The following is a 111,132-nucleotide window of genomic DNA, read 5'->3' as shown; positions in this document are numbered from 1 at the left end:
AGCCCGGCGCCGGTTCCGACGCGGGCGGCACCCGCACCACCGCCGTCCGCGAGGGCGACGAGTGGGTCATCAACGGCTCGAAGTGCTTCATCACCAACTCCGGTACGGACATCACCGGTCTGGTCACCGTCACCGCCGTGACGGGCCGCAAGGCGGACGGCCGTCCGGAGATCTCCTCGATCATCGTCCCGTCCGGCACCCCCGGCTTCACGGTGGCCGCCCCCTACTCCAAGGTGGGCTGGAACTCCTCGGACACCCGGGAGCTCTCCTTCGACGGCGTACGGGTCCCGCTGGCCAACCTGGTCGGCCAGGAGGGCCGCGGCTACGCCCAGTTCCTGCGCATCCTGGACGAGGGCCGGATCGCCATCTCGGCGCTGGCCACCGGTCTCGCGCAGGGCTGCGTGGACGAGTCGGTGAAGTACGCCAAGGAGCGGCACGCCTTCGGCCGGGCGATCGGCGACAACCAGGCCATCCAGTTCAAGCTCGCGGACATGGAGATGCGCGCCCACATGGCCCGGATCGGCTGGCGCGACGCGGCCTCGCGGCTCGTGGCCGGGGAGCCGTTCAAGAAGGAGGCGGCCATCGCGAAGCTGTACTCCTCGACGGTGGCCGTCGACAACGCGCGGGACGCCACCCAGATCCACGGCGGCTACGGGTTCATGAACGAGTACCCGGTGGCCAGGATGTGGCGGGACTCGAAGATCCTGGAAATCGGCGAGGGCACCAGCGAGGTCCAGCGCATGCTCATCGCCCGTGAGCTGGGGCTTTCCTCCTAGCGGTACCGACGGTTCAAAAAATGGGGGGTCCTTTACTTAGGGCCCCCTTACCGCTTTCAGCCAAGGTTAGGCTAACCTTCCCCTCGAACGGCTCGACGGCCGCCCGGCACGCATGAAAGCGACATCGACATGCCCAAGTCCCGCTCCTCCCTCCTCACCCGCCGCGGTCTCATCGCGGCAGGCGGCGCCCTTGGTCTCGTGGCCGCGCTCACCGCCTGCGGCGGCAACGACTCCGCGAAGGGCGGATCGGGCGACAAGGCCTCGGGCGCCGCCTCCGGTACCTGGACCTTCCAGGACGACCTCGCCAAGCAGCCGCTGACCGCGAAGTCGACGCCGAAGAACATCGTCGCCTTCACCGGCACCGCCGCCGCGCTGTACGACTACGGCGTCAACGTCAAGGGCGTGTTCGGCCCGACGAAGACCGCCGACGGCAAGGCCGACGTCCAGGCCGGCTCGATGGACATCTCCAAGGTCGAGATCCTCGGCAACGTCTACGACGAGTTCAACGTCGAGAAGTACGCGACCCTCAAGCCCGACCTCCTGGTCACCAACACCTGGGACGGCACGTACTGGTACGTGCCGGAGGCCTCCAAGGACAAGATCCTGAAGCTGGCGCCGGCCGCCGCGATCGGCGTGGGCGGCGACGTCACCATGGACAAGGCGCTCTCGCGCACCGCCGACCTCGCCAAGTCCCTGGGCGCCGACCTGAACGCCAAGAAGGCCGTCGACGCCAAGGCCCGCTTCGAGGCCGCTTCCGCGAAGCTGCGCGAGGCCACCAAGGCGAACCCGGGCATCAAGGTGCTCGTCGGCTCCGGCTCCGCCGACCTGTTCTACGTCTCCACCGCGGCCACCTCCGCCGACCTGAAGTACTTCCAGTCGCTCGGCGTCGAGTTCGTCACCCCGGAGAAGACGGACGAGGGCGGCTTCTTCGAGAGCCTCAGCTGGGAGAACGCCGGCAAGTACAAGGCCGACGTCGTCCTCCTCGACAACCGCACCGGCACCCTGCAGCCGCAGGAGCTGAAGGCCAAGCCGACCTGGGCCGAGATGCCCGCCGTCAAGGCCGGTCAGATCACCCCCCGCGTGACCGAGCCGATCTACTCGTACGAGAAGTGCGCGCAGATCATCGAGGACCTCACCAAGTCCATCCAGAGCGCCAAGAAGGTCAGCTGACCTCAGGCAGCACGGCCCCGGCGCCTCACCCAGGCGCCGGGGCCGCCTGTCGTCACGCGCCACCCGCCGCCCGCCACCCGGCGCCGAACCGATCCCAGGGGGGACCCTCCGCATGACCGCCACCGCATCCGACGCCGCCCCGGCCGTCGCACACTTCCGGTTCTTCGAGCTCGAAGTGGTCCGCACGCGCCGTCTCGGAAAATCGTTCCTGCGGATCACCTTCGGCGGTGAGTCCCTCAGGGAGTTCCGCTCGGGCGGCTACGACCAGAGCCTCTCGCTCTTCCTGCCGCCGGCCGGCCGGGAGCACACGGTTCTGCCGTCCACGGGCGAGGACACCTGGTTCGCGGACTGGCGCGCGATGCCCGACGGGGAACGCCCGGTGATGCGCTCCTACACCGTCCGCGAACAGCGCCGGACCCCCGAGGGGGTGGACGAGATCGACATCGACTTCGTCCTGCACGGGGACTCCTCGCCCGCCTCCTTCTGGGCGGGCCGCGCGGTCACCGGCCGCCGGATCATGGTCATCGGCCCGGCCGTCGCGGAGAACAAGTCCGTGCGTTTCCAGCCGCCGGCCGCCACCGACGCCGTCCTGATGTACGCGGACGAGACGGCCCTGCCCGCGGCCGCCGCGATCCTGGACCGGCTCCCGGCCGGGACCAGGGTCAGGGCCTGGTTCGAGGTCCCGCACGAGGACGACCGGCTGGTCCCCGCGACGCTCGCGGACGCCGACATCACCTGGGTCGTCCGGGAGCCGGCCTCCGGCCGGGAGCGCACCGAGCAGCTGCTGGAGGCGCTCCGGGCGGCCGAACTGCCCGCCGCCCAAGCCCCGTACGCCTGGATCGCGGGCGAGTCCTCGACGATCCGGGCGGTGCGCAGGCACTTCGTGCAGGAGCGGGGCGTCGACCGGCGCGCGGTGCGCTTCACCGGCTACTGGCGGCTCGGCGCGAGCGAGGAGGAGCTCCTCGCGGAGGCCTACTCGGGCAACGCGCCCAGTGAGGACCCGGCGGCGGAGCTCTAGCTCCAACTTCCCCCTGGCTGAAAACACTTGAGATGGGCCCCGGCTTTCCCGCCGGGGCCCATCCGTATTTGGCATGGAAGTAAGGTTAGGCTAACCTAAGCCCCGCACCCCACGCCCCCCGCTCCCCCCTGCCCGGAGGAAAGTTGATGCGTCAGCATCTGCTCAACGAGACGACTGCGGACCTCTACCGGCGTTCCGTCACCGAGGGAGTCGCACGCGTCGCGGCCAAACTCGCGACCACCGAACGGCCCCACACCGGCATATCCGTCGACGAACTCGCCCCGGTCATCGCCGGCATCGACCTGGACGCCCCGCTCGAGGACGCGGCCGCAGCCCTGGACGAGCTGGAGGAGGTCTACCTCCGCGACGCCGTGTACTTCCACCACCCGCGCTACCTGGGCCACCTCAACTGCCCGGTGGTCATCCCGGCCGTACTCGGCGAGGCGGTCCTCTCGGCCGTCAACTCCTCCCTCGACACCTGGGACCAGTCGATCGGCGGCACGCTCATCGAGCGCCGGCTCATCGACTGGACCGCACAGCGCATCGGCCTCGGCCCCGCCGCGGACGGCATCTTCACCTCCGGCGGCAGCCAGTCGAACTTCCACGCGCTGCTCCTGGCCCGCGACGAGGCCTGCCGCATCGTGATGAAGAACAGCTCCCGCGAGCTGCCGAAGTCCGAAGTCCTGCCGAAACTGCGCATCTTCACCTCCGAGGCCAGCCACTTCAGCGTGAAGAAGTCGGCCGCCATGCTCGGACTGGGCTACGAGGCCGTCATCGCCGTCCCCGTGGACCGCAACCGCCGCATGGACACCTCGGTCCTCGCCCTGGAACTGGAGAACTGCGCCCGTGAGGGCCTCTTCCCCATGGCCGTCGTCGCCACCGCCGGCACCACCGACTTCGGGTCCATCGACCCGCTCCCCGAGATCGCCCGCCTGACCGCCGAGCACTCCGCCTGGATGCACGTGGACGCCGCGTACGGCTGCGGACTGCTGGTCTCCCCCACCCGCCGGCACCTGCTCGACGGGATCGAGTTCGCCGACTCGGTCACGGTCGACTACCACAAGTCGTTCTTCCAGCCGGTCAGTTCCAGCGCCCTGCTGGTCCGCGACCGCGACACCATGAAGCACGCCACGTACCACGCGGACTACCTCAACCCCCGCCGGATGGCGGAGGAGCGCATCCCCAACCAGGTCGACAAGTCCATCCAGACCACCCGCCGCTTCGACGCGCTCAAGCTCTGGATGACCCTGCGCGTGATGGGCGCCGACGGCATCGGCTCGCTCTTCGACGAGGTCATCGACCTGGCCGCGGCCGGCTGGGACGTCATCGACGCCGACCCGCGCTACGAGGTCGTCGTCAGGCCGCAGATCTCCACCCTGGTCTTCCGCTTCGTCCCCGGGAACGCCTCCGACGTGCCCGCCGAGCTCGTGGACGAAGCCAACCTGCACGCCCGCAAGGCCCTGTTCGCCTCCGGTGAGGCCGTCGTGGCCGGCACCAAGGTGGACGGCCGCCAGTACCTGAAGTTCACCCTCCTCAACCCGCAGACGACGACGGCCGACATCGCGGCCGTCCTCGACCTCCTCGCCGCACACGCCGAGCAGTTCCTTGGAGAATCCCTTGTCCACGCCTCGTGACTTCATCGGAATCGGCCTCGGTCCCTTCAACCTGGGACTCGCCTGCCTGACCGCCCCGATCGACGAGCTCGACGGGCTCTTCATCGAGTCGAAGCCGCACTTCGAGTGGCACGCCGGAATGTTCCTGGACGGCGCACACCTGCAGACGCCGTTCATGTCGGACCTCGTGACCCTCGCCGACCCGACCTCGCCCTTCTCCTTCCTGAACTACCTGAAGGACAAGGACCGGCTGTACTCGTTCTACATCCGGGAGAACTTCTACCCGCTGCGCGCCGAGTACAACGAGTACTGCCGCTGGGCCGCCGACCGCCTCGACAACGTCCGGTACTCCACCTCCGTCACCGAGGTGACCTACGACGAGAAGGCGGGCCTCTACGAGGTCCACACCGACCGCGGCGAGACCCACCTGGCCCGCCGCCTGGTCCTGGGCACCGGCACCCCGCCCTTCGTCCCGCAGGCCTGCGAGCGGCTCGGCGGCGACTTCACCCACAACTCCGCCTACATGCAGAACCGGGCGGAACTGCAGAAGAAGAAGTCGATCACCCTGGTCGGCTCGGGCCAGAGCGCGGCCGAGATCTACTACGACCTCCTGTCGGAGATCGACGTCCACGGCTACCAGCTCAACTGGGTCACCCGCTCCCCGCGGTTCTTCCCGCTGGAGTACACCAAGCTGACGCTGGAGATGACCTCCCCCGAGTACGTGGACTACTTCCACGCGCTCCCCGAGGACACCCGCTACCGGCTGGAGACCCAGCAGAAGAACCTGTTCAAGGGCATCGACGGCGAGCTCGTCAACGCCATCTTCGACATGCTGTACCAGAAGAAGGTCACCTCGCCGGGCCCGGTCACCACCACCCTGCTGACCAACACCTCGCTGAACACCGCCGCGTACGACACCACCACGGGCGCGTACACGCTGGGCCTTCGCCAGGAGGAGCAGGAGCGCGACTTCTCCCTCGCCACCGAGGGTCTGGTGCTCGCCACCGGTTACAAGTACGTGCTCCCGGAGTTCCTGAACCCGGTCCGCGACCGCCTGAACTTCGACGGCCACGGCCGCCCCGACGCGGCGCGCAACTACAGCATCGACACCACCGGCCGCGGCGTGTTCCTCCAGAACGGCACGGTCCACAACCACTCGATCACCTCGCCCGACCTGGGCATGGCCGCGTACCGGAACGCGTACATCATCGGAGAGCTGCTCGGCCGCGAGTACTACAAGGTCGAGAAGTCCATCGCGTTCCAGCAGTTCGCAGCCCCGGAAGGCACCCTCGCATGAGCACCACCACCGATTCCCCCTTCACCCGCACCGACGCGGAGCTCGGCACCTTCGCCGTCCGCCCGCTGGACCCCTTCGCCGACGCGGAGCTGCTGCACGGCTGGGTCACGCACCCCAAGGCCTCGTTCTGGATGATGCAGGAGGCCTCGCTGCCGGACGTGGAGCGCGAGTACATGCGCATCGCCGCGCACGAGCACCACGACGCCTTCATCGGCCTCCACGAGGGCCGCCCCGCCTTCCTGATGGAGAGCTACGACCCGGCCGAGCTGGAGCTGGTCGGCCTGTACGAGGCCCAGCCCGGGGACGTCGGCATGCACTTCCTCGTCGCCCCCAGCGACACCCCTCTGCACGGGTTCACCCGCGCCGTCATCACCACCGTCATGGCGGCCCTCTTCGCCGACCCGGCCACCCGCCGCGTCGTGGTGGAGCCCGACGTGCGCAACACCGCCGTCCACGCCCTGAACGAGGCGGTCGGCTTCGTGCCCGACGGCCCGGTCACCAAGCCGGAGAAGGAAGCCCTGCTGAGCTTCTGCACCCGCGAGCAGTTCGAGGCCGCCACCGGCCTCACCACGGGAGAGTCGATATGAGCCTCACCGACGCCGTGTCCCACCTCTCCCCCGAGCTGTGGGCCCGCGCCAACCGAGCCCTGGTCAGGAAGGCCCTGGCGGAGTTCTCCCACGAGCGCCTGCTGACCCCGGTGCCACTGGGCGAGGACGCGTACGCCGTCCTCAGCGACGACCGGACCGTCGAGTACCGCTTCACCGCGGTCCTGCACGCCCTGGACCACTGGGCGGTGGACGAGGTCTCCATCACCCGCCACCGGGACGGGGCCGAGCTGGCGCTGGACGCCATCGACTTCCACATCGAGCTGAAGGACTCCCTCGGGCTCAGCGCGGAGGTCCTGCCGGTCTACCTGGAGGAGATCTCCTCCACCCTGGCCGGCTCGGGCTTCAAGTACACCAAGCCCCAGGTCTCCTCCGCCGTCCTCGCCAAGTCCTCCTTCCAGGACATCGAGACCGGCATGACCGAGGGCCACCCCTGCTTCGTCGCCAACAACGGCCGGCTCGGCTTCGGCGTCCACGAGTACCTCTCGTACGCCCCGGAGACCGCCAGCCCGGTCCACCTGGTGTGGGTGGCGGCCCGCAAGGACGTCTCCACCTTCACGGCGGGCGCCGGCCTGGACCACGACTCCTTCATGCGCGCCGAGCTCGGCGAGGCCGCGATCGAGCGGTTCGAGGCCTCCCTGCGGGCCCTGGACCTGGACCCGGCGGACTACCACTACTTCCCGGTGCACCCCTGGCAGTGGTGGAACAAGACCACGGTCACCTTCGCCGCCGAGATCGCCAACCGGCGCCTGGTGCTGCTGGCCGAGGGCGAGGACGCGTACCTCGCGCAGCAGTCGATCCGCACCTTCTTCAACACCAGCGCCCCTGAGAAGCACTACGTCAAAACGGCGATCTCGGTGCTCAACATGGGCTTCATGCGCGGGCTGTCCGCCGCCTACATGGAGGCCACCCCGGCCATCAACGACTGGCTGCACCAGCTGATCCAGTCGGACTCGGTCCTCCAGGCGGTCAACTTCTCGATCATCCGCGAGCGCGCGGCGATCGGCTACCACCACCGCCAGTACGAGCGCGCGACCGACCGGTACTCCCCGTACCGCAAGATGCTGGCCGCGCTGTGGCGCGAGTCCCCGGTGGGCTCGCTCCGGGACGGGGAGCGCCTGGCGACGATGGCCTCGCTCCTGCACGTGGACTCCGAGGGCAAATCCTTCGTCGGCGCCCTCATCGCGGAGTCGGGCCTCACCCCGGCCGAGTGGCTGCGCCCGTACCTGCGCGCCTACCTGGTACCGCTGCTGCACTGCTTCTACCAGTACGACCTGGCGTACATGCCGCACGGCGAGAACACGATCCTCGTCATCGAGAACGGCGTGGTGAAGCGGGCGATCTTCAAGGACATCGCCGAAGAGATCGTCATCATGGACGCGGACGCGGTGCTGCCGCCGGCCGTGGAGCGGGTCCGGGCCGACGTCCCCGAGGACATGAGGCTGCTGTCGATCTTCACGGACGTCTTCGACTGCTTCTTCCGCTTCCTGGGCTCGATCCTGGTCGCGGAGGGCATCTGCGAGGAGGACACCTTCTGGCGGGCGGTCGCCGACTGCGGCCACGAGTACCAGGAGTCGATGCCGCAGCTCGCCGAGCGCTTCGAGCGGTACGACCTGTTCGCCGAGGAGTTCCAGCTTTCCTGCCTCAACCGCCTGCAGCTGCGCAACAACAAGCAGATGGTCGACCTCGCCGACCCGTCCGCCGCACTCCAGCTGATCGGCACCCTCAAGAACCCCGTCGCGCCCTTCGCGCGACGGTGACAGCGGGCGGGGCGGCGGCGATACGGTCCCTCGGCGGCGCCCCGCCCCCTCGCTGGACGGCGGGACCGCGAAGCCCTGACTGGCCCTCTTCGCGGTCCGGCCGTCCGCCGTCCGCCCGCTACGACCAGGGGACGTCCGGAGCCCGGTAGTAGGCGATGTCCTGGGCGTCCAGCCGCGGCCCCTGGGCCGCCAGGCGCCTGCGGTACCCGTCCCAGCCCAGCGCCCCGGCCGGCGACCAGCCCAGCTCCGCCAGGCCCAGCACCCGCGGGTACGCCATCAGCTCCCAGTCCCCGCGCGCCGCGATCGTCTCCGTCCACAGCGGGGCCTCCACCCCGAGGACGGCGGACTCCGGGACACCGTTCAGGTAACTCCCCGGGTCCCAGGAGTAGGCCCGCTTCACCGGCACGTACCCGGTCCAGGCCAAACCGGGCTTCGTCGCCTTCTCGTACTTCATGTCCAGGTACAGCCGGTCCGCCGGGGACAGGATCACCGGGTTACCCGCCTTCGCCGCCGCGGCCACCGCCGCCTTCTCCGCCGCCGGGGTGCGGTCGTGACCCCAGTACTGGAGCACCGCGCCCTTGGCCGGACGGGCCGTCGCGAGCTGGTGCCAGGCCACCACGGTCTTGCCGTGCTTCGCCACCACCGCCTGCGCCCGGTCCATGAAGGCCGCGTAGTCCGCCGCCGGCGTGGAGTTCGCCTCGTCGCCGCCGATGTGCAGGTACTTGCCCGGGGTCAGTTCCGCGAGCTCCCCCAGCACCTGGTCGATGAACTCGTACGTCCGCTCCTCGCCGACGCACAGCGAGCTGAAGCCGACCTTGATCCCGGTGTACGGCTCGCGGGCCTTGCCGTCGCAGTTCAGCTCCGCGTAGGCGGACTGGGCCGCGTTCACGTGCCCCGGCATGTCGATCTCCGGGACCACGTCGACGTACCGCTCGCCCGCGTAGGCCACCAGCTCCCGGTACTGCTCCTTCGTCCAGTACCCGCCGGGCCCGCCGCCGACCTGGCCGGCGCCGCCGGTCCGCGCCAGCTTCGGCCAGGAGTCGATCGCGATGCGCCATCCCTGGTCGTCGGTCAGGTGCAGGTGCAGGGTGTTGACCTTGTACTGCGCGAGCTGGTCGACGTACCGCTTGACCTGCTCCACCGTGAAGAAGTGCCGGGCCACGTCCACCATCGCCCCCCGGTACGCGAAGCGCGGCGCGTCGGTGACCGTGCCGCCCGGCACCGTCCCCGGTCCGGACACGGGCAGCAGCTGGCGCAGGGTCTGCCCGGCGTGGAAGAGGCCGGCGGGCGTGCGGGCGGTCAGGGTGACCCCGCCGGGCCCGGACTCCAGCCGGTACCCCTCCTCCCCCGCCCCTTCGGCCCCCTCGTCGAGCCGGAGCCGGATGCCGTCGCCGTCCGCCCCGCCGACCACCGGCAGCGGCAGCCCGCTGGGGCCGCGCAGCTGCTCCGCGAGGAGTTCGCCGACCCTGCGGACCTCCTCGTCCTGCGTCAGGCCGGTGCGGATGACCGTGCCCGGGCCGAAGGCGTACCCCGGGCCCTGGGCGCGCGCGGAGACGGGCGCCGGCAGGAGCCGCTCGTAGGGGGCGAGCGCGGCGGGGGGTTCGTCGCCGGGCCGGGCGTCGTCCCCGTGGGCGGCAGTGCAGGAGACGGCCGCGGGGGCGGCGGCGAGGACGAGGAGGGCGGCGAGCGTGCGTCGCGGGACTCTCATGCGCACAGGTATAGGCCAACCGGACCCGGAAGGGGGCCGTACGGGCGGTGCGAGAATCCCAGGATGGCGGAAATCATCCAGAAGGACGGCACATGGACCTTCGACGGGGACGCGGTGCGCATCGTGCCGGGCCGCGACAAGGGGGTGGCCCTGCTGCGCCAGACGCTGGGCGAGGTGGTCGTGCCGCTGCGCGCGCTGGCCGGGATCTCCTACGAACCGGGGCGCAAGGCGGGCCGGCTGCGCCTGCGGCTGCGTGACGGCGCCGACCCGCTGCTGCAGGTGACGGGCGGGCGGCTGCCGGAGGCCTCCGATCCCTACCGGCTGACCGTGGAGCCGGACCGCGGCGGGGTCGCGGAGTACTTCGTGGACGAGGTGCGCAATGCCCTGCTGCTGGACCAGGTGGATCCCGGGCCCGCCGGCTCCTACCTCCTGCCGGGTCCCGCCGTGCCGATCACGGTCGGCGCGGGCGACGGGACGGTGGCCTTCGACGGGGACCGGGTGACCCTGGAGTGGAGCTGGACGACCGAGGAGGCGAAGCGGTCCGGCGGGGCCAGGGAGTTCAGGGTCGCGGACGTGCGGTCGGTGGAGTGGGCCCCCTCGCGGGGGCTGGAGAACGGGTGGATCCGCTTCTCCCTGGCCGGCACCTCGGCGCAGCCCGCCGCGCCGAAGTACGACCCGCACACGGTGGAACTGTTCGGATTCAAGAAGGACCCGCTGATGGCGCTGGTCGCGGCGGCCGTCGCGGTACGCATGCCCCACCCGGCGGCGCCCGGGGCCGGGGCCGGGGCCGTCCCCGGTCCCGCGGTGAAGCCCGCTCTGGCCTCCGCCCCGGCGGCGGCACCCGCCCCCGCCCCGGCGGAGGACCACGACGCCCTGCTGCGGCGGCTGCGCGAGCTGGGAGAGCTGCATCAGGCGGGGATCCTCACGGCCGAGGAGTTCACGACGGCGAAAGCGGCGATTTTGGGTCGATTCTGAGCGCGAAAGACCGGAATAGACCTGCCTTATGGTCCAGACCAGCGAGATCCTGCCCGATATCGGGCAGGATTTTTGCGTTCTTGGGCCCGTACCGCCAATATCGACGAATGCCCGACCGCCGCCCGTCGCACGAGGACCTCGTCGACCACTTGGTGCGCAGCACCTCGCTCCAGCGGGGCGAAGCCGCCCGAGTGGTGCTCGACGTACTCGCGTACTTCGACGAGAGCACCGAAGAGTTCGTCCGCCGCCGCCACCGTGAGCTCCAGTCCGGCGGCGCGGTCAACGCGGACATCTTCGAGCGGATCGCGGCCGAGCTGCCGCACCGCGCCGTGGCGCCACCGGAGCTGTCGCTCCGGCAGCTGCGCCGCATCGTCTACGGCTGACACGGCTGAGCACCGCCCCGGACAGGGGGGCGGGCAGCGGCAAGAGAGCGTTCGAACTTCAGGAGGGGAAAGACCTTTATGTGCGGAATCGTGGGTTACATCGGCAGGCGTGACGTGGCACCGCTGCTGCTGGAGGGGCTGCAGCGACTGGAATACCGCGGTTACGACTCCGCCGGCATCGTCGTCAACACCCCGAAGGCCGCGACCCTGAAGGTCGTCAAGGCCAAGGGCCGCGTCCGCGAGCTGGAGTCCCGGGTACCCAAGCGCTTCGCCGGCACCACCGGCATCGCCCACACCCGCTGGGCCACCCACGGCGCCCCGAGCGACATCAACTCCCACCCGCACCTGGACGCCGACAACAAGGTCGCGGTCGTCCACAACGGCATCGTCGACAACGCCTCCGAGCTGCGCGCCAAGCTGGAGGCCGACGGAGTCGTCTTCCTCTCGGAGACCGACACCGAGGTGATCGTCCACCTCATCGCCCGCGCCCAGGCCGACACCCTGGAGGAGAAGGTCCGCGAGGCGCTCAAGGTCATCGAGGGCACCTACGGCATCGCCGTCATGCACGCCGACTTCGCCGACCGCATCGTCGTGGCCCGCAACGGCTCGCCGGTCGTCCTCGGCATCGGCGAGAAGGAGATGTTCGTCGCCTCCGACGTCGCCGCGCTCGTGGCCCACACCCGCCAGATCGTCACCCTGGACGACGGCGAGATGGCTACCCTGAAGGCCGACGACTTCCGGACGTACACCACCTCCGGCACGACGACCACCGCCACGCCCGAGACCGTGGAGTGGGAGGCCGCCTCGTACGACATGGGCGGTCACGACACGTACATGCACAAGGAGATCTCCGAGCAGGCCGACGCGGTGGACCGCGTCCTGCGCGGCCGGATCGACGACCGCTTCAACACCGTGCACCTGGGCGGCCTGAACCTGGACCCGCGCGAGGCGCGCGGCATCCGCCGGGTCAAGATCCTGGGCTGCGGCACCTCGTACCACGCCGGCATGATCGGTGCGGGCCTCATCGAGAGCCTGGCCCGGATCCCCGCCGACGCCGAGCCGGCCTCGGAGTTCCGCTACCGCAACCCGGTCGTGGACCCCGACACCCTCTACATCGCGGTCTCCCAGTCCGGTGAGACCTACGACGTGCTGGCGGCCGTGCAGGAGCTCAAGCGCAAGGGCGCCCGCGTCCTCGGCGTGGTCAACGTGGTGGGCTCCGCGATCGCCCGTGCGGCCGACGGCGGCGTGTACGTGCACGCCGGCCCCGAGGTCTGCGTCGTCTCCACCAAGTGCTTCACCAACACGGTCGTGGCCTTCGCGCTGCTCGCCGTGCACCTGGGCCGCATCCGCGACCTGTCCGTCACCGACGGCAAGCGGATCATCGACGGCCTGCGCAAGCTGCCCGCGCAGATCCAGGAGATCCTCGACGGCGAAGAGGACATCAAGAAGCTGGCCGCCGAGTACGCCGAGGCCAAGTCGATGATGTTCATCGGCCGCGTCCGGGGCTACCCGGTGGCCCTGGAGGCCTCCCTGAAGCTCAAGGAGATCTCCTACATCCACGCCGAGGCCTACCCGGCCTCCGAGCTCAAGCACGGTCCGCTCGCCCTGATCGAGCCGTCGCTGCCGACGGTCGCGATCGTCCCGGACGACGACCTGCTGGAGAAGAACCGCGCGGCGCTCGAGGAGATCAAGGCCCGCAGCGGCCGGATCCTGGCGGTCGCCCACCGCGAGCAGGAGAAGGCCGACCACACCATCCTCGTGCCCAAGAACGAGGATGAGCTGGACCCGATCCTGATGGGCATCCCGCTCCAGCTGCTGGCGTACCACACGGCCCTTGCCCTGGGCCGGGACATCGACAAGCCGCGCAACCTGGCGAAGTCCGTGACCGTCGAGTAGCCGGACCGCACACGAAGAAGGCCCCCGGGGATCCCCCGGGGGCCTTTTCGTACGTGCGGGCCGTGCACGCCGTGCGGGTCGTGCGGGCCCGTGCCCTCAGCTCGCGGCGACCGCGCCGCGCGAACCCTTGCCGAACGCCACCGGCCAGCTCGCCAGCGCCGCGGTGGCCCCGTACCAGGCCAGCAGTCCGGCGAGCGCCGCCACCCAGCCGGCCGCCTTGGCCAGCCCGCCGCTGTCGGCGAAGGTGCCTATCGCCAGGAGCAGGAGGGAGAGGGTGAACAGGCCGTACACGCCCTGGCCGAACAGCCCGCCCGAGGCCCCGGCGGTCAGGGTCAGCGCCAGCATGGCGAACAGGACGAGGAACAGTCCGGCCGCGTGTGCCGAAACCTTTCCGTCAGCGCCGTTGGCCCAGGTGAACCAGAAGGCGCCGATACCGGCGAACGCCGTCCCGTTGAAGCCGTTGCCGCCACGGAACTCCATGACTCCGAGGACGAACAGGGCGAGACCGCCGAGGAAAGTCGCGAGCGACACGGAGTTGGCCACGGTGACACCGTCGATGATGCCGGTGTGGCCGATACCGAACGCGAGAAGGGTGAGACCCAGGGCGATGTGCCCGAGGGTCGAAGTCGAGGCCGTGCTTCCCGCAGAGACACCATTGTCCACGGCGGGCTCCCTTCGATCTGCAGTTGTTTGCTGCGTCCCAGCAGCATTTATCTACCCCTTACATGGGGGTGCACAACCGCACAATCGACATACAGTCGGTTACGGGATGACAACAACCGGTCGCTGCGCCCGCTTCGCCAGCCGGCCCGCCACCGATCCGAAGATCCGGCCGACGATGCCGTGCGTGGAGCCGACGACGATGGCGTCCGCCGAATACTCCCGGCCGACCTCCTCCAGCTCGTGGCAGATGTCCCCGCCGCGCTCCACGAGGATCCACGGGACCTCGGCCAGGTAGTCCGCACAGGCCAGCTCCAGGCCCAGCACCTCGGTCCGGTGGTCCGGCACGTCGACGAAGACCGGCGGCTCGCAGCCGGCCCACACGGTGGTGGGCAGCCGGTTGGCCACGTGGACGATGATCAGCCCGGATCCCGAGCGACGGGCCATCCCGATCGCGTACGCGAGGGCGCGCTCACTGGACGTGGATCCGTCGAAGCCCACCACGACCCCGTGCCGGAAGGCCGGGTCGCAGGGATGACGTGGTTGTTCCACCGCGCGCAGGTCGGCCGATTCTGGGTCGGCGAGGCGTTTGCGCTTGCGGTCCGCGGGTTCGGAGAATTCGTGACCGGCCATGGGTGTCTCGGCGAAGAGGTCCTCGGGGGAAGGGACAAGCGGGCGGGGCGCCAGTAGGCGGAAGCGACTATTCGAACGGGACGATTCCAGAAAACGACAACTCAGTGTGACCGAGCTCTGTCCGGGAAGCATCTTCCCAAGCCCATACCCACCAGGGTACGGCGACACTCCTGCACTGCACAGGGCTTGCCGCCCCTGGAGAGCGTCCAAGGGAGCATGCCGCAGCGACGCCGCCTTGGCAATGTCCGCTGCCCCCTACAGCCAGTGACGAGAGGCGCCCCAGCGGGTACGCGCCACCCGTGCGCGCAGTGACCGAGCCGCGCCGCCCGCCGTTGGACACGAGTCCGACCGTCCAGGAAGAGCCCGCAGGGAGCACGCCGTGCCCGGTCATCCGGTTCACCCCGTCCAGCCCGCTCAGTCGCCCGCTCAGCCGACGCAGTCCGTCCACATGCCACCCCCTCCTCTTCACCCGTCCGTGCAGCCCGCGAGGCGGACCCAGGACGACCCCGCGGGTGACGTGGTGCGCTGGGCGGCCTTCAGCTGCCTGCTCGTCCCCGTCGTCCTCGTCGTCTACGGGACCTCCTTCGGCGGGGCCGCGGTGGCCACGCTCGGCCTGGCCGCCGTCACGGCCGCCTGCCGGGTGCTGCTGCGCCACTCGGAGAAGGAGGAGCGGAAGGCTGCCCGGGTCCTCGCGCGGGACCGATTGACGCCCGCCCATCGGGGCCGGCATTCGCGTGCCGGGGGCGGAACACAGCGTGGATGTCAGGTTTCCGGTGGGATGTCCCCTCACGACTGACCGATTCGCACATCCACACCCGCACGTTTTCAGCCAACTTCCCGGCAGGTCACCCCCCTTGCCGGAATGTCCCCCCACCCCCCTCACCATCAGCGACTACGGCGCCGGAGGGGGACTTTGACCCTACGAGTACTGGCCATGGCCGGACAGTGCGCTTTCCACCCGGGTAGCGGAGTGGAACGCTTCCTGATCGAATGCTTTTCGCCAAGTTGCCAAGTCGACATAGCGCTGCGTGCTGAACTTGTCACGCCGACACCACGGGACGCAGTAGATTCGATCATGTATTTACGGCGGGGGAGCCACGTGCAAGGCCGAGGGGATACGTGCAGGTGCGACCAGACCAAGGAGTCGCGACACCCAAGGGGGGCTTAGCGCCATGAGCCAGGATTCCACCGCCGTCGTCGTTGACGGCAGGAAGCTCGCGGGGCGTCGCCGCAGGGAGATCGTCGCGGTGCTGCTGTTCAGCGGCGGGCCGATCTTCGAGAGCTCCATTCCACTTTCCGTGTTCGGCATTGACCGGCAGGACGCGGGAGTTCCACGCTACCGACTGCTCGTGTGCGCCGGTGAGGACGGTCCGCTGAGGACCACCGGCGGACTCGAGCTGACCGCGCCATACGGGTTGGAGGCGATCGCCCGGGCAGGCACGGTCGTCGTTCCCGCGTGGCGTTCCATCACCTCACCGCCGCCGCCGGAGGCGCTCGACGCGCTGCGTCTGGCGCACGAGGAGGGGGCCCGGATCGTCGGACTGTGCACGGGGGCATTCGTGCTCGCCGCCGCCGGTCTGCTGGACGGGAGGCCCGCGACGACGCACTGGATGTACGCGCCGACGCTGGCCAAGCGGTACCCGTCCGTCCACGTCGATCCGCGCGAGCTGTTCGTCGACGACGGCGACGTGCTGACGTCCGCGGGCACCGCGGCCGGAATCGACCTGTGCCTGCACATCGTCCGCACGGACCACGGCAGCGAGGCGGCCGGGGCCCTGGCCCGACGGCTCGTCGTCCCGCCGCGCCGCACGGGTGGCCAGGAGCGCTACCTCGACCGGTCGCTGCCGGAGGAGATCGGCGCCGACCCGCTGGCCGAGGTCGTCGCCTGGGCACTGGAACACCTCCACGAGCAGTTCGACGTGGAGACGCTGGCGGCGCGCGCCTACATGAGCAGGCGCACCTTCGACCGGCGGTTCCGCTCGCTCACCGGCAGTGCGCCGCTGCAGTGGCTGATCACCCAGCGGGTGCTCCAGGCACAGCGGCTGCTGGAGACCTCCGACTACTCGGTCGACGAGGTCGCCGGACGCTGCGGGTTCCGTTCGCCGGTCGCGCTGCGCGGGCACTTCCGCCGCCAGCTGGGGTCCTCCCCGGCCGCCTACCGCTCCGCCTACCGGGCCCGTCGCCCGCAGACGGACGTGGCCCAGGTGGCGCAGCTGTCGGAGTCGCCGGTACCGCACCAGCGCACTCCGCAGCCGCAGCGGACCGCCGCGGCGCTGGCCGCGGCCGGTTCCACGGTGACGGAGCTGTACGCCCCGGGCCGGGTGCTGCGCGAGCACGCGTAGCCCGTGCCGGGCCCTGCCCGGCGAAGGTCCTGAGAAGGTCCCCCGTATCGGTGGTCACCGATACGGGGGACCTTCCGCATAAGGTGGGGCACATGAACGATCGCATGGTGTGGATCGACTGCGAGATGACCGGGCTCTCGTTGACGGACGACGCACTTATCGAGGTGGCCGCACTGGTCACCGACTCGGAGCTCAACGTGCTCGGCGAAGGCGTGGACATCGTGATCCGCCCGCCGGACGCTGCCCTGGAGACCATGCCCGACGTGGTGCGCGAGATGCACACCTCGTCCGGCCTGCTCGACGAGCTGGCCGGCGGGACCACCCTCGCGGACGCGGAGGCACAGGTCCTGGCCTACGTACGGGAACACGTCAAGGAACCCCGCAAGGCCCCGCTCTGCGGAAACACGGTCGGCACCGACCGCGGCTTCCTGCTGCGCGACATGGCCGCGCTGGAGGGGTACCTGCACTACCGGATCGTGGACGTGTCCTCGATCAAGGAGCTGGCGCGCCGCTGGTACCCGCGCGCGTACTTCAACAGCCCCCCGAAGAACGGCAACCACCGGGCGCTCGCGGACATCAAGGAGTCCATCGCCGAGCTGCGCTATTACCGGGAGGCGGTCTTCGTGCCGCAGCCCGGCCCGGACTCGGACACGGCGCGGACCATCGCCGCCAAGCACGTGGTCCCCGGCGCCTAGGCCGTCTCTTTCGGATCTTGCCGGGCCCCCGGAGGCGGGCGCGGGAAAAGGGGGGAGCGAGCACCCTCCCGGACCCTGTACGCTTTTCTTCGGCCGGTCGGTTTTCCGACCGGACATGGTGGGTGTAGCTCAGTTGGTAGAGCACCTGGTTGTGGTCCAGGTGGCCGCGGGTTCAAGTCCCGTCACTCACCCTGCGAGAGGGCCCCGTTCCGCGAAAGCGGAGCGGGGCCTTTCGCGTTTGCTAGAACAGCAGGTTGTACTTCTCGAAGCCGGTGGCGACCTTCACGCGGGCCGCGAACGGCTTGGCGGCCACTCCCGTGCCCCGGTAGTACCAGAGCGCGCCCGCGGCGTCCCGGCCCACCAGATCGGCCTTGCCGTCCGAGTTCAGGTCACCCGGGGACACCAGGGAGTTGTAGATCTGCCAGCCGGTACCGATCTGCACCCGGCTCGCCAGCGGCCTCGCCGCCGTGCCCGTCCCCTGGTAGAGCCACAGCTTGCCCGCGGGGTCCCGGCCCACCAGATCGGCCTTGCCGTCACCCGTCACATCCATGCCGCCCACGAACGTGTCGAAGATGTTCCAGCCCCCACCGACCTTCACCCGCCCGGCGAACGGCTTCGAATCCACCCCCGTGCCCGGGTACAGCCACAGCACGCCCGCGGTGTCCCGCGCGAGCAGATCCGCCTTCTTGTCGCCGTTCAGATCCGAGGCACCGACCAGCCGGTCGTAGATGTTCCAGCCGCCACCGACCCGCAGCCGGTCCTTGTAGACGGCGCCGTCACCGGACGTCGGGTAGAACCACAGCACCCCGCCCTTGTCGCGCGCCACCGCACCCGGACCGGTGCTCTGCACGGTCACCGGACCCAGCCGGGTCAGTGCCGAGTACTGGTTCCAGTCCGGGCTGCCGCCGACCGGATCCACCGGAACGAACGCCTCCGGGATCTTGCCGGTGCTCCGGTAGTCCCACAGCTCGCCGTCCGCGCTGCGGCCCATGATCCGGAACCGCTCGGTGACCGGGGTGGAACTGGCGACGGCGAAGTCCGCCGACTTCTCCGGGTTGCCGGTGCCGAAGTTGTACACCTCGTAGACGGTGCCGACGGTCAGCCGCCAGGCCGCGGCCGTGGCCTCCGCCTTCAGCTTGTAGGTGACCGTGTAGTCCCCGGGCTTCTTGATGTCGCACCAGACACCGCCGCCGTCGCCGGTGGAGTGGCTGCACTCGGCGCCGTCGGCGCCGGCCGCGTCGGCGCTCTCGACGCCGACCTTCAGCTCGCCGTCGTCCCAGCGCCGGAAGCCCGGCGCGGGGGACATGACCACGGCCAGCCGGCCCTTGTCGACCGCGTGCAGCTTGACCGTGTGCTGCACCGTGCCGCCGGCCGGCAGCGCCGGAGTCGACAGCACCACCGTGTTCTGCGCGACGTGCGCAGCGGTCTTCGCCGTGATCGTCGCGTGGGCCCGGCGCGGACCGATGGCCTTGGAGCCCGCGGTCTGCGCCTCCTTGATGCCCGCGTCGACGCTCTCCCCGCGCGGTACGTAGACGAGACCGTAGTAGGCCGTCAGACCGTCCGCCGCCGCGCTCGCGGCCGATATCTCGGGCGCCGGGTTGTTCCACCCCTTGAGGTTGAGGTCGCACAGGTACACGCCGGCGAGCCCCGCCTTGGGCGCGCAGCCGTCCGTCGGGTCCACGATCAGCCCGGCCGGCGCCCCGCCGCCGGACCAGCCGGCGTCCGTGAGCGGCTTCTTGCTCAGCACGTAGACGTACGTGCCGTCCGGCTGCCCGTCGTTCTGCCCGCCCCCGCCCGACGGCGACAGCCAGACCCGTCCCTCGCCCGGCATCAGGACCTTGTCCGTGACCGGGTCGAAGTAGAAGGTCGGATCCCCGGCCGCCATGGCCGTCCCCGCACCCGCGACACCGCCGGTGACGAGCAGCGCCACCGCGGCGCCGATGCTCAAGATTCTTCGCACAATCCCCCCATGCAATTGATCAACCGGCGGACGCTAGCACGCACTGCCATCGGCGGCCTCGACCGGGGGCGGTGCCGCGATCCGGCACCGCACCGGATGCGGACACTGCCGACAGCCGACGGTCCCTTCCTCCCGGGCGCTCCGTAACGTGTCCGTCGGCACGCCGCGAGCCCGGCCGCCGTCCGGGGGGGGCCCATGCGCTTCACGTACGTCACTCCGCGCCGCCGACAGCGCCGGAGGCCGCGGCCTCGTCTCCTGGCCGCCGCGTTCCTGCCCGGCGGGCTGGCCTGCCTCGCCCTGGCCGCCCTCGTGGGCAGCGCGATCCCCGAAACCCTGGCGAAGGAGCACGGCTACTCCTCGGCCCGCCCCTGTGCGGCCGCCGCCCCTGCCGGGGACACGGACTGCCTCCGGCTCGTCCCGTACCGCGTGACCGGCACGGTGATCTTCCACGGCCGCGGCTCCCGCTACGAGGCCCGTCTCTCCGACGGAGCCCACTCCCCCGCGTCCGTCCGCTTCCGCACCGACTCCCCGCTGCTCGCCCGCTTGGCCAAGGGCGATCCCGTCCTGGCAACCGTCTGGCGGGGACAGATCACCGAGGTCTCCGGGAGGGGCACCAGCCAGGCGACCTTGAAAGACCCCACGGGTGACCACTGGTTCTCCCTGGTCCTGGCCCTGCTTCTCGCGACGGTCGGCGCCTTCGGCGTGTGGTTCGCCCAGTGGCTGCTGCGCCACCCCGAGGACTACGCGGCCGGCCGCACCCGCCCGGTGACGGTTGCCGGGTGGGTCGTGATGGGTGTCCTCGCACTCGTGCCACTGGCTCTGGGGGCCCTGGTGATCGCCGGCTCCCCGGTCTGGTTCCAGGTCGGCCTCTCGGCGGGCTTCCTCGCCCTGGCCTGGAAGTGGGGGCGTCCTTCCCTCGCCGCCGCATCCCGCAAGGCCCGGGGCGGTCCCCGCACCGGGCAACGGCGGAGCGGGCCCGGTGACCCCACGCGGGATCGCTAGTTCTGCGACCGGAAGGCTTCGGCGTGGTCCGCCGACCAGGTGGCGAAGGTGCGCGGCGCATGGCCGGTGAGCTGCTCGACCGCGTCGGTGAGGTCGACCGGGAGGCCGTCGGTCGCGGCCCAGTAGTCCAGCAGGGCCTCGGCGTACGGACCCGGTATGTATCCGTCGACCTCGGACTTCCACTGCTCGCGGGAGACGGGCTCGAAGGGTATGGGGCGGCCGATCGCCTCGCCCAGTATCGCCAGCTGCGCGGCGAAGGTCAGGGTCTGCGGCCCGGTCAGGGTGTACGCCCGACCTCCGAGGGACGGGTCGGTGAGGACCGCGAAGGCGGCCTCGGCGAGGTCGGTCTCGTGGACCGGGTCGCAGTAGGAGCCCGGGTAGGGCAGGTGGACCGGGCGGCCCGATTTCAGCGACCAGGCCCAGCTGAGGGCATTGCTCGCGAAGGATCCGGGGCGCAGCAGGGTCGTGCGCAGCGGGGAGGCGAGCAGGGCCCGCTCCACCGTGAGGTGGGACGCGGCAAGGGGGCTGTCGGAGGCGTCGGGTGCGAGCACCGAGGAGGAGGACAGCAGTACGACGTGCTCGACGCCGGCGCTGACGGCCTCCTTCACGAACGCGTCGATGGCGGAGGCCTCGGCGTAGAGGAAGACGGAGCGGACTCCGCCGAGGGCTCCGGGGAAGGTGGCGGGATCGGAGAGGTCGCAGTGGACGGTCCCGGGTTTGTCCGGCTCGCGGGATGCGAGCCGGTGCGGGACGCCGTGGGCGGCGAGGAGGGAGGAGAGACCGCGGGCGACGGCCCCGCGGCCACCGGTGACGAGGATCTTCGACATGGCATCTTCCTGTTCTGGCTGTTCCGGCTGCTCTAGACTGAACATGTGACGCAGATTCTGCGTGGCGCAATCTCTGCGCCACACAGACAAATTTGGAGCACGGAGAAGCCGATGTCAACCGATTACGCTCGTTCGAGTGATGAGTGGACCCGCGCCGAGCTGCTCGCGCGCATCGTCACCGAGAGCCAGCGGCACTACGCCGACTACTCGCTCTTCAGCCAGGCCATGGCCGACCACGTCGGCCTGCACCCCACCGACATGCAGTGCGTCGCGCTCCTCGACATGGAGCCCGGCCCGGTCAGCACCGGTGACATCGCCCGCCTCACCGGCCTGACCTCCGGCTCCGCCACCCGCCTCGTCGACCGCATGGTCAAGGCCGGCATCGTCGAACGCCATGCCGACCCGAACGACCGCCGCCGCTCCCTCGTCGCCCTCGCTCCCGCCGCCCGCGACCGGATCGGCGCCGCCTGGGAGACCCCCGGCCGCGCCTTCGGCGCCGTCCTGCAGAGCTACTCCGACACCGAACTCGCCGTCATCGCCGACTACCTCCACCGCGCCGCCGAGGTCGGCCGCGCCCAGGCCAAGCGGCTGACCTCGGGCGACACCGAATAGACGCCCCCACAGCCCCCGGGCCGGCGAAGAGCCGCCCCCGGCCGCCCCCGGCCGGCCCCCGGCGCGCCCCGCCGCGCCCCGCCGCGCTAGGACTGCAGGGCCGCCAGGCCCTTCGTCAGGTCCTCGGCGTTCATCACCGGAGAGACCTCCACCTCGGCGTTGAACTGCATGAACAGGTCCTCGAACAGCGGCGGCAGCTGCGAACTGTCCTGGAGGTCGAAAACCATCCAGCAGGACCGGACGCCCTCACTGAGGCCGAAGTAGGCGGACTCCGGCTTGATCGCTTTCATGAGCTTTTGGACCGCCTCGGGAAGGGCGCCGCTCTTGATGCCCTCGTTCGTCGCCGCCGTGTCCAGATGGGCCCTGAGCATGACTCTCATGCGCGGCTCCTTTCGTCACGGCCACCCTCGGCGGGGGTGCGGGGGGCGGCAACATCTCCGCCTCCATCCGGGCGTGCGGCTACCGCCCCCGGTTCGCGCCCTGGATGTGGAAGTTGAAGTCCGTGTGCCCGAGGGCCCCCATCAGCCGGAGCCAGACCGGCAGCAGCATCTCCGTACCGCGCGCCGTCTCGATCCCGCCCAGGTCGATGACGCTGTCCTCGCGCCAGTCGAAGGAGTACAGGAGTTCCCGTACGGCCTTCTTGGCCTCGGCGTCCTCGCCCGACAGGAAGACGGTGTGGTCGCCGGGGACCCGGGCGGGGTCGACCATGACCTGGCAGTTCATCGTGTTCAGCGTCTTGACCACGCGCAGCCCGGGGAAGGTCCGCTGGATCAGCTCGCCCAGGCTGTCGCTGTCCACCGGGTCGAGCCCGGGCGGGAACCCGTGGGAGAAGTCCAGCGGGTTCGCGATGTCGATCAGGATCTTGCCGTCCAGGTGCGCGGCGTCCGCCTCCGTCAGGGCGGCCACGCTGACCCGCCCGCCCGTGGCGTTGACGAGCGTCTCGCCCTGCCGCGCTGCCGCCGCGAAGCCGGCCAGCCCCGCTTCCGGGTGGGCCGCCTGCCACTCGGCGTACTCACTGCGGGCGAGGGTGGCCCCGGGGTCCCGGGTGCCGACGACGACCTCGTGGCCGAGGGAGAGCAGCCGGGTGGCCACCGTGCGGCCGACGATCCCGGTGCCGAGGACTGCGTAGCGCATGGTGGCTTCCCATCGAGTGCGGGCGGATGAGCGGGCGAAGGAGCAGCGGAACGGAGGAACGGCGAAACGGAGGAGCAGCGGACGGGCGCACCCACTCAAGCAGTTCGTACGGATTCCCGCGCGGCCGGCGTCAACTCCGCGCCAACCTCAGCTAGTCCAGGATGCCGACGTCGTAGAAGAACCGGTAGCGCACCGGGTCGTCCGGCAGGAACCAGTGGAGGCCCGCCTCCAGGAAGACGGCCACCAGGTTCACGGCGATCACCAGCCCCAGGAACCACAGCGCGGCCATCCCCACCGTGCGGTACGGACCCGGGCCCTCCGCCGGGACCACCCGGTCCGCGGTGGCGTGCGCGAAGGCCAGGACGATGCCCACCGCGACCACCGAGGCCTGGAAGAGGATCCACGCCCATACGTACAGGTGCAGGCCGAACACCTCGCTGCCGTAGCCCTTGTCGCCCGGCAGGACGTGCAGCATCGTCTGCCGCCACGAGGCGAAGGAGCCCGCGATCGCGGCGACGAGCGCCAGCCCCCAGCCCATCATGTAGTCGCGGCCCGTCACCGCCCCGTTGGTCAGGGCCGTGCGGACGATGTGGGCCGCCCCCATCGCCGCCAGCAGCATGAACATCCGCTGCACGATGCAGAGCGGGCAGGGGTACTCCCACATCCCGAACTGGTAGAAGAGCCCGCCGCAGACCACCCCGGTCCAGCCGATGGCGAAGGCGCACGCGAACCAGAACTGCACCCGGCCCAGCAGGCCGCCCTCCAGCGGGGCCTCCGGAAGGAGGCTGGACATCGCGGCCACGGTCAGTAGCTCAGGGTGAGCGCGAGGCTGCTGGTGATGTGGTGCGCCATCAGCAGGATCACCGCGAGGAGCATGACCCACCAGGCACCGAGCACGACGAACCGCGATGCGTCCCGGTACATCGCGATCATGGTGGCGAGAAGACCGCCGAAGATGAGGGTGTCCATGGCGCGGACCGTATCCACACCGGGACATACCGGTCGCGCGGCGCGCCCCCGCCGACCACAGGGTTACGTCAGTTGCCCCGCCGCTTGCGCCGGCCGCGCCCGGCGCGGGCCGACTCGCCCCGCGACCGCCCGTCCAGCGAGATCCACACCCGCACTTCGGTGCCGCCGAGCACCGAACGCCCCAGCCGCACGTCGCCGCCCGTCGACTCCGCGACCCGGCGCACGATGTCCAGGCCGAGGCCCGTGGAACCGTCGCGGCCGCCGTCGTTGCCGCGCCGCAGGGCCGCGTCCGGATCGGCGATGCCGCCCCCCGCATCGGAGACGAGCACGATGACCGCGTCCCCGGCGTCGTGGACGTCCACCGCGAAGGGAGTCCCCTCCGGGGTGTGCCGGAAGACGTTGCCCAGCATCGCGTCCAGCGCGGCCGCCAGCTCCGGCCGGGCCACCGGGATCCGTACCGTACGGTCGACCCCCGCGAGCCGCACCTCACGGCCCTCGTCCTCCGCCAGCGCCGACCAGAAGCCCATCCGGTCGCGGATCACCTCGGAGGCGTCGCAGCCCGCGCCCGCCGAACCCGGCCCGGCCCCCGGTCCCTGCGCGGCGGCGGGCCGCTGCTCACGGGCGGTCCGGATGATCGTGTCGACCTCGCGCTCCAGCTGCTCCACGGCCGCCCGGGTCTGCTCGGCCGCCGGTCCCTCGCCGAGCGAGGCGGCGTTGAGCCGCAGCACCGTCAGCGGGGTCCGCAGCCGGTGCGAGAGGTCGGCGGCCAGCTCCCGCTCGTTGGCCAGGAGTTCCACCACCTGGTCGGCCATCGAGTTGAACGCGACGGCGGCCTGGCGCAGTTCCTTGGGCCCCTCCTCCGGGACCCGCGCCCCCAGCCGCCCCTCGCCCAGCCGGTGGGCGGCGTCCGCCAGCCGCTCGGCCGGCCGCACCAGACGGGCGCCGAGCCGGTCCGCGACCGCCACCGAGCCCACGATCAGGGCGAGTCCGACGCCCGCGAGGACCACCCAGGCGGTGGTGACCCCGTTGCTGACCTCGCTCTCCGGCACGAGGATCTCCACCACCGCGATGTCGCCGGAGCCCAGCGCGACCGGCTGGAGCAGCGCGGAGCCCCCGCCCGCCACCCGGGCCGTCGCGGCCCGCCCGATCCGCCGGGTGTCAAGGACGGCGCGCTCGCCGGCCCAGCCCGTGCCGACCTCCACGCGCGGGCTGCCGCCGACGGCCGGTACGTGCACGGCCATCCGCCGGGCGGCGCCCATCTGCGTGGACTCCACGGCCTTGCGCAGCTGCACCGGGTCGGTGGTGATCGACAGCGTCGGCCCGATGGTGGCGGCCTGCCGCTCGGCGTTGGAGAACGCCCGGTCGCTGGCCATCTCCTGGACGACCATCCCGAGCGGCACCGCGAAGGCCACGACCACCATGACGGTGACCGCGAGGCACACCTTGACCAGCGCCCACCTCACAGCGGCGGCTCCAGCTTGACCCCGACACCCCGCAGCGTGTGCAGGTAGCGCGGGCTGGCGGCGGTCTCGCCGAGCTTGCGGCGCAGCCACGACAGGTGGACGTCGATGGTCTGGTCGTCGCCGTACGACTGCTGCCAGACCTCGGCGAGCAGCTCCCGGCGGGCCACCACCACACCGGGCCGCCCGGCGAGGAAGGCGAGCAGGTCGAACTCCCGCCGCGTGAGGTCCAGTACGGCCCCGTCCAGCTCGGCCTGGCGGCGCAGCGGATCGATGGCGAGGCCGCCGACGCGCAGGACCCGGGAGGGCGGTTCGGAGCCGGCGGCGGAGCGGGCGCGGCGCAGGACGGCGGCCATCCGGGCGGAGAGGTGCTCCACGGAGAAGGGTTTGGTGAGGTAGTCGTCGGCGCCGTCGTTGAGCAGCCGGACGATCTCCGCCTCGTCGTCTCGGGCGGTCGCGATGATGACGGGAACGTCGGTGATCCCGCGCAGCATCTTGAGCGCCTCGGCCCCGTCCAGGTCCGGCAGCCCGAGGTCCAGGATGACCAGGTCGAACCGGTTGTGGGCGACCTCGCGCAGGGCCTCCAGGGCGGTACCGACGCTGCGCACGGTGTGCGAGGCCTCGGTCAAGTGCCGGATGAGGGCGGAACGTACGAACTGGTCGTCCTCGACCACGAGCACACTAGCCATGGCCCGCACCGTAGCCCATTCGGGGGATGCCGCGGGGTGGCGGTCCAGGTCTGGGACGGGTGGGGCAGTATGTCCCCCGATGCGACGAGGACTTGTACATGCGGGTGCGTGGACGCTGGCCACCGGGGCGGCGGTCACGCTGTCGTGGTGGGGCGTGCACACCGTCATGTCCGGCACGGCCTACGATCCGCCGCTCGCGGTGCCGTTGACCACGCAGCCCCTCTCCTCCTCCACGCACCGGGCCCTGCCGCCTGCTCCCTCGCCGGACCCGTCCCCCTCGCCGACGCCCTCCCCGTCCGCTCCGTCCTCTTCCCCCGCCCCGCCTTCGGCGGCGAAGCCCTCGCCGCCGCCCACCCCGCCCCAGCCCAGGCAGGGGACCGCGAACGAGGACGTGAAGGCGTACAGCGTCTCGGGCGGCCGGGTCGTCCTCGGTCTCGGCGCCACCTCCGCCGAGCTGGTCTCGGCGACCCCGTCGGCGGGCTGGCGGATGCAGGTGTGGAAGCAGCCGTACTGGATCCGCGTCACCTTCACCCGCGCCGGTCGCGAGGTGTCGGTGTTCTGCACCTGGCACGACCACCCGCCGCTGGTGGAGATCGTCGACCCGTAGGCCGTCTCTTTCGGATCTTGCCGGGACCGCGACGTCCGATGCCGCGCGCCGCCCCGTACCGTGGCGCCATGAACGGCGCCGCGCGGTACGTCACCGACCTGGTCGAAGCGTGCGAACGGTACGCGGAGCGGCCCGCCCTCTCGTCCGGGCCGTGGGTGCTGACCCACTCCGAGGTGCTGTCCTGGACCTACCGGCTGGCGGGCGCCCTGGCCGGGCTCGGCATCGGGCGCGGCTCCGGGCTGGCCTGCGTGTCGGCCGGCAACTCGCCGCGGACGCTGCTGGTACGACTGGCCGCGCACATCCTGGGGGCCCGGCTGACCCAGGTGTGCGTCGGCCCGACCACCCACGCGCTCGACCACCTGCTACGGGACTGCGCGCCCTCCCTGGTGGTCCACGACACCCCCGTGCCGCCGGGCCCCGGGGCCCGCATCGGCCTGGCCGCACTCCTGGAGCTGGCTGCCGCCCGGGAGGCCCTGCCCGTCCCGGTGGCGGCCCGCGACGGGGACGTGGCGCGGGTGACCTACACGGGCGGTACGACGGGCCTGCCGAAGGGGGTGGTCTCGACGTTTGCCGCGATGGCGGCCCGGACGGCCACCCGCACCGACTCCCCCGGCGCCGACGGCCCCGGGCCGCTGGTGTTCGTGTCGGTGGACGCGCTCTCCCAGCGCTCCGGCGGCCGCTGCCTGGAGCAGCTGCGGATCGGTGGCCGCTCCGAGATCCTGCACCCCTTCGACACCCGGGCGTTCGCCGAGGCGTGCCGGCGGCTCGGGCCCGCGTCCACGTACCTGACGCCTTCGATGCTGTACCGGCTGCTGGACGACCCGGAGACCGCCGACGGCGTGCCCGGCCTGGTCCGCGTCTCCTACGGCGACTCCCCCGTCCACCCGGAGCGGCTGCGGCGGGCGGTGACCCGCTGGGGTCCGGGGGTGCGCTGGACGCAGGGCTACGGGATGAACGAGGCCGGGGTGCTGAGCCGTCTCTCCCCGGCCGACCACGACGCGGCCGTCACCGACCGCCCCCATCTGCTCGGCTCGGTGGGCCGGCCGGTGGCGGGGGTGGAGGTCGAGGTGCGGGGCGCCGCGCCGGGCGCCCCCGGCGAGGTGTGGGTGCGGTCCCCGATGGTGATGGCCGGCTACCGCGACCGGCCCGCGCTGACGGCCGAGGCACTGCGCGAAGGCTGGCTGCGCACGGGGGACGTCGGTCACTTCGACGGGGAGGGGTACCTGTACCTCGACGACCGGGTCAAGGACGTGGTCATGGTGCACGGGGCGAACGTCTATTGCGGCCCGATCGAGACGGAGCTGACCCGGCACCCCGCCGTGGCCCGGGCGGCCGTGGTGGGCCGGACCGACGCCGTCACCGGGGAGGCGGTGTGCGCCTTCCTCGTCGCGGCCCCCGGCCGCGCCCCGACGGACGAGGTGGCCGCCGAGGCCTGCGACCTGGTCGGGGCGGCGCTGGCACCAGGCCATCGACCGACCGCGGTGTTCTGGCTGGCGGCCCTCCCGCTGACGGAGGGCGGCAAGCCGGACAAGCGCCGCCTGCGGGAGCTGGCGGCCACCGCCGGGGCTCGTGGGCCGGCCGGGGCGCCCGGGTCAGCGGAAGACGGAGGGCGGGGGCTCGGGTGAGGCCACCGCCGAGGCGTCCGCGACCGGCGCCGCGCCGCCCGCGAAGTCCGCCAGGGCCCGGCCGTGCTCGACCCGGCCCGGGTGCGGGTCGCTCGCGACCCGGCGGGTGAACTCCGCCACGGGCAGCTCCCGGTCCGCGGCCACCAGGACGGCGTTGCCGAAGCGCTTGCCCCGCCACACCACGGGATCGGCGGCCAGCGCGAGCTCCGCGAACCGGGACGCGGCCGTCGCGATCTGGCCCCGCAGGTGGGCGAGCGGCGGACCGTCCGCGAGGTTCGCCACGTACCAGCCGCCCGGCGCCAGGGCCCGGCGTACGTCGTCCAGGAACTCGGCGCTCGTCAGGTGCGCGGGGGTGCGGGCGCCGCTGAACACGTCCGCGATCACCAGGTCGGCCCAGCCGTCCGGGACCTTGGCCAGCCCCGCCCGGGCGTCGACCGCCCGGACCCGGACCCGCGCCTGGGGGTCCAGCGGCAGGTGTTCGCGTACGAAGGCCACCAGCCCGGCGTCGATCTCGACGATCTGCTGCGTCGAGCGGGGGCGGGAGGCGGCCGTGTAGCGCGCCAGGGTGAAGGCGCCGCCGCCGAGGTGGAGCACGTTCAGGGGCTGGCGGGCCGGGGCGACGAGATCGATCAGGTGGCCGATCCGGCGCTGGTAGGAGAAGTCCAGGTACCCGGGGTCGTCCAGGTCCACGTGCGACTGCGGGGCACCGTCGATCAGCAGGGTCCAGGCACGCGACCGCTCCCGGTCCGGCTCCAGCTCCGCCGTACCGCCGTCCACCTGCCCGACGACCGCCCCGGAACCGCCCTGCCCGCGCCGCTTGTCCTTGTCCTTGCCTTTTGCTGCCACGCCCTCATTATCGCTGGTCAGGGCCTGGCGGGCGTCAGCGGCAGTTGTCCGCCGCCTCGATCAGCCGGGCCGCCTCGCCCAGCGCCGCGCGCAGCACCTCCGGGTCGGTGACCGGCCCTACCGCGTCCGGCGGCAGCAGCCAGCCGGTGCCGCCCGCGGTGGGCGAGGCGTCGCCGAAGCGCATGCCGCGCCCGTTGGTCTGCGTACAGGCGCTGCCCGGGAGGTCCCAGGCGTCGGCGGTACCGGGCGGGACGAGGAAGCCGAGCGTGCTGCCGGAGCCGTCGTGCAGGACCGGGCCGACTCCGCCCGCCCGGCTGGCCTGCCCGGCGGCCCGGCGGATGATGTCCACGGCCTCCAGGCCCTGCCTGGTGGGGACCGTCACCAGATCCGGGGCGTCGGCGCCCAGCGGCTGTCCGGTCATGAGGGGCGCTCCGGTCAGCACGGGCGCTCCCGGCTCGGGCACGGTGTTCGTATCAGTGCTCTCCATGCCGGCCTCCACCAAGGGAACCCCTCCTCGATCCGCGTACGAGCCTCGCGAGAGCGGTCCTGAAAGCCGGCGGGCTTCCTCCCACTCCGCATGGGTTCAACGCACGGAAGCGTCAACAGGTGCGGTGGCAAGACGCTGCAAAGGATGGCAGTTCATGGCGGATCGCGGGTGAGATATCCGTTTTGTAGCCAAACACCGGGTCAACCCACCGCCGCTGGCGGTACGTTCGTGCCCGCCGGGCACCCCCGTTCAGTCACCACCCTCAGCACAGTCACCGGCAGCGCGTCCCTTGCCCCAGAGAGGCCACGTCCATGGCGGCGTCCCCCCACTCACCCAATTCCTCCTTCCGGCGGCTGCGCGGTCAGCACTCCCCGGCCGAGTTCGCCGCGATGGTGCGCAGGGCGGCGAAGGAAATCGGAGAAACGGTTTCCTGCGACGCCCGTTACATCGGCCGGGTCGAGTCCGGCGAGATCCGCTGCCCCAACTACGCCTACGAGCGGGTCTTCCGCCACATGTTCCCCGGCCACAACCTGGCCGACCTGGGGTTCTCCCCGCGCGAGACGGTCCGCGGCAGGCTGGCCCAGCGCGAACAGGTCGCGTCCTTCTCGCCCTTCACCAGGCGCACCGCCCCCGGTTCCGCCTCCTGCGGATCTTCCGCTTCTTCCGCTTCCTCCTTCTCGTCCGTTCCTCGTTCCAAGGAGAGCGACGTGCTGCGTCGCGCGTTCATGGCGGGCGGCTCCGCGACCGTGGCGGCCGCGACCCTCAGCCTCACCCTGCTCGGCGACACCCGCCGCCTCCCCCACCGCGCCGGCGAGTCCGAGGCGGCCGCGGTCGAGGACGCCGTACGCCAGATCCGGCTGCTCGACGACCGGCACGGGGCGGACTCGCTGTACCGGCGGGCCGCGGAACCGCTGCGCACCGCCTACGCGCTGCTCGACGCGGGGGCGACCCGGCAGTCGACCGAGGACCGGCTGCACGCGGGCGCGGGAGAGCTGGCCATCTCGGTGGGCTGGCTCGCGCACGACTCGGGCCGCTTCGACGACGCCCGCTCGCACTACGCGGAGGCGCTCGCCACCGCCCGGGTCTCCGGGGACGCCGGCCTGGAGGCGCACGCCTTCAGCAACATGGCGTTCCTCGCCCGGGACTGCGGGCGTCCCCGCGAATCCGTACGGGCGGCCCAGGCGGGCCGCCGGGCCGCCCGCTCGCTCGGTTCCCCGCGGCTGCTGTCCCTGCTCGCCCTGCGGGAGGCCGGCGGCTGGGCGGGGCTGGCCGACCGCAAGGCGTGCGAGGAGGCGCTGACCCGGGCGCACACGGAGTTCTCGCGCGGTGAGGCGGGGGCGGACCCCGAGTGGATGTCCTTCTTCGGCGAGGCCGAGCTGGAGTCCCTGGAGTCCCGCTGCTGGGCCGCGCTCGGCGAGCACGCCCGCGCCGCCCGGCACGCCCGCCGGGCGGCGGACCTCCAGGATCCGCACTTCGCCCGCAACGTCGCCCTCTACACCGCCGAGCTGGCCGACAACCTGGCCCACGCGGGCGCCCCGGACGAGGCGGCCTGGGCGGGCGGCCGGGTGCTGGAGCTGCTGGACGAGGTCCAGTCGACCCGGATCCAGTCCATGGTGGCGGCCACGGCCCGCACGCTGATCCCGCACCAGCGCTCGCCGCGGGTGGGGGCGTTCCTCGCGCGGCACGCGGCGGTCTGAGCGGGCGGGGCCAGGCCGTTGGGGGGGGCCGCGCCCCGGAGGGGCGGATCCGGCCGGCGTCAGGCCGTTCGTGCGCCCGGCCGCTACGTGTCCAGGTGCCCCGTGTCGTTCCAGCGTTCCAGCGCCGGGGCCCCGTACGCCCAGCCCAGGACCGACAGGGAGGTCGGCTCCAGGCGGATGCGGGCACCGAAGGAGGCGTCGAAGCCGAGCCAGCGCGCGGCCAGGGTGCGCAGGATGTGGCCGTGCGCGAAGACGAGGACGTCGCGCTCGGCCGAACGGGCCCAGGTGACGATCTCGTCCGCGCGGGCCGAGACGTCCGCGACGGACTCGCCGCCCGGGACCCCGTCGCGCCAGATCAGCCAGCCGGGCCGGACCGCCTGGATCTCGGCCGGGGTCATGCCCTCGTAGTCGCCGTAGTCCCACTCCATCAGCGCGTCCCACGGCTCCGCCTGGATGCCGAAGCCGGCCAGGTCGCAGCTCTCGCTCGCCCGGACCAGCGGACTGGTGCGCACCTCCAGGCCGCGCAGGCTCGCCCACGGATCGCGGGCGAGGCGCTCGCCGAGCAGCTTCGCGCCGCGCCTGCCCTCCTCCAGCAGGGGCACGTCCGTGCGTCCGGTGTGCTTGCCGAGCTGGGACCACGCCGTCTGGCCGTGACGGGCCAGGAGGATGCGGGGGGCCATGTGAGTTCTCCCGGTCGAGGGGGCGAAAAGGGGCGCAACACGACGGAACCATTCGCACTGCTTTGCGGGGATTGCGTCGCCGCTCCATCATCCATCAGATGAACGGCGCGCAACCTCTGCCTGTTCACGCACGTCCTACGCCGTATGACTAATCGGCGGCAGCCCCCGAGATGGTGGGCCGAACTGCTGGTCCTGGGACTCCTCTACGGGGCGTACTCGGGCGGCAGACTCCTCGCCCGGGGCGACGTACGGCTGGCCGTCGACCACGGGCTCGCGATCCTGCGCGTGGAGGAACTCCTGGCCATCGACCTGGAGCGGCCGCTCAACCGGCTCTTCACCCACCACGCGGCGCTCGGCATACCCGCCGACTTCGTCTACGCCTCACTGCACTACCTGGTCACCCCGGCGGTGCTGGTCTGGCTCTACCGGCGGCGCCCCCAGCAGTATCGATTCGCCCGCACCTGGCTGGCGATCTCCACCGTCCTCGGACTCATCGGCTTCGCCCTGGTCCCCACCTGCCCGCCCCGGCTGCTCGACGCCTCGTACGGGTTCACCGACACCATGGCCCGGTACAGCGCGTACGGCTGGTGGGGCGGGGAGGCCAGTGCCCCGCGCGGGCTCGGGGGCCTGACCAACCAGTTCGCGGCCATGCCCAGCCTGCACGTGGGCTGGGCCCTGTGGTGCGGGATCGCGCTGTGGCGCCACGGGCGCCGGCCGCTGGTGCGGGCGCTCGGCGCCGCGTACCCCGCCGTCACCACCCTCGTGGTCATGGGCACCGCCAACCACTACTTCCTCGACGCCGTCGCCGGGGCCGCCGTGATGGGCGCCGGATGGCTCGCGGCCCGCGCCCTGCCCGGATCCCGCGCACCGCACACCGTCCGAACAGCCGGTTTCCGCGGTAAGTCCACGATTGTCAGTGGCGGATGGGACACTTCCGCGGGTGAGCTCCTACCCGTCCAGCGCCGTGCCGCCGCAGACGCCGCAGCTGCCGCAGACGCCACGGCCACTGCGGCCGACGACTCCGCCCCCGAGGACTCTGCGGCAGCGGCTCGCTGACCTGCGCGGCCCCGCCGTGGCGCCCCGCCCGCTCGACGCCCGCGCGCTGGCCGCGCTCGCCGCCAACCCCGGCTGCGGCAGACGCGCCCTGCTCGACGGCGCCGGCGTGGACAAGACGGCCCTCGCCGCGGCCCTCGGCTCGCCGGCCGCCTTCGGACAGTCGCAGTTCGCCATCGTGCGCGGGAACTCCTTCGAGGCCAAGGTCAAGGCCGACGGCGGAGCCGAGCTCCTGCGACTGGTGTACGAACACCTCGGCGCGGGGTCCGGTGGCGATGCCGGGCCGCCGCCCGGGCCGGACGCCCTCGTGCCCGATCTCACCGCCGCCGGGCCGCAGGGCCGCGGCGCCCGCACCGCGCTCGCGCTGCGGGACGCCACCGCCGCCGGCGCCTGGACCCTGCTGGACCACCCCATGCTCGCGCTGGAGGTGGCCGGCTCCCCCGCCTACCTGGAGCCGGACGCCGTCGTCGTGCACCCCGACGGCCGCTGGTCCGTCGTGGAGATCAAGTCGTTCCCGATGATCGACGGGGCCGCCGACGCCGCGAAGGTGGGCGCCGCCGCCCGCCAGGCCGCCGTCTACGTACTGGCCCTGGAGACCACCGCCGCGAAGCTGACCGGCGCCGAGGTCGGGCACAGCGTGCTGCTGGTCTGCCCCCGGGACTTCTCGAACCTGCCCACCGCCGCCGCCGTCGACATCCGCCGCGAGCGTTCCGTGACCCGGCGTCAGCTGGAGCGCCTCACCCGGGTCGAGGAACTGGCCGGGGCCCTGCCCGAGGGGCTCAGCTTCGACCCGGCGCGCTCCCCCGAGGAGCTGACCGAGGCCGTCTCCGCGGTCTCCGCCGCCTACGCCCCCGAGTGCCTGGCCGCCTGCGAGCTGGCCTTCCACTGCCGGGACCGGGCCCGCGGGGCCGGCGAGGTGACCGCGCTGGGCCGCTCGGTACGGGGCGAGCTGGGCGCGCTGACCACGGTCGAAGCCGCCCTCGCGGCGGCCGCGGCCGGTGGCTCCGCCGCCGCAGCCGACGACCCGACGGCGGCCGCCCTGCGGTACGCCGCCCGGCTGCGCGCCGAAGCGCTGGAGCAGGCACCCGACCGCGTCCGCCCGGAGGCCGCCGCATGTCCCTCATGAACACCCTGGCCCGGCTGGAGGCCGTCCGGGCGGGGCGGGCCCAGGCGCTGGCGACCGTACGGCACCGGCATCTGAGCGGGCGCCCGCTGGTCTTCGTACCGCTGACGACCGCGGGCGAGGCCGGGGCTCCGCTCGGCGCGATGGTCGGCACCGATCCCGATGCGCCGCACGTCCTGGTCATACCGCAGCCGCGCGACCGGGACCTGCGGTGGGAGTTCCTGGCGGAGCTGGCCGGGCAGGTGGTCCCGTACCTCGAGTCGTACGCGGACGCCGTCGAGCCCGTGGAGCGCACCGAGACCGATCCGGAGACGGGCAAGCGGGTCAAGGTGGAGGCCGAGCTGTGCCTGGACGCGCCGCAGCTGATCGTGCCGAGCCGCACGGGCATCGAGTACGTACGGCTGCTGGGCCGGTCCATGCGGTTCCGGCGGACCGCCGAGGAGGACCCCGAGAACCCGTATCCGGCGCCCGCACGGGTACCGCTGCTGGGGCGCTGGTTCACGCACCTCGCCGAGCGCTCCCGGGTACCGGGCTCCTCGATGCTGCTGTCGGCGACGGACCTGCTGTCCCGGCACTGGGCGACCGGGCAGAGCAATCTGGAGGACCAGCACCTGGGGGCCCTGCTGGCGTGGATCGACCCGCCGCCGGGGACCACCGGCGCCGAGCGGGCACTGCGCGCGGAGCTCGGCCGGGGCGCGGACGGGCAGTTGCTGGTCCCGCCGGCCGGTCCGGCCACCGATCCGGCGTTCGACAACAAGCTGCTGGCTCCGGCGATCGCGAGGTTCGACGCGGCGCGGGCGGCCGCGGCCGCGGCCCCGAACGGAAACGGGAGCGGGAACGGGAACGGCGACGGGGCCCGGGACCGGGCCCGGGCCGCCGCCGAGCGGGCCGTCCGGCAACTGGTCGTGTCGCAGATGCAGAGCACCTGGAACGCCGTGTGGCAGGCCGTCGGCCTGCTGCGCGAACTGCCCGCCGGGGAGCGGGCCGAGGACCGCTGGACCGGTGACCGCTGGTCCTACACCGGCCACCGGGACCGGGTCCGGGCGGGCGAGGCCCCGCAGCCGCGCCGCGACGACGCGGTGACGGCGGCCCGCAAGCTCGCGACGCGGGAGACCGAGCAGGTCAGGCTCGAGGCCCAGGAGGCGCTGGACGACCTCCTGGTGATGGCGGGGCGGCGGCTCGCGGGCGAGGCCTTCGCCGGCGAGGTCACCGAAGTGGTCATGGAGTGGACGGAGTCGAAGCGGCCGAGCCCGCGCCCGCTGGTGACGGTGGCCACCGAGGACCGGCCGCAGCTCGCTGACGGCGCCGAGGACGGCAGCGGTGGCGGCAGCGGTGGCGCGAAGGTGTACCGCTCCCTGGACGGGCGCCCGCAGAGCGCGCAGTTCGTGCGCCGGGAGGTGGACGGCCGCCTCGTGCTGCGCCTGCTCGACAAGATGGGCCGCGGCAAGGACCCGGAGCCGGGTTCCGTGCCGGAGAAGGGCGACCGGGTGTGCTGGACGCTGTTCGAGCACGATGCGCGCGGCGGCCCGAAGCTGCCGGACGCCGAACAGACCCCGTGGACCCACGGCGGCCCGCCCGCCCACCTGACCGGCTCCACCCCGGCGTACCTGACCGGCTCCGCCCCGGCCCACCCGGCCGGTTCCGCTCCGGCCCACTCGGCCGGTTCCGCCCCCGCGCTCCCGATGCCCGACTCCGCGCCCGATCCAGTGACCGCCGAGGACCTGCTGTGAGTTTCGATCCCGGTGCGGAGGCCGACCGGGCCACCGCGGCCATCCTGCGCGACACCCTGCACGGACCGGCCCGGGGCGTGGTCGTCGACTCCCCTCCCGGGGCCGGCAAGTCCACGCTCGTGGTGCGGGCGGCGCGCGATCTGGCGGCCGCCGGGCGCCGGCTGATGGTGGTCGCGCAGACCAACGCCCAGGTCGACGACCTGGTGTTGCGGCTGCACGGGAAGGACCCGGAGCTGAAGGTCGGCCGGCTGCACAGCAGCGAGGGCGACAGCTTCGATCCGGCCCTGCGCGAACTGCCCTCGGTGGTCCTCTCGGCGAAGCCGGCGGAGCTCGCCGGGCTGCCGGTGACCATCTCCACGGCGGCCAAGTGGGCGTGGGTCAAGGACGTGGAGCCCTGGGAGCACGCCATCGTGGACGAGGCGTACCAGATGCGTTCGGACGCGCTGCTGGCCGTGGCCGGGCTGTTCGACCGGGCGCTGTTCGTCGGCGACCCGGGGCAGCTGGACCCCTTCAGCGTGGTCGGCGCCGAGCAGTGGGCGGGCCTGTCCTACGATCCCTCCGCCTCGGCGGTGTCCACCCTCCTCGCCCACAACCCGGACCTGCCGCAGCACCGGCTGCCGGTGTCGTGGCGGCTGCCGGCTTCGGCCGCCCCGCTGGTCTCCCGCGCGTTCTACCCGTACACGCAGTTCCGCAGCGGTACGGGCCCGGGCGAGCGGCGGCTGTCCTACGGGGTCGCGGGCGACGGCTCGGGCCCCGACCGGGTGCTGGACGAGGCCGCCGCGTCGGGGTGGGGGCTGCTGGAGCTGCCGGCCCGGCACACCCCGCGGACCGACCCGGAGGCGGTGCGGGCGGTGGCCCTGGTGGTCCGCCGGGCGCTGGACCGGGGTGCGGTGACGATGGACGAACAGCCCGGCGGCCCGTCCCCGCTGACGGCCGACCGGATCGCGGTGGGCACGGCCCACCGGGACCAGGCGGCGGCGGTCCGGGCGGCGCTGGCCTCCCTCGGGGTCACCGGGGTCACGGTGGACACCGCGAACCGGCTCCAGGGCCGCGAGTACGACCTCACGGTGGTCCTGCACCCCCTGTCGGGCCGCCCGGACGCGACCGCCTTCCACCTGGAGACGGGCCGGCTGTGCGTACTGGCGTCACGGCACCGGCACGCCTGCGTGGTGGTGGCCCGGGCGGGGATAGCGGAGCTGCTGGACGAGCACCCGTCGACGGAACCGGTCCAGCTGGGCGTGACGGTGAAGTTCCCCGACGGCTGGGAGGCCAACCACTCGGTCCTGGCGCACCTGGCGGAACACCGGGTGAGCTGGCGCCCCTGACCGGGACACGGCCCGCCCCGCCCCGCAGCGTCGCTTGCTCAGCGGGACTTGCGCTCGACGCCGAGGCGGGTCCGGAGCACCTCGCCCACCTCGGCGAAGGTGCGCAGCTGTTCCGGGGTCAGGATGTCGATCAGGTGGCGGCGCACGGACTCCACGTGGAGCGGGGCCGCCGTCATGATCGCGTCACCCCCGTCGACCTCGGCGAGATCGCCCTGCCCTTCCTGGACGAGCCCGAGTACGCCTCCACCGGCAGCTACGCCCACCCCCACACCCGCGCGTGGAGCGCCCTGATCGACTCCGCGGACGCCTTCCTCTTCGTCCTGCCGATGTACAACGGCGGCTTCACGGCCCCGTTCAAGAACGCCATCGACTTCCTCTACCGCGAATGGCAGGGCAAGCCGGCCGGTCTCGTCTCCTACAGCGCGGGCGGCACCGGCGGTGCGCCGGCCGCGGCGATGCTGCGGCCGGTGCTGGAGGCCGTGGGCATGGTGACCACCGCGTCCTCGGTGGCCGTCCCGGGCATCACCGGGCTGGTCCCGGCAGACGGGTTCCGCGCCCCGCAGGGCCTCGCCTGCGAGCTGGCGACCGTACTGGACGAAGTGGCGGCCCTGGCGAAGGCGCCGGTCACCGCGTGACGAGCCGCGCGATGGCGGCTTCCCGGTTCGACGGCTCCGGATGGCGGTGCGGATGACGGCGCCGACCGATCACCTGCTCGACGCCCTCGTCGCAGAGCCGGTCCGGTTCCCCGTGCACACCACCGACCGTACGGGTGTTCCAGCCCGCGCACGGGCACCCTCGGGCCGTCTTGCGCGACGCTGGACAATGGACGGTGGCCCGGCACCTTTCCGGCCCACCGTTTTCCCACGCGCAGCAGGAGGACACGCATGGCAGAGCCCGAGCGGACCGAGCGGAGGCTACGGCCCGCACACCTGCTCTTCGAGCCGTCGGAGACCGTCACCGACCCGGAGCACTTCTTCGACCTGGAGTCGATCGAGGACCCGCGGGAGCTGCTGGTCCGGGCGACGGAGCTGACCCTGGCCTTCCGGGCGGCGCAGGAGCGGGCGGTGGAGTTCCAGGCGGTGGCCGCCGCGCAGCTGGCGGATCCGCGGCGGTTCGACCGGATGCCCGTGGCCGCGATCGCGGAGCAGGCGGAGTGGACCGAGGACTACGCCCGCAAGATGATCGAGTTCGGCGAGTCGCTGCTGCGCGGCACCACCCCCGAGGGTGCCTGACCCGACGGGCGGGCGGGCTCCGCGGTGCGACCTCTGGCATATGCGGGGCGCAACATACCCCAGAGCCACCCGCCCTGTCCCGGATTCCCGTAACTCCCGGAGATCGCTCCACTACGCCGGGTAGACCTGGACGCATGACGACCCTCACCGGCTGTCCCGCGCTCGACATGCGGACGACGACCGCCTCCGCGACCCATGTCACCCCGGCCGGCGCCGCCTGGCTGGCCTCCGCGTCCGCCCGGCCGGGCGGCACGCTGGCCGCCTGGCAGGCCCGGCCCACGGTGCCCGCCGTGCTGCCCTGCGGGACCGCGTTCGACGTCGTCAGCGTCCCGCTCGTCCTGGGGCGCCGCATGCTCGACCTGCTCTGGGCCGAAGGCCCCGGCTCCGGGCCCGCCGCCGTGCACCGCGGGCGGACGCTGCTCTTCGCCGCCCCCGGCACCGCGCACCGCCTCCCGGCCCTCCTCGCCTGGGAGGAGTGGAGCACGCCCGTCCCCGCCCCGCTCTGCCACGGCCCCGGCGACGCGGTCACCGTGCCCCCGCTGGCCACCACCGCGGGACCGTCCCGCTGGCTGGTGGCGCCCGACACGCGGCTGCCGTGGCTGCCCGGACCCGAGGCGCTGCTGTGGGCGTTCCTCCGTGCCACCCGAGCTGCGGATATCGATTTTTCCGATCGCCGGTCGGGGTGCTAATGTCTTCCTCGTCACCAAGCGCCGCTAGCTCAGTTGGTTAGAGCAGCTGACTCTTAATCAGCGGGTCCGGGGTTCGAGTCCCTGGCGGCGCACAGACGGAGAAGGACCCCCACGCGAGTGGGGGTCCTTCTCGTTTCCCCGCCCTACCGCGTGATCTTCACCGTGTACGCGCCCGACTGCGTGCGGTCGGCCACCTCGATCGTGATCCGCTCGCCCGGCACCGTGAACGTCTCGCCCACCTCCAGCGGCGCGTCCGCGAGCGGCGGGTACACCGACCGGTCCCAGCACGCCTCGGTGTCGGGGTGCGCGTCCATGACCTCGATCGGCCCGCCGCCCGAGGCCGCCTCGGTGCGGATCCGGTAGACGAGGACGCCCTCGGTGCACGTCTCCCCGTCGTTGCCCGCGGAACCCCGGGCCTCGACGGCGATCGCGCTCCCGGTCCCCGTACGGATCACCGCCAGCCGGGTGCCGCCCGTGCCACCGAGGGGCGGGGTCTGGGACAGCGGCTGGATGGTGTGCAGGGAGGAGCCGGCCGGTACGCAGTCCACCTGGGAGGCGTCCAGCCAGCCGAGCTTCCACTTCTGCCAGGCGAAGAGGTCCGGGGACATGCCGAACTGGCTGCCCATGACGTCCCAGTCCCCCACGTACGTGTCCCAGTCGCCCTTGCCGTCCGAAGGCCGGTGGTAGAGGTCGGGCAGGTCGAAGACGTGCCCGGTCTCGTGGGCCAGCACGTTGCGGTCCGGCGGGTGCTTCTCGAAGACCGTGACGATGCGGCGCAGGTCGGTGCCGTCCGCCCTGATGGGCTGGTCGAAGTTGACGACCTTGGTGGCGTCCGAGTCGACTCCCGGCGCGTCCGGGTCGGCGATGAAGTAGACGACGTCGTACTGGCTGAAGTCCACCGTCGGGTCGGCTCCGGCGACGGCGTCGCGCAGGTAGGCGGCCCGGTCCGCGGGGGCCCAGTCACGCTGTATCCCGTACGCGGTGGACGGCTTCGGCATCCTGATCCACTGCTTCTGCGGGTGCGGGACCAGCCGGAAGCGGCCGTAGGAGGCCCTCTCGAAGAAGTCGCTGGTCGCCGGGAAGTAGTCGCCGGTGAGCTGCTCGGTCGTCAGGGCGGGGCGGTGGTCGGGGAAGGAGAGGAAGACCATGACCGCGTTGAGGGTCCGCTCGGGCTTGGGGTAGGCGCCGTTCCAGCTGTCCAGGCCCAGGGAGTGGTGGGCCGCGGTACGGGTGAGCGCGCAGGGTCCGGCTCCGGGCACGGCGACCGCGGGTCCCGCGACGAGCGACATGGCGGCGAGCGCCGTCAGGGAAGTGAGCGCCGCCGCCGTGGTTCGCATGCGGGAGCGGTCCACTCCCCCGGGTGTCTGCTGTCGCGGCACATCGACCTCCGGTGGTGGATTGGTACCTCTTCATCCACCTTGGGGCGATTGTCTTACTAATGCCCTGTTCCGCTGCCCCACACGAGTGAGCACTGGGGCAAGACGGTGACGCGGGGTTTCGCACACCCGCCTACGGAAAGTCACGACCGGTCAGGTGAGGACAGCAGAGGTCGCCGCATGCTCACAGCCGTGCGGAAACGATCACGCTCCATCGCGCCGACGATCCGTCATCACACCGAACTCCCGCGTCCCACACGGCGACGCCGCTGGATAGGGCCGTCCGGCAGCCTCTATGATCGGCACACTTTCCTGCACGGACACTCACACGCACTGCGGGAGCCAACGGTGAGCGGAACCTCAGACGGAACCGGTTCGGCGGCCGACAGCATTCGATCGGCCATGACGCAGCGTCACTCCGAGCCGTCGACGACGGCAACCCCGGACCACACCGGATCCGCGCCGCACGACCACGCGGCCGGTCACCAAGCCGACTTCCGGGCCGCTTTCAACGCGGCCCACCTCCCCATGGCCCTCATCGACCGCGGCGGCCACGTCGCCTGCGCCAACGAGGCCCTCGCCGGGCTGCTCGGCGCCGAGCCGGACGCCCTCACCGGGCAGTCCGCCGCCGATCTGGTGGACCTGGCCTCCGAGGCCCGCACCTGGCAGGCCTACCAGGAGGTGCTGCGCGGCCGGCAGGCCCGGCTGCGCTGCACCCGGCGGCTCAAGCACCCCGACGGGCACTCGCTGTGGACCGAGATCACCCTCGGCCCCGTCCCCGCGACCGGCGACGTACTGCTGTCCGTAGCCGACATCAGCGACCGGCGCGACCTCCAGGCCCGCCTGCGCCACCTCCAGATGCACGACCCGGTGACCCGGCTGCCCAACCGGGCGCTGTTCTTCGAGCGGCTCTCCGCCGCCCTGGAGGCGTCCTCGTACGAGCAGGGCGGCACCGGCCGGATCGGGCTGTGCTACCTGGACCTCGACGGCTTCAAGGCCGTCAACGACACCCTGGGCCACCGGGTCGGCGACCGGCTGCTGGCCGCCGTCGCCAAGCGGCTGACCCGGTGCGCCGACCAGTCCGGCTACGGACGCAACGGCGGACACCTCGTGGCACGGCTCGGCGGAGACGAGTTCGCCCTGCTGGTCGAGGAGTCCACCGGCACCGAACAGCTCGCGGACCTCGCGCGGAGCGTACTGGCCGCCGTACAGGAGCCGTTCGACCTCGCCGGGCAGCGGCTGTCGGTCTCGGCCTCGATCGGGGTGGTGGAGCGGGCGGCCGCCGGGACCTCGGCGACCGCCCTCATGCAGGCCGCGGACACCACGCTGTACTGGGCCAAGGCCGACGGCAAGGCCCGCTGGACGCTCTTCGACCCGGAGCGCAACGCACACCGCATGACCCGTCAGGCCCTGTCCTCGACGCTGCGGCCGGCCGTGGAGCGCGGCGAGTTCACGCTGGAGTACCAGCCGCTGGTGGACCTGGAGAGCGGGGTGGTGCGCGGGGTGGAGGCCCTGGTGCGCTGGAACCACCCGCAGTTCGGCTTGCTGACGCCGAATCGGTTCATCGGAATTGCCGAAGAGGACGGCTCCATCGTCCAGTTGGGGCGCTGGGTGCTGCGCACGGCCTGCCGCCAGGCGCGGCGCTGGCAGATCGAGCAGCCCAGCGACTCGCCCGTCTTCGTGTCCGTCAACGTCGCGGTGCGCCAGGTCTGGGATTCCGACCTGGTCGGCGACGTCGCCGAGATCCTGGCGGAGACGGGTCTGGCGCCGCAGCTGCTCCAGCTCGAGCTGACGGAGTCGGCGGTGATGGGCTCCGCCGGACGGCCGCTCCAGGCACTGCAGGCGCTGAGCGACATGGGGGTGCGGATCGCCATCGACGATTTCGGCACCGGATACTCCAACCTCGCCTACCTGAGCCGGCTGCCGGTCTCGGTGCTGAAACTGGACGGCTCCTTCGTCCGCGGCTTCCGCTACGAGGAGGGAGCGCACCCGAACCCGGCCGACGAGACCATCGTCGAGGCCCTGGTGCAGCTCGCGCACCGGCTGGGCCTGACGGTGACCGCGGAGTGCGTGGAGACGGCCGGCCAGGCGGCCCGGCTGCGCCGCGTCGGCTGCGACACCGGCCAGGGCTGGCTGTACTCCCGGGCGGTGGCCCCGGAACTGATCGCCGAGATGATCGCGGCCCGGCCCCGGACCGGCGAAACCCCCTAGTCCCCCTAGTACGGCAACCACGGAAGGAAGCCGTGGCCGGACACTGCCGGTTCCCGGCATTACGCCGCCGCGCCCACCTTTGGAACGATCTTCGCGCCGGCCACCGCCGGCAGCTTTCGTCCCAGGGGGGAACCACGATGAAGACGACCCGAGCCGCACTCGTCCTGACCGCCGCCGCACTCGCTCCGGCCCTGCTCCTGTCCACCCCGGCCCTCGCCGCCGGCCCGGCGGCCGCGCCCGCCGCCGCCGTATCGGCGGCGACGCCGACGGACGCCGACAACGCCGCCGCCATCGTCAGGCTCCTGGCCGATCCGGCCTCCGGCAGGGCCGTCATCCGCGAGGCCAACAAGGCCCTGAACGGGTCCCCGGCCGACCGCGTCGCCTTCCTCAGCACCGGCCTCCCGATCGCCCGGGACGAGGACAACCGGGTGGCCATCGTCAGGCTCCTCGCCGACCCGGCCTCCGGCAGGGCCGTCATCCGCGAGGCGAACAAGGCCCTGGACGGCACCGCCGCCGCCCGGACCGCCTTCCTCGCCACCGGCCTCCGGCTCGCCCGGGCCGAGGACGACCGGTTCGCCGTCGCCCGGATCCTGGCCCGCCCCGGCATCAGCCCGGCCCTGCGCGCGGCGGCCAACAAGGCCCTGGACGGCACCCCCGAGGAGCTGCGCTACTTCGTGACGACCGGCCAGTACGAGGTGGACGGCCGCACCGCGCGCTGATCGCGAACACGGCCGCCCCCGCCCCCGGTGAGGGGGCGGGGGCGGTCGGCGCTCGGCGCGGGGTGGGGGGAGATCAGCAGGCGCCGAGGTCCTTCCAGACACCCCATTCACCGGTGGTGCCGGGCACCTCGTTCTGCGTCCACCACTGGGCCTTGTACTTGCGGCCGTTGTACGAGACCTCGTTGCCGCCGGTGTAGACGGTGCCCGCGACGTAGGCCGGAGCGGTGCAGCCCGCAGGCGGCGTCGTCGGAGGCGTGGTCGGCGGGGTGGTCGGAGGCGTCGTGGGCGGGGTGGTGGGAGGCGTGGTCGGCGGGGTGGTCGGCGGCTGCGTGGTGCCGCCGAGGGAGTCCGAGATCTGGTTCAGCAGCGTGGCGTTGGCGTCCAGGCCGAGCAGGGAGTACATCATCGCGCCGGCCAGGCCGCGCTGCTTGCCGTAGTCGACCCGGGCCTGGATGGACTTCTGGTTGAGGCCGGTGAAGAACTCGCCGTCCTTGAAGAAGTACGAGGCCTTGGCCTGGTCGTCCCAGAAGGTGGTCGCCGGGTTGTCGACGATCCCGCCGAGCTCCTTGTAGAGCGCTATGCCGGCCTGCTGGCTGGTCGGACGGGCGGCCGAGGCCTGCGAGGCGGGCTGGGCGAGACCGTTGGTGGTGCCGGCCTGCACGCCCTTCCAGCCGCGGTAGTAGAACTCGTAGCCCAGGGTCAGCTTGTTGGCGGGGAAGCCGCCGGTGATCCCGTAGGCCGCGTTGCCGTCGATCCAGGAGTCGATGGCGTTCTTGATGCTGTACTTCTCGGTGCCCGGGGCGATCGCGTCGGTCGGGTCGGACGAGGAGGGCAGCAGCGGGGACTGGTGGTACGTCGGACCGTCCGCGTCCCAGGCTCCGTGCATGTCGTACGTCATGATGTTCGCGTAGTCGAGGTACGCGCCGATCTTGTCCGTCTCGATGTACTTGATCTTGTCCTGGCCGGCCGGGAGGGCCGAGGTCAGCAGGTACTTCTTGCCGCCGTTGGCCGCGCCGTACGCGTCGAGCTGGGTGCGGAACTCCTTGAGCAGGAGCGTGAAGTTCTGCTTGTCCTCGGCGGCGTAGTGGTTGCCGAGGTGACCGCCCGACGAGCCCGGGTACTCCCAGTCGATGTCGATGCCGTCGAAGATGCCGGCCGCGCTGCCCGCGCCGCCGTAGCCGCCCTCGACCGGCAGGTTGCCCTTGATGTACTGGTCGATGCAGGAGGAGACGAGCTTCTTGCGGGAAGCGTCGGTCTTGGCCGCGTCGCTGAAGTACTTCGAGTAGCTCCAGCCGCCGATCGAAATGTTGATCTTCAGGTTCGGGTACTTGGCCTTGAGCTGCTTGAACTGGTTGAAGACACCGACGATGGGCTGGTCCCACTTGTCGGCGACGCCGCTGACGCTGTCGGCCGCGCTGAAGGACTTCTGGTAGTCGGCGTACGAGTCGCCCGCCCCGTCACCGGCGTTGGGGTTGTTGTCATCGCCCGCCGCCTTGTTCGCCTCGAAACAGGTGAGGTCGGTGGGGTGGATGTTGCCGAACGAGTAATTGATGACGTCCAGCTTGCTCGCCATGCCGCGGGTGTCGAGGTGCTTGGGATAGAAGGCGTTCCCGTACACGCTCCACTGGTCGTAGTAAGCGATCTTGACATTGCCGGCCGTGGCAGTGGAAGAGGCCTCGGCGGCCGAGGCGGTACCGAGCCCCGCGAAGGTCGCCAGCGCACCGGCTGCAAGCGCGGCGGTGGCGGCAGCCGCGATGAGGGGTTTACGGATGTGCATGAACTGCCTCCGGGGGGTGGGAGGGGAGAGCGAGAACATCAGGTGGGAGAAGTGATAGCGATCACTCCTGGCCCGAGTCAATGGTTTGGACCAAAGAAGGACTAGACCACTGCTGGGACAAATCCCTTGGTCAGAGGCGTGACTGCATACCAATAACTGCCCGCCACCCCAGGTGACGAGCAGTTTTTGGGAACCTCCGGCCATCCCCGCGCAAGGTTTCGGCAACAAACCAGCCAAACCCCGTTCGTCTTCGATCAGAGCGCCTCCGGGTCCTCCCCCGGCATCCCGTACGCATCTGCGACGAGCCCGTACGAGCGCAACCGGGTCTCGCCGTCATGGGCGTTGGCGGTCAGCATCAGCTCGTCGGCGCCCGTCAGCTTCGCCAGGGCGTCGAGCCCGCTGCGCACCTCGTCCGCGGTGCCGTGGATCACGCTCGCGAGCCGTTCGTCCACGAACTCCCGCTCCAGCGGCGTGTACGGGTACGCCGCCGCCTCCTCGGGCGTCGGCACCAGGCCGGGGCGCCCGCTGCGCAGCCGGAGCATCGACAGGGCGCCGGTCAGGACCTGTGCGCGGGCCTCGGCGTCCGTGCCGGCGGCGAGGGCCGCGACCCCGATGACGGCGTACGGGGCGTCCAGGACGGCCGAGGGCCGGAAGGACTGCCGGTAGAGGTCGAGGGCGGGCAGGGTCCCGGCCGGGGAGAAGTGGTGCGCGTAGGCGAAGGGCAGTCCGAGACCGCCGGCCAGCCGGGCGCTGAAGCCGGAGGAGCCGAGCAGCCACACGGGCGGGCGGGCGGCGGGCCCCTGGACCGGGCCCGGCACCGCGTGGACGCGGGCGTACGGGTGCCCGTCGGGGAAGTCGTCGTCGAGGAAGCGGATCAGCTCCGCGAGCTGCCGGGGGAACTCGTCCACGGCCTCGTCGCGCCGCCCGGGCCCGCGCAGCGCCGCGGCCGTGTGCCCGTCGGTGCCGGGGGCCCGGCCGAGGCCGAGGTCGATCCGGCCCGGGGCGAGGGCCTCCAGGGTGCCGAACTGCTCGGCGACGGCGAGCGGGGCGTGGTTGGGCAGCATGACCCCGCCCGAGCCGAGCCGGATCCGGGAGGTGTGGGCCGCGAGGTGGGCCAGGATCACGGCCGGGGAGGAGCTGGCGACCCCGGGCATCGAATGGTGCTCGGCGACCCAGTGCCGGTGGTAGCCGCGGGCCTCGGCGAGCCGGGCGATGCCGACGCTGGTGCGCAGGGAGGCGTGGGCGGTGCTGCCGGCTCCGACGGTGACGAGGTCGAGCACCGAGAGCGGGACCGGGGCCCGGCCGACGGCCGTCCCGCGGATCCCGCCGCGGTCCCCGGACGGGCCGGTCCCGGCCCGGTCCGGTGTGCGGCTCCCCTGCCGACCCTGCCGACCCGCGTCTCCGGTGTCACTCATCGTCGCTCCCGCTCCGCTCGCCCGTCCGTACGAAGAACTCGAACCGCACGGCCGGGCCGGGCATTCCCGGTGCTCTCGGACATAGCCCATGACCTTGGCATATGCCAGGGGAGTAGATCCAGGCAGAGCGATGTGATTGAGCCATCAATCTCATCAACAGGCGCTCCACATGGGCCTCTTGGTGGCTATCGTGTGAGAGCAAGCGGTAACAACCTGCTAGGGGGAAACCGTGGCGCTGAAGCCCGAGCCGACCGCGCCGTTCCACTCGGTGCAGTACGCCCTGCGCGTACTCGAAACGGTCGCCCGCCATACCGGCGGCGTGACCGACGTACAGATCGCGCGTGAGACCGGCCTGCCCGCGGTCCATCTCGCCCCCATGCTCCTCATGCTGCGCCGAGAGGGGTACGTGCTGCAGGTGTCCGACGGCGCCTACGCCATAGGCGACTCCCTCGTCCTGCTCGGCTCCGGCATCGACCGCCAGCAGGCCCTCCAGGACAAGCTCCAGGACACCCTGGACCGGCTGCGCGACTCGGTGGGCGCGGCGGTCTACATCAGCCGGTACGTCGACGGCGAGGTACGGATCACGCAGTTCGCGGACAGCCCCCGCACGCCCAAGGTGCACGAGTGGGTCGACTTCCGCTCGGCGGCGCACGCCAGCGCGGTGGGCAAGTGCCTGCTGACCCAGCTCGACCTGAACGGACGGCGCGACCACCTGTCCCGGCACAAGATCGCCCGGCTGACGTCGAAGACCATCGTGAACGAGCGGATCCTGTTCTCGAAGCTGGACAGCCAGCCGGCCACGGTTCCCATGCTCGACCTGCAGGAGTACGCGGTGGGCACGGTCTGCGCGGCCGTCCCGATCACCGCCGGAGCCTCGGTGGGCTGCCTGGCCCTGTCCCTGCCCGTGGAGCACGCCCACCGGCTGCGGGCGGCGGCCGACGCCCTGAACCGCAAGGCCGCGCCGCTGCTGCTGTCGCTCACCCTCTGACGGCGGGGCGGCCGGTCGGCCGGGCCTCGCGCCCGGTGGGCCCCGGAACCGTCCCGGAAAACACTTCGGGCGGTTCCCGGTGAACCGGAAACCGCCCGAAGGACAGGTGCGCCGCCAGGGACTCGAACCCCGGACCCGCTGATTAAGAGTCAGCTGCTCTAACCAACTGAGCTAGCGGCGCCTGCTGATAGAGAAAATACTACCTGCTCCTCAGGGGTGCTCAAAACCGTATTCAGCGCCCCAGCAGATCGGCCCGCCCCTGCGCCTCGTAGGAGGCCAGGAGGGTCGCCCGGTCCGCCGGTTCCATGATCCGGTACGCGCTCTCGCCCGGCGGCCGCCACCAGACCGGGTCCGTGGTGCTGAAGGCCTCGCCGCGCAAGGAGACCCGGTGGACCTTGTTCGTCGCCGTGACCGGCATGGTGGCGACGATCCGCACGTAGCGCGGGGCCATCTTCGTGCCGAGGTCCGGCTGGGCGTCGAGGAAGGCCGCGAAGCCCTGCGGGGAGAAGGCGGCCCCCTCGCGCAGGGCCACGGCCGCCATCACCTGGTCTCCCGCCACCTCGTCCGGTACGGCGTACACGGCCACGGCGGCCGCCCGGGCCCAGCGGGCCAGGATGCTCTCGATGACCGCGGCGGCCAGGTTCTCGCTGTCGACGCGCAGCCGGTCGTCGGTGCGGCCGGCGAAGTAGAGGAAGCCGTCGGAGTCGCGGAAGAAGAGGTCGCCGGTCCAGTACCAGCCGTCGCGGGTGCGGGCCGCCTCCGCGTCGGGGTTGCGCCAGTAGCCTTCGAAGAGGCTGCGGCCCTTGTTGACCAGCTCGCCTATGGCCTCGGAGCCGTTCAGGAGCCGGCCGCGCGCGTCGAGCACGGCCGGCGGGCACTCGCGCCCGGTCTCCGGGTCGATGACGGCCAGGTCGTCGCCCGCGCCCGCGCGCCCCAGTGCGCCCGGCGGGGTGTCGGGGGTGCGCTGGACCGAGGCGCCGCCCTCGGTGGCCCCGTAGCCCTCGACGAGACGGACCCCGAAGCGTTCGGCGAAGCGCGCCGCGTCGACCGCGCCCGCCTCGGTGCCGAAGCCGAGGCGCAGGGCGTGCTCGCGGTCGTCGGGGCGGGGCGGGGTGGCGAGGACGTACTGGACGGCCCGGCCGACGTAGGTGAAGTACGTCGCTCCGTAGGCCCGTACGTCGTCCAGGAACGCGGAGGCCGAAAACCGCCGTCGCAGCGCCACCGCGGCGCCGCCCGCGAGGGCCGGGAGCCAGTCGGCGATGACCGCGTTGCCGTGGAAGAGGGGCATGCAGATGTAGTGGACGTCGTCCGGGGTGACCGAGAAGTGCCGGGCGAGCGAGGCGCCCGCGCCCGCGAGGCGGCCCTGGGTGCAGATGGCCGCCTTCGGGGCGCCGGTGGAGCCCGAGGTGAAGTAGAGGAGCAGCCGGGAGGCCGGGCCCGGACCGGCGCCCAGGGTCGCGTCACCGGGTTTCGCTCCGGCGTACGGCGCGAGCAGCGCCGCGTACTCCCCGCCGTCCTCACCGTCCGTGACCAGGATCCGTACGCCGGGCAGGTCGAGGCCGCGCAGGAGCGGCAGGTGGGCGCGCTCGGTCACCAGGATCCGGCAGTCGGTGTGCAGGATGTCACGGGCCAGCTCGGGACCGCGCCGGGTGGGGTTGATCCCGGCGACGGCGGCCCCGGCGAGGGCCGCCGCGCCGAGCCAGAACGGGAACTCGGGAGTGTTGTCGAGCAGCACCCCGACGTGCGGCTGCGCCCCCGGCGGCAGCAGGTCGACGAGGAGCGCGGCGCGCGCCGCGGCCTCCCGGGCGGTCCGGTGGTGGCTGAGCACGCCGTCGGCGTGCTTCAGGCCGGGCCGGTGGTCGCCCCATTGGCTCGCGATGAGCTCCGCGACGGTTTCGGGTGTCGTCGTCCGCATGCCGCCGGAGGGTAGCTGACGTTCCGTCAGAATTGAACGTCGGAGCAGGAGTAGAAGGCGTTCGCGGTGTCGTTCACGGTCCAGACGGCGAGGATCAGGTGCCGGCCGCTCTTGCCGCTCGGCATGGTGCCCTGGTGGACGGTGGTCATGGCGGGGCGGGCGCCGTTGTAGGCGACCGTGAGGAAGGGCTGCGGGTCGAGGTCGGCGCGGGTGAGGGGCTTGGTGGGGTTCCAGCCGTTCTTCGTGACGTAGTACCGGAAGTCGGTGGTGGAGTGGTTCGCGGTGAACTGCCAGCGGAAGCTGTAGCTCTGCCCGCCGGTCACCGGAGTGGCGGGCCAGGCGCCGCCGCGCGGGTCGTCGAGCTGGGCGAACTCGCTGTGGTTCGCCGAACATATGTGACCGTCTGCGGGACCGGCCGCGGGGAAGCCCTTGAGGCCCTCGACGCTCTGGGGCTCCCACTGGATGGGGCCGCAGTCGGCGACGGTCTTGTTGGCGCAGAGCTTCTGGCGGCTGATGGGGGTGTCGGTGTAGCCGTGGCCGGTCGCGGTGGGGGCCGTGACCAGCGCGAGGGTGGTGACGGCTCCGAGGCCGGCGGCGGCGACGGCGGCGGCCCGCGGGGTTCTGGGCATGCGGAAGGAACGCATGATGCTCCTTGAACGTGGGGGGGGTGTCCGGCGAGAGCGTGCGCGCACGTGGGGATGGACCGTACCGGTGTCGGCGGCACGGCCCGCTCACGACTCTTTAGGTCTAGACCAAGTCCCACAGTATTGACGGGAGTTGGCCATGTCCAGACCAATGGAAGAACGGGTGGTCCGGTCCACCCGTATCCACCCGCTCTTCCACTGCCCCTCTTGCGCTGCCCCTCTTGCGCCGCCCAGCTTGCGCCGCCCAGCTTGCGCTGCCCCTTCTTGCGCTCCGCGTGGGTGCTACTCCGCGCGGCCCGTGTAGAAGGCCACGGTGAGGTCCTTCACCAGTGCCTTGCGCTCGTAGTCGTCGAGCTCTACGAGCCCGCGCGAGGTGAGCCGGTGGACGGTGTCGTCGACCGCGTCGACCACCGAGGTCAGGACGGTGTCCCGGTGCTTGGCGTCGATCGCCGCGACCCGGCGCCGGCGCATGGCGTCCGCGACCTCGGGGGCGTACTCGATCCGGGTCGGCTGCGCCGAGAACACCTCCACTCCGACCGCCTCGGTCTCGGCCGCCAGCATCCGGGTCAGCGCGTCACCGACCGCCTCGGCGTCGCGCAAGGTCGGGGCGTCCTCGTGGAAGGCGTCGGCGGGCAGCTGGGACAGCACGCGGGCCATGGCCGATTCGACCTGCTCGGCGAGGTAGTCCACGTGGTCGGCCACGGCGAGGGTCGCGCGGGCCGTGTCCTTGACCTGCCAGACGACCTGGACGACGACCTGGAGGGCGAGGCCGCCGGAGTCGACGGCCGGCATCGGGTCGCTGCGCCAGTGCCGGAGCCTGACGTCGACACGGCGGCGCAGGAGGAGCGGGCTGATCCAGGTCAGGCCGGAGCGGCGGACGGTGCCCCGGTAGCGGCCGAAGAGGGTGAGCACCCAGGCGTGCCCGGCGCGGCCCCGGCCCAGTCCGCCGAGGGCGAGGAGCACGATGATCCCGAGGAAGGCGAGCGGGGGCCAGAACCGCGCCTGCAGTCCCCGGTAGGGGCGGGGTTCCACGCCGAACGCCACGGCGAGGGGGTCGGGGACGGCCCCGGCCCGCCAGAGCACGACCGCGCAGCCGGCGAGCGCGATCCCGCCGACGGCCACGCCGATCCAGCCGGGAAGCACCGGGCCGTGGTGCTCGCGGAGCCGGTCGTCGCCACGGGGGACGCGGCGGCCGGGGGCGGACCGGGCGGGGGCAGCCGGAGCCTTGGCCTTTGCCTGGGGCTGCTGCTTCGCGGGCGGCTGGGCAGTGCGCTGGACCGCGCCCCGGAACGGCAGGTGGACCGGTACCTCGGTCACCCCGGGCCCGCGTACGGGCGTGACCCGGGGCAGGTCCTGCGTATCGTCCTCCGCCATCCGCGCCACGGCCCGCGCGACGACCTCGACGACCCCGGGCCCGGGCACGAACGGGGCGTGCGGCTCGGGGGCGTCCTCGACGTCGGCGTCGGCATAGGCGGCGGGCTCGCCGGACGCAGCACCCGCCCATCCGACCCCACCTTCGGAGGCGGGCACGGCACCGCCGGGTGTGGGTGTGGCACCGCCGGGCGCGGGCACGGCGGCACCCGACGCGGGCACAGCGCCGCCCGGCGCGGGCACGGCACCGCCCGGCGCGAGCACGGCGCCACCCGACGCGGGCACGGCGCCGCCCGACGCGGGCACGGCGCCGCCCGACGCGGGCACGGCGCCGCCCGGTGTGGGTACGGACCACGTCAGCTCGCGCCCGCCGGCCGGGGCGTGCGGAGCTACGTCGGCTCCCGCCTGCCGTGCGGCCGCGCCGCTGAAAGCGTGCTCGGCGTCAGGGGACGGACCGGGGACACCGCGTTCGGACACGAACCCGGCGACGCCGTGCGCGGGCTCGGCATCGGCCGGTCCGGGCAGGCCCCGTACGGCCGCGGGCACCGTGTACCCGGCCTCCTGGGCCGGGCCCGGGACACCGTACGGCGGCGCGCTGCCCGCCTCGGCCTCGGCCGGTTCGGCGGCTCGGCCGGTCGACCCCGGCAGGTCCGCCGTGCTCGGCGGAGCGTAGGTCCCGTCGCTGAACAGCCCGCTCCGGCGGCCGGTTTCGGCGTCGGCGACGAGACCCGCGGCGGCGAGGGACGCTCCCCGGGCGGCCAGGGGGGTGGCGGGCCAGAGGTCGTCCTGCGGATGCGGGCGGGCGGCTTCGCCGTCGAGCCCCCGCAGGCGCGGGGTGGCGGCCCCGGCGTGGGCCTGCTCGTCCTGGGGGTGCGGAATGTCCAGCGCCTGGGCCCGCGCCGCGGGTACGTCGCCGCGCGCGGCCTCCGCCGCCCGGGCGGCGGGCCCGTGCGGGGCACCGGCCGGACCCCGGCCCGCCGCTCCCGCGACGACCGGCCAGTCCATGCCCGGGCCGTCGATGTCCCGGTCCTCCGTGCCCCCCGGTGGCGTCTCGGCGACGGCAACGGGAGCCGGCTCCGGCCGCGCCTGGTCCTGAGCCACCACCCAACCGGTCGGCTCCGCCCACCCGGTCGCGGTCGGCGCGGCCGCGGTCCGCGCGGTCACCGCCCACTCGTCCCGTGCCCGCTCGGCAGCGGACTGCCCGGTCGCCGCCAGCTCGGCCTGAGACGGCGCGCACGCGGACTGCCCGGTCGCCGCCCACTCGGCCAGACCCGCCGCGGACTCGGACTGCGCCGCCGCCACCCACTCACCCGGCGGCGGCGCGGACGCGGACGACCCGGTCACCGCCCACTCGCCCTGAGCGGATGCGGCCACGGGCTCCCCCGTCACCACACCCTCAGCCCGAGCCCGCTCGGACACGGACTGCCCGGTCGTGGCCCACTCGCCCTGAGCAGACGCGGACGCGAACTGCCCGGTCGCCACCGACTCACCCTGAGCGGACGCGGCCACAGACTCCCCCGCCACCGCCCATCCGGCCCGAGCCCGCTCCGACGCGGACTGCCCGGTCGCCGCCGACTCGGCACCGCCCGGCTCGGTCGCCGGCCGCTCCGCCGCGTGCGGCCCGGCCAGGGGCGGCGCGCCCTCGGCCGGGCCCGTCGCCGCCCACTCCGTGGCACGCGGCCCCGGCGCAGACGGCGCGGCCTCCGCCCGCTCGGGCATGGCATCCGCCCACTCGGAGGTGGCCTCCGCCCGCTCCGGCGTGGCCGCCGTGGACGGTGCGGCCGTCGGCTGCAGTGCTTCGGTCCGGTTCGGCGCGGCCGCGGATGTCGGGGTGGCCGTCCGGTCCGGTGGGGTCGGGCGGAGGTGGAAGGTGCCTGTGGTCGAGGTGGTGCGCGTGGGGTACATCGTTGCCTCCGTCATGCGAACAGCCGGCGCCAGGTTTCCGGGCCCGGGTAGCCGTCGGCCTCGGCGCCGCGCCAGCCCTGGGCTCGCTGGAACGCCTCGACGCTGCGGCGGTCGGCCTCGGCCCAGCGGGAGCCCGGACCGGTTGGGTAGTACTTGCCGAAGCCCTTCTTCACCAGCTGGCGGCCAAGGGCGGTGATGGACGGGTGGGACACCCCAGGGCGGAAGGTCGCCAGACCCGGGTAGGCGGGCTTGCCCGCCGGGCCCGGGGCGACGCCCCGTGCCGGGGTACCGCCGCGGGCCGGGGTGCCGGCCGGTGCCGGGGCGGTGCCCGGTGCCGGCGGAATGTCCTTGCCCTGGTGCTGGGCGAGCAGCCGCCAGGTGTGCGCGCCCGGAAGGCCGTCCGCGTCCGCGCCCGTCCAGCCCTGGGCCCGCTGGAAGGCCTCGGTCGCCTGCCGGACGGCGTCGGTCCACTGCGTGCCGACGCCCTTGGGGTAGAAGCGGGAGCCGCCGCGGTCGACGAGCATCCGGCCCAGCTGGGCGATGTGGACGTTGTCCGCGCCCGGCCCGAACTTCGACGCCCCGGGGAAGGCGGTCGGGACGGCCGGCGGGCCGCCCGGCTTCGGCGGTTCGCCGACCACCGGGGTCCCGGGAACGACGCCGCCCGCCACCCCGTTGAACCGGTACGGGACGTAATTCGCGGCGTTGTTCCAGTAGCCGTAGGGCGTGGGCAGGCGCCGCGTGGTCGGCCGCGTCTGCTCGTAGGCGACGTAGTGCGTGCGGGTCTCGTCCACCCACCCGCCGAAGATCACGACGTGCGAGCCCTTGTTGGGGTCGGCCGGGTTGTGGAAGAGCAGCATGTCCCCGGGCAGCAGCTCCTCCTTCGTGATCCGGGTCGCGAATTTGTCGAGGCTGCCGGTCCATTCGTTCGTGCCGAGGTTCCAGGCCATCGAGACGAAGCCGGAGCAGTCCTGCCGGTACCCGTCGGACCAGTACTCGGACATGCTGTACGGGACCTGCGCGTCGAGCCACAGCTTCGCCCGGTTGATGATCGCCGCCCGGTCGGTCCGCTTCACCGCCGAGGGCGCTCCCGGCAGTCCGGCCGGTTTCGCGGGCGCGCCCTTCTTCCCGCCGTGCAGCGGTGCCCGGCCGCCCTGCGGCTGCCCCGGGTCGTCCTGCGACACCGTGCCGCCGGGGCCCGGAGCGGTCACCGCGACCGCCGCTCCCGCGCCGCCGCCCAGGACCACCCCCGCGGCAGTGACCAGGACCAGTGCCCGGCGCGCCCCGCGCGCGGCGGGGTGTCCGCCGTCGCGCAGCGGTATGGCCCGGGCCCGGGCGAGTGCGCGGCGGCGCTGGGCGCAGCCCTGGCACGGGCAGTCGCCGGCGGGCTCGTACTCCTCGAAGGCGGGCATCGGCATCGGGGTCCCGGCAGACGCCGCGGCCGGTGCCGGGGCCGGGGCCGGTGCGGGCATCGGCGTCACTTCGTACACATCCGTCGGAGGCTGCATCGTCATGCGGTTCCGTCCACTCCCCTGCTCGTCCGCTGGTCGGCCGGGACCGCATCTGTCGGGGCATCAGATTCGGCCTGGCCCAGACATATCGTGCACGATAAACCCCCCAAACATGGGTTAATCGGACAACGCGGGCGCGGCCTGTCACGAGCACCGGTACGGGTGGGGTAGAGTTTTCCCTGTCACCAAGCGCCGCTAGCTCAGTTGGTTAGAGCAGCTGACTCTTAATCAGCGGGTCCGGGGTTCGAGTCCCTGGCGGCGCACAGACGGAAGAAGCCCCTCGCAGTGAAAACTGCGAGGGGCTTCTTCGTTTGCCCGGACCGCTTACGCCGCTTACGCCGCCGTTCCCGGGCGGACCCCGACGCCCGTCAGGTACGCCGACACCACCACGTTCGCCGTGTACTCCTTGGCCGCCTTGTCGTACGCGCCGCCACAGGTCACCAGCCTCAGCTCCGCCCGGCCCCTGACCCTCGGGCCGTACGCCTTGGCCGGGTCGAAGCCCGCACGCTCGTGGACCCGTACGTCCTCGACCGTGAACTCCGCGACCGATCCGTCCGCCCGCACCACGCGCACCTTGTCGCCCGGCTTCGCCGAGCTCAGGCCGTAGAACACCGCCGGCTTCGACTGCGTGTCCACGTGCCCGACCAGCAGCGCGGTCCCGGCCGTGCCGGGCTGGGCACCGCCGCGCCACCAGCCCACCGTGCCCGGGTTCTCGTACGGGGGCGGTTCGATCGCACCCTTCGCGTCCAGATCCCGGACGATCACCGGGGCCTGGACGCCCAGGGACGGTACGTCGACCCGCGCGGGCGCGGCCGGCCCCAGCGGGGTGTGCGCCGCGGGCATGCCCGCGGCCGCCGGTCCGCCGGCCTGGCCGGGGACGGGTATCTGCACCCCGGTGATCTCGCGGCCCCACAGCCACAGCCCGAGGACCAGCACCGACCAGGCGGCGAAGGTCAGCAGCCGGGAGCCGGGCACCTTCGCCTCCCCGCTCACCCGATCACCCGCTCACTCGCCGCTGCGGCGACGGCGCAGGGTCATCGCCCGGCCGGCGACCGCCAGGGTGGCGGCGGCGGCGAGCACGGCGCCGATCACCGTGTGCGGCAGACCGGGGCCGTCGCCCCCGTGGCTCTTCTTCGCCGTCGCGGCCAGCTGCGCGGAGCCGGCGGCGGTTCCGGCGGCGGCCTGCTCCGCCTTGACCTGCTCGGCCTTGACCTGCTCGGCCTTGGCCTTCGTGGCGAGCTCCGCGGACATGCCGCCGCCGCCCGCGTGGACCGGCCAGACGGGCGTGTGGTGGGGGTCGGGGTGATGCTCGCGGCGGCGCTCGATCTCGATCGTGCCCCACTCGCGCTCGCCGCCCCGGCCGCCGCACTTGATCTTGATGTCGTGGCGGCCGGGCTCGGCCCACGAACGGATCATCGCGTCGCCCCACAGGGTGCGGCCGTCGTCGCGGCCGGCGGAAAGCCGGACCTCGGAGACGAACACGGCGGACTGCGCGACGGCCCAGTCCTCGTCACAGCCGCGGACGCGCAGTTTGACCTGCGCCCCCGGCTCGGCCGGATGGGGGTCTGCGGACACGCTGCCGCGGTTCCACTCCTCCGCGAAGGCGATGGGCGCGGTCACGGCGGACAGGGCCGTCAGGGCGACGGCCACCCCGGCGGCACGGAGAGCGATCAAATCACTGCGCATGGTGAACCTCCTCAACAAGGAGATTCACGCGCGCCGCGCCGCTCCGCATCCGGAGCGGCGCTCTCTTGGCCCGTACGTGTCAGCCGTACGCCCTAAACCAGATCGACCAGATCAGCGATGGACTTGACCGTCTTGGTCGGCCGGTACGGGAACTTCTCGGTGTCCTCGATCGACGTCAGACCGGTCAGCACGAGGAAGGTCTGCATGCCCGCCTCCAGCCCCGCGAGGATGTCGGTGTCCATCCGGTCGCCGATCATCGCGCTGCTGTGGGAGTGCGCGCCGATGGCGTTCAGACCGGTCCGCATCATCAGCGGGTTGGGCTTGCCGGCGAAGTACGGCTTCTTGCCGGTCGCCTTGGTGATCAGCGCGGCGACCGCGCCCGTGGCCGGCAGCGGGCCCTCGGTGGAGGGGCCGGTCTCGTCCGGGTTGGTGCAGATGAAGCGGGCGCCCGCGTTGATGAGGCGGACCGCCTTGGTCATGGCCTCGAAGCTGTAGGTCCGGGTCTCGCCCAGGACCACGTAGTCCGGCTCGTGGTCGGTCAGGACGTAGCCGATGTCGTGCAGGGCGGTGGTCAGGCCGGCCTCGCCGATGACGTACGCGGTGCCGCCCGGGCGCTGGTCGTCGAGGAACTTCGCGGTGGCCAGCGCCGAGGTCCAGATGTTCTCGACCGGGACTTCCAGGCCCATCCGGCTGAGCCGGGCCTGGAGGTCGCGCGGGGTGTAGATGGAGTTGTTGGTCAGCACCAGGAAGGGCTTGCCGGACTCGCGCAGCCGGTTGATGAAGGCGTCGGCGCCGGGGATCGGGGTGCCCTCGTGGATGAGGACCCCGTCCATGTCGGTGAGCCAGGATTCGATCGGCTTGCGCTCTGCCACTGGACTGTTCTCCGCTCTCGGTGGCGTCTGACCTCTGTGACCTCTGGTCTCTACCACCCTATCCGGGCCGGACCGGGAACGCGTTCGGCGTCCACGGCCCGGACCGGAGGGCGGACGCCGTCAGCCCAGGTGGACGTTGTCGACGGTCCAGTACCAGTTGTTGCTGCCGCTGTAGCGGAAGCGGACCTGGACGTCGGTGGCACCGGCCGGGACCTGGAGCGCGATCGACTCGGACCTGGCGACCGCGTCGGCGGTGTAGCTCTTGACGACCGACGGGGCGGCGCCGTTGTAGGAGACCAGGACCTGGGCGGTCTGGCCGGCCTCGTGGTGGTAGTGGGTCTGGAAGGTCAGGGCCTTCGTGGAGCCGCCGGTGACCGGCCACTTGGGGGTGATGAGGGTGGAGTCGTAGGAGCCGGTGTGGCTCTTGTCGTCCCACTCGTCGGAGTCGGCCACGGCGAAGACGTCACGCGAGCGGACGTTGAGCTCGCGCCACTGGTCGCGCTGCGACTGGCTCCAGAACTCGTCGGTCGCGAAGGCCCATCCGGCCCACTCGGTGACACCGCCCGTGCCCATCTTGGAGTTGTCGATCGACCAGCCGGCCGGCGGGGTGTGCGTGAAGCCCTTGGTGGCGGCCGGGATGCCCGTCTCGTCCACGCGTGCCTGGAGGTTCGGGCGCAGGGTGTCGAAGGCGTCGTTGTCGTCCGGGGCGTCCAGCGGGATGCCGTCGATGGCGGAGCCCGCCGCGACCCCGACCTGTGCGAGCGCGGTCGCCGCGACGTCGACGAGCTTCACGTCGGTCCGTACCGAACCGGCGGTGATGCCCGCGCCCTTGGCGATGACGAAGGTGCCGCGCTCCTGGATGGTGGATCCGCCGTGGCCGCCCGCGTCGGTGTGGCCGTGGTCGGTGGTGACCAGGATCTTCCAGTTCTCCTGGCCGTAGGTGGGGCGGGCCTGGACCGCGGTGAGGAGCTGGCCGACCAGCTTGTCGACGCGGGCGATGGTGTTCAGGTACTCCTGGCTCGCGGCGCCGGAGGAGTGGCCCGCGTGGTCGATCTCGCCGAAGTAGACGAAGGCGGCGTCGGGGTTCTGGTCGCGCAGCTCCGTGGCGGCCGCCGCGGCGATCTTCGGGTCCTCGCTGCCGTAACCGTCGCGGTCGCCCTTGAGGCTGAGCCTCTTGTCGACCTTGGCGGAGAAGATCGGGCCGTTCTGGTCGGTGGAGGTGATGGGCTCCCAGTCGGCGGCCGCGTAGGTGTTGAGCGCGGGCTTGGCGTTCTCGATGCGGGTCAGGAAGTCCGGGTAGGCCGCGTAGTTCTTGCCGGTGAAGGAGTTGTCCTTCACCCCGTGCTTGTCGGGCCAGACGCCGGTGGCGATGGTGGACCAGCCGGGACCCGAGGAGGTGGCGGCCATCGGGTTCGCGTACAGGGTGCTGCGGGCGGTCAGGCCCTGGGCCATCAGGCCGTTCAGGTTGGGTGCGTCGGCGACCTTGACCCGGTCCAGGACCGTGCCGTCGATGCCGATGACGAGGACCTTGTTGACGGGTGCGACGGCCTCGTCGGTGGTGGCGGCGTGAGCGGCGTGGGCGGCGAGCGAGCCGGCGAGCAGGGCCGTGGCGGTGGCGGCCACGGCGAGGGCGCGTCCGGGCAGGGCAGTGGGCACGAACTCCTCCGGGAGTGATCGTGGTGAATGCGCGGGTGGACGTACGGCGGTGCGTGGAGCGGTGCGTGTTGCGTTACGTGCGTCGGTGCGTGGAGCGTTGCCTGCGCCGGTGCGTGGGTCGGTGCGGGCGTCGGTGCGTGCGTGGGGTCCGGACCGAAGGTGCGGTCTTCGGTCCAGACCCGTTATCCATGCGTCACTGTCCCGGTCGTGGGTGACCGGGAGGCGACCGGTCAGCTTCCGGTTGCCGACTTCCACGCGTCCACGTACCCCGTGAGGTTCTTGTCGATGTCGGCCCAGTCCGGCTCGAAGACCTCGACGCCGGTCATGAGCTTGGTGAGCTCGACGGCGTTGGCGTCGGTGGGCTTGACGTCGGTGCGCGCCGGGAAGCCGCCGCCGACCCCGCTGACCAGCTTCTGGGCTTCCTCGCTGAGCAGGTAGTCGAGGAGCTTCTTGCCGTTCTCGGTGTGCGGGGCCTTGTCGAGGAGGCCGGCCGCGTAGGGGAGGGAGAAGGTGGTGGGCTTGCCGCCGTCCTTGGCGGGGAACCAGATGCCCAGGTTCGGCATGGACTTGGACTGCGCGAAGTTCATCTGGACGTCGCCGTTGGCGACGAGCAGCTCGCCCTTGTCGGTCTTCGGCGCGAGCTTGCTGGTGGAGGAGGACGGGCCGACGTTGTTGGCCTGGAGCTTCTTCAGGTACTCCATCGCCGGCTCCTTGCCGCCGAAGTCGTGCATCGACTTGATGAGCACGGCGGTGCCGTCGCCCGCGACGCCGGGGGTGGAGTACTGGAGCTTGCCCTTGTACTTGGCGTCCAGCAGCTCCTCCCAGGTCTTGGGGGGCGACGCCAGCTCCTTCTTGTTGTAGACGAAGCCGAAGTAGTTGTTGACGACCGAGGTCCACTTGCCGGCGGAGGACTTGTTCGCGCCGTTGACCTTCTCGGAGCCCTGCGGCTCGTACGACTGGAGGAGGCCCTTTCCGTCGGCCTGCTGGATGAAGGGGGGCAGCGTGATCAGTACGTCGGCCTGCGTGTTGGTCTTCTCGCGGACGGCGCGCTGCACCATCTCGCCCGAGCCGCCCTCCACGTACTTGACCTCGATGCCGGTCTTCTTCGTGAAGTCGGCGAAGACCTTGTCGTACCAGCCGTCGCCCTTGTCGCTCTTGAGGCCGTCGGCGCTGTACACGGTGACGACCTTCTCGCCGCCGCCCTTGTCCGCGGAGGAACCGGCCGCGGATCCCGAGCAGCCGGTGAGGCCGGCGGCCAGGGCGAGGCTGCCGGTGACGGCGGCGGTGAGGCGCAGGTACGTGTTGCTGGGCATGGAGCTTCCTTACGGGGAAAGGGAGTCTGCAGGGAATCAGCGGGGTTGAGCGGGGCGGGAGCGTTCAGCGGTACGCGGCCCTGGTGCGGACGCGCGAGACGGCCAGCAGGACCAGCAGGGTGGTGGCCATCAGGACCACGGCGACGGCGGAGCCGCTGAAGAGCGAACCGCGGTCGGTGGCGGTGAAGATGCGGACCGGGAGGGGCATCCAGTCCGGCGGGTAGAGCATCATCGTGGCGCTCAGCTCGCCCATGGAGAGGGCGAAGCAGAGCCCGGCGGCCGCGGTGAGCGACGGCAGCAGGAGGGGGAGCTTGACCCGCCACAGCACGTACGCGGGGCGGGCGCCCAGGGAGGCCGCCGCCTGCTCGTACGCGGGGTCGAGACGCAGGATGGCAGCCGAAACCGACTGGTGGGCGAACGCCGTGACAAGAATGGTGTGCGCGAGGATCACGATCGAGCTGGTGCCGTTGAGCAGCAGCGGCGGCTTGCTGAAGGCGACGAGCACGGCGAGGCCGACGACCACGGACGGCACGGCGACCGGCAGCATGAACAGCGCGTCCATGGACCGCTTGGCCCGCTCCCGCATCCCGGCGGCGGCGAGTGCCGCCCAGCTGCCGACGGTGAGTGCGAGCAGGCTGGCGGCCAGGGCGGTGACCAGTGAGGTGGTCAGGGCCTGGAGGGATTCGCCGCGGACGGCCGCCGCGTAGTTCCCGGTGGTCGGTCCGGAGGGGAAGGCGCCGGACCAGTGGGTGGAGAAGGAGGCGGCCACCACCACGAGGAGGGGCAGCGCGAAGAGGGGCAGGAAGAGGAGGCCGAAGAGGCTCCAGGCGGCCCAGCGGCCGCTCTTGCTATGCACCAGCACGCTTGCTCACCACCCGGTAGAGGCCGAACAGGCCGACGGAGATCGCGATGTTGACGACGGCGACCACGCAGGCGGCCGAGTAGTCGGATTCGAGGATCGCCTTGCCGTAGATGAGCATCGGGAGCGTGGTGACGTCCTTGGCTCCGGTGAACAGGACGATCCCGAACTCGTTGAGGCACATGACCAGGACGAGGCTGCCACCGGCGGCGAGGGCCGGGAGCGCCTCGGGGAGGATCACCCGCCGGATGATGCGGCCGGGCTTCGCGCCGAGCGAGGAGGCCACCTCCAGCTGGGCGGTGTCCAGCTGGGAGAAGGCGGCGAGCAGCGGGCGCATGACGAAGGGCGTGAAGTAGGTGACCTCCGCGAGGAGGACTCCCCACGGGGTGGTCAGGAAGTGGAAGGGCCCCTCCGTGACGCCGAAGGCGTCGGTCCACAGGCCGTTGGCCATGCCGACCGTGCCGTAGACGAAGAGGAGGGCGAGGGTGATGAGGAAGGAGGGGAAGGAGAGGAAGACATCGATGAACTTGGCGACGGCGCGCGCCCCGGGGAAGGGGACGAAGGCGACGACCAGGGCGAGCGCGAAGCCGAGGAGCAGGCAGCCGATGGTGGCGCCGACGGCCAGCCAGACCGTGGTGCCGAGGGCCTCGCGGAAGGAGTGCGAGGCGAAGACGGAGGCGTAGGCGTCGAAGGCTCCGCCGCCGTTCTCGGGGGTCAGGGACTGCTGGACGACCAGCGCGAGCGGGTAGAGGAACACCGCCGCGAGCACGGCGACGGGAGGAACCGCCCACAGCCAGCCGGGCACGGTACGGGGCCCGCGTGCGGCCTTCGCCGCGAAGCCGCCAGGGGCTTCGGCCGGGCCTTGCGGTCCGCCCGGGGCAGGGCATCGTACGGGCTGGTGGGGAACGGCCGGAGCCCGGTGCCCGGCGGGCGCGGCCGGGGTGGGGGTGGTCTGCGGGGTGGTGGCCGGGGTGGGGGTGCGCCGGTCCGTGGCCTCAGTCATCGGAGACCCCCGCGGACAGCAGCACGGCGTCCTCCGGCTCGAAGTGCAGGGTGACCCGGTCGCCCAGCGCCGGGGTCTCGCGCAGTTCGGGCAGGTCCGCCTTGACCCGGTGGCCCTCGATGTCCACGTAGAGCCGGTGGGTCGAACCGCGCCACTGCACCTCTGTGATCGTCCCGCTGAGCGCGTTGGGGCCGGCGCCCAGGCCGAGCAGGTGCGGCCGTACGCACAGGGTCGCGCTCGCACCGACCGCCGCGCGGCCGTTGTCGAGCGCGAGGGGGTGCCCGGCGAAGAGGGCGCCCCCGTCGGCCACGGTGACGGGCAGCAGGTTGGCGTTGCCGACGAAGGAGGCGGTGAACTCGGTGCGCGGGGCGCGGTACAGCTCCTGCGGGGTGCCGCAGTCCTGCAGCCGGGCCTGGTCCATGACGGCGATCCGGTCGGCCAGGGTCAGCGCTTCGACCTGGTCGTGGGTGACGTAGAGGATGGAGACTTCCGGCAACTCGCGGTGCAGGCGGGCCAGTTCCGCCAGCATCCCGGAGCGCAGCTGGGCGTCGAGCGCGGACAGCGGTTCGTCGAGCAGCAGTACCCCGGGGCGGATGGCGAGCGCGCGGGCGATGGCCACGCGCTGCTGCTGCCCGCCGGAGAGCTCCCGGGGGTAGCGCTTGGCGTAGGCCGCCATCCCGGTCATCTCCAGGGCCTCGGCGACGCGGCCGGGGATCTCGGTCCTGGGCGCCTTCTGTGCCCTGAGGCCGAAGGCGACGTTGTCCTCGACCCGCATGTGCGGGAAGAGCGCGTACTGCTGGACGACCATGCCGATGCCGCGCTTGTGCGGCGGGAGGGCGGTGACGTCCCGGTCGCCGATCAGCACCCGGCCCGAGACGGGCCGTACGAACCCGGCCACCGCCCGCAGCGCCGTGGTCTTGCCGGAGCCGGAGGGTCCGAGCAGCGCCATGACCTCGCCGGGCTCGACGGTCAGGTCGAGCCGGTCGAGCACGGTGGTGCCGTGGTAGGCGACCGAGACGGAGTCGAAGCGGATGCCGCTCACGCGCCGGACTCCCGGTCCTGGGCTGCCCGGTCCTGCGCCGCTTGCTCCTGCGCCGCCCGGCCGTGCGCCGCCCGGCCGTGCGCCGCCCGCTCCAGGACGGCCGGGAGTTCGGCGACGGAGGCCAGGACGTGGGTGGCGCCGTTCTCCTGGAGCGCCGTGCGGTCGTGGGCGCCGGTGAGGACGCCCGCCACGATCCCGGCGCCCGCGCGCACGCCGCTGAGCATGTCGTACGCCGTGTCGCCGGCCACCACGGTGTCGCGTACGTCGGCCACGGCGCCGGTGCGCAGGAAGGCGGTCAGCACCATGTCCGGGTAGGGGCGGCCGCGGCCGCCCGCGTCGGCGGGGCACAGGGTGAGGTCGGCCAGGTCCTGCCAGCCCAGGGCGTCGAGGATGGCGTCCTGGGTGACGCGGGCGAAACCGGTGGTCAGGACGACGGTGCGGCCGTCGGCGCGGAGCTTTTCGACGGCCTCGCGGGCGCCGGGGAGCGGGGCGATGAGGCCGCCGTCCACGAGCTCCCCGTAGGCCTCCTCGAAGGCGGAGTTGGCGCGCCGGGCCAGGTCCTCGGTGCCGAAGAGGTGGCGGAAGACGGAGATCTTCGACTTGCCCATGGTGTCGCGGACGTACTGGAGCTTGGCGGCGTGGTCGGCGCTGCCGGGCTCGACGCCCAGGCGCTCGGCGGCCCGCTCGAAGGCGCGCTCGACGAGGCCGCCGTCGGCGACGGTGGTACCGGCCATGTCGAGGACGACCAGGCCGTGCTCGCGGGTCCCGTGAGGGGTGTTGTCAGTCATATCGCTTACCAGCCCAGTTCGTTGGCGGTGGTCTCGGCTATGGCGGGCGAGCAGGTCATGCCCCGGCCGCCGGGTCCGGTCACCAGCCAGACGCCGTCGGCCACCTGCTGGCGGTGGACGACGCGGGTGGTGTCGGTGCACTGCGCGTACACGCCGGCCCAGCGGTGCCTGATCTTCGGCAGCGGGCGGCCCAGGAAGGACTCGACGACCCCGGTGAGGTGTTCGTAGGGGTCTTCGAGGGTGTCGAACGCGAAGGGGTGTTCGTACTCGTGGGTGTCGCCGATGGTCAGTCCGCCGTCCTGCCGCTGCACCATCAGGAGCTGCATCTTGTGCGCGGCCGCGATCGGGGCCTGGGCCTGTTCGGCGTTGAGCTCGTCGAGGGCTCCGCTCCGGTACGCGGGGTAGTAGCGGAAGCTGTCGGCGTCGGCGACCGAGGTCGTCAGGGGCTCGCCGAGCGGGGCGGTCTGCATCATCTGCAGCCGGACGCGGCGCACGGGCAGGTCGGGCACCAGCTCGCGGACCAGGCCGGAGAGCCAGGCGCCGGTGGCCAGGACGACGGCGTCGCCCCGGTGGACGTCGCCGTGGTCGTCGCGGACGGCGCCGGGCCCGGTGACCTCGCGGACCTCGCGGCCGGCGAGGAAGGTGTAGCGGCCGGAGGCGCGCAGGGCCTCGCGCAGGTGCAGTTGGGCGGTGCGCGGTTCCACGGCCGCGTCCCGCTCGCACCACAGGGCGGCCTCGAACGCGCCGCGCAGGGCCGGGTTGATCGCCCGGGCCGCTTCGGCGGTGACCAGTTCGTAGCCGCGGGCGGCCGCGTCGGGACGGGCGACGGCCGCCTCGGCGACGGCGTACTCGCGGGCGTTGCGGACGGGGGTCAGGGAGCCGATGGCGCGGAAGCCCAGGCCGGGGACCCGCTCGCCGATCCGCTCCCAGAGCTCACGGGCCCGCAGGGCGGTGTCGAGCTCCTCGCCCCCGGCTCTGCCGCTGACCCAGATCTGGCCGAAATTGCGCAATGACGCGCCGCGGGCCTCCGCCTCTCGCTCGATCTGGACGACCTCGTGGCCGCGTTCCACTGCTTGCCAGGCGTGCATGGTGCCTACCACGCCGCCTCCGACGACTATGACTCTCACGTGGTCCACGGTGGCGGCGGCCCGTGACCCGGGAGGATCCCCCGGACGACGTCCCGGTGAACAGCCTCCAACGCTTGGACTAGACCCGTTACCATTCCGTGACCAACATGCGTCCCTTTTCTCACCTTCCGGGGGGATCGGGCGGGACTATTCGGGCCGCAGGTGGGTCGTGAAGCTGAACCGGTCGCCACGGTAGAGCGAACGCACCCGCTCCAGCGGCCGGCCGTCCCGGTCGCGGGAGAAACGGTGGATGAGCAGCATCGGAAGTGCGGGCGGGGTGCCGATCAGCAGGGCCTCGCGGGGGGTCGCCAGCACCGTTTCCAGCTTCTCGTCGGCGTCGCCGAAGGAGATGCCGAGGCTGTCGTGAAGGTATCCGTAGAAGGAGGAGTCCGGCTGGAAATCGACGTCGAGGCGGGGTGCGCGGGCGACCGGGACGTAGGTGCTCTCCAGTCCGACCCGCTCCTCGTCGGCGAGCAGCACCCGCTCCAGGTGCCAGACCGGTTCCCCGGGCTCGGCGCCGATGTCCGGGGCTACGCCGGCCGGGCAGGGGAAGCGCTCCAGGCCGATGAGGTGCCGGCCGGGCGTGCGCCCCTGGCGGCGTACGCCCTCGGTGTAGCTCGCCAGCGACAGGGGCTGTTCGAGCTTCGGCCCGGCGGCGACCGTGCCGCGCCCCGAGCGGCGCAGCCGGCCCTCGAGCAGCAGCTCCCGCAGGGCCTGGCGGACGGTCTCGCGCGAGACCTCGTACTGCTCGGCGAGATCCCGCTCGGTGGGCAGCGCCCCACCCTCGCCGAGCTCGTCGAGCAGCCCGGCGATGCGGGCCTTGACGGCGTAGTACTTGGGGATGCGGCCGTGCTCGGGAATCCCGGAGCGAACGGGCAGGCCGGGCTGGTGGTGGTGCGCGTGCACGGTCGGTTCTTCCACCCCCGGACTCTACGTGGAGGGGGCGGGGGCGTAGCGGGTGGTTCGGGCGGAGGCGGCCGCGGGCGGTTCGGGCGGGGGTGGCCGGCGGGCGGGGTGGTTCAGGCGGGGGTGGATCCGCGGCGGAGGCGGCGGGCGCCGAGGAGGAGGGCGATGCCGCCGGCCAGGGTGGTCGCGGCGCCGGCCCCGTACATCCAGGACGCCCGGCCCCGGCCGGTGTGCGCCAGGGCTCCGGCCTCGCCGGTCTCCGCGTCCGGGCCCTGGATGTCGAACCGGTAGCCGCCGGCTTCGCCGACCCAGTCCCCGTCGTCGCCCTTGCGCTGGACGAGCGCGGCGTCGGCGACGGCTTCGCCGTGCGGGGCGTCGGCGGTGAAGGCGAGCCGGACGGTGACGGTCAGGGCGCCGCCGGGGCCGACGGCGAAGCCGGGGAAGGCGTCGCCGCCGTCGAAGACGGCGACGATCTCGTCCCGGTCGGTGCGCTCCAGGCTGACGGGGAAGCTGCCGGTGGGGGTGCCGGGGGCCGCGAACTCCATCCGGAAGTGGGCGGGTCGCAGGGTGCGGGCCTTGTCGGTGAAGACGACGACGGGGTGGATGGCGGTGCACTGCGTGGCGGTGGTGTTCGTGAGGTCGAGGTACCAGGTCTGCGCGTCCCCGCCGGTCCGGTACACGGCCGGGCCGCCCCGGATGCGGGCGCCGATGGGGAACTGCGTGCTCTTGCCGTCCCCGCAGGTGGCCTCCACGCGCGAGGGCAGCGCGGGGGCGGGGCGGGCTCCGCCGCCGGTGCCGATGTCCGCGGCCGCGGTGGGAGCGGTGACGGCGACGAGAACGGCGGTGAGGGCAAGGGCTTTGCGTGCTGTGCGCAGTCGCAGCATGGAAGACCTTCGCTACTCGCCGACGATGGAACGAACGGTGGGACCGATTGTCGGACGAGGTGACAATCACCCCGGCCCTGCCCGCACCTTCCCACGCCCCCACAACGCCCTGTCCAGCACCACGCCCAAGTCCTCCCGGTTTCCCCCCATTCAGCGGACAGCTGCCACTGGGCTCCGCGGGGCCGGGACGAAGTCGGGCCGCGCCCGAGCCTCCTGGGGCTCCGCCCCAGGCCCCGCGCCTCAAACGCCGGCGGGGCTGGATCTTCCAGCCCGCGCAGCGCAAACCCAGCCCGTCCGGCGTTTGAGGACCGGGACCGGGCGGAGCCCAACCCAGCCCGTCCGGCGCTTGAGGACCGGGACCGGGCGGAGCCCGGGGAACGGGGGAAGGGCGGGTAGGGGACAGCATCCGCAGGGCGGGCCCGCCTCAGGCGCGGCCGGCCGTCAGTCGCCCCGGCCGAACACCCCCGCGAGCACCAGCTCCGCCGCCCCCTGCGCCACACCGGCCCCCGCGAGGTCGACCGCCACCCCGCCCGGCACGAGGCACCGTACGGCCACCACCGCCCGCACCCCCTCCAGGAACACCCCCGGCGCGGCCTCCACCAGCCGTCCCCCGAGCAGCACCCGGTCGACGTCGAGCAGCGCGACCAGGTTCGCCGCCGCCTCCCCCACGATCCGGGCCGCCTCCCCCGGCCGGCCTTCCGCCACCGCGTCCAGGCACAGCACCTCCGCGCACCCGCGCCCCCCGCACCGGCAGGGCGGCCCGTCCAGGCGCAGCACCTGGTGTCCGAACTCCCCCGCCGCCGAGCGCCGCCCCCGGTACACCTCGCCGCCCGCAAGCCGGAGGCCCGCGCCCAGTCCGGTGCCGACGTGTACGTACGCCACGGCCTCCTCGCCGGAGGCGGCCACGCCCGCCACCCCCGCGTTGGTGTCCTTGTCCACCCGCACCGGGACCCCGAGCCGTCCCTCCAGCACCTCCCGCAATGGGTATCCCTCCCACTCCGGGTGTCCCGTCACCCTCCCCAGTACCCCGGTCCGCCAGTCCAGCGGCCCCGGCGCGGCCACGCCGACGCCGAGGAGGCCCGGGACCGGCCCGTCAGCGCACACCCGCGCGACCGCCCGTACCGTCTCCTCGACCACCGTGTCCGGACCGGCCCCGAAGTCCAGCGGACTCCGCCGCTCGGCGACGACGTGGCCGGTCAGGTCCACGCGTACCGCCGTGAGCTCGTCGCGGTCCAGATGCACCCCGACCGCGTACCGCGCCTGCGGCACCAGCCTCAGCAGCGTGCGCGGCTTGCCGCCCGTGGACGCCTCGCGCCCGGCGTCGGCCACCAGGCCCTCGTCCCGGAGCCGTGCCGTGATCTTGCTGACGGCCTGCGGGGTGAGCCCCGTACGGGCGGCGAGGTCCCCGCGGCCGAGTCCGGCGGGGCCGGCGCCGCGCAGGAGGTCCAGTACCAGGGCGTCGTTGTGCCCGCGCAGCACCGGCAGGTTCACTCCGCTCGCGCCGCCGCCACCGCCGTTACGCATTGCCCCCGCCGCCCCCGCTGCGCCCACCACGCCCGCACCCGCTACCGCTGTTCACCTGCTCATTGTCCACCCTCCTTGCACTTAGGCAACACTGTTGCCAAAGTGGTTACCATGAACGCCACCGCCCCCGTCACCCCCACCGCTCCCCTCCGCGTCGGACTCGTCGGCTACGGACTGGCCGGTTCCGTCTTCCACGCCCCGCTCGTGTCCGCGACCGACGGGCTCGTCCTCGACACCGTCGTCACCTCCGACCCCGGCCGCGCCGCCCGGGCCCGCGAGGCCTACCCGGACGTCCGGATCGCCGCCACCGCCGCCGAGCTGCTCGAACAGCGCCCCGCACCCGATCTCGTCGTCATCGCCTCCCCCAACAAGACGCACGTCCCGCTCGCCACCGCCGCCCTCACCGCGGGCATCCCGGTGGTCGTGGACAAGCCGCTCGCCGCCACCGCCGCCGAGGCGCGCGAACTGGCCGCGCTCGCCGAGCGGACCGGCACGTTCCTGTCGGTCTTCCAGAACCGCCGCTGGGACAACGACTTCCTCACCCTGCGCCGCCTCCTCGCCGACGGCGAGCTGGGCGGGGTCCAGCGCTTCGAGTCCCGCTTCGAGCGCTGGCGTCCGCAGCTCAAGGGCGGCTGGCGGGAGTCCGGCGCCCCGGAGGAGATCGGCGGGCTGCTGTACGACCTCGGCAGCCATGTCGTGGACCAGGCACTGGTGCTGTTCGGTCCGGCCGTACGGGTCTACGCGGAGACCGATGTGCGCCGCCCGGGCGCCGAGGCGGACGACGACACCTTCATCGCCCTCACCCACGCCGGCGGGGTCCGCTCCCACCTCTACGTCAGCGCCACCACGGCCCAGCTGGGTCCGCGTTTTCGCGTACTCGGCTCCCGCGCGGGCTACGTCAAGTACGGCCTCGACCCGCAGGAGGGGGCGCTGCGCGAAGGCCTGCGCCCCGGCGACCCCGCGCACGCCTGGGGCGAGGAGCCCGAGCACCTGTGGGGCCGGCTGGGCTCCGGGGAATCACCGCTGACCGGCGCGGGCACACCGGTGCGGACCGCGCCGGGCGACTACCCGGCGTACTACGCGGCCGTCGCGGCGGCGCTGCGCGACGGCGGACCGGCGCCCGTCACGGCACTGGAGGCGGCGCACTGCCTGGACGTGCTGGAGGCGGCCCGCGTCTCCTCGAGGGACGGGCGGACCGTGGAACTCTGACGTGGCAGGGGCCGGTGGGGGCTGGTGGAGGCAGTCGAGACCGGCCAGCGCCCCGGTCGGCACGGAACGGGCGGCGCCGTCGACGCGGAAGGGGCGGCGCCGTCGTCGACGGCACCGCCCCTTGCGCTTCAGCCCCACGGGCCACGCGAACCCCACAGGCCGCGCGGCCCGCACCGGCTAGGCGTTCTTGAACTCCTGGCGCTGGCGGCCCAGGCCGTCGATCTCCAGCTCCACCACGTCCCCGGCCCGCAGGAACGGCTTCGGCTCCGGCTGACCCGCGGCCACACCGGCCGGGGTGCCGGTGACGATGACGTCTCCCGGGTACAGGGTCATGAACTGGCTCACGTACCGGACGACCTCGCCTACCGGGAAGATCTGGTCCGAGGTGTGGCCGTCCTGCTTGAGCTCACCGTTGACCCACAGCTTCACGTCCAGCGCCTGCGGGTCCGGGATCTCGTCCGCGGTCACCAGCCAGGGGCCGAGCGGCGTGAAGGTCTCGCAGTTCTTGCCCTTGTCCCAGGTGCCGCCGCGCTCGGTCTGGAACGCGCGCTCCGTCACGTCGTTGACCAGCACGTACCCGCCGACGTGGGCGAGGCCCTCCTCGGGGGAGGCCAGGTAGCGGGCGGTGGCGCCGATGACGACGCCGAGCTCCGCCTCCCAGTCGGTCTTGACGCTCTCGCGCGGGATCAGCACGGTGTCGTCGGGACCGGCCACGGTGTCGGAGGCCTTGAGGAACAGGATCGGCTCGGCCGGCGCCTCCGCGCCGACCTCCGCCGCGTGCCCGTGGTAGTTGAGGCCGATGCCCACGACCTTGCCTATGCGGCCGACCGCGGACCCGATCCGCAGACCCTCGGCGTCCAGCACCGGGAGCTCTCCGGATCCGGCCGCGTCCCGTACCCGGGACAGCACGGAGTCGTCGGCGAGCAGCGCACCGTCCACGTCCGTGATCAGGCCGGACAGGTCCCGCAGGGTCCCGTCCTGGTCGAGCAGCGCGGGGCGCTCCGACCCGACGGGTCCTACACGCAGCAGCTTCATGGGCATTCTCCCGTGGTCGAGGGTGGTCGGCCCAAGGGCATGCCCCGGGCCGGACGATGGGTTGCGGCCATCGGAGGATTGGTCGATCCTCCAAGATGACGGCCTCATCCGCAAGACCCTGTTCACATGGCGGAACGCTCAGCTCCGGCTGCCGTCAGCCCGGCCTGCTCCTTGCGGTGCTGGAGCCAGGCCCGCTCAGCCACCGACCAGGCGGTGGTGGTGACCAGGTACAGCCCTGCGGCCAGCGGCACCAGGGCCGCCGTGACCAGCGTCCCGAACGACAGCAGGGGCAGTACGCCGCCCAGCCTCCGCATGACCTGCTGCTGCTCGGCACTCACGACGCCGCCGACCCCGGCCACAGCGGCCCCGGCCCCGGCCCCGGCCCCGGCCCCGGCAGGCTTGACCCCGCCGGCCTTGGCCCCACCGCCCTTGGCCCCACCGCCCTTGCGCCCACCGGCCTTGGCCTCGGCCGCAGCCGCCTCGGCCGCGGTAGCCGTCAGCGCCGCGGCCCTGCGCCCGCGGACCGCGCTCCACGCAGCCACCGCCGCGATGGCCGCGAACAGTCCGAGGAAGACCAGCCCACGCGCCCCGAACGGGCCGCCGTCCCCGAGGGCGTCGCCCCACCGGTCCCCCAGCGGTGCGGCGAACAGCCGGTGGCCGAGCAGCTCGTTGGCGGTCCCGCCGATCTCCGCCGAGGAGAACGCCCGGTACATCACGAAGAACACCGGCAGCTGGAGCAGCACGGGCAGGCAGCCCGCCACCGGGGTCGCCCCGCGGAAGGCGGCCCGGCTGAGCGGGTGCAGCGCGAGCCGTACGAGCACGGTGAACAGCACGATCGCGGCAGCGGTCGCGGACTCGGCCAGCACCGGCTCCAGGAGCCGGCCCAGCAGAGCAACAAGATGAGTGAAAGCGGACACGTGGGCCCTCCGAGGGGTCTCGTCGAACGTCGAAAGAGATGCGTTTTCGGCGTGACGACCCGCGAGGGGCGACAACAGTGATCAACAGCGATCAGTGGAACTGAGTGATCAGAAGGAGCTGCGCGCCCCTACGCGGCCGTCGGGACGAGACGGCCGGGAGCCCTGGGCCGCGACCGGCCCGAAGCGTCGGGATCGCGCTGCGGCAGGAACGCCGTGCGCTGCTCTCGATCACGGATCGCGGTGCGTATTCGGTGCGGCGGGACGGGCCGGACCAGCCGGGCGGCCAGCACGGAGGCGCCCACGGCGAGGGTCGCCGCGAGGACGACCACGACCGCTCCGAGCCCGCCCTCCCCGGCGAACAGCCCGAGGAACCCGCCGAGCAGTACGAGCGAGGTCAGCAGGGACAGCAGCCGGGCGGGCGGTGCGGAAGGCAGCGTGAACCGCGCCAGGCGAAGACCGCCGTGCTCTGCCATGCGAACCACTCCTCCCCCACTCCCGCGCACGAACTCTCGTACGAGATCGGCCACTCGGGTTCGATACTAACCAGGCCCACTGACAACGGGCGAGGACGGGGGCAGCGGATCCCACGCGAGCACCTCCTCGTCAGGCCGGCCGTCCCCCGCCGCCGCCCGCGGGCCCCGCCGGGGCACCGCCAGTGCGACCGTCAGCGCGACCGCCAGGTTCACGGCGAGCGCGACCGTCCCCGCGTTCACGCCCCACACCGGCACCGGGTCGTTCCCCGTGAAGACCAGCCCGCAGACGACCGCGACCCCCGCGGCCAGCCCGCTCACCGCGGCCACCACCGTAAGCCTGCGCCACACCAGACCCAGCAGCAGCATCGGCACCAGCTGCGCCATGCCCTCGTAGGAGATGAGCGAGAGCCTCACCAGCGTGTTCGGCGCGGTGTACGTCATGACCAGCGCGATCGTCCCGGCCGCGACCACCACCAGTTGCGAGGCGAGCTTCTGCCGCTCGCCCGAGCTCCAGCGCGGCACCAGCGAGAGCACGCTGCGCCCCCACATCGTGCCGATCACCAGCATGAACACCGCCATCGGCACGATCGACGACAGTGCCGCCGCCACCCCGATCACCCCCACGGCCCACGCCGGCAGGGAGTCCACGACCAGTTTGAACAGGGCCAGGTTGGAGTCGGCGCCCGCCAGCCCCCGTACGACGAACAGCGCGGCCATGCCCAGCAGCATCGGCACGAAGAGCAGCACGTTGTAGGCGGGCAGCAGGATGGCGTTGCGGCGCAGCGCGTCGGCATTGCGCGCGCCCAGGTACCCCGCCACGGTGGTCGGGAAGATGACGACGGTCAGCGCGTTGAGCACGGTGGTGGACGCGAACCACGCCACCCCGAGCTTCCCGCGCCCGTCGTCCCCGCTCCCCGCACCGGGCAGCGTCAGCCACTGCGGGCGCTCGGCCGCGAGCCGGTCGAAGAGCTCTCCGTAGCCGCCGAAGTGGTGGAGGGGCACGTACACGGCGAGGAACCCGAGCGTGCCGATGACCAGCACGTCCTTGAGCACCGACACCCACGCGCTGCCGCGCAGTCCGCTGACGACGACGAAGCCGGTGGTGACGGCGAAGGCGATGAAGTACGCCCACTCCAGGGACACCGCCCCGTAGGTCACCGTCGAGACCACCACTCCCATTCCGGTGATCTGGAGCTGGATGTAGGGGAGCAGGAAGACGGTCGCGAGGACCGCGACGAGCGCGCCGAGCCAGGGACGCCCGTAGCGGTGGGCCACCATGTCGGTGATGCCGACGAGGCCGTGGCGGCGCGCGTAGTCCCACAGCGTCGGCCCGACGACGTAACCGACCGCGTAGCCGCAGGACATGTACGCGACCACGTACATCACGGGAGCGCCGTAGTCGTACCCCCAGCCGGCCGCGCCGAGGTAGCTGAAGCTCGTGTACCCCTCGCCCGCCATCAGCACCCAGATGAACACGGTGCCCAGCGAGCGCCCGCCCACCGACCACTCGGCGAGCCCGCCGCCGCCCCCGCCGCGCCCGCGCACCGCGAGCAGTCCGAGCGCGACGGTCGCCACCATGGACACGGCGAAGACGGTGGTCGCGACGGCCGCCGCGCTCACCGGTGGTCACCCCGCCAGGTCAGCCAGACGGCGAGCGGGGTCAGGAGGGTCGCCCCGATGAACCAGAGGAACAGGAACGGCACACCTCCCAGCGCCGGATCCACCCGGTTCACGAGCGGCAGCGCCGCGACGAACAGCACGAACGGCACGGCGAGCCACAACAACTGCGGACGTTTCACCCATTTCTGACGCACCGCCCCACATTACGGTGCACGCGCCCGTCCGCACGTCAGCGCTTGAGGGTTCCCCACACCACGAGCCGGTACTTGGACGTGTACTCGGGCGTGCAGGTGGTGAGCGTGATGTACGCGCCGGGCTCGCTGTAGCCGGCGTCCGGCCTGACGGTGCTGTGCGGGACGGGCGCGATCACCCCGGTGTCGCGCTCGGTCGTCTCCGCCAGGGTCCTGCCCACCACGTACACGTACCGCTTCCCCCGCACATCGACGATCAGCTCGTCCCCGGCCCGCAGCCGGTTGATGTAGCGGAAGGGCTCCCCGTGCGTATTGCGGTGCCCGGCGACCGCGAAGTTCCCCTCCGCCCCGGGCTGCGCGGTCCCGGTGTAGTGCCCGGCGTACCCCTTGTCCAGGACGGACCGCTTGTCGACCCCCTGGGCCACGGGCACGACGACGCCGAGGCGCGGGATGCGCAGGACGCCGTACGCGGACTCCCGCGGCGGCACCTTGGCGGCACCGGCCCCGCCCGAAGCCCCGGACACAACACCGGAACCGGAACCGCTGTCGCTGCCGCTGCCGCTGCCGCTATCCGTATCGGCACCGGCATCGGCATCGGCATCGGCATCGGTATCGCCATCGGTATCGCCATCGGTATCGGAAAGGGCGGGCCACCCGCCCCCCTCCAGCTCCCTGACCTTCTCGTGCGCGGCGGTGAGGGCCTGCCGGTTGGTCCACCACACCTGGTGCACCACCAGCAACAACACCACCACGCCTACGGTGACGGCCAGTTCACCGGTCGCCCACAGCACCCCCGCGAGACCGGCCCGGCGCGACCACCGGTCCTTCCCCTGCACCACCACCCGCACGCGATCTCGCACGGGCGGCACCCTAAGTCCTCCCCCGTCAACTGACCAGCGGCAGTACGGTGTGAACCATGCGCCCTGACACGCCTGCCGAGCACATCGCCGAAGCCGAGCGCCTCATCCGCACGGCGACCCGTTACCCCGAGGACCAGGAGCCCTTGCTCCTCCAGGCCGCGGCCCACCTCGAACTGGCCGACGTACGCGACCGTGCCAGCGCGCTGTACGACCAACTCCTCTCCGCCTCCCCGGCCGACCCCTCCCTCATCAAGGCCCTCCAGGCGGCCAACCTCTGGGAGTACGGCCACGAGGCCGAGGCCCGCGCCCTCATCCAGGGCGTCCGCGCGGCAGCCCCCTCGGACCCCGCCCCCTGGGAGGTCATCGCCGAGGCCCTCGAAGCACACGACGAACTCGAGGCCTCCCACGAGTGCTTCACCGAGGCGGCCACCCTCCTGGCCCCGGACAGCGCCCCCCTCACCCCCGCCACGACCGCGCTCCTGACCGGCCGCCACCGCGTACGCCGCCTGCTCGGACTCCCGCACGACGAATGGGACATGGTCGCGGACACCCGCCACACCGGCCCGATCCCGCTGGACGAACTTCACGACCCCAAGCGCATCTGGGCCCTCGGCTCCGACGACCCCGCCGAACTCCGCGCCGAGATCGCCCGCCTGCGCGCGGAACTGGGCGACCGCCGCGCGGCGCTCTCCCGCCCGTTCCCGGTGGCGATCCTCCACTGGCCGGCGCGCGAGCTGTCGGAGCTCCTCACCTCGTACCCCACCCTGGCCGCGGAGTACCCCTCCCACGACGCACACCTGGCCCAGGTCGAGACCTCCCTCCGCGCCCTGGCCGCCTCGGGCACGACGAACCTCGGCATCGTCACCGCGAGCGTCCCGTCCTACGAAGCCTTCGCGGCCTCGGAGAAGACCTCCCCGTCCTCCCCGTCCCTCCTGGCGGAATACGCCACCACCCTGGCCGCCCGCGGCAAGGCCACCCCCTGGCCCCCGACCCGGACAACCCCGTGCTGGTGCACCTCGGGCAGGCCGTACGGGAACTGCCACGGCGAGACACGGACTTCGTAGCCGGCGTCGAGGGCAGGAAGGCAGGGGCCGGGGAGCAGAACCGGGTTAGTTTGCTGCGCGGCCTCGCTCGAAAGAGTCCCACCAGTCGCGCTGATACGCGGCGTAGGCCTGATGGAGGCCGTGCCCCTTCTTCATCAGGAGCCGCGGCAGGGTCGTGCGTACCCCCGAGGGGGGAACCCGCTCGATCACACTCCAGTCGTCTCCGATGGAGATGGCCCCGATGTCCAATCGCACATGGCAATTCGGGCAGAGGCACAAGATGTTGCGCTCGACATCGGGGCCCTTGTGAGGTGCAGCCAGGGGCTTGAGGTGAGCCCCCTCGCAATACGGCCGGGAATTGGCGCCCACCAACTGGATGCCACAGGTCTGACACTGTCCGCCGTACAGATCCTTGATCCGGCGAGCGGCCGCCGTATCACGCACCATGCGCTGGACCTGAATGGTCCGCGTCTCGGGCATCTTCTCCACCTCGCTGAACCCAGGAAGTTCAACAATGGCGCGTTCCACTGTCGTGAGTTCCTGATCGGATTCCGGAAGACGCTCGAGGACGAACTGGCAGATGGAGATGGGCTCACCAGCCAGACCCGGCATGCCGGAGGTTCCCGTGCGCGCTTCGGTGATGCGGTAGAGGCCGTCGTACCGATAGCCCTCGCTGGGCGAATATCGATCTTCACCCTTGTGACCACGAAGGATCCGGATCGGATGCCCGCGCTCGTAGCTCAGCTTCAGCGCGGCATTGTCCGCATAATCCCAGCTCTGACTCACCTTGAGTCGCTTGGTCTGTGGATCGCGATCCGCGTCGGGAGAAGCTCCCGTGTAGAGAATCTCATGCCAGGAATCGTCATCGTCGAGATACCCGCCATTGAGGACGATCGCATCCGAAACTAATGCCCCGTCCCCATCCTTGAGCTTCGAGATCCCCCGCTGCAGATCACCATGGAGGCGCGCATCGAAGACGTCTCTGCGTCGCCGAAGCACAGAACCGGGCTCGATTCCATCAATATGACCCACAACTCGCACAACCGTCATCACATCAGCATAGTCACCCTCGATCAGGATCAGTCATTTTTTAGCATCAACTACAAGGGTAGTAAGAGCTGTTGGTGGCCGCGGGCCAGGGCTGTGGGTGGGGTGGGGCGGGTGGTGGCCAGGGTGAGGAAGGTGCGGAGGGCTGCGATGACTTCGTCCGGGGTGTCCCGGATCATCGACGGGGTGGCGCTGACCACCAGGACGCCGTGGGACTCCAGGCGCAGGCGGCGGCGGAGGGTGGCGTGCCAGGAATCGCGGGTGTAGTGGTACTCCGCCGAGTCGATCTCCAGGGCCACGCCCTCGTCGGGCCAGTACGCGTCCGGGCTCGCCAGGAAGGTGCCGTCCGGGGTGTGGAGGCGGGCGTTCCACAGGGGGGTCGGGAGGTCCGTGGCCGAGAGCGTGTCGCGGGCCTGGGCCTCCGCCACCGAGCGGACCCCTGCGAGGAGTTCCGCCGCAGCCGCACGGATCGCGGGGCGGGTCAGGAGGCGGGAGGCGCGGAGTTCGGTGTGCAGGTCTCGCGGGTGGCACCAGCCGGACTGGACTACGTGGGCGAGGACCGAGCGGATCTGGTCCGCCGGCTGGTCTGCCCGGGCCGCGAAGTCCGCGGCCGCGCGGACCGGGCGGGTGCTCGGGATGCCGGAGACGGTGATCGTGCGGGGCCAGCGGGCGGTCGGGAGGGGCCGTACCTCCGGTGCCCCGGCGAGCCGGCGCGGGGCGCGGATCAGGACGTCGGCGGGCGCGTACGGGGCTTCGCGGATGCCGAGCAGGGCGAGGGCGGCGCCACCGGTGAGGGCGGCGGTGTCCCCGGAGAGCGGGTCGGAGCCGGGCTCGGCGGCGTACAGGACGGCTGCGAGGGCGCGCTGACGTTGGTCCGGGGGCCCGGTCTGGAGGAGGTACACCCTGGGCAGCAGACGCTGCCAGGGTCCGCCGGGGCGGGTGCGAGAGGTGATCGTGCCGGGTGGGATGCCGGCGGCGGTGGTGAGTTGGTGGCGCGTGGCGAGGTTGAGCTGCCGACGGGCGGTGGGTGGGGTGCGGGTGGCGAGCGGGTGGGGCCTGGACCCCCTGGTGGGCTCAGTGGGCATGGTGGGCATGGTGGACTTGGTGGACTTGGTGGACTTGGTGGGCGTGGTCTGCACGGTGGGCGTGGTGTGAGTGGCTCGCACGGTGTTCGTGGCTTGCGCGGCGTGCACTGCGCTTGTGGCTTGCGGGGTGCGTGCAGTGGTCGTGGTCTGCGTGGTGCGTGCGGTGTTCTTGGTGTGCGCGGGCTGGTGCGAGGGGGTGGTGCGCGCGGTGCGCATGGTGGGGTTCATGCGCGCGGTATGCCCCGCCCGGGTGGCCCGGACGCCCCGCCAGGCGATCTTTCGGGCTGACCCCGGGCGCGCGGGAGCCGTGAGCGGCGCCATGTCGTGCGGTTGCGGATCGACGCCGGGTGCTCGGCGGATGCGTGCGGCCACTGCGGCGAGAGGAGCCCGGTGTCGTTGTGTTCGGATCCCTCGCGCTTCGAGGACCGAGCAACCCACCTGACACCGGGCCCCGTCGGGCGGCGAGCAACGCGAGGAGTCGGGCAGTCCATGTCGGGTCGCGGGAATCGTTGGGGCGTGGCGGGAGGCCCGGGGCGGGGGGCCCTGGCGGGTGGCCCGGGGCGGGAGGGCTACACAGCGCGGTTCGGGTGGTCCGGGGAGAGGAAGACGATCACTCCCGTCTCCGTGCCCGGCAGGGCCGCGACCTCGTGCCAGCCGAGGCGGCGGTACGTGGCCACCGTGTCCTTGGCGAGCCGGCTGGTCAGCAGCCAGGCGCGGCGGTCCGGGGCGTCGGTGGTGATCTCCGTGAGGAGGGCCCGGCCGGTGCCGCGGCCGCGCGCGTGGGGGCGTACGGCGAGTTCGTCTATCTCCAGGGCCCCGGAGAGGAGTTCCTTCACCCGGGCCGGACCGAGCTGTGCCGCGACCTGGGCGTACGCGCGGGCCTTCGGGAAGGCCGCCGGGGTGATCCAGCCCGTGGCGAAGCCGTCGATGCCGGTGGCGGACTGGGCGAGGGCGGTACGGAAACCACGGCGCCGGGCGTCGGCCGGGAGGCGGGCCGCGAACTGACGAATGGTTTCTTCGTCTTCGTTCCACGGCGGGGCGGAGAAGACGTCGGCGTAGGCGTCGACCAGTTCGTCCGCGAGGTCGAGGACGGCCTGTCCGTAGCAGATCACGATGTCCTTGCTCCAGGTGTGGTAGGGGGTGGAAGTGGCTGAGGTAGTTTGCCCCTTTGGGTGGGAGATTGAATTTATGCCCATCCGGTTGCCTGGCCAGACATCGCACGGATCCGGCGAGTGTGCGACAAATCCCCTCGGCGCGGTCCGTGTCGGGCGGCCGGGCGGTCGCGTTGAACAGGCCGTGGACAGACTCCTTCGGGCCGCCGGCGGCTGCGGGCTCGCGTTTCTGCTCGTCCTGGGCGTGGTCGCGGTGCTGCCGAGCGGCGTACGGGACGCGCTCCCGGATGCGGTGATCGGCGGGGCCGTGCTGGTGCTGGGTGCGCTGGGCGCCCGACGGGTGGTCAAGGGGCCGAGTTAGCCTCGTGGGCAAGCATATGCGTGAGCGTACGGACTGATGATGTGAGGGAGTTGGGCAGCATGGCACGGGTACCGAGCTCTGTGGTGGCGGCCGCCGGTCTGGTCGGCGGGTACGCCGTCGCGCGGTGGACCAAGAAGCGGCCGCTCGGCGGTGTCGTACTCGGCGCGGCGGGCGTCGTGGCCGGGCGGGAGTGGCACAAGCGCGGCGGCGCCCCCGCCGCGGCCGGGCTCGGCGCGCTGTACCTCGCCGGCTTCGCGGGCGCCCACCCGCTGGCGAAGAAGGTCGGCGCGTGGCCTGCGGTCATCGGGGCCGCGAGCGTGGTGGCCGCCGCGTCCTGGGCCGTCGCCGACCGAGGCTGACCCCACCCGCGGCCGGGCGAGCCCTGAGCCGACCCCACCCGCGACCGTCACCGACCGAGAGCGACCCCCGCCCCCGCCCCGGCGAGCCCGAGGCCGACCCCCGCGCGGTCAGCGAGGGTCCGAGGTCGACCCCGCACGCGGTCAGGTGAGTCCCGAGACCGATACCGCACGCGGTCAGGTGAATCCGAGGCCGACACCACCCCCGACCCGGCGAGCGTGAGGCCGGGCCCACCCGCGGTCAGGTGAGCCCTAGGACGACCCCCAACGCGGCCGGGTGAGTCCGAGGCCGACACCACTCCGCCCGGAGTCGGGTCCGGCCGGGCCGCCCGACCCCCGGGGACCAGCCCGGGCGACCGGGTACGGGTACCAGGGCAGGTGCAGTTGCAGGTGGCCGGGCAACGGGTACCCGGTGCAGGGGCCGTGTGCAGGTACCGGGCACAGGGGGCCGGGTTCAGGGGGCAGGCGCAGGGGACCGGCACGGGTACAGGGGGCCAGGGGCCGAGCGCAGCAACCCCCGGCCACCGGGCCCCGCGCCCGTCCCCTAGGCCCCGAAGGCGCGGGCCCGGTGGCTGTGTGCAGGTACCGGGTTCAGGGGGCAGGTGCAGGGAGCCGGGCACGGGTACCGGGGCCGGGTTCAGGAGCCCGGTGCGGGTACCGGGAGCCAGGAGCCTGCCCCGCGCACCGAGGGCCGTCCCCCGGTGGGCCGAGCGCAGCAACCCCCGGCCACCGGGCCCCGCGCCCGTCGACTATGCCCCGAAGGCGCGGGACACCGCGTAGATCAGGAGGCCCGCCAAGGCGCCCACCACCGTGCCGTTGATGCGGATGAACTGGAGGTCGCGGCCGATGTGGGCCTCGATCTTGCGCGAGGTGTGCTCCGCGTCCCAGCCCGCCACCGTGTCCGTGATCAGCGAGGTGATCTCCGTCCGGTAGTTGGTGACCACGTACACCACCGCGCCCTCGGTCCAGCCCTCCACCTTGTCCTGGAGCCGGCCGTCCGTGGCCAGCCGGGCCCCCAGCGCCATCAGCGAGGACCGGACCCGCAGGCGCAGCGCGCTGCGCTCGTCCTCGGCCGCCGAGATGATCATCGAGCGGACCGCCGACCACGTGGAGGCGATCACGTCCTGGACCTCGTCGCGCGCCAGGATCTCCGACTTCAGCCGCTCCACCCGCGCCCGCGTCTGCGTGTCCGACTGGAGGTCGGTCGCGAAGTCCGCGAGGAAACGGTCCACCGCCCCGCGCGCCGGGTGCTCCGGCATGTCCCGCATCTCCTGGACGAAGCGGAGCAGTTCCTTGTAGACCCGGTCGCCGATCTTGCGGTCGACGAACCGCGGGGTCCAGCCGGGGGCCCCGCCCTGCACCGCCGCCTCCACCGACTCGGCGTGCGTCACCAGCCAGTCGTGCGCCCGTGAGCACACCAGGTCCACGACCCGGTGGTGCCCGCCGTCCGCGACGACCTTCTCCAGCGTCTTGCCGAGCCCCGGCGCGATCTCCGCCGTCTCGGCCCGCCGCGTGATCGCCTCGCCGACCACGGCCTGCACGTCGGAATCCCGCAGCACCGTCAGCGCCCCGCGCAGGGCGGTGGCCAGTTCCGCCGTGACCCGGTCGGCGTGTGCGGGCTCGGCCAGCCAGGCGCCGAGCCTGCCGCCGATGCCGAGGGCGTGCAGCCTCGTGCGCACCACATCGGCGGAGAGGAAGTTCTCCCCGACGAACTCGCCGAGCGAGACGCCGAGCTGGTCCTTCTTGGTCGGGATGATCGCGGTGTGCGGGATGGGCAGGCCGAGCGGCCGCCGGAAGAGGGCGGTGACGGCGAACCAGTCCGCGAGCGCGCCGACCATGCCCGCCTCGGCCGCGGCGGCGACGTAGCCCGCCCAACCGCCCGCGCCCGCGTGCTCCGCCCATTTCGCCGCTACGTAGACCAGTGCCACCAGGATCAGCAGGCCGGTGGCGGTCCGCTTCATCCCGCGGACACCGCGCCGGCGCTCCTCGTCCGCCTCGCTGAACACGAAGCCGCCCCGTGCCGTGGCCAGCCTGGCCGCCGTCGTGGCCGCACCCGCCGCCGAGGCCGCCTCGGCGACCGAGGCCGCCTCGGACGCCGTACCCGCCGTCGCGGCCGTCGTATCCGCCGTCGCGGACGCCGTACCCGCCATATCCGCCGTATCCGAAGTCGGCCTCGGCGTGCTGCCCTGCTCCACGTGCTCCTGCCTTCCCCCGGGCGCCGGTTTTGTCTGCATAGCATCCGACTCCCGGGGCGCCGGGAGAGTTCCCGGCGCGCCGTCCGAGTCCCCCGGCTCAGCCCACGCCCACGCCCACGCCATGCCTGGGCCCGCGCCTATGCCCGTGTCCGCGCCCGTGCTCACACCCACTCCGAGCCGCCGCCGCGCCAACGCCACGCCACGCCCGCGCCGAGCCCACGCCGCACCCGTGCCCACGCCCAGCCCGCGCCCAGCCCGCGCCCCCGCCCCGCCCAGCCCCCGCCCTACAGCTCCTTGCGCTGCTTAGCCTTGCGGACCTGCGCCGACTTCGGCGGCTTGACCTTGATCTCCACCCCGCCCCAGAAGGCGAACCCCGTCACGATCACCCGCGGAGCCCCCGGCTGCACCGGCCCCGTACCGTCGCGCTGGTCGAAGGCGCCCATCACGCCGATGCCGCGCATGTCGACCTCGACGCCCGGCGGCACGGTGATCTGGATGCCGCCCATGATGGCCACGCAGTTGATCACCACCTCGCGCTGCGCGAAGTTCGCCTCGCGCAGGTCGATCTCGCCGCCGCCCCAGAACGCCACCGCGTGGAAACGGGCGGGCACGGTCCAGTTGCCCTTGCGCTGGAAGCCCGACATGACCGCGACGGCCATGGCCGGGCCGCCCGCCGGGCCGCCGCCCCCGATCCGGGACGGCCACGCCGAGTCCGGACCCGCCGCCGGTCCGGCCTTCGTCAGGCCGACCGGGGCAGCCGCCACCGGGGCCGCCGCGCCGGGCGCGGGCAGGTCCCGGGTCAGCGGTTCGAGCTCCGCGTACGTACGGGACGTGTACGCCGCCTCCAGCCGCTCCTCGAACTCGTCCATGTCGAGGCGACCCTCGGCGACGGCGTCCCGCAGCCGGTCCACCACCCGCTCCCGGTCGGCGTCCGACGCCCTCAGTTCCGGCAGCGGTTTTGCGGTCAGCGGCTCGTCGGGCAGCGCCTTCTCGGGCAACGGCTTCTCAGGCCGCTCGTCACTCATGCGGCCCAGCCTAAGCAGTCATCGCCGAGAGTTGTATGACTCAGCCCCCGCTCCGGCTCAGGGTTGTCCCTGATTTAACCCCGCCCCGCGTACATCCGGGCGATCACGTCCTCGATGTCCGGCTCCCGCACCGACAGGTCCAGCAGCGGGTACCGCGCCGCCACCGCCGCCACCAGCGGGGCCGCCGAAGCCCGCGCCGGGAAGGCCAGCCACTGCCGTGCGCCCTCCACCTTCACCACCCGCGCCCCCGCCACCTCGATCGGCGCGAGCTCCCGCTCCAGGTCCACCACCAGCGTCCGCTCGCTCTCCCCCGCCCCGCCCGCCGTGTGCAGCCCGCCCAGCGAGCCGTCGTACACCAGCCGCCCGTGGTCGATCACCATCACCCGCTCGCACAGCTGCTCGATGTCCTGGAGATCGTGCGTGGTCAGCAGCACCGTGGTCCCGAGCTCCTCGTTCAGCTGCCGCAGGAAGCCCCGTACGCTCGCCTTGCTCACCACGTCCAGCCCGATCGTCGGCTCGTCCAGGTACAGCACGTCCGGATCATGCAGCAGCGCCGCCGCGATGTCCCCGCGCATCCGCTGCCCCAGCGACAGCTGCCGTACCGGTACGTCGAGCAGGTCGGCCAGGTCGAGCCGGTCCACGCAGCGCTCCAGGTTCTGCGCGAACCGCGCCGCCGGGATCCGGTACATCCGCCGCATCAGCCCGTACGAGTCCTTCAGCGGCAGGTCCCACCACAGCGTCGTGCGCTGCCCGAACACCACCCCGATCCGGTGCGCGAGGCGCAGCCGCTCCCGCGCCGGGTCGATCCCGGCGACGCGCAGCCGGCCGCCGCTCGGGGTGAGGATGCCGGTCAGCATCTTGATGGTGGTCGACTTGCCGGCGCCGTTGGGCCCGATGTAGCCGACCATCTCACCCGGCGACACCTCGAAGCTGATCCCGTCCACGGCTCTGACCTGCCGTTTCTCCCGACGCACCAGACCCACGCGGCGCCGTACGTCGAAGACCTTCTCGACCCCGTCCAAAGAAATCAGTGCATCCGACACGTCTGCTCAGCTCCCCGTGCTCCGGTACGAACGAACCCCCGCGCGCCACGCCAGCGACGCGGGCACGAACACCGCGAAGGCCACCAGCGGGCTCGCGTACGCCACCCACCCCGGCAGTCCCAGCGGATCGGGCCGCCCCAGCAGGTGCAGTGCGGGCAGCCAGTTGACGAAGGCGAGCGGCACGATGAAGGTCACCCCGCGCAGCAGGTCCTTCGCGAAGACGGTCGGCGGGTACATGAGCATGGTGCAGCCGCCGTAGGTGAAGGAGTTCTGCACCTCCGCCGCGTCCCCGGCGACGAACTGGAACGCCGCTCCGGCCACCATCACCGCCCCGAAGATCGCCGCCCCCGCCGTGATCATCACGGGCACCATCAGCACCTTCGCGACCGTCCAGTGCAGCTGGTCCAGCTGCGAGACCGCCCACCCCAGCACCCCCAGCCCCTGGGCGATCCGCCCCAGCCGGCGCAGCGCGAAGCGGTCGGCCGCGACCTGGGCGAGCACCGGGACCGGGCGGACCAGCATGGTGTCGAGGGAGCCGTCGCGGACCCGGGCGCCGATCCGGTCGGTATTGCCGAGCAGCAGGTCGGCCAGGCCGAGGGAGGCCGAGCAGGACCCGTAGAGCAGGGCGATCTCGGGCAGGGTGAAGCCGCCCAGCTCGTCGACGTGGGAGAACATGATGTAGACCGCGACGAAGTCCAGGAGGGTGATCGCCGCGTTCCCGAAGGTGGAGAGGAAGAAGGACGTGCGGTACGTCATCGTCGACCGGATCCACATCGCGGCGATCAGGCCGTAGCCGCGCAGGCCTTCCACGGCCCGGCTGCGCCGGGGCAGGTCCGGCGCCCACGCCGGCCGGTCCTCCGCGGGAGCCGCCTCGGCCACCTGCTCAGCCACCCTGGACCACCACCTTGCGCGTCGCGGCGGACTGCACCAGCCGGCCCAGCCCCAGCAGCACCAGCGCCCATCCGGCCTGGAATCCGAGCGCCCGCACCACGCCCGCGGCCCCCGAACCGGCACCCGTACCCGCTCCGGCTGCGGCCCCGCTCCCGGTGCCCGCTCCCCCGCCGAGCAGGACGTCCGCCGGCACCTGGAGCATGGCCGCCCAGGGCAGGACGCGGACCAACTCCCCGAAGCCGCCGGGGAACACGGTCAGCGGCAGCAGCATCCCGGAGAAGAAGATGGAGACGACCGTGGCCATCATGTTGATCCCCGCCCCGTCCATCAGCCAGAACGCCGCCAGCCCCAGCAGGTAGCGCAGGGCGAAGCTCACGAGCAGCCCGAGGAGCACGGAGACCAGGAACAGCAGCCAGCGCAGCGGGTCGGCGGGCAGCGCGAGGTCGAAGGCGAGCGCGCCGACCACCAGCGGCAGGACGCCGCGGCCCAGGAGTTGGAAACCCGCCCGGCCCAGGTCGCACGCGAGCCACCACATCTGCAGATCGGCCGGACGGTACAGGTCGACGGCGATGTCACCCGTACGGACGCGTTCCTGGAACTCCTCCTGGAAGCCGCCGCCGATCAGCGCCCCGGCGGCGAGCAGTCCCTGGCTGACCCACATGAAGGTGAGGGCCTGGGACTGGTCGTAGCCGCCGAGTCCGGGCCGTTCGTCCCAGAGCGCGATGTACGTGTAGGAGAGGATGAAACCGAACACGGTGTTGGTGAACACCCCCGCCGCGGTCGCCGTCCCGTAGGTGGCGTACCTACGGAAACCCCCGGCCGCGACCGCCCCGTAGAGCCCGGCTCGCCGGGCGGCTCCCTCGCTCACCGCATCCCTCCGTTTCCCACGTCGTCGCTGCGTCGTTCCTACGTCGGCCGCACGTCGGCCGTGCGTCGGCCAAAGCGCGCGAGCTTAGTGCGGAGGGGCGATCCACGCGAACGATTTACGCCCGTCCGGAGCGGAACCGACGGCCATCGGGTAGACAGCATGAGGTACAGATGTGGATATTTCGTACGGCGCCGAGGAGTCCCGGAGATGAGCGACCCGTCACCCCCGCCCGGCTGGACCCCTCGCGATCCCGACACGCCCACCCCCTCCGCCGGGCAGCAGGCCAACGGCGCGGCTCCGGGCCCGCCGCCCGGGCCGCCGGCCACTCCCAAGGAGGCCAGGAAGGCGGAGAAACAGCGGGCCAAGGCGGCGAAGAAGGCCAGGCGCACCGGCTGGCGCCGCCTCATCCCGACGTGGCGCATGGTGCTGGGCGCGTTCCTGCTGGTCGCCCTGGTGTGCATCGGCGCCCTGATCGCCGGCTACCTGCTGGTCCGCATCCCGCCCGCCAACGCGGCCGCCGTCGCGCAGTCCAACGTGTACCTCTACAGCGACGGTTCCCAGCTCGCGCGCGACGGCGAGGTCAACCGCGTCAACGTGCCGCTCTCCCAGATCCCGCGGACCGTCCAGGAGACCGTACTGGCCGCCGAGGACCGGGACTTCTACTCCGAACGGGCGGTGGATCCCGCCGCGATGATCCGCGCCGCGTGGAACACCGCGACCGGCAAGGGCACCCAGTCCGGCTCGACCATCACCCAGCAGTACGTCAAGAACTATTACCTGGGCCAGGAACAGACGATCAAGCGGAAGGTGAAGGAGTTCTTCATCGCGATCAAACTCGGTCGCGAGGAGTCGAAGGACTACATCCTCGAGGGGTACCTGAACACCAGTTACTTCGGCCGCAACGCCTACGGCATCCAGGCCGCCGCGCAGGCGTACTACGGCAAGGACGTCGGCAAACTCACCACCACCGAGGGCGCGTACCTCGCCACCCTCCTCAACTCCCCCAGCGCCTTCGACGTCGTCGCCCACCCGCAGGGCCGCGCACGCGCCCTCGCCCGCTGGAACTACGTACTCGACGGCATGGTCAAGAAGGGCTGGATGACCGCCTCCGAGCGCGCGGCCGCGCAGTTCCCCGAGCCCGGCAAGGTCCGCCCGGCCGCCGGGCTCTCCGGACAGCGCGGCTACCTCGTCGAGGCCATCAAGGACTACATCGTCGAGAACAAGATCCTCGACGACAAGACCTTCGCCGAGGGCGGTTACCGGATCACCACGACCATCGACAAGACCCGCCAGACCGCCATGGTCGACGCCGTCAACGACAAGATGGTCAGCAAGCTCGACCCCGGGAAGATCAAGGCCGACCGCGTCGTGCGCACCGGCGCCGTCTCCATCGATCCGGCGACCGGCAAGGTCGTCGCCATGTACGGCGGCATCGACTACACCAAGCAGTACGTCAACAACGCGACCCGGCACGACTTCCAAGTGGCTTCCACCTTCAAGCCGTTCGTCTTCGCCTCCGCCGTGCAGAACGACTCGCACACCCAGGAGGGCCGCCTGATCACCCCGTACACGATCTACAACGGCGACAACAAGCGGCGCGTCGTCGGCACCCGGATCCCCTACGCGCCCGAGAACGAGGGGCAGATCAGCTACGGCAACATCACCGTCAACACCGCCACCGACCTCTCCGTCAACGCCGTCTTCGCCCAGATGGTCGTCGACGTCGGCACCGACAAGGTCAAGCAGACCGCCGTCGCCCTCGGCATCCCGGAGAACACCCCGAACCTCGTCGCGGGACCGGCCATGGCGCTCGGCACCATGCAGGCCAGCGTCCTGGACATGACCCAGGCCTACGCGACCTTGGCCGACCACGGCCGCCGCACCCCCTACACCTTCGTGGAGAAGATCACCAAGGCGGGCGACTCCGTCTCCCTCCCGCACCGCGACCAGAGCCAGGCCGTCAGCCGCGAAGCCGCCGACACCACCACGTCCATGCTGGTCAGCGTCGTGGACAACGGCACCGGCACGGCCGCGCTCGCCGCCGGGCACCCCGCCGCGGGCAAGACGGGAACCGGCGAGGACGACCGCTCCGCCTGGTTCGCGGCGTACACCCCGAACCTGGTCACCGTCGTCTCGATGATGGGCCAGGACCCGGACACCGGCTCCCTGGAATCCCTCTACGGGGCCCTCGGCGAGGCCCGCATCGGGGGCGGCGGCTACCCGGCCCGGATCTGGGCGCAATACACGAAGACGGCCCTGGCCGACAGCGACCCCCAGGAATTCGACCTGGAGCTCATGCCGGGCGCCAACCAGCCCCCGCCGCCCGTGAACCCGAACCCGAACCCGAACCAGTCGCAGGAGGAGACCCCGGGCGAACGCCCCCCGGGCCGGCCGGGCCGCCCCACGCGGAACCCGCCGACGGGCGGGCAGACGCAGGGCGGACGGACGGACGGGGGGCGGAACACGGGCGGCCAGAACACGGGCGGCCAGAACACCGGGGGTCAGACGACCGGAGGTCAGACCACCGGGGGCCAGACCAACGGCGGCCAGACCAACGGCGGCCAGACGACGGGCGGTCAGACCACGGGCGGCCTGACCACCGGCAGCACCACGGCCGGCACCCAGGGCGGCACCACCGAGGGCCTGCGCCCGCCAGCGGACTTCCTGGAATGACCGGGGCCGGCCGGGTCAGTGACCGGAGGTCGCCTTCAGCCCCACCACGGCGACCAGCAGCAGACAGATGAAGAAGATCCGGGCGGCGGTGACGGGCTCCCCCAGCACCGCCATGCCGAGCACCGCCGCCCCGGCCGCGCCGATGCCGACCCACACCCCGTACGCCGTACCGATCGGCAGGGTCTTGGCGGCGTACGACAGCAGCACCATGCTCACCACGATTCCGGCGCCGGTGAACACGCTCGGCCAGAGCCGGGTGAACCCCTCGGTGAACTTCATGCCGATCGACCAGCCCACTTCGAGCAGACCGGCGAGAAGGAGCAGGATCCAGGCCATGACGGCACCTCCGGAACGAGAGCGGAACGGGGTGCGTCGTCTTGTCATGCAGCCATCGCCACAGCGGCGGCCACCCGGTACGGCGCGTCTCGTCGGGGGTTCCCCACCACCGTAGCAAAACCGAACGAAAAGGGCCGGTGACCCCGGTCACCGGCCCTGCCCACGCCGAGGCCCACGCCCGGGCTCGCGCCGAGGCCCACGCCCGGGCTCGCGCCGAGGCCCACGCCCGGGCTCGCGCCCAAGATCGCAACGCTCTACAGATACAGCCCCGTGGAGTCCTCCGACCCCTCCAGCCGCTCGGCGGCCACGGCGTGCAGGTCCCGCTCGCGCATCAGCACGTACGTGGCCCCGCGCACCTCCACCTCGGCCCGGTCCTCCGGGTCGTACAGGACCCGGTCCCCCGGCTCGACCGTCCGTACGTTCTGCCCGACCGCGACCACCACGGCCCAGGCCAGCCGCTTGCCCACCGCGGCCGTCGCCGGGATCAGGATGCCGCCGCCCGAGCGCCGCTCGCCCTCCGGCGAATCGGACTTCACGAGCACGCGGTCGTGGAGCATGCGGATGGGCAGCTTGTCGTGGGTGGTGGTGTTCTCGCTCACGCCCCGAACCTACCCGCCCGCGCCCGGCCCGCACCCCCCAGGGTCATCAGCGCTTGCGACGCGCCGACAGCACGAGCAGGCCCACGACACCGGCCGCGAGCAGAGCGACCGGCACGATCCGCTCGACGCGCGGGGCGCCGTCCTCGTGGCGCAGCCCGTCGCGGGCATCGGTGACGAGGCGGTTCACCGTCGCCACGACACGGCCGACGGCGTGGTCGACGGTGCCGACCACCTTCGCCTTGGCGTCCCCGATGATGGTCTGGGGGTGCATGCGCACGCCGATCTCGTCGAGCGTCTCGGCGAGCTGCTCGCGGCGGCGGACGATGTCCGCCTCGATCTGTGCGGGGGTCCTGGCTTGCGGCACCGCGCTGCCTCCGTCGTCATGGTCGGTCACATGGGGGCGTAGCCCACCGTGAACAGTCTGTCAGCAGCTTAGTCTCGTGACCGTACCGATCCCCTCTTGAGGAGACTGTTGAGATGAGCGAGCGACTTGAGCCGGGCGACATCGCCCCCGCCTTCACCCTGCCCGACGCGGACGGCAACGAGGTCTCGCTCGCCGACCACAAGGGCCGCAAGGTCATCGTGTACTTCTACCCGGCCGCGCTGACGCCGGGCTGCACGAAGCAGGCCTGCGACTTCACGGACAACCTCGCGGTCCTGGCCACGGCCGGCTACGACGTCATCGGCGTCTCCCCCGACAAGCCGGAGAAGCTGGCGAAGTTCCGCGAGCAGGAGCACCTGAAGGTCACCCTGGTCGGCGACCCCTCGAAGGAGGTCCTGACGGCGTACGGGGCGTTCGGCGAGAAGAAGCTGTACGGCAAGACGGTCACCGGGGTCATCCGCTCCACGGTGATCGTCGACGAGGAGGGCAAGGTCGAGCGCGCCCTCTACAACGTCAAGGCCACGGGCCACGTAGCCAAGATCATCAAGGACCTGGGCATCTGACCCCGCCCCTCCCCTCCCCATCAGCGCGGCCCGCACCCCACCCGGTGCGGGCCGCTCCGCTTATCGGACGAAATCAGCCGTAACCGTCCGACTATCGGCCCTGTTACTCCGTACGAGAGCCGCACGCGCGGCCGGGAGGGGAAGCAATGGCGGTCCGATACACGCAAGAGCTGCTGGAAGCCGCAGCCCGCGGGACGAAAAACTGGGATGACGCCGTCCGATGGTGCGGTGGCACGCCGAGCAGTGGCAGCAGGCGCTATCTGCAAGCGAAAATGCGGGAAGCCGGGATCGACTGTTCCCACTTCCCCACGCGATGGGCACTGCACACGGAGGAGCGGCTCCGGCAGCTGGTGGCCGAGTCCACGTCGATATCGGAAGTGGTCAGCCGCCTCGGCATCAACAACGTGGGCGGCAACCAGACGCACATCGCCCGGCGGATCGCGACCCTTGCCATCGACACCTCTCATTTCGCCGCCACCCGGAAGCGTCGCCCCAAGGGGACTCTGGGACCGGCACTTTCGCTCAGGGATCCACGGGACGGCCGGGTCCCCGGCGAGCGCCTGCACCGAGAGCTGCTGAAGGCCGGCATTGCGGAGGAATGCGCCGAGTGCGGAGTCGGTCCGGAGTGGAACGACAAACCGCTTCGACACGAGGTCGATCACATCAGCGGTGAGTGGTGGGACAACCGGCAGAAGAACCTTCGGCTCCTGTGCCCCAACTGCCACGCGTCTACGGACACGTACCGCGGCCGCAAGGCCAGGAGGGCCGCATGAGCCAGGTCAGGTACACCCGAGCGCTGCTGAGCCGCGCCGCGCCTCTGGCCACCAGCCTCGTCGACCTCATGAGGGTTCTGGACGCCCCGCTCGCGGCCGGCCCTCGCCGGTACCTGCGTGACAGGCTGGCCCACTACGCCATCGACGTATCCCACTTCGTCGATGAGCCACTTCCCGTCCGAGCCCGGCAGCGCTATACGGAGGAGCGACTTCGGGAAGCTGCCGCCCACACGGACAGCATCACGGGAATGCTCGCGTACATGGGCGTCGAGCCGTACAACAGCGCCCACGCCCATATCGCCAAGCTCCTCAACCGGCTCGGGATTGACACGTCGCACTTCCCCGGTCGAGACGTTCCTTCGTCACACCGCTTCTTCGTCCGCGAGGAGATCGCAGCTGCGGTCTCGGGCTCGACGAGCATGGCGGGGGTCATGCGCGCACTTGGCCACAACCCCTTCGGCGGCGCCGCACGCGGCAAGGCCCGGCGAAGCATCGAGGAATACGGACTGTCGACGGAGCACTTCACGGGCCAGGGGCACGCCGTCGGCCGCCCCTCCCCTGCGCGCAAGTCATCGGCCGAGATCCTGCGGCAACTCGAAGCCGGCTCCTCTCGCACCAAGACGGTGACGCTGCGTCGGGCCTTGGACGACCTCGGAGTGCCACACGTCTGCGCGGAGTGCGGCGTTGGGGACGTCTGGCGCGGCCGGAGGCTCGTCCTGGAGATCGACCACGTGAACGGTGACCGTTTGGACAACCGTCGGGGGAACCTCCGCTACCTGTGCCCCTCCTGCCACAGCCAGACCCCGACCTTCGCCAAACGATCAAGGGGGCCATCCCATCGCAGCCAACCGTGTTCGACCAGTAAGGTGGTCGCACGGGTCCGTACCCCAGCTGGCCAGAGGGCGCCGGTTTAGGTCCGGTGTGTCGTGGGTTCGAGTCCCACCGGGCCCACATCAACGGCCGGCCCCCTCCGCTGAGGGGGCCGGCCGTCGACGTTCGATCGGGCCTCAGCCCAGCAGTTCGCGGACCGCCGGGATCAGGGCGCGGAAGGCCTGGCCCCGGTGGGAGATGGCGTTCTTTTCCGCTGCCGTCAGTTCCGCGCAGGTGCGGGTGTCGTTCAGGGGCTGGAGGATCGGGTCGTAGCCGAAGCCGCCCGTGCCCGCCGGGGTGTGGCGCAGGGTGCCGAGGAGGCGGCCTTCGACCACGCGTTCCGTGCCGTCCGGGAGGGCGAGGGCGGCCGCGCAGAAGAAGTGCGCGCCGCGGTGGGCGTCGTCGATGTCCCCGAGCTGCGCCAGCAGGAGCGCGAGGTTCGCGGCGTCGTCGCCGTGGGCGCCGGCCCAGCGGGCCGAGAAGATGCCGGGGGCGCCGCCCAGGACGTCCACGCAGAGGCCCGAGTCGTCGGCGACCGCCGGCAGGCCGGTGGCCCGGGCGAGGGCGTGGGCCTTGAGGAGGGCGTTCTCGGCGAAGGTGACGCCGGTCTCCTTGACGTCCGGGATCTCCGGGTACGCGTCCGCGCCGACCAGCTCGTGCGGCAGGCCGGCGTCGGACAGGATGGCGCGGAGCTCGGTGACCTTGCCCGCGTTGCGGGTGGCCAGGATCAGGCGGCTGGGAGAGGGCGTCGGCGTCGAGGTCATGACGCCATTATCCCGGTGTGCAGACCTTCGAGATCTCCTTCGCGGCGTCCGCGACCGGGGTGATGTCCGGGGTGGAGTTGCCGTTCTGGAGCGAGGTCCGGACGTTCGAGACGGCCGTGTTCATCGAGGAAATGGCCTTGCTGAGATCGGCGTTGTCCGTCTGGTCGCCGACCTTCTTGAGGTTGGCCTCGATCTGGTTGAGCGCGTTCTGGGCGTCCTGCGGGCTGTTGCCGGCCTGCGAGACCGCCTGCTGGAGGTCGTTGGCGCCGTCCGTGATGGCGACCGCCGTGTTCGCGCAGTCCATCGCGGTCGAGATCGCGTCGCAGGAGGTGATCGCTGGTATGGCGAGCGCTGCCGTCAGGGCAACGGCCGCCAGGCGGTACTTCGGCTTCACTTCGGCCCCCAGGAGTGGACGGATTCGGGTACGTGGATTCGGGTACGTGGATTCAGGTGCGTGGCTTCGGGTGTGCGTGGCTTCGGGTGCGTGGACGGGCGCACGGCTTCGACGCCGTGCGCCCGTATCGCAAGGGACGCGCGGACGCGCCGCGCGGTTGCCACGGGGGCACGTGCTAGAGCGTGAGCTCCAGGGCGCTCAGCTGGAGGGCCTCCAGGTCGGCGCAGCCGCCGGCGGCCAGGTCGAGGAGGGCGTTGAGTTCCTTGCGGTCGAAGGGCTCGCCCTCCGCCGTGCCCTGGACCTCGACGAAGCGGCCGTCGCCGGTGCAGACCACGTTCATGTCGGTCTCGGCGCGCACGTCTTCCTCGTAGCAGAGGTCCAGGAGCGGTACGCCGTCGACGATGCCGACGCTGACGGCGGCGACGGTGCCGGTCAGGGGCTTGCGGCCGGCCTTGATCAGCTTCTTCTGCTGGCCCCAGGTGATGGCGTCGGCCAGGGCCACGTAGGCGCCGGTGATGGCCGCGGTGCGGGTGCCGCCGTCGGCCTGGAGGACGTCGCAGTCCAGGACGATGGTGTTCTCGCCGAGCGCCTTGTAGTCGATGACGGCGCGCAGCGAGCGGCCGATCAGGCGGGAGATCTCGTGGGTGCGGCCGCCGATCTTGCCGCGTACGGATTCGCGGTCGCCGCGGGTGTTGGTGGCGCGGGGCAGCATCGAGTACTCGGAGGTGACCCAGCCTTCGCCGCTTCCCTTGCGCCAGCGCGGGACGCCTTCGCTGAAGGAGGCGGTGCAGAAGACCTTGGTGTCCCCGAAGGAGACGAGGACGGAGCCCTCTGCGTGCTTGCTCCATCCGCGTTCGATGGTGACCGGGCGGAGCTGTTCGGGCGTACGGCCGTCGATGCGAGACATGGCACCGAGCCTAGTCGGTGCGGGCGCGCGAAAAGACCCCGTCCGGGTGCGTCCGGGCGGGGTCTCGTCGTGCAGGCGGGTGGGTGCGAGCCGGGTGGGCTCAGCTCACATCATGTCTTCGATGTCGGCGGCGATCGGGTCGGCGTCGGTGCCGATGACGACCTGGATCGCGGTGCCCATCTTGACGACGCCGTGGGCGCCGGCGGCCTTCAGGGCGGCCTCGTCGACCTTGCTCGGGTCGATGACCTCGGTGCGCAGGCGGGTGATGCAGCCTTCGACCTCTTCGATGTTCTCGATGCCGCCGAGCCCGGCGACGATCTTCTCAGCCTTGGTGGCCATGTGTTTCTCCCTGAGTTCTACGAAGAACGGGTCTCGGCGGCCGCCGTTGCCTGTCGGCCGGCGAATGGTGCGGCTATGGGTGCGACTGACCGACCGGCGTGGTCCGCTTCGTCACGGTAACTCACGATTGGCCCAGCTACGCGGGCACATGCCCGCCATCTGCCGAATGATGACGATCAGCACCAGCCTGCCCTCGGGCGGGTGAAATGCGACCGCAGCACGAGTGGTCTACACCAGTGTGCCGCAAGTGTCGCGGCTGCCAAAAACGGGCCGGTCAGGGAGGACGCGGATGAGCGCGAGCAGCGCCGCAGCAGTGCCACAGCCGAAGTGGTGGAACGGCATGTTCCAAGGGCTGCAGAAGATGGGGCGGAGCCTCCAGCTGCCGATCGCCGTTCTGCCCGCGGCGGGCATCTTGAACCGGCTGGGCCAGGACGACGTGTTCGGCAAGGACGGCCTGGGCTGGAACGACGTGGCCAGGGTGATGGCGGCCGCGGGCGGCGCCCTGCTCAACGCCGACCTCGGCCTGCCGCTCCTCTTCTGCATCGGCGTCGCGATCGGCATGGCCAAGAAGGCGGACGGCTCGACCGCGCTCGCGGCGGTGGTCGGCTTCCTCGTCTACCGGAGCGTGCTGCACGCCTTCCCCAAGGACTGCCCGGCGGGGACCAAGGACATCAAGGGTGCCTGCCTGGGGGCCGGCGAAGCCTTCGTCGAGTACAGCTACCAGAACCCGGGGGTGTTCGGCGGCATCATCATGGGCCTGCTGGCCTCCTGGTTCTGGCAGCGCTACCACCGGGTCAAGCTGGTCGACTGGCTCGGCTTCTTCAACGGCCGGCGCCTGGTCCCGATCATCATGACCTTCGTGGCGATCGTGTTCGCCGTGCTCTGCCTGTGGATCTGGCCGCCGATCGGTGACGCGCTGGAGAGCTTCTCGGACTGGCTGGTGGGTCTGGGATCGCTGGGCGCGGGCATCTTCGGCGTCGCGAACCGCGCGCTGCTGGTGATCGGCCTGCACCAGTTCCTGAACGTGCCGGTGTGGTTCCAGTTCGGCAGTTACACCAAGCCGGACGGGCAGACCGTCCACGGTGACATCCCGATGTTCCTGGCGGGGGATCCGGGGGCCGGCCAGTTCACCACCGGCTTCTTCCCCATCATGATGTTCGCCCTCCCGGCGGCCGCGCTGGCGATCACGCACTGCGCGAAGCCGGCCCGGCGCAAGGAGGTCGGCGGCCTGATGCTCTCGGTCGGCCTGACCTCGTTCGTCACCGGCATCACCGAGCCGCTGGAGTACTCGTTCCTCTTCCTGGCGCCGGCGCTGTACGCGGTGCACGCGGTGATGACGGGTGTGTCGATGGCGGTGACCTGGGCCTTCGGGGTCCACGACGGGTTCAGCTTCTCGGCGGGTCTGATCGACTACGTCATCAACTGGAGCCTGGCGACGAAGCCCTGGCTGATCGTCCCGATCGGCCTCTGCTTCGCGGTCGTCTACTACGCGATCTTCCGCTTCGCGATCACCAAGTGGGACATCAAGACCCCCGGCCGGGAGTCGGACGAGGAGATCGCCGTGATGCAGGCGGAGAACACCAAGGCGTGAGCGGCGGGGGCCGGACCCCGGCGGAAGTCCCGTCCGGGACCGCCGGACGACCCCCTCCGCGGTGACATGCGCCCCGCTCGGGGCGCCCATATGAGAGTCGAAGGCCTTCGGACCCAGGGTCCGAAGGCCTTTGCCGTGTATGCCCGGGTGTGTCCTCCCCCACGGAATTGGTGGGTTCCTTACGCGGACCTCACCGTGCTACAACTGGTCTACACCACTGAGTGGTGTAGACCACGTAGGCCTTTCGGCCCCGTGGTCCCCCGTTCCGAGACGCCGCCACCCCCCTTTCTTTTCCACGTCCCCGGCAGCGCCTTGTCCACTGGAGGAAGACCATGTCCACAGCCACCGCTGCGGAAAACAAGAAGGGCGCTGGCGTGATGGCCGTCATGCAGCGCATCGGCCGGAGCCTCATGCTCCCCGTTGCGGTGCTGCCGGCGGGCGCACTCCTGCTCCGCCTCGGCGCGGACGACATGCTCGGCGACAAGGACGTCTTCCCGACGTTCATCCTCAAGATCGCCGGTTACATGGCCGCCGGTGGTGGCGCGATCCTCGACAACATGGCGCTGCTGTTCGCCGTCGGCATCGCGATCGGCTTCGCGAAGAAGTCGGACGGTTCGACCGCCCTCGCGGCCGTCACCGGTTACCTGGTCTTCCAGAAGGTGCTCGCCACCTTCACGGACAGCAACCTGCCGCAGAAGGCCACCGTTGCCGGCGGCAAGATCGTCATGGTGGACGCCCCGGTCAACGCCGGCGTCCTCGGCGGCGTCGTGATGGGCATCATCACCGCCCTGCTGTACCAGAAGTTCTACCGGACCAAGCTGCCCGACTGGGCGGGCTTCTTCGGCGGCCGCCGCCTCGTGCCGATCCTGTCCGCCCTCGCGGGTCTGGTCGCCGGTATCGTGTTCGGTCTCATCTGGCCGGTCCTCGGCACCGGTCTGCACAACTTCGGTGAGTGGCTGACCGGTTCCGGCGCCATCGGCGCGGGCATATTCGGTGTCGCCAACCGTGCGCTGATCCCGATCGGCATGCACCACCTGCTGAACTCCTTCCCGTGGTTCCAGGCCGGCTCCTTCGAGACCCCGACCGGTGCGGTCCACGGCGACATCAGCCGCTTCCTCGCCCACGACCCGACCGCCGGACAGTTCATGACCGGCTTCTTCCCGATCATGATGTTCGCCCTCCCGGCGGCCTGCCTCGCCATCGTCCACTGCGCGCGCCCCGAGCGCCGCAAGGTCGTCGGCGGCATGATGTTCTCCCTCGCGCTCACCTCCTTCGTCACCGGTGTGACCGAGCCGATCGAGTTCACCTTCATGTTCATCGCCCCGGTGCTGTACGCGATCCACGCGGTGCTGACCGGTGTCTCCATGGCGCTGACCTGGGCCCTGGGCATGCGTGACGGCTTCGGCTTCTCCGCCGGCCTCGTCGACTACCTGCTGAACCTGGGCATCGCCGACAACCCGCTGGGCCTGGCCGGCATCGGCCTCTGCTTCGCGGTCGTCTACTACTTCGTCTTCCGCTTCGCGATCACCAAGTGGAACCTCCCCACGCCGGGCCGCGAGTCCGACGAGGAACTGGCGGAGCTGCTCAAGGCCGAGGCCAAGTAGCAAGCACCGCACCATAATTCCGAGGGTGTGCACACCAATCCGGTGTGCACACCCTCGGGTGCGTGCGGAATACCCTCACGACAGACTCGGACCGGAAGGGCGAGGCCGCCTGCTACCGCAGCCTCATGGAGGCCGGCCGATCGCTCGGACGGCTGTCCGACCTGGTCGACGAAATCGATGCGGTCCGCGCCTGGGAAACGCCCGACAACCGGCATCCCGTCCGCCGGCGGACCGTCGGCGGACGGCGGTCAGACCTCGTAGACCGCGCCCGCGTACGCCAGGTCCACCGGGCCGTCGTAGACCGCGCGGGCGTCGGCCAGGTTCCGTTCGGCGTCCGTCCACGGCGGGATGTGGGTCAGGACGAGGCGGCCGACGCGGCCGCCGTGGGCGAACTCGCCGGCCTCGCGCCCGTTGAGGTGGAGGTCGGGGATGTCCTCCTTGCCGTGCGTGAAGGAGGCCTCGCACAGGAAGAGGTCGGTGTCCTCGGCGAGCAGCCCCAGCTCGGCGCAGACGCCGGTGTCGCCGGAGTACGTCAGCGAGCGGCCGCCGTGCTCGACGCGGATCCCGTAGGACTCGACGGGGTGGCAGACCCTCTCGGTGCGGATCTGGAACGGGCCGATCTCGAAGCTGCCGGACTTCAGGGTCCGGAAGTCGAAGACCTCGCTCATGGAGCGCTCGTCGGGGACGTCCTCGTAGGCGGTGGACAGCCGCTTCTCGGTGCCCTCGGGGCCGTAGACGGGGATGGTGCCGCAGCGGCCGCCCTCGTGGCGGTAGTAGCGGGCGACGAAGTACGCGCACATGTCGATGCAGTGATCGGTGTGCAGGTGGCTGAGGAAGATCGCGTCGAGATCGTAGAGCCCGATGTAGCGCTGGAGATCGCCGAGGGCGCCGTTGCCCATGTCGAGGAGCAGCCGGAAGCCGTCGGCCTCGACGAGGTAGCTCGAACAGGCCGATTCCGCGGACGGGAACGAACCCGAACAGCCGACGACGGTGAGCTTCATGGAGCGTGAACCTCCGTGGACGGTCCGTGGACGGAATGCGGGCCGTGCGTGGGTCGAGCGTAAGGCGCGGAACGTCCGGTCGCTCCTCCGCGGCGGGCCGTTGTGGGGGGAATCACCTGTGCTGTCACCCGGGGGAGCGACAGGGCGGATGCGGGTTGCCGTGCGGGCGGTGCCGCGGGTGCGTCGCCGCTGCCGTCGTGCCTGCCGTCGTGCCTGCCGTCGTGCCTGCCGTCGCCGCTGATGTCGCCGCTGATGTCGCCGCTGCCGTGCCGTGGCGTCCCGGCGCGACTACGGTCGGAGTATGGACACGTCCTGGTGGCCGGCGGCCGCCGCGGTGGTGGCCGTGGTCCTGCTGGTACTGGTCCCCCGGCGGGCACGGCGGCCCGCGGACCCGCCGCACGGACCGGGACCGCTGCCGCGGCCGGCCGCCGGTGAGCTGTGGTCCCTGGCGGACGCACGGCCCTGCCTGGTGCTGGGCGTACGGGGCCACCGGGCGCGGATCGCGCGGATCACCGGGAAGTACGACGACCGGCACGCCGGGGTGATCCCGCTGCCGCCGGGAGTGGTGGGGTCGCGGGGCGCTTTCCTGGAGGCGGACCGGGTGGTGGAGGTGTCGGTATGGGAGTTCGCGCGGGCACGGCGGCTGGGGACGGTGGATCCGGCCGTGTGGGACGAGGTGAAGGGACTCGGGTCGTCCGGCTGAAGCGGGTCTACGATCCCCCCGAGCCGGGAGTGGACGGCGTACGGGTCCTCGTGGACCGGCTGTGGCCGCGGGGCCTGTCGAAGGAGGCGGCGGCGGTCGACGACTGGGCGAAGGGGGTCGCGCCGTCCACGGAGCTGCGGAAGTGGTTCCACGGGGGTGGGTCCGTGGAGGAGTTCCGGGAGCGGTACTCCGCGGAGCTGGGGGCCGAGGGGGCGGTGGTGGAGCTCGCGCGGCTGCGGGAGCTCGTGGGGGCCGGGCCGGTGACGCTGCTGACCGCGGTGGGGGATCCGGCGGCCAGCCACGCCGGGGTGCTGGCCGCGCTGCTGGCGCGTGCTTCGTGACGCGCCCCTCGCAGGGCTCGGCCCTGGCGGGCCTCCCGGGCCTCCCGGGCCTCCCGGGCTTCGCGCCGCTGCGCCGGACTCCGTCCGGCGGTGGCCTGCGGGGGTCGCGGGCACCGGCGTCCCGGCGTGGGCCGGTGGGCGGGTGCGGGTGGTCGGCCCTGCGGGGCGGGAGTCCCCTACCCGCCCTTCGCCCGTTCCCCGGGCTGCGCCCGGACCGCTTCTGGGGCTCCGCCCCAGACCCCGCTCCTCAAACGCCGGAGGGGCTGGAGATACGCGCCGTCGAGGCTGGAGATACGCGTTGGCGGGGCCGGAGATACGCGTCGGCGGGGCTGGAGATATGCGCCGGCGGGGCTGGAATTCTCCAGCCCCGCCGGCGTTTGAGGCGATCTTTCGGGAGCGGCTACGCCCAGAGCTGGCCCTGGAGGACCTCGATGGCTTCTTCCGTCGTCGCCGCCGTGTAGACGCCCGTCGAGAGGTACTTCCAGCCGCCGTCGGCCACGACGAAGACGATGTCCGCCGGCTCGCCCGCCGCCACCGCCTTGCGGCCGACGCCGATCGCCGCGTGCAGGGCCGCGCCCGTGGAGACGCCCGCGAAGATGCCCTCCTGCTGGAGCAGCTCCCGCGTGCGGGTGACCGCGTCCGCGGAGCCCACCGAGAAGCGGGTCGTCAGGACCGAAGGGTCGTACAGCTCGGGGACGAAGCCCTCGTCGAGGTTGCGCAGGCCGTAGACGAGGTCGTCGTAGCGCGGTTCCGCCGCCACGATCTTGACGCCCGGCACGTGCTCGCGCAGGTAGCGGCCCACGCCCATGAGGGTGCCCGTGGTGCCGAGGCCCGCCACGAAGTGGGTGATCGAGGGGAGGTCGGCCAGGATCTCGGGGCCCGTGGTCGCGTAGTGGGCGCCCGCGTTGTCCGGGTTGCCGTACTGGTAGAGCATCACCCAGTCCGGGTGCTCCGCCGCCAGTTCCTTGGCGACGCGGACGGCCGTGTTCGAGCCGCCCGCCGCCGGCGACGGGATGATCTCGGCTCCCCACATGGCCAGCAGGTCGCGCCGCTCCTGCGAGGTGTTCTCCGGCATGACGCACACGATCCGGTAGCCCTTACGCTTCGCCGCCATCGCCAGGGAGATGCCGGTGTTGCCGGAGGTGGGCTCCAGGATCGTGCAGCCGGGGAACAGCCGGCCGTCCTTCTCGGCCTGCTCGACCATGTGGAGCGCGGGGCGGTCCTTGATCGAGCCGGTCGGGTTGCGGTCCTCCAGCTTCGCCCAGATCCGCACGTCGGCGGAGGGCGAGAGCCGGGGCAGCCGCACGAGCGGCGTGTTGCCGACCGCGGCCAGTGGGGAGTCGTAGCGCATTACTTCGATCCGCCGGCCACGGCCGGGAGGATGGTGACGTTGTCGCCGTCCTTCAGCGCGGTGGAGATGCCGTCGAGGAAGCGGACGTCCTCGTCGTTGAGGTAGACGTTGACGAAGCGGCGCAGCTCGCCGCCCTTGGCATCGTCGACGATGCGCTCCTGGATGCCCTTGTGGCGGGTCTCCAGGTCCGTGAACAGCTCGGACAGGGTCGCGCCCTCACCCGTGACGGCCTTCTCGCCGGCGGTGTAGGTGCGGAGGATGGTGGGGATGCGGACCTCGATGGCCATGGCAGGCTCCAGTCGGAATGGTGGGACAGCGGGCGGGCGAAGCGGAGCGGGCATGAGCGGCACGGCCCCCCGCGCGGGGGGCCCAGGGGCTCAGGCGGCAGTACAGATGGCGCTGGCGAGGCGGCACAGATCGACGTGCAGCCGCGCCACGAGCAGCAGCCTGCCGGGCGTCTCGATGCTCACGTCGTGGGAAACCATGCGGTCATGTTAACGATTCCCGACCCCTGGTTTGGAGTGTGATCCCGCATCGTGGACGAATACCGCTCACATACTGGGCAGTAGCTGCTCGCCGGGTCCTCAGTGGGCCTCGACCACCTGCACTTCTTCCTCGGTGATCACGCCGTCGACGATCCGGTACGACCGGAACTGGAACTCCCCCAGGCCGTCCTCGTCCGCCGTGGAGACCAGCACGTAGTGCGCGCCGGGCTCGTTCGCGTAGGTGACGTCCGTGCGCGAGGGGTAGGCCTGGGTCGCGGTGTGCGAGTGGTAGACGATGACGGGCTCCTCGTCCCGGTCGTCCAGGTCGCGGTAGAGCTTGAGCAGGTCCTTCGAGTCGAACTCGTAGAACGTGGGCGACCGGGCGGCGTTCAGCATCGGTACGAACCGCTCCGGCCGGTCGGTGCCCGCCGGGCCGGCCACCACTCCGCAGGCCTCGTCGGGGTGGTCCTGGCGCGCGTGCGCGACGATCTGGTCGTAAAGGGCCTGGGTGATGGTCAGCATGGGCGACAGGATATGCAGACGGGCCCTTCCGTACCGAGGAGTGGTACGGGAGGGCCCGAATATTGGACACGGGGTCCGGGAGAGCATGGTTCCCGGCCGCGGCAGGCGGCCGGGACCCACGGCCCGGAAGGGCCGTCGCGTCGGCTACGAGGCCTTCGTGAAGGCCGCGCCGCGCGGGTCGCGGCTCTTCATCACCAGGTAGGACACGCCCAGCAGCAGGCCCCAGAGCGGCGCGCAGTAGAGCGAGACGCGGGCGTCCTTGTCGATGCCCATCATCACGATGACCATGCCGATGAAGGCGAGGGCGAACCAGCTCGTGTACGGGGCGCCGGGCGCGCGGAACGGCGACTTGGGGAGCTCGCCGCGGTCGGAGGCGGCCCGGTAGCGGATCTGGCAGACCAGGATCACGATCCAGGCCCACATGCCGGAGATGGTGGCGAAGGAGACGACGTAGTCGAAGGCCTTGCCCGGGGCGACGTAGTTGATCCAGACGCCGACCAGCATCAGCGCGGCGGAGAAGGTGGTGCCGGCGAGCGGGGTGCCGCTCCTGGTGAGCTTGGTGAAGACCTTCGGGCCCTGGCCGTTGAGCGCCAGGTCGCGCAGCATGCGGCCGGTGGAGTACATGCCGGAGTTGCAGGAGGACAGGGCGGCGGTGAGGACGACGAAGTTGACGATCGCCGCGCCGACGCCGAGGCCCATCTTCTCGAAGGCGGCGACGAAGGGGCTGACGCCGGGCTGGAACTCGTGCCACGGGACGACCGAGAGGATCATGATCAGTGCGCCGACGTAGAAGACGGCGATGCGCCACGGCACGGTGTTGATGGCCTTGGGCAGGGTCTTCTCCGGGTCCTTGGACTCGCCGGCGGTGACGCCGACCAGCTCGACCGCGAGGAAGGCGAACATGACGATCTGCAGGGTCATCAGCGTGCCGCCGAGGCCCTTGGGGAAGAAGCCGCCGTCGTTCCACAGGTTCGAGACGGTCGCCGTGTCGGCGGCGTCGGAGAAGCCGATGGTGAGGATGCCCGCACAGATCAGGATCATGCCGACGATGGCGGTGACCTTGACCATGGAGAACCAGAACTCCAGCTCGCCGAAGAGCTTCACGGAGATCAGGTTGGCGCCGTAGAGGACGAAGGTGAAGATCAGCGCGTACGCCCACTGCGGGAAGCTGTCGTGGGTCCAGTACGCCATGTACTGCGCGGCGGCGGTGACCTCGACGATGCCGGTGACCACCCAGAAGAGCCAGTAGGTCCAGCCGGTCACATAACCCCAGAAGGGGCCGAGGAACTCCCGGGCGTAGTCCGAGAAGGAGCCGGAGACCGGGCGGTACATGAGCAGCTCGCCCAGGGCCCGCATGATGAAGAAGATGACCAGGCCGGCGAGGGCGTAGGCCAGGATCAGACTGGGTCCGGCCTTGGAGATGGCCTTGCCCGCACCCAGGAAGAGGCCGGTGCCGATGGCACCGCCGATCGCGATCATCTGGATCTGCCGGGCGCCGAGCGCGCGGTGGTACCCCTCGCCGCCGCCCTCTCCCGTGTCGTGCTGCTGCTCGTCGACCTGTACGGAGGTCATGTTCTTGGTGCGCCTTTCTCCACGCCGACCCGCGCCTTGAGTGGCTGCGGATCGGGTCCTCGATCCCCCCGGATACGGATGGAGTTGCACGCCGGCGGTCAGCCGGTTCAAGCAGGCCGGGGGGCAGGGGTGGCGCCCCGTCGGCGGTCGTGAAGATCTATCACGTGCCTACGGGTGGGCGAGGGCAGAAAATGTGACGCAGTGCGCAAAAAAATCGGCACAAAGACCCCGGAAGCAAATCAGATCACCACATCGTGGTGATCTGATCGTTATGCGGATTTGAGCGTCCGCTGAGCGAACCGGCCCGCCGTTTGAGGATCCTCAGGGGGTTCCCCGGAGCGGGTTGCCCGGGGCGTTCCTCAGAGGGTCTCGATGAGGGTCTCCTGGAGGCCGCCGAGCCAGAGGTACGCCATCACCATCGGCTTGCGCGGATCGTCGTCCGGCAGCCGGAAGAGCACGGCGCTCTCGTCGTCCTCGGTGATGTCGAGGCGGGCCGCGATGGTGAGCCGCAGGTCGTTGAGGGCCCCCAGCCAGCGCAGCGGCAGCTCTCCGGTGAGCTCCAGCAGGGCCGGCTCGTCGCCGGCCGGGGTGAGCGCGTCGAGACTGCGTACGACGGCCAGCGCGTCCTCCCGCTTGCGGGTGCGCAGGTCGTTCTCGGTGAAGCGGCGGAATTCGGCCGAGTGGGCCCGCAGCTCCTCCGTGTCGGCGCCGGGTGCGGTGTCCGGGCCGCCGTAGGCGTCGGGGAAGAGCCGGGCGAGGGCCGGGTCGGACGGGGGCTCGGTCGGGCCGTCGGAGGCCGCGAAGAGCGCGGCGAGCGGGTCGGCGTCCGGCTCGGGCTCGGGGTCGCCGGGGCCGATGAGCTCCAGCAGCTGCACGGCGAGGGAGCGCAGGATCGAGATCTCGATCTCGTCCAGCGCGGCGGCGGCGCCGCCCCCGCCCAGGGGCTCGAACACGCCGCCCATCAGTTGCGGTCCTGGGACATGGTCGCCCAGAGGCCGTAGCCGTGCATGGCCTGCACGTCGCGTTCCATCTCCTCGCGGCTGCCGCTGGAGACGACCGCCCGCCCCTTGTGGTGGACGTCCATCATCAGCTTGTTCGCCTTGTCCTTGGAGTAACCGAAGTACGCCTGGAACACGTACGTCACGTAGCTCATGAGATTGACCGGGTCGTTGTGCACCAGGGTCACCCAGGGGACGTCGGGTTCCGGGACCACGAAGGTCTCTTCGGCCGATTCGGTGCGTTCGATCTCAACGGGAGCAACACTCACTTGTCCCATGCTGCCACTGACAGGGGCCCGTCGCACAAACGGGCTCCCACATCTCGTCACTTTGACGAGATGTGCGCTAGCATCCGTTGCATGAACCCTGCGGACCTGGGCCTGCCGGTGGACGTGCCGTCGACAGCGCTCTTCACGGACCATTACGAGCTCACGATGCTGCAGGCCGCGCTGGCCAACGGCACCGCCGACCGCCGCTCGGTCTTCGAGGTCTTCACCCGGCGGCTGCCCGAGGGGCGGCGCTACGGCGTGGTCGCGGGGACCGGACGGGTGCTCGACGCGGTGGAGAACTTCCGCTTCGACGGCGCCGTACTGGAGTTCCTGCGCGAGCGGGCCGTCATCGACGCCCGCACCCTCGACTGGCTGGCCTCCTACCGCTTCTCCGGCGACATCTGGGGCTACCCGGAGGGCGAGGTCTACTTCCCCGGCTCGCCGCTCCTGCGCGTCGAGGGCAGCTTCGCCGAGTGCGTGCTGCTGGAGACCGTGATCCTGTCGATCCTCAACCACGACTCCGCGATCGCCGCGGCCGCCTCCCGGATGTCCTCGGCCGCCGGCGGCCGGCCGCTGATCGAGATGGGCGCCCGGCGCACGCACGAACTGGCGGCCGTCGCCTCGGCGCGCGCCGCGTACGTCGGCGGGTTCACCTCGACCTCCGACCTGGCGGCCGGATTCCGCTACGGGATCCCCACGGTCGGCACCAGCGCGCACGCCTTCACCCTGCTGCACGACAGCGAGCGGGACGCCTTCACGGCCCAGGTCGCCTCACTGGGCAGCTCCACCACCCTGCTGGTGGACACCTACGACGTCGCGGAAGCCGTCCGGACGGCCGTGGAGGTCGCCGGGACCGGTCTGGGCGCCGTCCGGATCGACTCCGGGGACCTGCTGCTGGTCGCGCACCGGGTGCGGCAGCAGCTGGACGAGCTGGGGGCCACGGAGACGAAGATCGTGGTGACCTCGGACCTCGACGAGTACGCGATCGCCTCGCTGGCGGCCGCTCCGGTGGACGCCTACGGGGTCGGCACGCAGCTGGTGACCGGCAGCGGGCACCCGACGTGCTCGATGGTCTACAAGCTGGTCGCGCGGGCGGCCTCCGCCGATCCGAAGGCCCCTCTGGTGTCGGTGGCGAAGAAGTCCTCGGGCGGCAAGACCTCCGTGGGCGGCCGCAAGTGGGCGGCCCGCCGGGTGGACTCCGAGGGGATCGCGGAGGCCGAGGTGCTCGGGACCGGGCCGGTGCCGGCGGCGCTGGCCGATACGCAGCTCCTCGTCCAGCTGGTCAAGGCCGGTGAGGTCGTGGCCCGCGAGTCCCTGGAAACGGTCCGCGACCGCCACCGCGAGGCCCTCGCCGGCCTCCCCCTGTCCGCGACGCAGCTCTCGCGCGGCGAGGCCGTGATCCCGACGGAGTACGCGTAGCGGAGCCGGGGCCCCGGGGCTCCGCCCCGGACCCCGCGCCTTCGGCCGATGCCACCGGCAGGGGTCCGGGGCCGGGCCCCCGTTTCGGGACGGGGCGGGGTGGGGGAAGAGCCCCCGCAGGGTCCCAGTCGCACCACACACCAAGCCGAAGGGCACCGGACATGCACCGCGCACTGATCGTCGTCGACGTACAGAACGACTTCTGCGAAGGCGGCAGCCTCGCGGTCACCGGCGGCGCCGACGTCGCCGCCGCCATCACCGAGCTCATCGGGCAGTCCACCGCCGGGTACCGGCACGTCGTCGCCACCCGCGACCACCACATCGACCCCGGCTCCCACTTCGCCCACCCCCCGGCCCGGCCGGACTACGAAACCTCCTGGCCGGTCCACTGCGTCGCCGGGACCGAGGGCGTGGGCTTCCACCCGAACTTCGCGCCCGCCGTCGCCTCGGGGGCGGTCGCCGCCGTCTTCGACAAGGGGGCGTACGAGGCGGCGTACAGCGGCTTCGAAGGGGCGGACGAGAACGGCCGCGGGCTCGTGGAATGGCTGCGCGACCGGCAGGTCACCGAGGTCGACGTGGTCGGCATCGCCACCGACCACTGCGTCAAGGCCACCGCCCTGGACTCGGCCCGCGCGGGGTTCCGCACGCGCGTGCTGCTGGACCTGACGGCCGGCGTGGCCCCGCACACCACGACCCGGGCGCTGGCCGAGCTCCGGGCGGCAGGCGTGGAGCTGAGCGGGACCCCGGTGGTGGCCGGCTGACCCCGGAGCGCTGATCGGGCACCAGCGGAGCGTCACCGGAGCAACACCGGAGCACCAACCGGACATTGTGGGGCCAGATCCCGTCAATGCCGCGAAGGTGACGCACGCGGAACCGCGCCGCCTGGCAGCGTGCGGGGCGTCGGCAGCAGGCCGGCACCACCTCGGCACCAACTGCCACAAGGAGGCGATCTGTGATGCTCAGCTTCAGCGGACCGACGGACGAAGGCACCCCGCCGGACCGCTCGCTCCAGGGCCGCGGCACGATCAGCTTCTCGGCCGGCGAAGGGGGCTGGCAGCCGACCTTCTGCTGGTCCGGCCAGGGCGAGCCGGCCCGCCCCACCGGGGAGCTGGCCCTCCTGGCCGGGGCCGACGTGCTCACCCGGCGGGGGGAGGCGGTGCTGCAGTTCCGGATGCGCCGGACCCTGCCGCCGGCCTACAGCTTCGGGCACACCCGCGGGGACCGGATCCCGGCGGGCGCCTACGCCGTGCGGTGGTGGACCGTCCGCGAGGCGGACGGCTTACGGGTGGGCGGCAGCTTCGGCTTCGAGCTCGGCTGAGCCCCGCCCCTCCCCCACCACCCGCCCGGCACCCGCTCAGCGCCGCCTCAGCGCCGCCTCAGCCCCGCCCCGGCCCCGCCCCGGCCGCGCCCCAGTGCCGTCCCCGCCTCAGCCCAGCAGCGCCCTGATCGGGTGCCACAGCTCCTCCGCCCGGTCCGGCGCGCAGCGCCACAGCAGGCCGTCGGGGTGGTGCAGGACGGCGGTGATCTCGTCCGGGGTCGGCGGCTGGGCGTTGCCGCGCAGGTAGACGGCGCGCATGCCGAGGTTCCGCAGCCTGGTCAGGGCGCGGGCCCGGTTCACCGCGTGCACCAGCACGCGGACGTTCCCGTCCTCCGCGACGACGCCCGGGGCGCCGCCGGCGGGCGGTCTGGGCAGCGTGAGCGCGACCACCACGCTGCCGCCTGGCATTCGGACGAAACCACCTGCGGGCATGTCTTCATCTCCCCCGTCAATAAGAAACTCAGCCCACGCATCTAAACGCGATCGGCCGCCGCCCGCTAGAGGGCGACGGCCGATCATGCTTTGACCTGCGGCTTTACCGAATTACTTAACGGAGGGGCCGACCTCGACCGTCATCTGGAGACCGTCGTAGGGCTCCTTCACGATCTTGATCTTGGTGTTGGTGTCAGTGACCTTCACCGAGCCGGTCGGGTTCTCGTCGTAGAAGTACTTGCCCTTGTGGTCGTCGAAGACCAGGTTGGCGGCCTTCGGCTTCAGGAACAGCGCCTCACCGTTCTTGTGCAGGGTGAAGGCGTCCGTGGAGTACGCGCTGAAGGTGGCGTCGTACGGCTGGATCTTGTTCCGCAGCAGGGTGCCGTCCGACCACTTCATCGGCTTGGCGTTCGCGTCGATCGGAAGGACGAGGCCGGCACCGGGGTGCTGGCTGGTGTTGTTGTCCTTCTGCGAGGTGTCCCACTGCCAGATCAGGAGACCGTCCTGGTAGGGGTAGTGCTCGACCCAGTTCGGCTTGGTGTTGGCGAAGCCGAAGTTGTACGGGCCCACCTTGAGGGTGGAGTCGTACGAGACGTAGCGACGGTTCTCGGCCAGGTAGTACTGGGCGTACTCCTTGGTGAAACCGTTGCCGACGCGGGAGAAGCCCTTGCCGGTCCAGCCGTTGTCGCCGTTCTCGGCGCCGTCGGTGAACACGGTGGCACCGTTCGCGGTGATCGCGAGGGCATCGGCCGTGAAGCCCTTGCCGCCCGCGCCGCCGTCCGTCTGGTAGCGGAAGCGGAGGTCGACCTTCTTGCCCGCGTAGGCGTCCAGCGAGTAGTTCAGGTTCTTCCAGGCACCCGAGGCGCCGGTGAGCGACGGGCTGCCGGAGGAGTCGGCCGGGATGGCCGCGCCGTCGGCGGTGCCGGCCAGCGCGGTCCAGGTGGCCCCGCCGTCCGTGGAGACCTCGGTGTACAGGAAGTCGTACTCCGCCTCGATGTCCCACCAGCCCTTGAGGGACAGGGCCGCGGAGGACTTGCCGGTCAGGTCGACCGAGCGGGTCAGGGTGTTCTTGAGGTCGTCACCCATGTTGCTCCACCACTGCGAGGAACCCTCGGCGGGAGCGACGATCTCGGTCTTGACCTGCTTCTTCGGCAGCTCGACGAGGAGCCCCTGCTTGTCCTTGGTGTTGTACTCCGCCACACCGAGCTTGTGGGTGGACTTCGTCGCGGCCTTGGCCGTGTCGTAGTTCAGCCAGCCCAGCTGGAACTTGTCCCAGGCGTTCATGTCGCCCGGGAGGTCGCCTATGGAGTCCTTGCCGTTGCCGAGCCAGGAGCCGGCCGACATCAGGGACCAGAAGCCGACCGAGTTCTCGCCGCCACCGGAGGTGTCGTAGAGGTCCGGGAGGCCCAGGTCGTGGCCGTACTCGTGCGCGAAGACGCCGAGGCCGCCGTTCTCGGGCTGCATCGTGTAGTCGCCGACCCAGATGCCGGTGTTGCCGATCTGGGTACCGCCGGCCTTGTTGTTCGCCGGGCCGGTCTTGCCGGCGTCGGTGCCGTAGGCGTACCAGCGGTGGGCCCACAGGGCGTTGGTGCCCTGCACGCCGCCGCCGGCCGACTCGTCCTCGCCCGCGTGGACGATCTGGAAGTGGTCGATGTAGCCGTCGGGCTCGTTGAAGTTGCCGTCGCCGTCGAAGTCGTTGCGGTCCCACTGGTCGTACTGGGACAGCGTCGCCTTGATCTCGGCGTCGGTCTTGCCGGCCTTCTTCTGCGCGTCGGCCCAGGCGGTCACGCCGTCCTTGACCGTGTCCCAGACGTTGGCGCAGTTGGTCTGACCGCAGTAGTTCGAGCCGTAACGGGCCTCGTTGTACGGCAGCTTGACCCAGTCGGCGACCTCTCCGTCGACCGAGTAACGGCCCGAGGAGGTCTTCTCGTAGTAGGTCTTCAGCGAGTTCTTGCCCTGGCCGGTACCGAAGTACAGGTCCTGGAAGTACGCGCGGTTGAAGTCCTTGCGCCAGGCCGTGCTGTTGTTCGTCGCACGGTCGGGCTGGGCGATCTGGTTGTGCGCCGGTCCGGCGGTGCCGCCGTACTTGGGCGCGGGCGGCTTGGGGCCGCCCGGACCGTCCGGGTCGAACATGGTGGTGCTGTCCACCTGGTCGCCGAAGTCGACGAGGATCGTGAAGATCTTGTCGGTCTTCTCGCGGCCGAGCTCGACGTACTTCTTGTCGTCGAGCTTGACGACCTTGGAGGCACCGCGCTGCTCGACGTCCTTCTTGCCGGTCAGCACCTGCTCCAGGGCGGCCTTCTTGGCGGCTTCCTGCTTCTTGGTGAACGGGCCGTCGAGGTTGTGCTGGACCTGCTCCTTGGAGGGAGCGGTCGGGTCCTGGCGGTCCGCCGCGGTGGGCACGCTCCGGCCCTGGTCAGCCTGGGCCATGGTGAAGGCGGCGCCGGTGGCCGCCGTCGCGGCCAGGGTCACGCCGACTGCGGCGGCGCGCAGCGCTCGTCTTCTTGCGGAGTTGCTGGTCACTTGATGTCGTTCCCCTCCCGCGGCCGCGAAGTGGTGCGGAACGTCTCCGGAGGAGTGGGGGGTTCCGTGCGGCGCGCGTCTCAAGTGACGACATTTGACCGGAGAGTCGCGAGAAAAGACAGACCTTGACTTGTTCCTTACAACTGCACTATGCGGGCAACGAGTTCCGCTATTCGGACGTTCCGCAGGCATAGCGGACGAACCACGCTTCCCGGACTCCCGCGGCGCGCTTCCCGCGCGGCGCCCAGCATCCCGGAGGCGCTCCCCCTGCCTCACACCGGCCCCGGCATGAGCCCCGTGCGCCC

The 111,132-nt window shown here is 71.9% G+C and carries 108 protein-coding genes, 5 tRNA genes and 1 pseudogene (1 of these 114 cut by a window edge); 46 read left to right on the top strand and 68 right to left on the bottom strand.

Translation table 11 applies throughout. The features are described from left to right. The 7 genes from OG904_RS19380 to OG904_RS19350 form a co-directional block, all read left to right on the top strand. Positions 1-776, top strand: the 3' portion of a protein-coding gene (locus OG904_RS19380) for an acyl-CoA dehydrogenase family protein (RefSeq protein WP_405492614.1). Its footprint begins 385 nt before the window's first position; 776 of the gene's 1,161 nt are visible here — the last part of the coding sequence; the start codon falls outside the window, past its left edge; it ends in the stop codon at positions 774-776. A 129-nt stretch (positions 777-905) separates the two neighbouring features. Beyond that, positions 906-1,946 carry an ABC transporter substrate-binding protein gene (locus OG904_RS19375; protein ID WP_405492612.1) on the top strand — a complete coding sequence of 347 codons (1,041 nt, stop codon included), beginning with the start codon at positions 906-908 and terminating at the stop codon, positions 1,944-1,946. Positions 1,947-2,058: 112 nt separating this feature from the next. Further along, entirely contained in the window at positions 2,059-2,964 is a 906-nt protein-coding gene (locus OG904_RS19370) for a siderophore-interacting protein (RefSeq protein ID WP_405492610.1), read from the top strand. Between the two features lie 146 nt (positions 2,965-3,110). Then, on the top strand, positions 3,111-4,598 hold the full coding sequence (locus tag OG904_RS19365) for a pyridoxal phosphate-dependent decarboxylase family protein (protein WP_405492608.1): 1,488 nt from the start codon (positions 3,111-3,113) through the stop codon (positions 4,596-4,598). Continuing rightward, positions 4,582-5,874 (top strand): lysine N(6)-hydroxylase/L-ornithine N(5)-oxygenase family protein, encoded by a 1,293-nt coding sequence (locus OG904_RS19360; protein WP_405492606.1) that lies wholly within the window; start codon positions 4,582-4,584, stop codon positions 5,872-5,874. The genes OG904_RS19365 and OG904_RS19360 overlap by 17 nt, the downstream gene beginning before the upstream one ends. Further along, positions 5,871-6,461 (top strand): GNAT family N-acetyltransferase, encoded by a 591-nt coding sequence (locus OG904_RS19355; RefSeq protein ID WP_405492604.1) that lies wholly within the window; start codon positions 5,871-5,873, stop codon positions 6,459-6,461. The genes OG904_RS19360 and OG904_RS19355 overlap by 4 nt, the downstream gene beginning before the upstream one ends. Further along, positions 6,458-8,239, top strand: a complete 1,782-nt coding sequence (locus OG904_RS19350; protein WP_405492602.1) for an IucA/IucC family protein — start codon at positions 6,458-6,460, stop codon at positions 8,237-8,239. Before OG904_RS19355 ends, OG904_RS19350 begins: the two co-directional genes overlap by 4 nt. Positions 8,240-8,357: 118 nt before the next feature. Here OG904_RS19350 and OG904_RS19345 read toward each other — a convergent pair whose 3' ends face one another. Further along, positions 8,358-9,947 carry a beta-N-acetylhexosaminidase gene (locus tag OG904_RS19345; RefSeq protein WP_405492600.1) on the bottom strand — a complete coding sequence of 530 codons (1,590 nt, stop codon included), beginning with the start codon at positions 9,945-9,947 and terminating at the stop codon, positions 8,358-8,360. A 63-nt stretch (positions 9,948-10,010) separates the two neighbouring features. Here OG904_RS19345 and OG904_RS19340 point away from each other — a divergent pair, with 63 nt between their 5' ends. The 3 genes from OG904_RS19340 (at position 10,011) to glmS (ending at position 13,201) form a co-directional block, all read left to right on the top strand. Beyond that, entirely contained in the window at positions 10,011-10,922 is a 912-nt protein-coding gene (locus OG904_RS19340; RefSeq protein ID WP_405492598.1) for a DUF4429 domain-containing protein, read from the top strand. A gap of 107 nt (positions 10,923-11,029) precedes the next feature. Next, complete coding sequence (locus tag OG904_RS19335) at positions 11,030-11,305, top strand: hypothetical protein (protein ID WP_250741293.1); 276 nt, start codon at positions 11,030-11,032, stop codon at positions 11,303-11,305. A 78-nt stretch (positions 11,306-11,383) separates the two neighbouring features. Beyond that, positions 11,384-13,201 (top strand): glutamine--fructose-6-phosphate transaminase (isomerizing), encoded by a 1,818-nt coding sequence (gene glmS, locus OG904_RS19330; RefSeq protein WP_405492595.1) that lies wholly within the window; start codon positions 11,384-11,386, stop codon positions 13,199-13,201. Positions 13,202-13,297: 96 nt separating this feature from the next. On the opposite strand, the gene OG904_RS19325 is transcribed toward glmS, so the two are convergent. Both OG904_RS19325 and OG904_RS19320 read right to left on the bottom strand, forming a co-directional pair. After that, positions 13,298-13,864: an acetate uptake transporter gene (locus OG904_RS19325; RefSeq protein ID WP_405492593.1), complete on the bottom strand. Its 567-nt coding sequence runs from the start codon at positions 13,862-13,864 to the stop codon at positions 13,298-13,300. Positions 13,865-13,963: 99 nt separating this feature from the next. Beyond that, positions 13,964-14,494, bottom strand: coding sequence for a universal stress protein (locus OG904_RS19320; RefSeq protein WP_328298807.1), 531 nt, complete (start codon positions 14,492-14,494; stop codon positions 13,964-13,966). A 475-nt stretch (positions 14,495-14,969) separates the two neighbouring features. Between OG904_RS19320 and OG904_RS19315 the strand changes: the two genes are divergently transcribed. From OG904_RS19315 to OG904_RS19300, 4 genes are all read left to right on the top strand, one after another. Further along, positions 14,970-15,290, top strand: a complete 321-nt coding sequence (locus OG904_RS19315; protein WP_405492591.1) for a hypothetical protein — start codon at positions 14,970-14,972, stop codon at positions 15,288-15,290. A gap of 376 nt (positions 15,291-15,666) precedes the next feature. Next, positions 15,667-16,836, top strand: coding sequence for a helix-turn-helix domain-containing protein (locus OG904_RS19310; RefSeq protein ID WP_405492589.1), 1,170 nt, complete (start codon positions 15,667-15,669; stop codon positions 16,834-16,836). A 92-nt stretch (positions 16,837-16,928) separates the two neighbouring features. Further along, a complete protein-coding gene (gene orn / locus OG904_RS19305) occupies positions 16,929-17,531 on the top strand; it encodes an oligoribonuclease (protein ID WP_266877785.1) in 603 nt (200 codons plus the stop codon). A 118-nt stretch (positions 17,532-17,649) separates the two neighbouring features. Next, positions 17,650-17,722: transfer RNA gene (locus OG904_RS19300), tRNA-His, on the top strand. A gap of 50 nt (positions 17,723-17,772) precedes the next feature. Here OG904_RS19300 and OG904_RS19295 read toward each other — a convergent pair. Next, entirely contained in the window at positions 17,773-19,479 is a 1,707-nt protein-coding gene (locus OG904_RS19295; RefSeq protein WP_405492586.1) for an FG-GAP repeat domain-containing protein, read from the bottom strand. A 207-nt stretch (positions 19,480-19,686) separates the two neighbouring features. On the opposite strand from OG904_RS19295, the gene OG904_RS19290 reads away from it, so the two are divergent. Then, the gene (locus tag OG904_RS19290; RefSeq protein WP_405492584.1) at positions 19,687-20,493 is read left to right on the top strand and encodes a hypothetical protein; all 807 of its coding nucleotides are present in this window, start codon (positions 19,687-19,689) and stop codon (positions 20,491-20,493) included. On the opposite strand, the gene OG904_RS19285 is transcribed toward OG904_RS19290, so the two are convergent. Continuing rightward, the gene (locus OG904_RS19285; RefSeq protein WP_405492582.1) at positions 20,490-21,320 is read right to left on the bottom strand and encodes an NmrA family NAD(P)-binding protein; all 831 of its coding nucleotides are present in this window, start codon (positions 21,318-21,320) and stop codon (positions 20,490-20,492) included. The genes OG904_RS19290 and OG904_RS19285 overlap by 4 nt on opposite strands. A 111-nt stretch (positions 21,321-21,431) precedes the next feature. On the opposite strand from OG904_RS19285, the gene OG904_RS19280 reads away from it, so the two are divergent. After that, positions 21,432-21,932 (top strand): MarR family winged helix-turn-helix transcriptional regulator, encoded by a 501-nt coding sequence (locus OG904_RS19280; RefSeq protein ID WP_405492580.1) that lies wholly within the window; start codon positions 21,432-21,434, stop codon positions 21,930-21,932. 86 nt (positions 21,933-22,018) lie between these two features. Here the strand turns inward: OG904_RS19280 and OG904_RS19275 are convergent, their stop codons facing one another. The 6 genes from OG904_RS19275 to OG904_RS19250 form a co-directional block, all read right to left on the bottom strand. Further along, positions 22,019-22,312 (bottom strand): hypothetical protein, encoded by a 294-nt coding sequence (locus OG904_RS19275; protein ID WP_405492578.1) that lies wholly within the window; start codon positions 22,310-22,312, stop codon positions 22,019-22,021. 79 nt (positions 22,313-22,391) lie between these two features. Beyond that, positions 22,392-23,066, bottom strand: a complete 675-nt coding sequence (locus OG904_RS19270; RefSeq protein ID WP_405492576.1) for an NADPH-dependent F420 reductase — start codon at positions 23,064-23,066, stop codon at positions 22,392-22,394. A gap of 151 nt (positions 23,067-23,217) precedes the next feature. Continuing rightward, the gene (locus tag OG904_RS19265) at positions 23,218-23,859 is read right to left on the bottom strand and encodes a disulfide bond formation protein B (RefSeq protein ID WP_405492574.1); all 642 of its coding nucleotides are present in this window, start codon (positions 23,857-23,859) and stop codon (positions 23,218-23,220) included. 11 nt (positions 23,860-23,870) lie between these two features. After that, on the bottom strand, positions 23,871-24,035 hold the full coding sequence (locus tag OG904_RS19260; protein ID WP_405492572.1) for a DUF5993 family protein: 165 nt from the start codon (positions 24,033-24,035) through the stop codon (positions 23,871-23,873). 68 nt (positions 24,036-24,103) lie between these two features. Next, a complete protein-coding gene (locus tag OG904_RS19255) occupies positions 24,104-25,498 on the bottom strand; it encodes a sensor histidine kinase (protein ID WP_405492570.1) in 1,395 nt (464 codons plus the stop codon). Next, positions 25,495-26,184 (bottom strand): response regulator transcription factor, encoded by a 690-nt coding sequence (locus OG904_RS19250; RefSeq protein ID WP_405492568.1) that lies wholly within the window; start codon positions 26,182-26,184, stop codon positions 25,495-25,497. Before OG904_RS19250 ends, OG904_RS19255 begins: the two co-directional genes overlap by 4 nt. A gap of 79 nt (positions 26,185-26,263) precedes the next feature. On the opposite strand from OG904_RS19250, the gene OG904_RS19245 reads away from it, so the two are divergent. Both OG904_RS19245 and OG904_RS19240 read left to right on the top strand, forming a co-directional pair. Beyond that, complete coding sequence (locus OG904_RS19245; protein WP_405492566.1) at positions 26,264-26,791, top strand: hypothetical protein; 528 nt, start codon at positions 26,264-26,266, stop codon at positions 26,789-26,791. A 68-nt stretch (positions 26,792-26,859) separates the two neighbouring features. Then, positions 26,860-28,416 (top strand): class I adenylate-forming enzyme family protein, encoded by a 1,557-nt coding sequence (locus OG904_RS19240; protein ID WP_405492564.1) that lies wholly within the window; start codon positions 26,860-26,862, stop codon positions 28,414-28,416. Here OG904_RS19240 and OG904_RS19235 read toward each other — a convergent pair. Continuing rightward, positions 28,384-29,262, bottom strand: coding sequence for a spermidine synthase (locus tag OG904_RS19235; protein WP_405492562.1), 879 nt, complete (start codon positions 29,260-29,262; stop codon positions 28,384-28,386). The genes OG904_RS19240 and OG904_RS19235 overlap by 33 nt on opposite strands. 34 nt (positions 29,263-29,296) lie before the next feature. Beyond that, complete coding sequence (locus tag OG904_RS19230; protein WP_405492560.1) at positions 29,297-29,749, bottom strand: hypothetical protein; 453 nt, start codon at positions 29,747-29,749, stop codon at positions 29,297-29,299. Between the two features lie 311 nt (positions 29,750-30,060). Between OG904_RS19230 and OG904_RS19225 the strand changes: the two genes are divergently transcribed. Further along, the gene (locus tag OG904_RS19225) at positions 30,061-31,446 is read left to right on the top strand and encodes a tetratricopeptide repeat protein (protein WP_405492558.1); all 1,386 of its coding nucleotides are present in this window, start codon (positions 30,061-30,063) and stop codon (positions 31,444-31,446) included. Positions 31,447-31,529: 83 nt separating this feature from the next. Here OG904_RS19225 and OG904_RS19220 read toward each other — a convergent pair whose 3' ends face one another. Beyond that, complete coding sequence (locus OG904_RS19220) at positions 31,530-32,126, bottom strand: histidine phosphatase family protein (RefSeq protein ID WP_405492556.1); 597 nt, start codon at positions 32,124-32,126, stop codon at positions 31,530-31,532. Positions 32,127-32,270: 144 nt separating this feature from the next. Between OG904_RS19220 and OG904_RS19215 the strand changes: the two genes are divergently transcribed. The 4 genes from OG904_RS19215 to OG904_RS19200 are packed head-to-tail and all read left to right on the top strand — an operon-like array spanning position 32,271 to position 37,357. After that, positions 32,271-33,182 (top strand): phosphatase PAP2 family protein, encoded by a 912-nt coding sequence (locus tag OG904_RS19215; RefSeq protein ID WP_405492554.1) that lies wholly within the window; start codon positions 32,271-32,273, stop codon positions 33,180-33,182. Further along, on the top strand, positions 33,067-34,305 hold the full coding sequence (locus tag OG904_RS19210; RefSeq protein WP_405492552.1) for a hypothetical protein: 1,239 nt from the start codon (positions 33,067-33,069) through the stop codon (positions 34,303-34,305). Before OG904_RS19215 ends, OG904_RS19210 begins: the two co-directional genes overlap by 116 nt. After that, positions 34,293-36,032 (top strand): hypothetical protein, encoded by a 1,740-nt coding sequence (locus OG904_RS19205; RefSeq protein ID WP_405492550.1) that lies wholly within the window; start codon positions 34,293-34,295, stop codon positions 36,030-36,032. Before OG904_RS19210 ends, OG904_RS19205 begins: the two co-directional genes overlap by 13 nt. Then, positions 36,029-37,357 carry an AAA domain-containing protein gene (locus OG904_RS19200; RefSeq protein ID WP_405492548.1) on the top strand — a complete coding sequence of 443 codons (1,329 nt, stop codon included), beginning with the start codon at positions 36,029-36,031 and terminating at the stop codon, positions 37,355-37,357. Before OG904_RS19205 ends, OG904_RS19200 begins: the two co-directional genes overlap by 4 nt. A gap of 38 nt (positions 37,358-37,395) precedes the next feature. On the opposite strand, the gene OG904_RS19195 is transcribed toward OG904_RS19200, so the two are convergent. Continuing rightward, positions 37,396-37,533 carry a hypothetical protein gene (locus OG904_RS19195; RefSeq protein ID WP_405492546.1) on the bottom strand — a complete coding sequence of 46 codons (138 nt, stop codon included), beginning with the start codon at positions 37,531-37,533 and terminating at the stop codon, positions 37,396-37,398. Here OG904_RS19195 and OG904_RS19190 point away from each other — a divergent pair. After that, positions 37,513-37,992, top strand: a complete 480-nt coding sequence (locus OG904_RS19190) for an NADPH-dependent FMN reductase (RefSeq protein WP_405492544.1) — start codon at positions 37,513-37,515, stop codon at positions 37,990-37,992. The two genes, OG904_RS19195 and OG904_RS19190, sit on opposite strands and share 21 nt — an antisense overlap. Here OG904_RS19190 and OG904_RS19185 read toward each other — a convergent pair. Further along, the gene (locus tag OG904_RS19185) at positions 37,982-38,110 is read right to left on the bottom strand and encodes a hypothetical protein (RefSeq protein ID WP_405492542.1); all 129 of its coding nucleotides are present in this window, start codon (positions 38,108-38,110) and stop codon (positions 37,982-37,984) included. The two genes, OG904_RS19190 and OG904_RS19185, sit on opposite strands and share 11 nt — an antisense overlap. A gap of 131 nt (positions 38,111-38,241) precedes the next feature. On the opposite strand from OG904_RS19185, the gene OG904_RS19180 reads away from it, so the two are divergent. The 3 genes and pseudogenes from OG904_RS19180 (at position 38,242) to OG904_RS19170 (ending at position 39,370) form a co-directional block, all read left to right on the top strand. Continuing rightward, on the top strand, positions 38,242-38,589 hold the full coding sequence (locus OG904_RS19180) for a hypothetical protein (RefSeq protein ID WP_405492540.1): 348 nt from the start codon (positions 38,242-38,244) through the stop codon (positions 38,587-38,589). A 134-nt stretch (positions 38,590-38,723) separates the two neighbouring features. Then, positions 38,724-39,306: pseudogene (locus tag OG904_RS19175) on the top strand (bifunctional DNA primase/polymerase). Then, positions 39,297-39,370: transfer RNA gene (locus OG904_RS19170), tRNA-Lys, on the top strand. The pseudogene OG904_RS19175 and the gene OG904_RS19170 overlap by 10 nt, the downstream one beginning before the upstream one ends. A gap of 51 nt (positions 39,371-39,421) precedes the next feature. Here the strand turns inward: OG904_RS19170 and OG904_RS19165 are convergent. Continuing rightward, positions 39,422-40,615, bottom strand: coding sequence for a M6 family metalloprotease domain-containing protein (locus OG904_RS19165; protein ID WP_405492538.1), 1,194 nt, complete (start codon positions 40,613-40,615; stop codon positions 39,422-39,424). Between the two features lie 441 nt (positions 40,616-41,056). On the opposite strand from OG904_RS19165, the gene OG904_RS19160 reads away from it, so the two are divergent. Both OG904_RS19160 and OG904_RS19155 read left to right on the top strand, forming a co-directional pair. Continuing rightward, positions 41,057-42,865 (top strand): putative bifunctional diguanylate cyclase/phosphodiesterase, encoded by a 1,809-nt coding sequence (locus OG904_RS19160; protein ID WP_405492536.1) that lies wholly within the window; start codon positions 41,057-41,059, stop codon positions 42,863-42,865. A gap of 137 nt (positions 42,866-43,002) precedes the next feature. Then, on the top strand, positions 43,003-43,584 hold the full coding sequence (locus OG904_RS19155; protein WP_405492534.1) for an ALF repeat-containing protein: 582 nt from the start codon (positions 43,003-43,005) through the stop codon (positions 43,582-43,584). Positions 43,585-43,657: 73 nt separating this feature from the next. On the opposite strand, the gene OG904_RS19150 is transcribed toward OG904_RS19155, so the two are convergent. Continuing rightward, a complete protein-coding gene (locus OG904_RS19150) occupies positions 43,658-45,361 on the bottom strand; it encodes a glycosyl hydrolase family 18 protein (protein ID WP_405492532.1) in 1,704 nt (567 codons plus the stop codon). Between the two features lie 254 nt (positions 45,362-45,615). Next, positions 45,616-46,776 (bottom strand): LLM class flavin-dependent oxidoreductase, encoded by a 1,161-nt coding sequence (locus OG904_RS19145; RefSeq protein ID WP_405492530.1) that lies wholly within the window; start codon positions 46,774-46,776, stop codon positions 45,616-45,618. A 229-nt stretch (positions 46,777-47,005) separates the two neighbouring features. Here OG904_RS19145 and OG904_RS19140 point away from each other — a divergent pair, with 229 nt between their 5' ends. Beyond that, complete coding sequence (locus OG904_RS19140; RefSeq protein WP_405492528.1) at positions 47,006-47,764, top strand: IclR family transcriptional regulator; 759 nt, start codon at positions 47,006-47,008, stop codon at positions 47,762-47,764. A gap of 107 nt (positions 47,765-47,871) precedes the next feature. On the opposite strand, the gene OG904_RS19135 is transcribed toward OG904_RS19140, so the two are convergent. The 5 genes from OG904_RS19135 to OG904_RS19115 form a co-directional block, all read right to left on the bottom strand. Next, positions 47,872-47,945: transfer RNA gene (locus tag OG904_RS19135), tRNA-Lys, on the bottom strand. Between the two features lie 51 nt (positions 47,946-47,996). Continuing rightward, positions 47,997-49,679, bottom strand: coding sequence for an AMP-binding protein (locus tag OG904_RS19130; protein WP_405492526.1), 1,683 nt, complete (start codon positions 49,677-49,679; stop codon positions 47,997-47,999). 26 nt (positions 49,680-49,705) lie between these two features. Beyond that, the gene (locus OG904_RS19125) at positions 49,706-50,323 is read right to left on the bottom strand and encodes a lytic polysaccharide monooxygenase (RefSeq protein ID WP_405492524.1); all 618 of its coding nucleotides are present in this window, start codon (positions 50,321-50,323) and stop codon (positions 49,706-49,708) included. 282 nt (positions 50,324-50,605) lie between these two features. Further along, positions 50,606-53,599, bottom strand: a complete 2,994-nt coding sequence (locus OG904_RS19120; protein ID WP_405492522.1) for an SPFH domain-containing protein — start codon at positions 53,597-53,599, stop codon at positions 50,606-50,608. 11 nt (positions 53,600-53,610) lie between these two features. Next, the gene (locus tag OG904_RS19115; protein WP_405498116.1) at positions 53,611-55,014 is read right to left on the bottom strand and encodes a peptidoglycan-binding protein; all 1,404 of its coding nucleotides are present in this window, start codon (positions 55,012-55,014) and stop codon (positions 53,611-53,613) included. Positions 55,015-55,296: 282 nt separating this feature from the next. Between OG904_RS19115 and OG904_RS19110 the strand changes: the two genes are divergently transcribed. Then, a tRNA-Lys gene (locus OG904_RS19110) sits at positions 55,297-55,370 on the top strand. A 70-nt stretch (positions 55,371-55,440) separates the two neighbouring features. Here OG904_RS19110 and OG904_RS19105 read toward each other — a convergent pair. From OG904_RS19105 to OG904_RS19045, 13 genes are all read right to left on the bottom strand, one after another. Next, a complete protein-coding gene (locus tag OG904_RS19105) occupies positions 55,441-56,100 on the bottom strand; it encodes a class F sortase (protein ID WP_405492520.1) in 660 nt (219 codons plus the stop codon). A gap of 12 nt (positions 56,101-56,112) precedes the next feature. Then, on the bottom strand, positions 56,113-56,793 hold the full coding sequence (locus OG904_RS19100; protein WP_405492518.1) for a hypothetical protein: 681 nt from the start codon (positions 56,791-56,793) through the stop codon (positions 56,113-56,115). A gap of 92 nt (positions 56,794-56,885) precedes the next feature. Then, positions 56,886-57,665: an HAD-IIA family hydrolase gene (locus OG904_RS19095; protein WP_328298841.1), complete on the bottom strand. Its 780-nt coding sequence runs from the start codon at positions 57,663-57,665 to the stop codon at positions 56,886-56,888. A gap of 120 nt (positions 57,666-57,785) precedes the next feature. After that, positions 57,786-59,321 carry an alkaline phosphatase family protein gene (locus OG904_RS19090; protein WP_405492516.1) on the bottom strand — a complete coding sequence of 512 codons (1,536 nt, stop codon included), beginning with the start codon at positions 59,319-59,321 and terminating at the stop codon, positions 57,786-57,788. Between the two features lie 230 nt (positions 59,322-59,551). Continuing rightward, on the bottom strand, positions 59,552-60,634 hold the full coding sequence (locus OG904_RS19085) for a 2-aminoethylphosphonate ABC transporter substrate-binding protein (RefSeq protein WP_405492514.1): 1,083 nt from the start codon (positions 60,632-60,634) through the stop codon (positions 59,552-59,554). Between the two features lie 64 nt (positions 60,635-60,698). Further along, entirely contained in the window at positions 60,699-61,496 is a 798-nt protein-coding gene (locus OG904_RS19080; protein WP_405492512.1) for an ABC transporter permease, read from the bottom strand. After that, on the bottom strand, positions 61,483-62,496 hold the full coding sequence (locus OG904_RS19075) for a 2-aminoethylphosphonate ABC transporter permease subunit (RefSeq protein ID WP_405492510.1): 1,014 nt from the start codon (positions 62,494-62,496) through the stop codon (positions 61,483-61,485). The genes OG904_RS19080 and OG904_RS19075 overlap by 14 nt, the downstream gene beginning before the upstream one ends. After that, the gene (locus OG904_RS19070) at positions 62,489-63,538 is read right to left on the bottom strand and encodes an ABC transporter ATP-binding protein (RefSeq protein ID WP_405492508.1); all 1,050 of its coding nucleotides are present in this window, start codon (positions 63,536-63,538) and stop codon (positions 62,489-62,491) included. Before OG904_RS19070 ends, OG904_RS19075 begins: the two co-directional genes overlap by 8 nt. Beyond that, the gene (locus tag OG904_RS19065; protein ID WP_405492506.1) at positions 63,535-64,326 is read right to left on the bottom strand and encodes a phosphonatase-like hydrolase; all 792 of its coding nucleotides are present in this window, start codon (positions 64,324-64,326) and stop codon (positions 63,535-63,537) included. Before OG904_RS19065 ends, OG904_RS19070 begins: the two co-directional genes overlap by 4 nt. A 5-nt stretch (positions 64,327-64,331) precedes the next feature. Beyond that, on the bottom strand, positions 64,332-65,453 hold the full coding sequence (locus tag OG904_RS19060) for a TIGR03364 family FAD-dependent oxidoreductase (protein WP_405492504.1): 1,122 nt from the start codon (positions 65,451-65,453) through the stop codon (positions 64,332-64,334). 147 nt (positions 65,454-65,600) lie between these two features. After that, a complete protein-coding gene (locus tag OG904_RS19055) occupies positions 65,601-66,374 on the bottom strand; it encodes a GntR family transcriptional regulator (protein WP_405492502.1) in 774 nt (257 codons plus the stop codon). A 98-nt stretch (positions 66,375-66,472) separates the two neighbouring features. Beyond that, entirely contained in the window at positions 66,473-67,243 is a 771-nt protein-coding gene (locus tag OG904_RS19050; protein WP_405492500.1) for a hypothetical protein, read from the bottom strand. A gap of 441 nt (positions 67,244-67,684) precedes the next feature. Then, positions 67,685-68,767 (bottom strand): ROK family protein, encoded by a 1,083-nt coding sequence (locus OG904_RS19045; RefSeq protein ID WP_405492498.1) that lies wholly within the window; start codon positions 68,765-68,767, stop codon positions 67,685-67,687. Positions 68,768-68,878: 111 nt separating this feature from the next. On the opposite strand from OG904_RS19045, the gene OG904_RS19040 reads away from it, so the two are divergent. Continuing rightward, positions 68,879-69,976 carry a Gfo/Idh/MocA family oxidoreductase gene (locus tag OG904_RS19040; protein ID WP_405492496.1) on the top strand — a complete coding sequence of 366 codons (1,098 nt, stop codon included), beginning with the start codon at positions 68,879-68,881 and terminating at the stop codon, positions 69,974-69,976. Positions 69,977-70,153: 177 nt separating this feature from the next. Here the strand turns inward: OG904_RS19040 and OG904_RS19035 are convergent, their stop codons facing one another. The 6 genes from OG904_RS19035 to OG904_RS19010 form a co-directional block, all read right to left on the bottom strand. Further along, positions 70,154-71,011 carry a fumarylacetoacetate hydrolase family protein gene (locus tag OG904_RS19035; RefSeq protein WP_405492494.1) on the bottom strand — a complete coding sequence of 286 codons (858 nt, stop codon included), beginning with the start codon at positions 71,009-71,011 and terminating at the stop codon, positions 70,154-70,156. Between the two features lie 122 nt (positions 71,012-71,133). Further along, complete coding sequence (locus OG904_RS19030) at positions 71,134-71,928, bottom strand: YidC/Oxa1 family membrane protein insertase (protein ID WP_405492492.1); 795 nt, start codon at positions 71,926-71,928, stop codon at positions 71,134-71,136. 128 nt (positions 71,929-72,056) lie between these two features. Then, complete coding sequence (locus tag OG904_RS19025) at positions 72,057-72,401, bottom strand: DUF6412 domain-containing protein (RefSeq protein WP_405492490.1); 345 nt, start codon at positions 72,399-72,401, stop codon at positions 72,057-72,059. Positions 72,402-72,467: 66 nt separating this feature from the next. Beyond that, complete coding sequence (locus OG904_RS19020; protein ID WP_405498114.1) at positions 72,468-73,979, bottom strand: sodium:solute symporter; 1,512 nt, start codon at positions 73,977-73,979, stop codon at positions 72,468-72,470. A gap of 38 nt (positions 73,980-74,017) precedes the next feature. Continuing rightward, the gene (locus OG904_RS19015; protein ID WP_405492488.1) at positions 74,018-74,215 is read right to left on the bottom strand and encodes a DUF3311 domain-containing protein; all 198 of its coding nucleotides are present in this window, start codon (positions 74,213-74,215) and stop codon (positions 74,018-74,020) included. 35 nt (positions 74,216-74,250) lie between these two features. Next, the gene (locus OG904_RS19010; RefSeq protein ID WP_405492486.1) at positions 74,251-75,072 is read right to left on the bottom strand and encodes a class E sortase; all 822 of its coding nucleotides are present in this window, start codon (positions 75,070-75,072) and stop codon (positions 74,251-74,253) included. 56 nt (positions 75,073-75,128) lie between these two features. Between OG904_RS19010 and OG904_RS19005 the strand changes: the two genes are divergently transcribed. Further along, the gene (locus OG904_RS19005; RefSeq protein ID WP_405492484.1) at positions 75,129-76,136 is read left to right on the top strand and encodes an SEC-C metal-binding domain-containing protein; all 1,008 of its coding nucleotides are present in this window, start codon (positions 75,129-75,131) and stop codon (positions 76,134-76,136) included. A 45-nt stretch (positions 76,137-76,181) separates the two neighbouring features. On the opposite strand, the gene OG904_RS19000 is transcribed toward OG904_RS19005, so the two are convergent. The 3 genes from OG904_RS19000 to OG904_RS18990 all read right to left on the bottom strand — a co-directional run bounded on the left by OG904_RS19000 (position 76,182) and on the right by OG904_RS18990 (position 79,359). Continuing rightward, positions 76,182-77,165 carry a YDG/SRA domain-containing protein gene (locus tag OG904_RS19000; protein ID WP_405492482.1) on the bottom strand — a complete coding sequence of 328 codons (984 nt, stop codon included), beginning with the start codon at positions 77,163-77,165 and terminating at the stop codon, positions 76,182-76,184. Between the two features lie 50 nt (positions 77,166-77,215). Continuing rightward, positions 77,216-78,475, bottom strand: a complete 1,260-nt coding sequence (locus tag OG904_RS18995) for a hypothetical protein (RefSeq protein WP_405492480.1) — start codon at positions 78,473-78,475, stop codon at positions 77,216-77,218. 341 nt (positions 78,476-78,816) lie between these two features. After that, positions 78,817-79,359: a GNAT family N-acetyltransferase gene (locus OG904_RS18990; RefSeq protein WP_405492478.1), complete on the bottom strand. Its 543-nt coding sequence runs from the start codon at positions 79,357-79,359 to the stop codon at positions 78,817-78,819. A gap of 184 nt (positions 79,360-79,543) precedes the next feature. Here OG904_RS18990 and OG904_RS18985 point away from each other — a divergent pair, with 184 nt between their 5' ends. After that, on the top strand, positions 79,544-79,720 hold the full coding sequence (locus OG904_RS18985) for a hypothetical protein (protein ID WP_405492476.1): 177 nt from the start codon (positions 79,544-79,546) through the stop codon (positions 79,718-79,720). A gap of 59 nt (positions 79,721-79,779) precedes the next feature. Next, positions 79,780-80,079, top strand: a complete 300-nt coding sequence (locus OG904_RS18980; RefSeq protein WP_328298863.1) for a hypothetical protein — start codon at positions 79,780-79,782, stop codon at positions 80,077-80,079. Positions 80,080-80,825: 746 nt separating this feature from the next. Here OG904_RS18980 and OG904_RS18975 read toward each other — a convergent pair. The 5 genes from OG904_RS18975 to OG904_RS18955 form a co-directional block, all read right to left on the bottom strand. After that, positions 80,826-82,226: a DUF445 domain-containing protein gene (locus tag OG904_RS18975; protein ID WP_405492474.1), complete on the bottom strand. Its 1,401-nt coding sequence runs from the start codon at positions 82,224-82,226 to the stop codon at positions 80,826-80,828. 329 nt (positions 82,227-82,555) lie between these two features. Next, positions 82,556-83,296: a DUF1707 domain-containing protein gene (locus tag OG904_RS18970; protein ID WP_405492472.1), complete on the bottom strand. Its 741-nt coding sequence runs from the start codon at positions 83,294-83,296 to the stop codon at positions 82,556-82,558. Between the two features lie 74 nt (positions 83,297-83,370). Then, complete coding sequence (locus OG904_RS18965) at positions 83,371-84,339, bottom strand: ATP-binding cassette domain-containing protein (protein WP_405492470.1); 969 nt, start codon at positions 84,337-84,339, stop codon at positions 83,371-83,373. Between the two features lie 6 nt (positions 84,340-84,345). After that, entirely contained in the window at positions 84,346-85,230 is an 885-nt protein-coding gene (locus OG904_RS18960) for an ABC transporter permease (RefSeq protein ID WP_405492468.1), read from the bottom strand. Further along, on the bottom strand, positions 85,223-86,098 hold the full coding sequence (locus OG904_RS18955) for an ABC transporter permease (protein WP_405492466.1): 876 nt from the start codon (positions 86,096-86,098) through the stop codon (positions 85,223-85,225). The genes OG904_RS18960 and OG904_RS18955 overlap by 8 nt, the downstream gene beginning before the upstream one ends. A 207-nt stretch (positions 86,099-86,305) precedes the next feature. Here OG904_RS18955 and OG904_RS18950 point away from each other — a divergent pair, with 207 nt between their 5' ends. Beyond that, entirely contained in the window at positions 86,306-88,771 is a 2,466-nt protein-coding gene (locus tag OG904_RS18950) for a transglycosylase domain-containing protein (RefSeq protein ID WP_405492464.1), read from the top strand. Between the two features lie 15 nt (positions 88,772-88,786). Here OG904_RS18950 and OG904_RS18945 read toward each other — a convergent pair whose 3' ends face one another. The 3 genes from OG904_RS18945 to OG904_RS18935 all read right to left on the bottom strand — a co-directional run bounded on the left by OG904_RS18945 (position 88,787) and on the right by OG904_RS18935 (position 90,070). Then, on the bottom strand, positions 88,787-89,107 hold the full coding sequence (locus tag OG904_RS18945) for a DMT family transporter (protein WP_405492462.1): 321 nt from the start codon (positions 89,105-89,107) through the stop codon (positions 88,787-88,789). Positions 89,108-89,361: 254 nt separating this feature from the next. Beyond that, complete coding sequence (locus tag OG904_RS18940; RefSeq protein ID WP_405492460.1) at positions 89,362-89,706, bottom strand: GroES family chaperonin; 345 nt, start codon at positions 89,704-89,706, stop codon at positions 89,362-89,364. 46 nt (positions 89,707-89,752) lie between these two features. Then, a complete protein-coding gene (locus tag OG904_RS18935; protein ID WP_405492458.1) occupies positions 89,753-90,070 on the bottom strand; it encodes a DUF3618 domain-containing protein in 318 nt (105 codons plus the stop codon). Positions 90,071-90,183: 113 nt separating this feature from the next. On the opposite strand from OG904_RS18935, the gene bcp reads away from it, so the two are divergent. The 3 genes from bcp to OG904_RS18920 all read left to right on the top strand — a co-directional run bounded on the left by bcp (position 90,184) and on the right by OG904_RS18920 (position 92,375). After that, positions 90,184-90,651, top strand: coding sequence for a thioredoxin-dependent thiol peroxidase (gene bcp / locus OG904_RS18930; protein WP_356509082.1), 468 nt, complete (start codon positions 90,184-90,186; stop codon positions 90,649-90,651). Between the two features lie 146 nt (positions 90,652-90,797). Further along, positions 90,798-91,424 (top strand): HNH endonuclease, encoded by a 627-nt coding sequence (locus OG904_RS18925; RefSeq protein ID WP_405492456.1) that lies wholly within the window; start codon positions 90,798-90,800, stop codon positions 91,422-91,424. Positions 91,425-92,300: 876 nt separating this feature from the next. Further along, a tRNA-Leu gene (locus OG904_RS18920) sits at positions 92,301-92,375 on the top strand. Between the two features lie 56 nt (positions 92,376-92,431). Here OG904_RS18920 and rdgB read toward each other — a convergent pair. The 4 genes from rdgB to OG904_RS18900 form a co-directional block, all read right to left on the bottom strand. Continuing rightward, the gene (gene rdgB, locus OG904_RS18915; RefSeq protein WP_405492454.1) at positions 92,432-93,058 is read right to left on the bottom strand and encodes an RdgB/HAM1 family non-canonical purine NTP pyrophosphatase; all 627 of its coding nucleotides are present in this window, start codon (positions 93,056-93,058) and stop codon (positions 92,432-92,434) included. A gap of 7 nt (positions 93,059-93,065) precedes the next feature. Next, positions 93,066-93,452: a hypothetical protein gene (locus OG904_RS18910; RefSeq protein WP_405492452.1), complete on the bottom strand. Its 387-nt coding sequence runs from the start codon at positions 93,450-93,452 to the stop codon at positions 93,066-93,068. Positions 93,453-93,627: 175 nt separating this feature from the next. Further along, the gene (rph, locus tag OG904_RS18905; protein ID WP_405492450.1) at positions 93,628-94,359 is read right to left on the bottom strand and encodes a ribonuclease PH; all 732 of its coding nucleotides are present in this window, start codon (positions 94,357-94,359) and stop codon (positions 93,628-93,630) included. A 105-nt stretch (positions 94,360-94,464) separates the two neighbouring features. After that, the gene (locus OG904_RS18900) at positions 94,465-94,764 is read right to left on the bottom strand and encodes a glucose PTS transporter subunit EIIB (protein WP_405498112.1); all 300 of its coding nucleotides are present in this window, start codon (positions 94,762-94,764) and stop codon (positions 94,465-94,467) included. A 223-nt stretch (positions 94,765-94,987) separates the two neighbouring features. On the opposite strand from OG904_RS18900, the gene OG904_RS18895 reads away from it, so the two are divergent. Together OG904_RS18895 and OG904_RS18890 are read left to right on the top strand one after the other, a co-directional pair. Continuing rightward, the gene (locus tag OG904_RS18895; protein WP_405492448.1) at positions 94,988-96,289 is read left to right on the top strand and encodes a PTS transporter subunit EIIC; all 1,302 of its coding nucleotides are present in this window, start codon (positions 94,988-94,990) and stop codon (positions 96,287-96,289) included. A gap of 332 nt (positions 96,290-96,621) precedes the next feature. Then, positions 96,622-97,893: a PTS transporter subunit EIIC gene (locus OG904_RS18890; protein ID WP_405492446.1), complete on the top strand. Its 1,272-nt coding sequence runs from the start codon at positions 96,622-96,624 to the stop codon at positions 97,891-97,893. 248 nt (positions 97,894-98,141) lie between these two features. Here the strand turns inward: OG904_RS18890 and OG904_RS18885 are convergent, their stop codons facing one another. Then, the gene (locus OG904_RS18885) at positions 98,142-98,894 is read right to left on the bottom strand and encodes an MBL fold metallo-hydrolase (protein ID WP_405492444.1); all 753 of its coding nucleotides are present in this window, start codon (positions 98,892-98,894) and stop codon (positions 98,142-98,144) included. Positions 98,895-99,195: 301 nt separating this feature from the next. Between OG904_RS18885 and OG904_RS18880 the strand changes: the two genes are divergently transcribed. Then, complete coding sequence (locus OG904_RS18880) at positions 99,196-99,597, top strand: hypothetical protein (RefSeq protein WP_405492442.1); 402 nt, start codon at positions 99,196-99,198, stop codon at positions 99,595-99,597. Beyond that, on the top strand, positions 99,561-99,938 hold the full coding sequence (locus OG904_RS18875; protein ID WP_405492440.1) for a DUF488 domain-containing protein: 378 nt from the start codon (positions 99,561-99,563) through the stop codon (positions 99,936-99,938). Before OG904_RS18880 ends, OG904_RS18875 begins: the two co-directional genes overlap by 37 nt. A 400-nt stretch (positions 99,939-100,338) precedes the next feature. On the opposite strand, the gene OG904_RS18870 is transcribed toward OG904_RS18875, so the two are convergent. From OG904_RS18870 to clpS, 7 genes are all read right to left on the bottom strand, one after another. After that, on the bottom strand, positions 100,339-101,289 hold the full coding sequence (locus OG904_RS18870) for a PLP-dependent cysteine synthase family protein (protein WP_405492438.1): 951 nt from the start codon (positions 101,287-101,289) through the stop codon (positions 100,339-100,341). Continuing rightward, the gene (locus OG904_RS18865) at positions 101,289-101,576 is read right to left on the bottom strand and encodes a MoaD/ThiS family protein (protein ID WP_405492436.1); all 288 of its coding nucleotides are present in this window, start codon (positions 101,574-101,576) and stop codon (positions 101,289-101,291) included. The genes OG904_RS18870 and OG904_RS18865 overlap by 1 nt, the downstream gene beginning before the upstream one ends. A gap of 90 nt (positions 101,577-101,666) precedes the next feature. Further along, positions 101,667-101,774 carry a putative leader peptide gene (locus OG904_RS18860; RefSeq protein WP_323182362.1) on the bottom strand — a complete coding sequence of 36 codons (108 nt, stop codon included), beginning with the start codon at positions 101,772-101,774 and terminating at the stop codon, positions 101,667-101,669. A 99-nt stretch (positions 101,775-101,873) separates the two neighbouring features. Beyond that, positions 101,874-102,296, bottom strand: a complete 423-nt coding sequence (locus OG904_RS18855; RefSeq protein WP_405492433.1) for a Mov34/MPN/PAD-1 family protein — start codon at positions 102,294-102,296, stop codon at positions 101,874-101,876. A 144-nt stretch (positions 102,297-102,440) separates the two neighbouring features. After that, positions 102,441-103,868, bottom strand: coding sequence for an amino acid permease (locus OG904_RS18850; RefSeq protein WP_405492431.1), 1,428 nt, complete (start codon positions 103,866-103,868; stop codon positions 102,441-102,443). A gap of 359 nt (positions 103,869-104,227) precedes the next feature. Continuing rightward, the gene (locus OG904_RS18845; protein ID WP_405492429.1) at positions 104,228-104,830 is read right to left on the bottom strand and encodes a DUF2017 domain-containing protein; all 603 of its coding nucleotides are present in this window, start codon (positions 104,828-104,830) and stop codon (positions 104,228-104,230) included. Next, a complete protein-coding gene (gene clpS / locus OG904_RS18840; RefSeq protein ID WP_328298886.1) occupies positions 104,830-105,144 on the bottom strand; it encodes an ATP-dependent Clp protease adapter ClpS in 315 nt (104 codons plus the stop codon). Before clpS ends, OG904_RS18845 begins: the two co-directional genes overlap by 1 nt. Before the next feature lie 81 nt (positions 105,145-105,225). Between clpS and OG904_RS18835 the strand changes: the two genes are divergently transcribed. The 3 genes from OG904_RS18835 (at position 105,226) to OG904_RS18825 (ending at position 107,872) form a co-directional block, all read left to right on the top strand. Beyond that, a complete protein-coding gene (locus tag OG904_RS18835; RefSeq protein WP_405492427.1) occupies positions 105,226-106,554 on the top strand; it encodes a nicotinate phosphoribosyltransferase in 1,329 nt (442 codons plus the stop codon). A gap of 161 nt (positions 106,555-106,715) precedes the next feature. Beyond that, on the top strand, positions 106,716-107,315 hold the full coding sequence (locus OG904_RS18830; RefSeq protein ID WP_405492425.1) for a nicotinamidase: 600 nt from the start codon (positions 106,716-106,718) through the stop codon (positions 107,313-107,315). A 194-nt stretch (positions 107,316-107,509) separates the two neighbouring features. Further along, positions 107,510-107,872: a hypothetical protein gene (locus tag OG904_RS18825; protein WP_405492423.1), complete on the top strand. Its 363-nt coding sequence runs from the start codon at positions 107,510-107,512 to the stop codon at positions 107,870-107,872. Between the two features lie 108 nt (positions 107,873-107,980). On the opposite strand, the gene OG904_RS18820 is transcribed toward OG904_RS18825, so the two are convergent. Then, complete coding sequence (locus OG904_RS18820; protein WP_405492421.1) at positions 107,981-108,304, bottom strand: hypothetical protein; 324 nt, start codon at positions 108,302-108,304, stop codon at positions 107,981-107,983. Between the two features lie 111 nt (positions 108,305-108,415). After that, on the bottom strand, positions 108,416-110,827 hold the full coding sequence (locus OG904_RS18815) for an immune inhibitor A domain-containing protein (protein ID WP_405492419.1): 2,412 nt from the start codon (positions 110,825-110,827) through the stop codon (positions 108,416-108,418). Between the last annotated feature and the right edge of the window lie 305 nt (positions 110,828-111,132).

Origin of the sequence: Streptomyces sp. NBC_00096 (assembly GCF_045041305.1) — a bacterium.
Lineage (GTDB): Bacteria > Actinomycetota > Actinomycetes > Streptomycetales > Streptomycetaceae > Streptomyces.
Note: the sequence above shows the minus strand (reverse complement) of the source record. Positions and strands in the feature narration are given on the sequence as shown.

Excerpts from the sequence above, each read along its gene's own strand:
- OG904_RS19225 (WP_405492558.1), top strand. The coding sequence starts at position 30,061 with ATGGCGGCGTCCCCCCACTCACCCAATTCCTCCTTCCGGCGGCTGCGC.
- OG904_RS18950 (WP_405492464.1), top strand. The coding sequence starts at position 86,306 with ATGAGCGACCCGTCACCCCCGCCCGGCTGGACCCCTCGCGATCCCGAC.
- OG904_RS19180 (WP_405492540.1), top strand. The coding sequence starts at position 38,242 with ATGGCAGAGCCCGAGCGGACCGAGCGGAGGCTACGGCCCGCACACCTG.
- OG904_RS19075 (WP_405492510.1), bottom strand. The coding sequence starts at position 62,496 with ATGACTGAGGCCACGGACCGGCGCACCCCCACCCCGGCCACCACCCCG.
- OG904_RS18855 (WP_405492433.1), bottom strand. The coding sequence starts at position 102,296 with ATGCTGACCATCACCCAGGCCCTTTACGACCAGATCGTCGCGCACGCG.
- OG904_RS18865 (WP_405492436.1), bottom strand. The coding sequence starts at position 101,576 with ATGGCCATCGAGGTCCGCATCCCCACCATCCTCCGCACCTACACCGCC.
- OG904_RS18880 (WP_405492442.1), top strand. The coding sequence starts at position 99,196 with ATGGACACGTCCTGGTGGCCGGCGGCCGCCGCGGTGGTGGCCGTGGTC.
- OG904_RS19355 (WP_405492604.1), top strand. The coding sequence starts at position 5,871 with ATGAGCACCACCACCGATTCCCCCTTCACCCGCACCGACGCGGAGCTC.
- OG904_RS18945 (WP_405492462.1), bottom strand. The coding sequence starts at position 89,107 with ATGGCCTGGATCCTGCTCCTTCTCGCCGGTCTGCTCGAAGTGGGCTGG.
- OG904_RS19115 (WP_405498116.1), bottom strand. The coding sequence starts at position 55,014 with ATGCCGATGCCCGCCTTCGAGGAGTACGAGCCCGCCGGCGACTGCCCG.
- OG904_RS18995 (WP_405492480.1), bottom strand. The coding sequence starts at position 78,475 with ATGAACCCCACCATGCGCACCGCGCGCACCACCCCCTCGCACCAGCCC.
- OG904_RS19160 (WP_405492536.1), top strand. The coding sequence starts at position 41,057 with ATGACGCAGCGTCACTCCGAGCCGTCGACGACGGCAACCCCGGACCAC.
- OG904_RS19040 (WP_405492496.1), top strand. The coding sequence starts at position 68,879 with ATGAACGCCACCGCCCCCGTCACCCCCACCGCTCCCCTCCGCGTCGGA.
- OG904_RS19340 (WP_405492598.1), top strand. The coding sequence starts at position 10,011 with ATGGCGGAAATCATCCAGAAGGACGGCACATGGACCTTCGACGGGGAC.
- OG904_RS19335 (WP_250741293.1), top strand. The coding sequence starts at position 11,030 with ATGCCCGACCGCCGCCCGTCGCACGAGGACCTCGTCGACCACTTGGTG.
- OG904_RS19265 (WP_405492574.1), bottom strand. The coding sequence starts at position 23,859 with ATGTCCAGCCTCCTTCCGGAGGCCCCGCTGGAGGGCGGCCTGCTGGGC.
- OG904_RS19370 (WP_405492610.1), top strand. The coding sequence starts at position 2,059 with ATGACCGCCACCGCATCCGACGCCGCCCCGGCCGTCGCACACTTCCGG.
- OG904_RS19130 (WP_405492526.1), bottom strand. The coding sequence starts at position 49,679 with ATGCGGACGACGACACCCGAAACCGTCGCGGAGCTCATCGCGAGCCAA.
- OG904_RS19155 (WP_405492534.1), top strand. The coding sequence starts at position 43,003 with ATGAAGACGACCCGAGCCGCACTCGTCCTGACCGCCGCCGCACTCGCT.
- OG904_RS18830 (WP_405492425.1), top strand. The coding sequence starts at position 106,716 with ATGCACCGCGCACTGATCGTCGTCGACGTACAGAACGACTTCTGCGAA.
- OG904_RS19215 (WP_405492554.1), top strand. The coding sequence starts at position 32,271 with ATGACTAATCGGCGGCAGCCCCCGAGATGGTGGGCCGAACTGCTGGTC.
- OG904_RS19365 (WP_405492608.1), top strand. The coding sequence starts at position 3,111 with ATGCGTCAGCATCTGCTCAACGAGACGACTGCGGACCTCTACCGGCGT.
- OG904_RS18870 (WP_405492438.1), bottom strand. The coding sequence starts at position 101,289 with ATGCGCTACGACTCCCCACTGGCCGCGGTCGGCAACACGCCGCTCGTG.
- OG904_RS19245 (WP_405492566.1), top strand. The coding sequence starts at position 26,264 with ATGCGACGAGGACTTGTACATGCGGGTGCGTGGACGCTGGCCACCGGG.
- OG904_RS19220 (WP_405492556.1), bottom strand. The coding sequence starts at position 32,126 with ATGGCCCCCCGCATCCTCCTGGCCCGTCACGGCCAGACGGCGTGGTCC.
- OG904_RS18835 (WP_405492427.1), top strand. The coding sequence starts at position 105,226 with ATGAACCCTGCGGACCTGGGCCTGCCGGTGGACGTGCCGTCGACAGCG.
- OG904_RS18825 (WP_405492423.1), top strand. The coding sequence starts at position 107,510 with ATGCTCAGCTTCAGCGGACCGACGGACGAAGGCACCCCGCCGGACCGC.
- OG904_RS19020 (WP_405498114.1), bottom strand. The coding sequence starts at position 73,979 with ATGGTGGCGACCGTCGCGCTCGGACTGCTCGCGGTGCGCGGGCGCGGC.
- OG904_RS19120 (WP_405492522.1), bottom strand. The coding sequence starts at position 53,599 with ATGTACCCCACGCGCACCACCTCGACCACAGGCACCTTCCACCTCCGC.
- rdgB (WP_405492454.1), bottom strand. The coding sequence starts at position 93,058 with ATGACCTCGACGCCGACGCCCTCTCCCAGCCGCCTGATCCTGGCCACC.
- OG904_RS19085 (WP_405492514.1), bottom strand. The coding sequence starts at position 60,634 with ATGCCCAGCAACACGTACCTGCGCCTCACCGCCGCCGTCACCGGCAGC.
- OG904_RS19240 (WP_405492564.1), top strand. The coding sequence starts at position 26,860 with ATGAACGGCGCCGCGCGGTACGTCACCGACCTGGTCGAAGCGTGCGAA.
- OG904_RS18970 (WP_405492472.1), bottom strand. The coding sequence starts at position 83,296 with ATGAGTGACGAGCGGCCTGAGAAGCCGTTGCCCGAGAAGGCGCTGCCC.
- OG904_RS19145 (WP_405492530.1), bottom strand. The coding sequence starts at position 46,776 with ATGAGTGACACCGGAGACGCGGGTCGGCAGGGTCGGCAGGGGAGCCGC.
- OG904_RS19310 (WP_405492589.1), top strand. The coding sequence starts at position 15,667 with ATGAGCCAGGATTCCACCGCCGTCGTCGTTGACGGCAGGAAGCTCGCG.
- OG904_RS19195 (WP_405492546.1), bottom strand. The coding sequence starts at position 37,533 with ATGACGGCGGCCCCGCTCCACGTGGAGTCCGTGCGCCGCCACCTGATC.
- OG904_RS19125 (WP_405492524.1), bottom strand. The coding sequence starts at position 50,323 with ATGCGTTCCTTCCGCATGCCCAGAACCCCGCGGGCCGCCGCCGTCGCC.
- OG904_RS19275 (WP_405492578.1), bottom strand. The coding sequence starts at position 22,312 with ATGAGAGTCATGCTCAGGGCCCATCTGGACACGGCGGCGACGAACGAG.
- OG904_RS18890 (WP_405492446.1), top strand. The coding sequence starts at position 96,622 with ATGTCCACAGCCACCGCTGCGGAAAACAAGAAGGGCGCTGGCGTGATG.
- glmS (WP_405492595.1), top strand. The coding sequence starts at position 11,384 with ATGTGCGGAATCGTGGGTTACATCGGCAGGCGTGACGTGGCACCGCTG.
- OG904_RS19280 (WP_405492580.1), top strand. The coding sequence starts at position 21,432 with ATGTCAACCGATTACGCTCGTTCGAGTGATGAGTGGACCCGCGCCGAG.
- OG904_RS18850 (WP_405492431.1), bottom strand. The coding sequence starts at position 103,868 with ATGACCTCCGTACAGGTCGACGAGCAGCAGCACGACACGGGAGAGGGC.
- clpS (WP_328298886.1), bottom strand. The coding sequence starts at position 105,144 with ATGGGACAAGTGAGTGTTGCTCCCGTTGAGATCGAACGCACCGAATCG.
- OG904_RS19150 (WP_405492532.1), bottom strand. The coding sequence starts at position 45,361 with ATGCACATCCGTAAACCCCTCATCGCGGCTGCCGCCACCGCCGCGCTT.
- OG904_RS18820 (WP_405492421.1), bottom strand. The coding sequence starts at position 108,304 with ATGCCCGCAGGTGGTTTCGTCCGAATGCCAGGCGGCAGCGTGGTGGTC.
- OG904_RS18975 (WP_405492474.1), bottom strand. The coding sequence starts at position 82,226 with ATGGCGGGTACGGCGTCCGCGACGGCGGATACGACGGCCGCGACGGCG.
- orn (WP_266877785.1), top strand. The coding sequence starts at position 16,929 with ATGAACGATCGCATGGTGTGGATCGACTGCGAGATGACCGGGCTCTCG.
- OG904_RS19045 (WP_405492498.1), bottom strand. The coding sequence starts at position 68,767 with ATGCGTAACGGCGGTGGCGGCGGCGCGAGCGGAGTGAACCTGCCGGTG.
- OG904_RS19350 (WP_405492602.1), top strand. The coding sequence starts at position 6,458 with ATGAGCCTCACCGACGCCGTGTCCCACCTCTCCCCCGAGCTGTGGGCC.
- OG904_RS19050 (WP_405492500.1), bottom strand. The coding sequence starts at position 67,243 with ATGCTGCGACTGCGCACAGCACGCAAAGCCCTTGCCCTCACCGCCGTT.
- OG904_RS18980 (WP_328298863.1), top strand. The coding sequence starts at position 79,780 with ATGGCACGGGTACCGAGCTCTGTGGTGGCGGCCGCCGGTCTGGTCGGC.
- OG904_RS19290 (WP_405492584.1), top strand. The coding sequence starts at position 19,687 with ATGCGCTTCACGTACGTCACTCCGCGCCGCCGACAGCGCCGGAGGCCG.
- OG904_RS19375 (WP_405492612.1), top strand. The coding sequence starts at position 906 with ATGCCCAAGTCCCGCTCCTCCCTCCTCACCCGCCGCGGTCTCATCGCG.
- OG904_RS19230 (WP_405492560.1), bottom strand. The coding sequence starts at position 29,749 with ATGGAGAGCACTGATACGAACACCGTGCCCGAGCCGGGAGCGCCCGTG.
- OG904_RS19025 (WP_405492490.1), bottom strand. The coding sequence starts at position 72,401 with ATGGCAGAGCACGGCGGTCTTCGCCTGGCGCGGTTCACGCTGCCTTCC.
- OG904_RS19100 (WP_405492518.1), bottom strand. The coding sequence starts at position 56,793 with ATGCGCAGTGATTTGATCGCTCTCCGTGCCGCCGGGGTGGCCGTCGCC.
- OG904_RS19205 (WP_405492550.1), top strand. The coding sequence starts at position 34,293 with ATGTCCCTCATGAACACCCTGGCCCGGCTGGAGGCCGTCCGGGCGGGG.
- OG904_RS19270 (WP_405492576.1), bottom strand. The coding sequence starts at position 23,066 with ATGCGCTACGCAGTCCTCGGCACCGGGATCGTCGGCCGCACGGTGGCC.
- OG904_RS19005 (WP_405492484.1), top strand. The coding sequence starts at position 75,129 with ATGCGCCCTGACACGCCTGCCGAGCACATCGCCGAAGCCGAGCGCCTC.
- OG904_RS19285 (WP_405492582.1), bottom strand. The coding sequence starts at position 21,320 with ATGTCGAAGATCCTCGTCACCGGTGGCCGCGGGGCCGTCGCCCGCGGT.
- rph (WP_405492450.1), bottom strand. The coding sequence starts at position 94,359 with ATGTCTCGCATCGACGGCCGTACGCCCGAACAGCTCCGCCCGGTCACC.
- OG904_RS19035 (WP_405492494.1), bottom strand. The coding sequence starts at position 71,011 with ATGAAGCTGCTGCGTGTAGGACCCGTCGGGTCGGAGCGCCCCGCGCTG.
- OG904_RS19065 (WP_405492506.1), bottom strand. The coding sequence starts at position 64,326 with ATGACTGACAACACCCCTCACGGGACCCGCGAGCACGGCCTGGTCGTC.
- OG904_RS19250 (WP_405492568.1), bottom strand. The coding sequence starts at position 26,184 with ATGGCTAGTGTGCTCGTGGTCGAGGACGACCAGTTCGTACGTTCCGCC.
- OG904_RS18895 (WP_405492448.1), top strand. The coding sequence starts at position 94,988 with ATGAGCGCGAGCAGCGCCGCAGCAGTGCCACAGCCGAAGTGGTGGAAC.
- OG904_RS19000 (WP_405492482.1), bottom strand. The coding sequence starts at position 77,165 with ATGACGGTTGTGCGAGTTGTGGGTCATATTGATGGAATCGAGCCCGGT.
- bcp (WP_356509082.1), top strand. The coding sequence starts at position 90,184 with ATGAGCGAGCGACTTGAGCCGGGCGACATCGCCCCCGCCTTCACCCTG.
- OG904_RS19345 (WP_405492600.1), bottom strand. The coding sequence starts at position 9,947 with ATGAGAGTCCCGCGACGCACGCTCGCCGCCCTCCTCGTCCTCGCCGCC.
- OG904_RS19165 (WP_405492538.1), bottom strand. The coding sequence starts at position 40,615 with ATGCGAACCACGGCGGCGGCGCTCACTTCCCTGACGGCGCTCGCCGCC.
- OG904_RS18885 (WP_405492444.1), bottom strand. The coding sequence starts at position 98,894 with ATGAAGCTCACCGTCGTCGGCTGTTCGGGTTCGTTCCCGTCCGCGGAA.
- OG904_RS19260 (WP_405492572.1), bottom strand. The coding sequence starts at position 24,035 with ATGGACACCCTCATCTTCGGCGGTCTTCTCGCCACCATGATCGCGATG.
- OG904_RS18860 (WP_323182362.1), bottom strand. The coding sequence starts at position 101,774 with ATGGTTTCCCACGACGTGAGCATCGAGACGCCCGGCAGGCTGCTGCTC.
- OG904_RS19320 (WP_328298807.1), bottom strand. The coding sequence starts at position 14,494 with ATGGCCGGTCACGAATTCTCCGAACCCGCGGACCGCAAGCGCAAACGC.
- OG904_RS18845 (WP_405492429.1), bottom strand. The coding sequence starts at position 104,830 with ATGGGCGGCGTGTTCGAGCCCCTGGGCGGGGGCGGCGCCGCCGCCGCG.
- OG904_RS18925 (WP_405492456.1), top strand. The coding sequence starts at position 90,798 with ATGGCGGTCCGATACACGCAAGAGCTGCTGGAAGCCGCAGCCCGCGGG.